The 81,505-nt window shown below is 47.6% G+C and carries 78 protein-coding genes, 1 other RNA gene and 1 riboswitch; of the genes, 53 read left to right on the top strand and 26 right to left on the bottom strand.

Going from position 1 to position 81,505, the window contains the following annotated elements; translation table 11 throughout:
* A partial coding sequence (locus tag AZ66_RS00375; RefSeq protein WP_044353133.1) for a DUF6612 family protein occupies positions 1-751 on the top strand: 751 nt, incomplete at its 5' end.
* A 180-nt stretch (positions 752-931) separates the two neighbouring features.
* Positions 932-1,309 carry a GntR family transcriptional regulator gene (locus AZ66_RS00370; protein WP_044353132.1) on the top strand — a complete coding sequence of 126 codons (378 nt, stop codon included), beginning with the start codon at positions 932-934 and terminating at the stop codon, positions 1,307-1,309.
* 153 nt (positions 1,310-1,462) lie between these two features.
* Here AZ66_RS00370 and tadA read toward each other — a convergent pair whose 3' ends face one another.
* Positions 1,463-1,951: a tRNA adenosine(34) deaminase TadA gene (tadA, locus tag AZ66_RS00365; RefSeq protein WP_021259789.1), complete on the bottom strand. Its 489-nt coding sequence runs from the start codon at positions 1,949-1,951 to the stop codon at positions 1,463-1,465.
* Between the two features lie 423 nt (positions 1,952-2,374).
* Here tadA and AZ66_RS00360 point away from each other — a divergent pair, with 423 nt between their 5' ends.
* Positions 2,375-4,717, top strand: coding sequence for a PAS domain S-box protein (locus AZ66_RS00360; RefSeq protein WP_021259788.1), 2,343 nt, complete (start codon positions 2,375-2,377; stop codon positions 4,715-4,717).
* Positions 4,718-4,812: 95 nt separating this feature from the next.
* Here AZ66_RS00360 and AZ66_RS00355 read toward each other — a convergent pair whose 3' ends face one another.
* Entirely contained in the window at positions 4,813-5,649 is an 837-nt protein-coding gene (locus AZ66_RS00355; RefSeq protein WP_021259787.1) for a flagellar motor protein MotB, read from the bottom strand.
* A complete protein-coding gene (gene motA, locus AZ66_RS00350) occupies positions 5,642-6,433 on the bottom strand; it encodes a flagellar motor stator protein MotA (RefSeq protein WP_021253492.1) in 792 nt (263 codons plus the stop codon). The genes AZ66_RS00355 and motA overlap by 8 nt, the downstream gene beginning before the upstream one ends.
* Positions 6,434-6,845: 412 nt before the next feature.
* Here motA and AZ66_RS00345 point away from each other — a divergent pair, with 412 nt between their 5' ends.
* The 5 genes from AZ66_RS00345 (at position 6,846) to AZ66_RS00325 (ending at position 12,042) form a co-directional block, all read left to right on the top strand.
* Positions 6,846-7,970 (top strand): sulfonate ABC transporter substrate-binding protein, encoded by a 1,125-nt coding sequence (locus AZ66_RS00345; protein ID WP_082061385.1) that lies wholly within the window; start codon positions 6,846-6,848, stop codon positions 7,968-7,970.
* Between the two features lie 16 nt (positions 7,971-7,986).
* Positions 7,987-8,976: an ABC transporter permease subunit gene (locus AZ66_RS00340; RefSeq protein WP_021259785.1), complete on the top strand. Its 990-nt coding sequence runs from the start codon at positions 7,987-7,989 to the stop codon at positions 8,974-8,976.
* Between the two features lie 105 nt (positions 8,977-9,081).
* Positions 9,082-9,894 carry an ATP-binding cassette domain-containing protein gene (locus tag AZ66_RS00335; RefSeq protein ID WP_044353121.1) on the top strand — a complete coding sequence of 271 codons (813 nt, stop codon included), beginning with the start codon at positions 9,082-9,084 and terminating at the stop codon, positions 9,892-9,894.
* A 133-nt stretch (positions 9,895-10,027) separates the two neighbouring features.
* A complete protein-coding gene (locus tag AZ66_RS00330) occupies positions 10,028-11,287 on the top strand; it encodes an acyl-CoA dehydrogenase family protein (protein ID WP_052648328.1) in 1,260 nt (419 codons plus the stop codon).
* Between the two features lie 461 nt (positions 11,288-11,748).
* Positions 11,749-12,042: a hypothetical protein gene (locus tag AZ66_RS00325; protein ID WP_021253487.1), complete on the top strand. Its 294-nt coding sequence runs from the start codon at positions 11,749-11,751 to the stop codon at positions 12,040-12,042.
* Positions 12,043-12,129: 87 nt separating this feature from the next.
* Here the strand turns inward: AZ66_RS00325 and AZ66_RS00320 are convergent, their stop codons facing one another.
* On the bottom strand, positions 12,130-12,651 hold the full coding sequence (locus AZ66_RS00320; protein ID WP_044353128.1) for a GNAT family N-acetyltransferase: 522 nt from the start codon (positions 12,649-12,651) through the stop codon (positions 12,130-12,132).
* A gap of 210 nt (positions 12,652-12,861) precedes the next feature.
* Between AZ66_RS00320 and AZ66_RS00315 the strand changes: the two genes are divergently transcribed.
* The 3 genes from AZ66_RS00315 (at position 12,862) to AZ66_RS00305 (ending at position 15,585) form a co-directional block, all read left to right on the top strand.
* Positions 12,862-13,722, top strand: coding sequence for a sulfurtransferase (locus AZ66_RS00315; protein ID WP_021259781.1), 861 nt, complete (start codon positions 12,862-12,864; stop codon positions 13,720-13,722).
* 320 nt (positions 13,723-14,042) lie between these two features.
* The gene (locus tag AZ66_RS00310; RefSeq protein ID WP_044353120.1) at positions 14,043-14,615 is read left to right on the top strand and encodes a PadR family transcriptional regulator; all 573 of its coding nucleotides are present in this window, start codon (positions 14,043-14,045) and stop codon (positions 14,613-14,615) included.
* On the top strand, positions 14,605-15,585 hold the full coding sequence (locus AZ66_RS00305; RefSeq protein ID WP_044353119.1) for a BtrH N-terminal domain-containing protein: 981 nt from the start codon (positions 14,605-14,607) through the stop codon (positions 15,583-15,585). Before AZ66_RS00310 ends, AZ66_RS00305 begins: the two co-directional genes overlap by 11 nt.
* A 201-nt stretch (positions 15,586-15,786) precedes the next feature.
* Here the strand turns inward: AZ66_RS00305 and AZ66_RS00300 are convergent, their stop codons facing one another.
* The 3 genes from AZ66_RS00300 to AZ66_RS32290 all read right to left on the bottom strand — a co-directional run bounded on the left by AZ66_RS00300 (position 15,787) and on the right by AZ66_RS32290 (position 17,247).
* The gene (locus AZ66_RS00300; protein ID WP_021259778.1) at positions 15,787-16,227 is read right to left on the bottom strand and encodes a VOC family protein; all 441 of its coding nucleotides are present in this window, start codon (positions 16,225-16,227) and stop codon (positions 15,787-15,789) included.
* A 71-nt stretch (positions 16,228-16,298) separates the two neighbouring features.
* Entirely contained in the window at positions 16,299-16,898 is a 600-nt protein-coding gene (locus AZ66_RS32295; protein WP_231586675.1) for a sigma factor-like helix-turn-helix DNA-binding protein, read from the bottom strand.
* A gap of 28 nt (positions 16,899-16,926) precedes the next feature.
* Positions 16,927-17,247 (bottom strand): RNA polymerase sigma factor, encoded by a 321-nt coding sequence (locus AZ66_RS32290; protein ID WP_231586674.1) that lies wholly within the window; start codon positions 17,245-17,247, stop codon positions 16,927-16,929.
* 233 nt (positions 17,248-17,480) lie between these two features.
* On the opposite strand from AZ66_RS32290, the gene AZ66_RS00290 reads away from it, so the two are divergent.
* Positions 17,481-18,071, top strand: a complete 591-nt coding sequence (locus tag AZ66_RS00290) for a TetR/AcrR family transcriptional regulator (RefSeq protein WP_044353118.1) — start codon at positions 17,481-17,483, stop codon at positions 18,069-18,071.
* 93 nt (positions 18,072-18,164) lie between these two features.
* Positions 18,165-19,271 carry an alpha/beta fold hydrolase gene (locus AZ66_RS00285; protein WP_052648327.1) on the top strand — a complete coding sequence of 369 codons (1,107 nt, stop codon included), beginning with the start codon at positions 18,165-18,167 and terminating at the stop codon, positions 19,269-19,271.
* A gap of 233 nt (positions 19,272-19,504) precedes the next feature.
* Here AZ66_RS00285 and AZ66_RS00280 read toward each other — a convergent pair whose 3' ends face one another.
* The 4 genes from AZ66_RS00280 to AZ66_RS00270 form a co-directional block, all read right to left on the bottom strand.
* Positions 19,505-20,074 (bottom strand): hypothetical protein, encoded by a 570-nt coding sequence (locus AZ66_RS00280; RefSeq protein WP_044353117.1) that lies wholly within the window; start codon positions 20,072-20,074, stop codon positions 19,505-19,507.
* A 541-nt stretch (positions 20,075-20,615) separates the two neighbouring features.
* Complete coding sequence (locus tag AZ66_RS29560; RefSeq protein ID WP_052648326.1) at positions 20,616-21,032, bottom strand: hypothetical protein; 417 nt, start codon at positions 21,030-21,032, stop codon at positions 20,616-20,618.
* Positions 21,033-21,045: 13 nt separating this feature from the next.
* Positions 21,046-21,522: a Gfo/Idh/MocA family protein gene (locus AZ66_RS29555; protein ID WP_052648325.1), complete on the bottom strand. Its 477-nt coding sequence runs from the start codon at positions 21,520-21,522 to the stop codon at positions 21,046-21,048.
* An 89-nt stretch (positions 21,523-21,611) separates the two neighbouring features.
* The gene (locus AZ66_RS00270) at positions 21,612-22,538 is read right to left on the bottom strand and encodes a phosphotransferase family protein (RefSeq protein ID WP_021259773.1); all 927 of its coding nucleotides are present in this window, start codon (positions 22,536-22,538) and stop codon (positions 21,612-21,614) included.
* Between the two features lie 161 nt (positions 22,539-22,699).
* On the opposite strand from AZ66_RS00270, the gene AZ66_RS00265 reads away from it, so the two are divergent.
* Positions 22,700-23,116: an NUDIX hydrolase gene (locus AZ66_RS00265; protein WP_044353116.1), complete on the top strand. Its 417-nt coding sequence runs from the start codon at positions 22,700-22,702 to the stop codon at positions 23,114-23,116.
* Positions 23,117-23,222: 106 nt separating this feature from the next.
* Here the strand turns inward: AZ66_RS00265 and AZ66_RS00260 are convergent, their stop codons facing one another.
* Entirely contained in the window at positions 23,223-23,660 is a 438-nt protein-coding gene (locus AZ66_RS00260) for a MarR family winged helix-turn-helix transcriptional regulator (protein WP_044353115.1), read from the bottom strand.
* 124 nt (positions 23,661-23,784) lie between these two features.
* Between AZ66_RS00260 and AZ66_RS00255 the strand changes: the two genes are divergently transcribed.
* From AZ66_RS00255 to AZ66_RS00245, 3 genes are all read left to right on the top strand, one after another.
* Positions 23,785-24,372, top strand: a complete 588-nt coding sequence (locus AZ66_RS00255) for an NAD(P)H-dependent oxidoreductase (RefSeq protein WP_044353114.1) — start codon at positions 23,785-23,787, stop codon at positions 24,370-24,372.
* Between the two features lie 127 nt (positions 24,373-24,499).
* Positions 24,500-25,930, top strand: coding sequence for an alpha/beta hydrolase family protein (locus AZ66_RS00250; RefSeq protein WP_044353113.1), 1,431 nt, complete (start codon positions 24,500-24,502; stop codon positions 25,928-25,930).
* Between the two features lie 267 nt (positions 25,931-26,197).
* Positions 26,198-26,614, top strand: a complete 417-nt coding sequence (locus AZ66_RS00245) for a GNAT family N-acetyltransferase (protein ID WP_082061383.1) — start codon at positions 26,198-26,200, stop codon at positions 26,612-26,614.
* A gap of 104 nt (positions 26,615-26,718) precedes the next feature.
* Here AZ66_RS00245 and AZ66_RS00240 read toward each other — a convergent pair whose 3' ends face one another.
* Together AZ66_RS00240 and AZ66_RS00235 are read right to left on the bottom strand one after the other, a co-directional pair.
* Positions 26,719-29,202, bottom strand: coding sequence for a DsrE/DsrF/DrsH-like family protein (locus tag AZ66_RS00240; RefSeq protein WP_044353112.1), 2,484 nt, complete (start codon positions 29,200-29,202; stop codon positions 26,719-26,721).
* Positions 29,199-29,489, bottom strand: coding sequence for an ArsR/SmtB family transcription factor (locus AZ66_RS00235; RefSeq protein ID WP_021259767.1), 291 nt, complete (start codon positions 29,487-29,489; stop codon positions 29,199-29,201). Before AZ66_RS00235 ends, AZ66_RS00240 begins: the two co-directional genes overlap by 4 nt.
* A gap of 261 nt (positions 29,490-29,750) precedes the next feature.
* On the opposite strand from AZ66_RS00235, the gene AZ66_RS00230 reads away from it, so the two are divergent.
* Positions 29,751-30,497 carry a YggS family pyridoxal phosphate-dependent enzyme gene (locus AZ66_RS00230; protein ID WP_044353111.1) on the top strand — a complete coding sequence of 249 codons (747 nt, stop codon included), beginning with the start codon at positions 29,751-29,753 and terminating at the stop codon, positions 30,495-30,497.
* A gap of 47 nt (positions 30,498-30,544) precedes the next feature.
* Here the strand turns inward: AZ66_RS00230 and AZ66_RS00225 are convergent, their stop codons facing one another.
* From AZ66_RS00225 to AZ66_RS00215, 3 genes are all read right to left on the bottom strand, one after another.
* Positions 30,545-31,690 (bottom strand): DUF4179 domain-containing protein, encoded by a 1,146-nt coding sequence (locus AZ66_RS00225; protein WP_052648324.1) that lies wholly within the window; start codon positions 31,688-31,690, stop codon positions 30,545-30,547.
* Complete coding sequence (locus AZ66_RS00220; protein WP_044353110.1) at positions 31,671-32,255, bottom strand: RNA polymerase sigma factor; 585 nt, start codon at positions 32,253-32,255, stop codon at positions 31,671-31,673. Before AZ66_RS00220 ends, AZ66_RS00225 begins: the two co-directional genes overlap by 20 nt.
* Before the next feature lie 95 nt (positions 32,256-32,350).
* Positions 32,351-33,715: an ABC transporter substrate-binding protein gene (locus AZ66_RS00215; RefSeq protein ID WP_044353109.1), complete on the bottom strand. Its 1,365-nt coding sequence runs from the start codon at positions 33,713-33,715 to the stop codon at positions 32,351-32,353.
* Positions 33,716-33,761: 46 nt separating this feature from the next.
* Between AZ66_RS00215 and AZ66_RS31140 the strand changes: the two genes are divergently transcribed.
* From AZ66_RS31140 to AZ66_RS00180, 7 genes are all read left to right on the top strand, one after another.
* The gene (locus AZ66_RS31140; protein WP_231586672.1) at positions 33,762-33,968 is read left to right on the top strand and encodes a hypothetical protein; all 207 of its coding nucleotides are present in this window, start codon (positions 33,762-33,764) and stop codon (positions 33,966-33,968) included.
* Positions 33,969-34,197: 229 nt separating this feature from the next.
* Positions 34,198-34,971 (top strand): sporulation protein, encoded by a 774-nt coding sequence (locus AZ66_RS00205; RefSeq protein WP_044353108.1) that lies wholly within the window; start codon positions 34,198-34,200, stop codon positions 34,969-34,971.
* A 284-nt stretch (positions 34,972-35,255) separates the two neighbouring features.
* A complete protein-coding gene (locus AZ66_RS00200; protein WP_044353107.1) occupies positions 35,256-36,170 on the top strand; it encodes an ABC transporter ATP-binding protein in 915 nt (304 codons plus the stop codon).
* Between the two features lie 69 nt (positions 36,171-36,239).
* Positions 36,240-36,974, top strand: a complete 735-nt coding sequence (locus tag AZ66_RS00195; RefSeq protein ID WP_044353106.1) for an ABC transporter permease — start codon at positions 36,240-36,242, stop codon at positions 36,972-36,974.
* A complete protein-coding gene (locus AZ66_RS00190) occupies positions 36,975-38,156 on the top strand; it encodes a sensor histidine kinase (protein WP_044353105.1) in 1,182 nt (393 codons plus the stop codon).
* Positions 38,153-38,758: a response regulator transcription factor gene (locus tag AZ66_RS00185; protein WP_044353104.1), complete on the top strand. Its 606-nt coding sequence runs from the start codon at positions 38,153-38,155 to the stop codon at positions 38,756-38,758. The genes AZ66_RS00190 and AZ66_RS00185 overlap by 4 nt, the downstream gene beginning before the upstream one ends.
* A 184-nt stretch (positions 38,759-38,942) precedes the next feature.
* A complete protein-coding gene (locus AZ66_RS00180; protein WP_044353103.1) occupies positions 38,943-39,455 on the top strand; it encodes a hypothetical protein in 513 nt (170 codons plus the stop codon).
* Between the two features lie 297 nt (positions 39,456-39,752).
* Here the strand turns inward: AZ66_RS00180 and AZ66_RS00175 are convergent, their stop codons facing one another.
* The 3 genes from AZ66_RS00175 to AZ66_RS00165 form a co-directional block, all read right to left on the bottom strand.
* Positions 39,753-40,232 (bottom strand): C40 family peptidase, encoded by a 480-nt coding sequence (locus AZ66_RS00175; protein ID WP_044353102.1) that lies wholly within the window; start codon positions 40,230-40,232, stop codon positions 39,753-39,755.
* 3 nt (positions 40,233-40,235) lie between these two features.
* Positions 40,236-40,377: riboswitch (cyclic di-AMP (ydaO/yuaA leader) on the bottom strand.
* 295 nt (positions 40,378-40,672) lie between these two features.
* Positions 40,673-41,494 (bottom strand): hypothetical protein, encoded by an 822-nt coding sequence (locus AZ66_RS00170; RefSeq protein WP_021253456.1) that lies wholly within the window; start codon positions 41,492-41,494, stop codon positions 40,673-40,675.
* 4 nt (positions 41,495-41,498) lie between these two features.
* Positions 41,499-43,475, bottom strand: a complete 1,977-nt coding sequence (locus tag AZ66_RS00165; protein WP_044353101.1) for a M1 family metallopeptidase — start codon at positions 43,473-43,475, stop codon at positions 41,499-41,501.
* 115 nt (positions 43,476-43,590) lie between these two features.
* Here AZ66_RS00165 and AZ66_RS00160 point away from each other — a divergent pair, with 115 nt between their 5' ends.
* The gene (locus tag AZ66_RS00160; RefSeq protein WP_021259752.1) at positions 43,591-44,091 is read left to right on the top strand and encodes a YwhD family protein; all 501 of its coding nucleotides are present in this window, start codon (positions 43,591-43,593) and stop codon (positions 44,089-44,091) included.
* Positions 44,092-44,220: 129 nt separating this feature from the next.
* Here AZ66_RS00160 and AZ66_RS00155 read toward each other — a convergent pair whose 3' ends face one another.
* Positions 44,221-45,429, bottom strand: coding sequence for an NAD(P)-dependent malic enzyme (locus AZ66_RS00155; RefSeq protein WP_044353100.1), 1,209 nt, complete (start codon positions 45,427-45,429; stop codon positions 44,221-44,223).
* 177 nt (positions 45,430-45,606) lie between these two features.
* Entirely contained in the window at positions 45,607-46,491 is an 885-nt protein-coding gene (locus tag AZ66_RS00150; RefSeq protein WP_021259750.1) for a LysR family transcriptional regulator, read from the bottom strand.
* 255 nt (positions 46,492-46,746) lie between these two features.
* On the opposite strand from AZ66_RS00150, the gene AZ66_RS31745 reads away from it, so the two are divergent.
* Together AZ66_RS31745 and abc-f are read left to right on the top strand one after the other, a co-directional pair.
* A complete protein-coding gene (locus tag AZ66_RS31745) occupies positions 46,747-46,899 on the top strand; it encodes an RAxF-45 family protein (RefSeq protein WP_197081626.1) in 153 nt (50 codons plus the stop codon).
* A gap of 104 nt (positions 46,900-47,003) precedes the next feature.
* A complete protein-coding gene (abc-f, locus tag AZ66_RS00145; protein WP_044353099.1) occupies positions 47,004-48,986 on the top strand; it encodes a ribosomal protection-like ABC-F family protein in 1,983 nt (660 codons plus the stop codon).
* 204 nt (positions 48,987-49,190) lie between these two features.
* On the opposite strand, the gene AZ66_RS00140 is transcribed toward abc-f, so the two are convergent.
* Positions 49,191-51,260, bottom strand: a complete 2,070-nt coding sequence (locus AZ66_RS00140; protein ID WP_044353098.1) for a transglycosylase domain-containing protein — start codon at positions 51,258-51,260, stop codon at positions 49,191-49,193.
* A gap of 398 nt (positions 51,261-51,658) precedes the next feature.
* Here AZ66_RS00140 and speE point away from each other — a divergent pair, with 398 nt between their 5' ends.
* The 3 genes from speE to AZ66_RS00125 all read left to right on the top strand — a co-directional run bounded on the left by speE (position 51,659) and on the right by AZ66_RS00125 (position 54,508).
* Positions 51,659-52,486 (top strand): polyamine aminopropyltransferase, encoded by an 828-nt coding sequence (speE, locus tag AZ66_RS00135; RefSeq protein WP_044353097.1) that lies wholly within the window; start codon positions 51,659-51,661, stop codon positions 52,484-52,486.
* A gap of 31 nt (positions 52,487-52,517) precedes the next feature.
* Positions 52,518-53,387, top strand: a complete 870-nt coding sequence (gene speB / locus AZ66_RS00130; protein ID WP_044353096.1) for an agmatinase — start codon at positions 52,518-52,520, stop codon at positions 53,385-53,387.
* 158 nt (positions 53,388-53,545) lie between these two features.
* On the top strand, positions 53,546-54,508 hold the full coding sequence (locus AZ66_RS00125; protein ID WP_036619721.1) for an alpha/beta hydrolase: 963 nt from the start codon (positions 53,546-53,548) through the stop codon (positions 54,506-54,508).
* Between the two features lie 100 nt (positions 54,509-54,608).
* On the opposite strand, the gene mraY is transcribed toward AZ66_RS00125, so the two are convergent.
* Positions 54,609-55,571 carry a phospho-N-acetylmuramoyl-pentapeptide-transferase gene (gene mraY / locus AZ66_RS00120; RefSeq protein WP_044353095.1) on the bottom strand — a complete coding sequence of 321 codons (963 nt, stop codon included), beginning with the start codon at positions 55,569-55,571 and terminating at the stop codon, positions 54,609-54,611.
* A 325-nt stretch (positions 55,572-55,896) separates the two neighbouring features.
* Entirely contained in the window at positions 55,897-56,163 is a 267-nt protein-coding gene (locus AZ66_RS00115; protein WP_021259743.1) for a hypothetical protein, read from the bottom strand.
* Positions 56,164-56,460: 297 nt separating this feature from the next.
* Here AZ66_RS00115 and AZ66_RS00110 point away from each other — a divergent pair, with 297 nt between their 5' ends.
* From AZ66_RS00110 to cstA, 5 genes are all read left to right on the top strand, one after another.
* The gene (locus AZ66_RS00110) at positions 56,461-56,955 is read left to right on the top strand and encodes a DUF1934 domain-containing protein (protein ID WP_021259742.1); all 495 of its coding nucleotides are present in this window, start codon (positions 56,461-56,463) and stop codon (positions 56,953-56,955) included.
* 39 nt (positions 56,956-56,994) lie between these two features.
* Entirely contained in the window at positions 56,995-58,671 is a 1,677-nt protein-coding gene (gene argS / locus AZ66_RS00105; protein ID WP_044353094.1) for an arginine--tRNA ligase, read from the top strand.
* Between the two features lie 166 nt (positions 58,672-58,837).
* The gene (locus AZ66_RS00100) at positions 58,838-60,628 is read left to right on the top strand and encodes a sensor histidine kinase (protein ID WP_044353093.1); all 1,791 of its coding nucleotides are present in this window, start codon (positions 58,838-58,840) and stop codon (positions 60,626-60,628) included.
* Positions 60,603-61,358 (top strand): LytR/AlgR family response regulator transcription factor, encoded by a 756-nt coding sequence (locus tag AZ66_RS00095; protein WP_044353092.1) that lies wholly within the window; start codon positions 60,603-60,605, stop codon positions 61,356-61,358. Before AZ66_RS00100 ends, AZ66_RS00095 begins: the two co-directional genes overlap by 26 nt.
* Positions 61,359-61,566: 208 nt before the next feature.
* Positions 61,567-63,363: a carbon starvation protein CstA gene (cstA, locus tag AZ66_RS00090; RefSeq protein ID WP_044353091.1), complete on the top strand. Its 1,797-nt coding sequence runs from the start codon at positions 61,567-61,569 to the stop codon at positions 63,361-63,363.
* Between the two features lie 103 nt (positions 63,364-63,466).
* On the opposite strand, the gene AZ66_RS00085 is transcribed toward cstA, so the two are convergent.
* A complete protein-coding gene (locus AZ66_RS00085) occupies positions 63,467-64,609 on the bottom strand; it encodes a S8 family peptidase (RefSeq protein ID WP_044353090.1) in 1,143 nt (380 codons plus the stop codon).
* 452 nt (positions 64,610-65,061) lie between these two features.
* Here AZ66_RS00085 and rpoE point away from each other — a divergent pair, with 452 nt between their 5' ends.
* The 17 genes from rpoE to AZ66_RS00005 all read left to right on the top strand — a co-directional run bounded on the left by rpoE (position 65,062) and on the right by AZ66_RS00005 (position 81,288).
* A complete protein-coding gene (gene rpoE, locus AZ66_RS00080; protein WP_044353089.1) occupies positions 65,062-65,613 on the top strand; it encodes a DNA-directed RNA polymerase subunit delta in 552 nt (183 codons plus the stop codon).
* Between the two features lie 547 nt (positions 65,614-66,160).
* The gene (locus AZ66_RS00075; RefSeq protein ID WP_044353088.1) at positions 66,161-67,762 is read left to right on the top strand and encodes a CTP synthase; all 1,602 of its coding nucleotides are present in this window, start codon (positions 66,161-66,163) and stop codon (positions 67,760-67,762) included.
* Between the two features lie 234 nt (positions 67,763-67,996).
* Positions 67,997-68,395, top strand: coding sequence for a response regulator (locus AZ66_RS00070; protein ID WP_021253435.1), 399 nt, complete (start codon positions 67,997-67,999; stop codon positions 68,393-68,395).
* Between the two features lie 261 nt (positions 68,396-68,656).
* The gene (locus tag AZ66_RS00065) at positions 68,657-69,640 is read left to right on the top strand and encodes a Gfo/Idh/MocA family protein (RefSeq protein WP_082061381.1); all 984 of its coding nucleotides are present in this window, start codon (positions 68,657-68,659) and stop codon (positions 69,638-69,640) included.
* Between the two features lie 121 nt (positions 69,641-69,761).
* Positions 69,762-70,616: a class II fructose-1,6-bisphosphate aldolase gene (gene fba / locus AZ66_RS00060; protein ID WP_044353086.1), complete on the top strand. Its 855-nt coding sequence runs from the start codon at positions 69,762-69,764 to the stop codon at positions 70,614-70,616.
* A 166-nt stretch (positions 70,617-70,782) separates the two neighbouring features.
* The gene (locus AZ66_RS00055; protein ID WP_044353085.1) at positions 70,783-72,036 is read left to right on the top strand and encodes a UDP-N-acetylglucosamine 1-carboxyvinyltransferase; all 1,254 of its coding nucleotides are present in this window, start codon (positions 70,783-70,785) and stop codon (positions 72,034-72,036) included.
* A 470-nt stretch (positions 72,037-72,506) separates the two neighbouring features.
* Complete coding sequence (gene rho / locus AZ66_RS00050) at positions 72,507-73,802, top strand: transcription termination factor Rho (protein ID WP_044353084.1); 1,296 nt, start codon at positions 72,507-72,509, stop codon at positions 73,800-73,802.
* A gap of 142 nt (positions 73,803-73,944) precedes the next feature.
* Positions 73,945-74,142 (top strand): 50S ribosomal protein L31, encoded by a 198-nt coding sequence (gene rpmE / locus AZ66_RS00045; RefSeq protein ID WP_044353083.1) that lies wholly within the window; start codon positions 73,945-73,947, stop codon positions 74,140-74,142.
* Between the two features lie 220 nt (positions 74,143-74,362).
* Positions 74,363-75,298: a helix-turn-helix transcriptional regulator gene (locus AZ66_RS00040; RefSeq protein WP_044353082.1), complete on the top strand. Its 936-nt coding sequence runs from the start codon at positions 74,363-74,365 to the stop codon at positions 75,296-75,298.
* Positions 75,299-75,319: 21 nt separating this feature from the next.
* Positions 75,320-75,946 carry a hypothetical protein gene (locus AZ66_RS00035; RefSeq protein ID WP_044353081.1) on the top strand — a complete coding sequence of 209 codons (627 nt, stop codon included), beginning with the start codon at positions 75,320-75,322 and terminating at the stop codon, positions 75,944-75,946.
* A 46-nt stretch (positions 75,947-75,992) separates the two neighbouring features.
* Positions 75,993-76,260: signal recognition particle sRNA large type (ffs, locus tag AZ66_RS30300), an RNA gene on the top strand.
* Positions 76,261-76,482: 222 nt separating this feature from the next.
* A complete protein-coding gene (locus AZ66_RS00030; protein WP_044353123.1) occupies positions 76,483-77,589 on the top strand; it encodes an ATP-binding protein in 1,107 nt (368 codons plus the stop codon).
* Positions 77,590-77,690: 101 nt separating this feature from the next.
* The gene (gene dnaX / locus AZ66_RS00025) at positions 77,691-79,451 is read left to right on the top strand and encodes a DNA polymerase III subunit gamma/tau (protein WP_021259351.1); all 1,761 of its coding nucleotides are present in this window, start codon (positions 77,691-77,693) and stop codon (positions 79,449-79,451) included.
* Positions 79,452-79,487: 36 nt separating this feature from the next.
* Positions 79,488-79,799, top strand: coding sequence for a YbaB/EbfC family nucleoid-associated protein (locus tag AZ66_RS00020; protein WP_021259352.1), 312 nt, complete (start codon positions 79,488-79,490; stop codon positions 79,797-79,799).
* A 127-nt stretch (positions 79,800-79,926) separates the two neighbouring features.
* Positions 79,927-80,526, top strand: coding sequence for a recombination mediator RecR (recR, locus tag AZ66_RS00015; protein WP_021253424.1), 600 nt, complete (start codon positions 79,927-79,929; stop codon positions 80,524-80,526).
* Positions 80,527-80,749: 223 nt separating this feature from the next.
* On the top strand, positions 80,750-81,022 hold the full coding sequence (locus AZ66_RS00010) for a hypothetical protein (RefSeq protein ID WP_044353080.1): 273 nt from the start codon (positions 80,750-80,752) through the stop codon (positions 81,020-81,022).
* 8 nt (positions 81,023-81,030) lie between these two features.
* Positions 81,031-81,288, top strand: coding sequence for a pro-sigmaK processing inhibitor BofA family protein (locus AZ66_RS00005; protein WP_044353122.1), 258 nt, complete (start codon positions 81,031-81,033; stop codon positions 81,286-81,288).
* Positions 81,289-81,505 lie beyond the last annotated feature (217 nt).

The raw sequence follows: 81,505 nt of genomic DNA, 5'->3' as shown, positions 1-81,505 counted from the left end.
CGATATGGAAATGAAGTTCTCTCTCCCATTTACTATGGATGAAAATAAAATGTGGGTGAAAATCCCGAATATCCCGATGTTGGCTGGCCAAATTCCTGATGAATTGATTGGGAAGACAGTTGAACTGGACTTGAAGAAACTTGTTGAAGATTCAGGTCAAGAGATGCCATCCGTAAAAGATTTGAAGGCAATGCAGAATCTTTCGAATGATATGTTCAAGGCATTCCTTGGTAAGTTCGATGAGAAAACGTATTTCTCAACAGTAGAGAAAAAAGACGCTGGTCTTCCTGAAAATGTAGATGCAAAGCAAATTGTGAAGTTCAATGTTACCAATGAGAACTTAGAGCAATTCTTTACAACATTTGTTAAAGATGCGTTGCCTGCAATGGCTGATGTATTAGGCAAGGAAGAGTACAGTAAGCTGTTTAAATTGGAAAAAGACCAAGTTGAGAAAATGAAGCAAGAAATGAAAACAGATGACAGCGAACTGAAAAAGGGTATCGAAGAAATGAAGAAGTCGCTGAAGATTAACGAACTGAGCGTCACTACTGCGATCAACAAAGATCAATACCCTGCATATCAAGTAGTTGTAGCCAACTTGGATACAACTGGCGACGATGGAGTGAAATCGAAGATTGCCGCTCGCGTTACGACTGAGTTGAGCAAGATTAACGAGAAGGTTGAATTCAAGCCAGTACCATCCGATGTTCTGACAATGGAACAATTGCAGCAAATGTTCGGTGGATATTAAGATATAGTCATTAGCAGACCGCCGCTCCTAGAGAGTGGCGGTCTTTTATTATGCGCGGAATAGTTAGAAGAAGAGGAGGTGATGCAAAAGGGATCTAATATGGGCAAGACATGACTTGACGCTTCATTCTGTAATGTATATGGTTTACATATACAATATATAAGGTGTGTGGCCACAATGATTCACATTCGTATCGAATCATCGACTGACGAGCCGATATACGAGCAGATTGCAAGACAAATACGAACTGGTATATTCAGTGGTGATTTTAAGCCTGGAGATGCACTCCCTTCTATACGCCAACTGGCTAAGGATTTGCAAATTAGTGTCATTACAACGAAGAGTGCTTATGAGGAACTGGAGCGGGAAGGGTTTATTGACAGCATGGTTGGCAAAGGATCCTTCATCTCGGGTGCAAATCCGCAGCTGATACGTGAGCAGCGCCTGCATCAGATGGAGATGATGATCGAAGAAGCGGTGAAGGACGCTAAGGCACTGAACGTATCCTTATCTGAATTAATGGAGCATATTCGATTGGTCTATGAGGAGAGTAATTGAAGGAGAGGGAGACAACAAAAAGAATTGTTAGAAAGGACATATAATCGTGAGCAATAGGAGCTTTATCAACCGTGCAGATTCCATTCTAGAACGGAAGCAGTGAAGCCGCATTGTTCAACTTCGTTGATCCTGCGGCTTCTTTATGCTTATTGATTAAGCTTTGCCGCGCAGACGGCGGAAGAATTGCGTTAACATTGATGCACATTCTTCTTGCAGCACTCCCTCAATGACTTCTGCACGATGGTTGAAACGGGGCTCTTGAAGCAGGTTCATTAGTGTGCCTGCGCAGCCTGCCTTCGGGTCGGTCGTGCCGTATACAACGGTAGGCACTCGGGATTGAACGATTGCCCCGGCACACATCGGGCAAGGCTCCAAAGTAACATATAAAGTGCAATCAAGCAGCCGCCAAGCTTGAAGATGTTCACTCGCCTCACGAATCGCAATCATCTCGGCATGTGCAGTAGAGTCAAGCGATGTCTCTCGCAAATTGTAGCCGCGTCCAATAATCTCATTCTGATGGACGACAATAGCGCCAATGGGAACCTCTCCAATTGCCTCGGCCTTGAGGGCCTCTGCAATGGCCCTACGCATCCAGTATTCGTGCTGGTTGATTTGTTCAGGTTCAATCGATTGTATTTCCAACTTCAACTTCCTTTCTCGTATCCCTGCCTTATGGATCTAAGCGATCTTGCATTAGACGCAAATATGTGTAAAAGTTTAGTCGTTATTCATCGAACAAATATTCGTTGTTAACAGTGTGTGTATAAAATTGTGGATAACTATATGGGTGTACACAGTATTATACACATCTTATCCAAAACTGTTCACATCATGTGTATAACCTGTTGATAACCACATGTTATACACATGAAGCAAGGGTCCGAACTTAATCGATATTATTATACCTTCTTCCAACAATAATCGCCAAAACCATGGACAAATCGCCCTATATTACGATATGATTCGAAGAGATACTCCAATGAAATCCAACATTTGTCAGGATATCCGACATTATCTCCGTATGTTTACTCTGATACTGATGGATAGGCCTGATAGAGGTGAAGCATGAGACTTTCCATCAAAGCGAAATTATCTATTTCTATAGCTTGTATCGTGTTTGTCGTCCTTCTGCTTCATATGATCCTCACTTACAACATAACCAAGGATAAGCTTGTTGAGGAAATTCAGCAGCGAATGAATGCGATTGCTCAGCAGATCAACGTGTCCGTACAGCAATCCCGCATGGCGGCGAATTCATTCGAAGAGCAGTTGGCAGAGAAGCTGCACATTGCGTCTATGTATGCTGCGGATAAGCTCCCACCTCGAATTGACAGTATAACGAACGAGCAACTGCAGCAAATAAGCGCGGATATTGGAATATCCCACATTTCCCTCTTGCACAAGACGCCGAACGGTGACGATATCACGATTAATCGTTCCTCTGATCCGAAGGAAATCGGCATGTCGACGAGACAGTGGGGGTATTGGTATCAAGCTTTCAATCAATTATTTGAGGATAAGCAAGTATGGATTACGGAAGGGCAGAAGCGCAAGTATTTTTGGTCAGGTCCATTTGATGTGTCTTCATCCAACCCTGAACATCTTGATAAATGGGGATATTATTACGATGGCAAGCGGGATTATATAATTAATCCGTTTATTCGCGATGATAAGGTTGAAACCTTCTTCGAACTGACGAAGCCGAATATCTTAATCGAGCAGACATTGAGTGCTCAATCCAATATTGTGGAAATCGCAGCTCTTAATATTAACAATTTTAAAGATGAACCCACAGTCAAAGTTCGCAGCGATGGTGTACAAGTGGTTGACGAGAGCAAGAGCCGTGTCTTATACGGTGAATACACCTTGAATCATGAGCGTGATGAAGAATATATTCGAAATGCGCTGGAGCGGAGAAAGCCACTGTTCTATGAAAGTGATTTTGGCAGTAGAACCATCATTAAAGGGTTCATTCCGATCATCGGGGCGACTTCCTATGTATTGAACATATCCATGGATGCAAGGGCGGTCGTAGAGGCGCTGCATGACCAGTTGATGCGCAATGTCGCGGTAGGCATTGTGCTATTGGAGATTGTTCTTATCGGAAGCTATATGCTATCCGGCATATTGATACGTCCACTTCAATCGATATTGAACAAAATCAATATGATTTCGGTAGGCCATTTCAATACGCAATTGAATATTGATCGTAAGGATGAGCTTGGGATATTGGCTCAGCGAATTAATACGATGGCGCGGAATTTGGATGCTTCGACAGAGCGGCTGCGCATGTCGTATTTGGAGAACCGTGCCATGAAAGAGCATCTGGAGTCATTCATTAACCAATCGAATGATGCTATTCATGTGACCGATCTGAAGGGACAAATCGAGCGGGTGAACCAAGCGTTCGTTGATATGTTTGGCTGGACTTCGGAAGAGGTGCTAGGCAAGCAACTATGTAATATTCCAGAGGACAAAGTGGAGGAAGAGTACCAAATTCATGAAGCACAGCGTCATGGCGAATATGTGAGCAACTGGGAGACGACGCGTCTGACGAAGGACGGGCGAATTCTGGACGTTAGTGTCAGTACCTCACCAATGTACAACGAGGGCGGGGATTGCATCGCTTGGGCAAGCATTACGCGAGATATGACCAGCCGCAAGCGGATGGAAGAGCTGTTGCGACGTTCTGAGAAGCTGACGACGGTCGGTCAATTGGCAGCAGGTGTTGCGCATGAGATTCGCAATCCACTAACGACATTGAAGGGATTCCTACAGCTGCAGCAGCGTACAAGAGCTCTGAATGACAATCACATGGATATGATGCTGGCGGAGCTGGAGCGCATCAACTTAATTGTAAGCGAGTTCCTCGTATTAGCTAAGCCACAGGCAATTCAGTTTCAACCGAAAGATGTACGCCGAATTGTTACGGACGTCGTCACTTTATTGGACAGTCAAGCGAAGTTGAATGATGTGTATTTCGCAACCCAGTTCGATGAGTTCGTGCCCTTAGTGAACTGTGAAGAGAACCAGTTGAAGCAGGTATTCATCAATGTGATGAAGAATGCAATGGAAGCGATGCCGGAAGGCGGCATGGTCGAAATCGCTGTGCAATCACGGTACAAGGGGCAGGTCGTCGTGGTGATTCGGGATCATGGCATCGGTATACCAGCGGAGCACTTGTCGCAGCTAGGTGATCCATTCTTCACGAGCAAGGAATGTGGAACAGGTCTTGGACTGATGGTGAGTCAACGAATTATTCACAATCATCGGGGATTGATAGACATTGCAAGTGAGCAGAACTGTGGAACAGAGGTAACCATCTCGCTACCCGCCATTGGGATGGAGGACGCTGGTGGCGGAGATGATGCTGCGTCACAGCCAGCGCTAACCGCAATCTCCTCATAAGGACTATAATAGTAAGGGGTGCCTTGATCAGTGACATTGACGTCCAGATCAGGGCACCCCTATTTGCATCCTGCTGTTATCTTATCATTCACCGATCAATTTTGATCGGGCAATTCATTTGCGTTCGCAGCAGCATTATTTTTGTCTGTATACTTGCGAAGAATAGATACCTCTACTCGGCGATTCTTCGCTTGGCCTTCGGCACTATCATTGTCGGCTACAGGGTGGTACTCACCCATCCCAACTGCCTGGAATTGCTTAGGATCGATTTCAGAATGCTCGAGGACAACCTTCATGAAGCTGAGTGCCCGTGCCGAGCTCAAGTCCCAGTTGGAATCGAACCGGCTGTTGCGGATAGGGCGATTGTCTGTATGCCCACTAATGACGACGGAGAAGCCTTGATACTGCTTCATCATGTCGCCGACAGTAGCCGCCAGCTGTTTGGAATCTGGTTTTAAGTTCGCTTTACCGGAATCGAAGAGTGCGCTGTCTTTGATCGTAATCTTCAATTCAGAGTGATTGAGCTTCGTGTTCAACTGATCCGTTAAGCCATTGTTGGCGATATACTGGTTCATCTTGTTCTGAAGCTGTTCAAGCTGCTGCTGCTCCTGCTTGGCATGCAGCATATACTCATCTCGTTCACGGTTGCGAGATTTCGTGTAATTATTAGGCGTCGCATCGACCATACTGGATTTTGACCCATCTGATCGAATGACTGCTGACTCATTTAAGATTCCAGCCCCCCCACCGCCAGAGTTCAGCGCTGCGCTGAAGGCTTGGCTCATTTGCTCAAACTTCTTCGCGTCAACGGCTTGCATGGCGTACAACACAATGAAAAGGGCGAGCAGCAGTGTCAATATATCGGCATAAGGAATGAGCCATGTCTCATCGGTATGCTCTTCCTTCGGCGGGGTACGCAGTTTCTTACTCAACGCTTGCCCCCTCCTTAGTACTCATGAGAGAACGCTCTTGTGGAGTCAAGAAGACAGAGAGCTTCTGATTAATTGCAATCGTGGATACACCCGATTGAATGGACAAGAGCCCTTCAACCATCATGAGACGGATTTCAATTTCGCTGTGCGACAAGCGCTTCAGCTTATTGGCAATTGGATGCCACAGCACATAACCAGAGAAAATACCCATCAGAGTAGCAACGAAGGCTGCAGCAATCGCTTTAGCCAGATGTTCCATCTCAGACATTTGCGATAAGGCAGCAATCAGACCGATAACGGCACCTAATACCCCCAGCGTTGGAGCATACATGCCGGCTTGGGAGAAAATAAGAGCGCCAGAATGGTGTCTTTCCTCAGTTGCGTGAATGTCTTCCATGAGCACGTCACGAACGAAGTCCTGATCATTACCATCGATAATCATCCGCATTCCGTTGCGGAGGAATTCGTCTTCAATTTCGTCAATGCGCGTTTCCAAGGCAAGCAAGCCTTCGCGACGTGTAATCGACGCCCACTCCATGAAGAGCGAGATCAATTCGACACGGTCAACTAAATCTTGCTTCTTGAAGAGAAGGCCGATTAGCTTCGGAAATTTCTTCAGTTCCTTCATCGGAAAGGCAATGAACAGGGAACCCGCAGTACCAACGAAAATAATCATAATGGCTGCTGGGTTGGCGAGATTGGAGATAGGCGCGCCCTTAAAGTACATCCCTAGCGTGACGGCAGCAAGGCCGAGCACGAGACCAATGATCGTAGATTTTTCCATAATTCCATACACACCTCATCCATGAGTATAATGGTGCTTCCTGCGTGCGTATTCGACAGCGTGAGCCGAAATACGTGAAAAAAAGATGCAATATTCTTTTTATCGGCAAAAGAGGCCATTTTATTTAATGAACGATATATCTCTAGTTCAAATGATGGAGGAAAAATAGGATTGACAGGAAAGAGGCGTGCGGAATAAAATGTCTTCTAAATACTTAGTAAGTTAATCGGATTATGTGGTCATTGGGAGTGGAAGGAGGTAGTCTACCTCCGCGAGCGCTCGGTATTGCGGGGAAGAGATGGTGTGTGGTTAATGATATGGCCTGTTATGTTTGTGTCAAACATCATTGAAGTGATATTCGTCGAGAGGGAACTGTTGCTTGCTGAATTCCATTGTGAAATGGGGACTTACGATGTCTAAAACCCAATTATATGCATTGGATAACTTGGTTAGGGAGATTAAAGTGACGTCATCTGAATATCATGCGAATGGGCATCCTCGCTTGCGAGCAATCAAATTTCTTATTTCATGGTTCTGCCTGATGGCGATACTGGCAGGATGCACTTCGGGTGGAGCTGGGACAGCAGGCAGCAATGAAGCCGAAGCCAATGGTTCTGCCAGCGATAAGGGGAAATCTCGTCAAGTGATTCGCATCGGCTATCAGAAGGGCAACACGCTGAACGTACTCAAGGTGAACGGCAATCTGGAGAAGCGGCTGAAGGCAGATGGCTATGATGTCGAGTGGAAGGTATTTGCTGGAGGGAACTTCTTGCTTGAGGCATTGAGCAGCGGCAGCATTGACTTCGGGCATGCAGCGGATGGCTCTGGTGTCTTCGCTCAAGCGGGCAATAAACCATTTGTGTATGTTGGTAATGATCTTCCGAATCCTGAAGGGATTGGCATCGTGGTGCATCCGGAGTCAGGAATCAAGTCGATTGCCGACTTGAAGGGGAAGAAGCTCGCAGTGGCCAAGGGAGGCAATCATCACTACTTGGCAGTGCTGGCGATAGAGAGAGCGGGACTGAAATTGGTGGATATCCAATTCGTATACGTCAAGGATGCCTCTGAAGGGCGAGCTGTATTTGAGACGAAGCAGGTGGATGCACTTGGTTCCTGGGATCCCTTTTTTGCAGCAGTACAGACGGATTTGAAGCCGCTGACGCTCACGGATGGCCAAGGTTACTCACCGAATCGTACTTTCTATTATGCGAATGAACACTTTGCCAAGGAGAAACCTGAACTAATCCGTACCATACTTGAGGAGATCCAAGTGTCTGATGAGTGGGCGAACTCACACAAGGACGAAGTGATTAGGCTATTGTCGGAAACACAGGGAATTGACAAAGAGGCTATCGAACTCGCCGTTAAGCGCCGTACGTACGGAGTGGAACTGTTCAATTCTACTATTATCGACGCACAGCAGCACCTGGCGGATACGTATTATCGGATTGGATTGATACCGAGTCCGATCAAGGTGGCGGAACGTATGCCACTGGATACACCGTGGGCTGCGAAAGGCCCTATTACGAGCATGTGATGAGGAGGGATTCACAATGCGCACGACAGATGCGGCTTCACCCATCAATCCGGCCAATCGAGATGTAGAACCTTTAGGGACGAATATTGTTGACACCGATTCAGCTCGGTCAGTGGGGTCAACAAGACATGAACAGTCTCCACATACCGATCGTTCAATATCTCCTGATGTGCGGGGCACAGCGGATACGAAGCGGGTGAGCCACTTGGATGGAGCGGATCAGCGGCGTGGAGGGAGATGGGGGAGCAAGCTCGCCTCTGCCAGTGTGCCATGGCTGCTGCCCCTCTTATTCCTTGCGCTCTGGCAATGGGCAGCCTCGTCAGCGATCGTGTCGGCACAGCTGCTGCCCACACCCATGGAAGTGCTGAGTACCTTATGGGAGCTGACCTTAAATGGAATACTTGCCTATCATATTGGTGTTAGTTTACAGCGGGCACTTATAGGCTTCCTCATTGGCGGGGGGATCGGCTTTCTATTTGGCGTACTTAGCGGCAGGTACTTGGCTTTCTATCGATTGTTCGATACATCGATACAGATGCTGCGCAATATTCCTCATTTGGCACTTGTCCCACTCGTGATCATTTGGCTGGGTATTGATGAAGGGGCTAAGATCTTCCTCGTCTCTCTAGGCGTCATGTTCCCGATTTATGTGAATACGTACCATGGCATTCGCAGCGTTGATCCGGGCGTTGTGGAAATGGCGAAAGTGTATGGGCTGCGATCTGGCTCATTATTCCGGCATATTATACTACCCGGTGCACTGCCATCTATATTTGTCGGCTTGCGGTATGCGCTTGGCGTAATGTGGTTGACGTTAATCGTCGCAGAGACGATCGCTACGGATGCTGGTGTAGGTTATTTGGCGCTCAATGCACGAGAGTTCATGCAGACGGATATCATTATTCTGAGCATCATGCTGTATGCGGCATTCGGCAAAGCAGCCGATGTGATTGCGAAGCTGTTGGAGCGCAAGTTGCTTCGTTGGAATGCAGAGCAACGAACGTGAGGTTGAACGAAGCAGCCTCGCCTGCAGTATGTATCGGAAGTAAGGCTGATGATATTCATTAGGTGCGGAGCATGCTTGAATGTGAGAGAAGGAGGCGTTTGAGAAATGGGAGGATATCAAGCCATGCGCCCGTTAGCGCATACAAGATGGCCGCTCCAAGCGAATGAGGCCGCACCTGATCAAGCTGCTGCAGTAGGTGCGGAGATTAGGATTAGTGGGGTCAGCAAATCTTTTGGAGAACATCAGATTCTTGATCATATCGATGTAACAATTCCGGAGGGGCAGTTCGTTGCAGTTGTTGGTCGCAGTGGCTGTGGAAAGAGTACGCTGCTTCGTCTTCTGGCAGGGCTGGAGACAGTGACGGAGGGCGAACTACTGATTGATGGTGAGCCAATCCATGGCATTCAGGGCAGCACTACGGTGATGTTCCAAGAGTGCAGGCTCATTCCGTGGAAGACGGTGATCGATAATGTTGGAATTGGCTTGCAGGGGGATTGGAAAGGAAGAGCGGAGCAAGCGCTGCAGCAGGTTGGACTCGACAGTCGCCAGAACGATTGGCCTAGCACTCTCTCTGGCGGGCAGAAGCAGCGTGTAGCGCTGGCAAGAGCGCTGGTAAGGAAGCCAAGGCTGTTGCTGCTAGATGAACCGCTCAGTGCACTTGATGCGTTGACGAAGCTGGAGATGCAGCAGTTGATTGCCTCCCTCTGGGGAACCCAGCGTTTTACAACTCTGCTTGTTACGCATGATGTGAATGAGGCTGTACGGCTTGCAGATCGTATTGTGCTTATTGACCAGGGGCAGATTGCGCTGGATGTTGTCAATCCGTGCGCAAGACCGCGACAGGTAACCGATCAGGAGTTTGGAGCATTGGAGCGGCGAGTATTGGAACGGATTTTTAAAGATAGCACAGCTGTCTAGTTTTTTAGTAGCTGTCTAGTAAGACTCGGATGGAAATTTGCCTTTCCTTATTTCCTTTTTCTGTTTGCATTGCATGTTTTCTGGCAATTGCTTATGAGGGGGATAGAGATAAGGTGACGGAGGGGGAACAAGTGTGGCACAAGGTGCAGGACATACGCTAAGAGAACGGGGAGATGAACAAAATGGTGTGGAAACGGAGCAACAGCATCTCCAGAAGCAGACGGTGGTTCCGGATTGCAAAGTAAAGCGTGGTTTGCTGCAGGTGGAACAAATTGTGAAGCATATGCATGAGGATGCAGCAGAGCTGGATGCGAAGCACGGGCTGCCTGCGCATCATGTAGCGAAGCTGAAGGAAATCGGCTATCCAGCTTGGAATGTGCCGGAAGAGTATGGCGGTCAGGCCATGCCGCTTACCGCATGGCTGAAGGCTCAGGAGCTGCTGGCTCAGGCGAGTCCTTCTGTAGCGCTTGGTATGGGATGGCATATGAGTATTGTGCATGAGCTGGCAGAGCGCCGAACTTGGCCGGAGGCAACCTTTGCAGACGTATGCAGCCGCATTGCTCTTGAGGGAGGGCTGTTGAATCGTGCCGTCATGGAGGTGGGGGGAGGCAGTCCTTCCCGCGGAGGCAAGATACGCACAACAGCCAAGCCAATCCCTGGTGGTGGTTATGTGGTGGACGGACGCAAGACGTTCACAACCTTCGCGCCGCTGCTGGAATGGTTTATTGTAACGGCAACACTTGAGGACAGTGAGGAAGTCATTGAACTGCTTATCCCACACGACAGTCCGGGTGTGTCGATTGAATGGACATGGAATATGGCGGGTATGCGGGGAACAGCAAGTCATGATCTTGTGCTGGAACAGGTGAGAGTATCAAAGGATGCGTTCCTGAATAAGCATAATCAACGTGACCGTTCGCTGCTGAACCCTTATTTGCTTCATATCCCTGCTTGCTACCTAGGTATCGCAACAGCTGCCCGTGACGAGGCGATTGCCTTCGCTACCTCGTATACGCCTCCGTCGTTGTCAGAGCCTATTGTGAGTACGCCGAACGTGGAGCGGCATTTAGGCGAGATAGAGCTGGAATGGATTGCAGCCAGAAGAATGCTATATAGCGTTGCGAAGTCATGGGAATCGGGTGGAACTGAGAGAGCGGAATTGCGAGCTGCCGACCTTGCGGCTGCAAAGGTATTCGTCGTGCAGGCTGCACAATCGATTGTCGATAAGGCGATGCGAATCGTCGGTGCACATAGCCTTCGATTGGATCATCCGCTGCAGCGGATGTACCGCGATGTACGATTCGGGCTTCATAATCCCCCAATGGAGGATGTCGCGCTGACACAGCTTGCGCGCGTATCGGTTCAACAATGGCAAACGAGAAATCAATCTTAGCTGAATAGTTGGATAGATCACGGTATGAACGTGAACGGTGAGGGCTTTTTGAGCAAGGAAAGGTGATTGCCAATTGAGATATGCACCAGTATCGGAAGGAGCAGATCGAAAAGGTCTGCTCCTTGTTCTGTTGCTGATGGGGGGAGGAGGGATATGTTCACACAGTCAGAATTGCTAAGACAGGGATACCTGGATACGCCATACGTCCTCAATTAGGCCAGCAGTGGGAGCTTCCGCATACCGCTCTGACAGCGGAAGAACTGATTGAAGCAGTAGCCAGTTCGTGGGGGAATAATTAAGTTTCAACGATATTCTTTCTTTCCAAGTCTGGATCTTAATGAAATAACAAGAGCGCGCTTATTCTGTAAAGATGGGTGCGCTTGGTGCAATCGCTATTCGAGTGAGCGGGTATTCTATGCTACAATACGGAAGACATAGATGATTCGAGAGGGGCAGCGTAGATGGGCGTTTCATTCGGGAGACCATATGAAGATATTTTGAAAGAATTGACGAACGCAATAGGACTGATTCCGGACGGGTATACGTTTTTCGAAATGACCGAAGAAGACTGGGCTGAGCTTGGACAAGCTGAACGCCAAGAAGTGTTGGAAGCGCTCGCAGATGATGTGTTCTATGGGCTGGGAGAGGATCGGCTGTTGTTCATCGGAAGCGGCAGCGTACAGTACGATCCCCAGTTCCACAACATCGAGATTGTGGTGGAGAGCGATACGGTGGCCACGATTTCTCTAATCTAAAATTTCGCAAAAAAACGAAGAGCTGCCCGTACCGGGCAGCTCTTATTGTTCATAGGTGAAAGAATGCATAAGCATCATATTGGTAGACTACTCTACTAGATGCGCTTCGGGCTGATACACCATGCAGTGGAATTCCCCCATGCCTTCTGGTATAGGCCGTTCATACGTATCTGTAATGAGGAATCCGGCTGTTTGATAGGCGCGAATTGCGCGATGGTTCCAGGTAAGTACCTCTAGGTCGATTTCATCCTCTGGGTGGCGGCGTACGGCATCACTCACGATGGCTTGTACGAACGCAGCCCCCTTTCCATGACCAAGCAGATCAGGGCGCATGCCTAATCCGATGCGCGTAACTCCTACCAGCGGAAAATACTGCGCGAAGCCGATAAGTTCCTCTTTCCGGTTCTTGACGGATACATATTGCTTACGGCGAATGTCGGGATCACCCATCTCAATGCCCAGCGCCTTCATCTGTTCCCAAGGAAGGAATCCATATAGCTGATACGGTGGTTCGTATTTCCAGGTGCAGATGTCCTGCGCCTCTTCCTCGGTCATGGGGTGAACGTGAAATAATGGTTCTGGCTGTGCAGGATGGTGATGGCCGGACATCGAATGATTATGATTAGGTGATGATGATGGATCATGAGGCGAACTCATTGGTCTGTTCTCCTCCTTCGCGGCGATACAAGACGTTATCGCGTGGATTTTCTCCCATTGTGACATGGGAAGGGGAGTTTGGCAAACGGGTGTCTTACGATTTGAACGACAATGGCAGGATTACATAAGCAAAGTACAAATGGATTCGGGAGGTATAGGGACATGCAGGAGTATACGGTAATTGTATCATTGGAAGAAGCAGCGAAGTTGATTGAAGAAGGGCAAGCGGCAGTAGCGGACTGCCGGTTTTGGCTAACAGAGCCGGAGCGTGGACAGGCAGCGTATGAGGAGGGACACCTTCCGGGGGCCGTATATTTTGACTTGGATCGGGACTTGTCATCACCACGCGGGGCACATGGCGGACGTCACCCATTGCCAGAGGTTGGCGAATTGGCACAGAAGCTTGGAGCAAGCGGGATTGACCGTACTACAACGGTAATTGCCTATGATGATCAAGGTGGAGCCATGGCAAGCCGCCTGTGGTGGCTTCTGCAATACTTTGGACATAAAGGCCATGTTTATGTAATGGACGGTGGCTACAGTAAGTGGTTGGAAGCGGGACACTCTGTGTCGGCAGAAGTCCCTGAAATTGCAACACGCAGCTATGAACCACAGGTTCGTCCGGAGCTTGTTCTACATGTTGATGATATTCGGGAGCGACTCGGAAGACCGGGTGTCGTCATGATTGACTCTCGTGAGGCTGACCGCTATGCGGGACGCATTGAACCTATTGATGCGAAGGCAGGGCATATCCCAGGCGCGGTGAACCACTTCTGGCGCAATCACCTCGATGAAGCAGGACAGTGGCTGCCTGTACAAGCACAGCGCGAGCAGTGGGAGCCGGTCGTGCAGGGTGCGGAAGAAGTGATTGTCTATTGTGGATCGGGTGTAACGGCTTGCCCGAACCTCTTGTCCTTGTGGCAATCAGGAATTAAGGGTGCGAAGCTGTATGCAGGAAGCTGGAGCGATTGGAGTTCTTACGCGGACAATCCGGTGGCGACAGGGGAAGAAGAAAAGGCGTAAGGCTGCGTTCGGACGCGGGTTTGGGGGCTGTGACAGGTGGTGAGCAAGTGACCTGTTTCGGCCCTCTTTGGCGTTCTCGTTCAACTGCTTGCAAACAAGAAGCCGGAGAAAACAGTTGCAGCAGGCCCAGAGCAAGCCACGGTTCAACAATTGAGACAGGTTACTGTTGAAAAGCTCGTCCAGCATATCCATCCACAAACGTGCGCGGTGTCTTTGGCTTGGGAGCAAGAGTCCGACCTTCATGCTAGGGTAGCTCTTCTTGATTTTATATTTCATTAGCGTTATATTACATGTATGTAATATAAAAAAGGAGATAAACAATGAATTCTCTTTCCAACGTGGAATTTATGTTGCTGCAAATTATTGCGGAATCCAAACAAGCGTCGGGGTACCAAATCAATAAGTTAATAGAGCTTAGAGGCTACAGGGAATGGGCGAATATAGGTACTACTTCTATTTACGTCGGATTGAAGAAACTGAAAGACAAACGACTGATCCGATCCGAAGAATCCGTCCATAAGTCTGGCAAAGGACCAGTGCCGTCTACGTATGTCATGATGGAAGCGGGGATAGAAACATTAAGGAATGAAATCATCGTAAGCCTAGCTTCTACGCGGGAGCGAGATAACCGTTTCGATCTCGGACTCGCGGCTCTCCCTTTTATAGGGGAAAATGAAGCCGTGGAAGCTTTGCGGAAACGGCAGAACTTTCTAGAGGAGACATTGAGGAACTTAGCTCAGAAATATGAATCGCAAGGCGGCTATCGATCGCCATTGCACGTTAGGGCTCTTTTCCTTCACCCGATAAGTCTCATCGAGACTGAAAAGACATTTGTCTCAAATTTGATCAGTGAACTAACAGGGGAACTGGAGGGACATACCCATGTTGATTGAAGGTTTTGCTCTTTTTCAGGGAGAACACTGCGAGACGACAGCGATGGGTAATCTCCTCCAACATAAAGGTGTTCGATTATCGGAGCCGATGTTATTCGGTATAGGGCAAGGTTTGGGATTCATTTATTGGGATTCGAAGGGAATAGACTTTCCTTTTATCGGGGGTAGAGTAAAGCCTGATGAACTGTCTGCTTGCATTGCATCCCGGCTCAATTTGAATATCAGGGTGCAAGAAACCTCGTCTGTTACAAAAGCATGGCAGAACGTGCGAAGCTGCATAGACCGTGGAATTCCTGTGGGACTTAAATTAGATTCGTATTATTTAGATTACTTTACGAACAAAATACACTTTGCAGCCCACTATGCGGTGATATATGGCATGGATGACGAATATGCCTATATGGCAGACACAAGCCAACAAGGCGGACTCGTGACAACGCGATTGTCGAATTTGACTATGGCAAGAAACGCAAAGGGGCCCATGAGCTCCAGGAATCGCTCCTTTACGATCGAGCAAACGGATACCCTTCCGCCGCTTGCACCCGCCATACGATCATCCCTTATCAACAATGCTCATGCCTATTTGAATCCACCTATCCGCAATATGGGCAATAAAGGAATCAAAAAAATGAGCAGTGAAATCCTGAATTGGCCTTCTAGAAGCAAGGATTTAGAGAAAGATCTGTGTTTGACCGCTTTATTGATGGAAAGAGCGGGGACCGGCGGCGCCTTGTTTCGAAACCTGTATAGAGATTTTCTAAAAGAATGCGTGGATTTGTTCGGTGATTCTAAATTAGAGCAGGCATACTCTCTGTTTACGGAAATCGCGCCGATGTGGAACGGTGTCTCGGCATCGATTGATAATGCGGGAAGAACCGGAAATCAACAGGAGCTAAGACTTGCATCCGAGCTTCTAGTCGACATTGCGGAGAAAGAGCGATTAGCCATGGAGTTTGTATTGACAATTTAACTTTATAATTGGTTTCGCAACTCAACTCGTTTTCAATCGACATTGGGGTAGACGCAAGTCGTATTGTAGAAAATAAACATTTTGTTCGTTATAAGTAACCGACCACGTTGAATAAAGCGAAAAGGCCGAAACTCCACACAAAGGGGATTCGGCCTTTATTGACGATACAAGAATTAATAAGTTTCCTTATGAGTGGACAGTTTATTTTGCGTCCTGCCAAACATTGAATTTGTTTCCGTCCAGATCTTTGAATTTGAATTGCAAACCACAACTTCCTTGGTCACTTATCGGTTCGACGTAGACGCCGCTTTCGCGAAGTCGTTTATGGACCTCTACGATATTCTCAACCTCAAATGTCAGAGAGAACATTTCATATTGGTCGCCTTCCCATTGATCCGTCATGAAGTTTGCTGTTCTCGTCTCTTTCGTTTCCAGCAGGAACAACCATTGCCCGTTACCGAGCACAAGGATGGCTCCTTCAGCAGGCCCACGGGGCCTTACTGTAAGACCTAATGTCTCTTTGTACCACTTGGAGGCAAGTTCCACGTTAGATACGGGTAAGTAGTTGTGAGAGACTCTCTTTAACATCGGTGTTTGTGTTGTCTGTTGCTCCTCAGTTTTGGTTGCTTCTTTTTCGCCCATAAAAGCCCCACCTCTCCTCATAATTCGCATTTCTATATATAGACGATCCGACTTTGTCAAAGCCGTCGTACTCAAGCTCTATTTCTTCGCCTATGTTCAACCGCATGATACGAGTTGCCGTCAGGGTCATAAAAAATGAAGTGTTTGCCGATAAAAGGGTTCGTATTGATCGACTGCAACTTGACTTCGTCATGTTGCAGCTTATGCCATAGTCCCTCTATATCGGATACCTCGAAGGCCAATAAGGGAAAATCACTTGGTAGATGGGTATGGCATTCCAGTAAATACAATTCATGTCCAGACTCTACTAATAGATTGCCGTGTCTGCTGATTCCCAGTTGAAAATGCTGGACGAACCAATCTAATACCCGCTCTCGATGAAGTACGGGAATGTAGAAATGACCTGCGCTTCTTAATATTCGTTCCGAGACTTTCTGTTCGAATCCCCGATCTAGGCGCTGCATTCGGAAATAAAACTCAAATTCGCCGGTGAGCTGACGCCTTAGCGTTGCTCTGGCCCGCCGAATACGGCTTTCTACGGCGGACAAGGAAATATTCAGGAACTGACCAATTTCCTTCATTGTCCATTCGCTTAAGTAGTGCAGCATGATGGCCATTTTACTTGTTTGCTCTAAATTTTGCATGGCATTCCAAATCGATTCTTGCGTCATATGCTGATCTAACCATGTATCAACATTATTAATAGAGGGGGAAATCGCATCTTCGTAAGGCAAGATTTGTTTTTCTTTTTACGAAATCGAGACTTGTTCGATAAACGATGGCATATAACCAACTGCTCAATTTTGAAGGATCATCTAGGGTATGTAGTCGACGATAGCATTTCATAAAAGCCTCTTGCGTTGCATCCTGCGCTTCATGAAAGTCCCCAATGATGCTGAAGGCAACGGATAACATAGCGTTAGAATATTGAAGCACGATCTGGCGAAAGGCATCAAAATTGCCATTTTTGGCCTCGATTATGATTGTATGAATATCGATCCCCTGCTTATCTTGATCCATGCCAATCCCCACTTATATTGAGACTACACATTCCCATGTAGACCGTTTCCACCAAATATATCATGGAAATATTGGGAAAAGTAATTGGTCTGTATTTTTTACGAATTGAGGTTAAGCGCGGGATTTTAAAGACTATAAAAGAAGTTACTAAATACATTGTAATATTTAGGGAAGTGGTTTAATATTTTATTGACCGAATAATAAATTTATAGTCATTAAAAAGGAGGGGGATTATGCCTAAGATTGTCACCGAGCATGAAAAACAAATGGTAAGGGAAGCGATGTATACAAAAGGGATCGAGCTGATTCGCAAAAAGGGGATAAAGCGGGTGACGGTGGAGGACATCACCACAGCGACCAACATCGGTAAAGGATCCTTTTATTCCTACTACCATTCCAAAGAAGAACTCCTTTATGCAATTGTCAAACAGAACGAGAGTCGAATGTTTGAGAGAGTAGAGTCCATTCTATCTGAAAAAATAAATGTGAAAGAGAAGATCGTAAAGGCATTGAAGGAGATTTATCTGGCATCGGATAGTATTGTTCACTACGTGTCTCCATCGGATTTTGAGTATCTGCTTCGCAAGCTTCCGGATGAGGTGTCCGGCTGGGAGGCCTTGAAATCAAACGACTATTTTAGCAGGACACTATCGCTTTGCGGCATTGATGAATCAGAATGCGAGATGGATGTGCTAGCTTATTTAATGAATGCACTCCATTATGTCGGTTCGGCAGATATAACTTTTGGTGAGCGGGGTAAAGAGAAGGCCCTAGATATACTCGTGCATTCTATTGCTGATTACATGGCCGGGGAAGCCAGGTAATGAGAGAATTCGAAAAGACTGTAGACCGTCATATGGGATTGTCCACAATGGTTTCGAGCAGAGGCAAGGTCATATCGATTATCGGAGGCAGCTATGATCATATTATTGAGCGTTATTTTAGGCGGACTGCTTATCATGTTAGGAACGGCTTGCTTGGTTCTGCTTGTCCAGTACAAGAAAAAGAAGAAGGCCAATCAAATTCGGATTGCTCCCACGAGCAATGGCATTGATTGTAGGGAGTTCGTAACGATCGGCGGAATTTCGCAATATTTGCATCACCGGGGCGAGGACGTTGACAATCCTGTGATGTTATTTTTGCACGGTGGACCGGGGGAGCCGATACTGCCGTTTGCCCAAGAGTTTCAGATCCCATGGGAGAAGCACGTTACGGTTGTGCACTGGGATCAAAGGAACTGTGGCAAAACCTATTTTAACAATGATCCGAAACAAGTCACGCCAACAACCACAGTTGACCGTATCGTTCAGGACACTTATGAAATTGTACAGTATTTAAAGAATAAGTACCGCAAAGAAAAGATTATCATTTTGGGACATTCATGGGGATCGGTGCTGGGCAGCCTATTCACTAAAAAATGCCCTGAGCTTGTACAGGCTTATATCGGTGTCGGGCAGGTTATCAATATGTTTGATAATGAACGTGTCGGTTACGAAAAAGTACTGGAGTCGGCGAAAGAAGCGGGCAACGAAAGTGATCTTCGAGCTCTACTTCGTCTGAAGCCTTACCCTCCAATCACATTTGATGGCGAAATGATCAGGAAGCTTAAAAAGGTTCGCAAATTTCAAAGCAAATATAATTTAGCGGCCGGTCCAACAATGGAACTAATCGGCAATGCGTTATGTTCACCATTTTATACATTGAAGGATATGCGCTATTTCTTTATCTCTGGGGCATTTGGAGATGGACAACGTCATATTTGGAAGTATCTAATGGAGTCGTTCGATTTGGCGTCGATGGGTGCTGCATTCGAAGTCCCTGTTTTTTATATACATGGCGAGCGGGACTGGCAGACTCCCTATCCGCTGGCACGGGAATTCTTTTCAACTATCAAGGCGCCGCTCAAGCAATTTTACTCCATCCCAGAAGCGGGGCATATTGTCATGCTTGAACAAAGGGAGAAGTTCAACGAGGCGTTATTTGATATTTTGGAGCGAGTGAATAGTATGATGACGACGAAGTAAGTCAAAATTACATTTCGGGAAAGATGGGTGTAACCGGCATACGAAGCAGCGGTGAAGTATATAGCTCCACCGCTAAACGTATTGCTGCCGCGCTGCCGAGGGCAGCTCGCTATGATAGACATGACAAATCTCGCCTCATGTGTAAGGCCGTCTCGCACCTTATTCAGGTGTAGGGGAATCGGCCAGAGCGTTATATTGGATAGACGCTCTGGTCAATAGGGCTGCTGGATCGATTAGGCGTTGTTGGATACCGTAGCGTCGGCAACCTCTTCTTGCTTTTCTTCTTTTCTTCTCCAACCCATAATGGCCGGCCCTAGCAGTATGATCCCGAACTTAGCGACTTGGAAGACTACTCCGGCTGGGGACGACTCATCATCGCCGACAGTTCTTCCAGTCTTGGTCGTAATCTCGCCACTCGTCAGGTTGATCGTGTACCCGACAATGCCTTTGTATCCGGTCATTTCCATCAAGTATTTATCCAGAAATTCATTCACTGCACTTTTAATCTCCGCATCGCTACCAGTGAGGATGCCCGTCTTTGTCAGATCGGCCTGGAGATCTTTTTTCATTAACTCCATTCCGGTGAACAGATTAGCAGCAATGGCTACAATGCCGAGCAGGACACCGAGCGAGATCACGGTGCTTTTCTTTTTGGATACCCATAGTATAAGCAGATACAGCAATCCAGCTAAAATTAACGGGTATACCGGGACAAGATCTGACCATTGGTTAGTTACCCAGGCATAAGCGCCTCCAGCCACAATACTTGCGACCAGGGCGACGATTACTTTGACAGCATTCACTTCTCATGACCCCATTTCATATCTTTTCTTTTTTAAAAGCCATTCTGCTACCCTAGTTCCGCATACAAAGGTATGCCATCTTTCGATTTCCCCGATTTTCGTTCACGAGAGATGGAGCTGCCATGGAGGATAAATTGTTCAATATCTACATCGTCTATCGGCAGTCATAAGATAATATATTATAGTCGGCGATTGAAATGAAGCCATTTCCTACCACATTTACCTTTGGGGTCCATTTTCATAGCAGTTCAGATAAATTCTTTTCAACATCAGGTTCATAGATGGGTATTATTTCCATTATTGGATTGAAAATGGGGTGGTCTTTAAGTTGCGGTAGGCAGCGGAAAGAGCCATGTTCATATCTCTTACATAACATGTAGTTGTCGAGACTACACACGAGTAAGGTGGATGTGAAATGGCTCAATACAGATTTGCTACTGCTTCGTATAGTATGTCTTTAACCTAAGGGGCCAACGGGTTCCCTGTTGTCACTCAATATATAAGCCCATGCGGCAGTCGATGATACAGGTACAAAGGCGAATCATAATATCTCTAACTGTTGCGTGATATCTTCACAGATGCGATGAGTCAGCAGTGACTTCGCTCCGCTGGATAGCAACTCGTCTCCACTCTTCACACAGCTGATGAAATGATCGATCATATCAACAAACCCGCGGCGATAGAGAACGGGAGCCCAATCCCCGAATGTGGACTGCTGTTCGGTGTTGTTTACATACGTTGTCGTATGAACGCAATTATGGACGACGATTTTCTGCTGACATCCCATGACTTCCAGTCGTTCTTCCGTTATTCCCGTTTGTCGGTTCATCATTGCGAGCCCGGTTGTCTTCTTGCCCATCAAGTTAAGGACTAAGTAATGCAATAAGCCATTTTCGACCTTGCCGTTAACCATGATTGTCTCTGGTTCGCCTACATAATACAGCAGCGTGTCTACCACGTGGATGAAATCATCAAAAAACCGTCTGCCGGATTGGCGACAGGGGGCCGGTTCGATTCTTTTGCATGAAGGCAGTTTCAATTGCCGAAATGGTATCTTTTGCGCATTTGTACATCGGCATGAACCGACGGTTAAATCCGACCATGAGCTGCACGTTATGCTGTTGAGCCAAAGAAACGATTTCTTCCGATTCATGCAATGTATAGGCGATGGGCTTGTCTACGAATACATGAATTCCTGCAGTGATAAGCTGACGCAACATATCTACATGCGATTCCGTTGAAGTATGTACGAAAGCGGCATCGATGTTAGAAGAGATCAATTCCTGCACGGTAGAGAATCGGTTGCGAATACGATATTGCCGACCAACTTCATCGACCACTTCTTGATTGCGGCTGGCAATGGACAGTTCAATATCCGATCGAGTTCCTAGTACAGGCAAGTATGCTTTGCGTGCGATATCACCGATACCGATCATGCCGATTTTCATGTTGGTTCCCCCTTCATATCCATAGATTGCGTTTATTCCATATGATTGAGTACAGTATAGCCTGAGACACAGGTTTCAGGCTATATGTTTTAGACTAAGCGCCCAGGAGGCTGCTCTATTCTATTCATGAGCAGTTCTAGCTCATCCATCAAATCCGGAATCCACGCATCTGAACCTGGGATTGTATCGGTTCCGCCATAGACAAGCCATTTCAGCGTTTTTACAAGCCAGCATACCCCGCCGACGTTCACTTGCCATTCAAGCTGATCCATCGAACAATTCTGCTCCATTGCGCTATGGAAGGCGGACAATATCTCTTCCCTAGGGACATGACTATATTCTCGAGCTTCATCAATTAGACAATGCAAGTCGCCTAAATGGGGACTTAGATACGAAATCGACCAGTCAATCGGCATAATCTGTGTCCCCTGAATGAGCAAGTTCTTCGCATGATAATCATGGTGCACGAGTGTAAGGGGCTGAGTGCGATACAGTCTTTCCAGCTGTTGCGGCAATATGTCCTGCAGTTTGCCGAGGGCAGGATGGCCAGCTAGACGAGGCGAGTGAAGGAGATCCTTCGCAAGCGCCAGGAAATCGGCAGCTGTCTCGGTGCATTGATGAATGAGACTGCTCGGAATATTCTGCTTGATATGCATTGCAGCTGTATTTCGGATTCTAGCTAACGTTCTTGCAGCTTCCAGAAAGAGCGCTGAGCTGGGAAGCTGCTCCAAATTGTACTGCCCGGCATCCTCCATAATCATGACCGCACTACGTTCCGATTCATAATATTCAAAAATGCGAGGGGCTGATATGTGCAAAGGTTTCACGAGGCGACGGTAATTGGCGGCTTCTTGAGCCATTTCTTTGCCGCCCCATTTCAATATGCGAGTTTCACCTGTACGTAAAGTGATGCGATACACTTCGGATAGCGCCCACTTTCGTAAGAGTGCCCACTCTGTTACTTCAGTTAGCAAAGGGATTCTGTTGGTATAGGCAGATAGACGTTCTGGAATCATGTACTTCCTCCTGAATGATTGGGTTCATCTTACAGAGGAGAATTTTACACGAAAACCCAAAAAATATAGACTTATAATGACCGGTTTGCTATGATGTTGAATAGGGTCTCGATACTTATCGAGATCCATTTTTTGTTAATTGTGAATCGGGAGATGAAGAGATGCAGGGCTATAATGTCATCATGGTTTACAATAAAGAACTCGACAAATTATTGATGTGCAAACGATTAAAAGAACCGTACAAAGGACTAAGTAATCTAGTTGGCGGTAAAATAGAGGCTGGCGAAGCAGGAATCGAAAGTGCTTATCGAAAGCTGGCGGAAGAAACGAGCATTTCCAAAGGGGATATCACGCTGCACCACCTGATGGACTTCACGTACCACTATCAAAAATGTTATGTGGAAGTCTATGTGGGCAAGTTGAAACATGACGTGGCGATTCATGGCGATGAGAATGAATTGTACTGGTCGGATCTGACCCACGATTTCTTCGACATGACCTTGTATGCAGGAGAAGGCAATATCGGTCATATGATCGAGCAGGTGAATATGTACAAGGATACGATTTTAGGTGATTGAAAAGGAAAAGACGAAGGCAGACACTACATGGGCGTGTTCCTTCGTCTTTTTCTATACTAGAAACCAAGTTTGTATTTGCTCCTTTTCACAAAAGCTGCGCTGTGGCTTACCTCTTTACATCGAACACATGGGATTGGAGAATCTCTAATGCCCGCTGTATGTCCTTCAAGTCTTCTTCTGAGGAATTCTTAATTCGCTCGAAGAAACGCTCGCTAATCCGCCCAAAGGCCTCATCCATCATGGCTTGTCCAGCTTCCGAGAGTTGGATCATCTGCTTGCGTCGATCATCCGTGGACTCTAGTTTTTCACATAGGTGCTTTTCCGTTATTTTCTTCAGTTCTCGGCTCGTATTGGGCATAGACATGTGCATGCAATCGCTAATTTGGCTTAAGGTAACAGGTTGGCTGACTGCGATATATTCCAAAATACGATATTGAACGGGTGTAATATCCTCTGGCTTAATGTCCCTCGTTAATTCATGCGTAACTTCATGCACGGAGGTTGTAAAGCTCACGAATTGATGAAACAGAGCTTTCTTGTCCACAAAAATCACCTCTTACCTGAACAGGATAACAAATCAATTATCAATATACAATTATCATTTGACAACTATATGAGTGAGGTGCTATCTTTTTATTATCAAATGATAACTAAATGGTGGTGGGAAGATGAAGGTGTTAATCGTATATACGCATCCGAATCATAGCAGTTTGAGCTACGCCTTTTTACAACAAGTCATACAAGGATCCAAAGAGAATAAGTACGTGGAAGAAATTCAGGTTCTTGATTTATATGAAGAGGACTTCGATCCAGTACTTGTGTTCCACAAGACGAAGCGGAGGAGAGATATGCACCTCGATCCGACCCTGGAGAAGTATCGTGAGCAGATACGTTGGGCGGATAAGTTGGTGTTTGTGTATCCGATCTGGTGGCTGCGTCCGCCTGCGATGCTGCTTGGCTACATTGATCGGTTATTTGCTTCTGACTTCGCCTATCGAGACAATGGAGGCTTGCTGCCTGAAGGGCTGCTGAAAGGGAAATCGGTTGTTTGTATATCTACAATGAAGGGCCCTGCCCTGTATCCATTTTTCTTTTATCGCAATGTACATAAAGTGTTGATGAAAAGGGCTTTGTTTCAGTATGTAGGTATCAAAAAAGTGAAGTTCTTTGAATTCGGGAATATGGAAAGTTCGAAGGGTAAACATGACAGAAAATTAAATAGTATTCACCATTATTTCAAATTTATGTATCATTAAGTGCCCGAGCAGAGTTCATTTTGTTAAGGATGACGAATAAATTAATAAGTTTAGAATGTCTCCTTACAGACGGATCTAATGTTGAAATTCACCGCTGTAAGCCATAAATGGGGAGGGTTCAATTCTTATGAGATCGTTTGAACTGTGGTCAGTCGTTATTAATATGTTGTTGCTTGGTTGGCTGCTATTTGCAAGGAACAAGACAAAGCAGATGCTATTCATTAGTTTCTGCACATCTGCCATATTCGTGCTGCTGCATGGACTTATCGAAGGACTGCGTTGGCAGATGGTTCCGGTCTATGTGATAACGTTTCTGCCGATCTGTAACCTTGCAGCACGATATCTGTTCAGATCGAAGGAAGAGAAGTCCTTAGTTCAGCAAATTCTCGTGGCTATCCTGGCAGTGCTGTATTCCCTTATTACTGTGTTTCTGCCTCTCTTGTTCCCGGTGTTCACATTCGAAGAACCTACAGGTCCTTATAAGATTGGGACAGTAACGTATGATTGGAAGGATGAGCGGCGTGAAGAAACACTTACCCCAGCAAAGGGCGACAAGCGCGAACTGATGGTGCAAATTTGGTATCCAGCTAGTTCGAGTGCACAGGGGAAAACTGCACCTTATGTACCTAATCCAGATGTGTTCGTAAATGCGTACAGCCAAACTTTCGATATGCCTAAAATGTTTTTTACAAGCATGAAATTCGTCAAGACACATGCGATCGAAAATGCTGAGATATCCGGTAAAGAAGCTGCTTATCCAGTACTTTTGTTTTCTCACGGAACGGGTGGGCACAAGAGCCATAACACCTTCCAGATCGAACAATTGGTCAGTTATGGGTATATCGTTGTAGGTATCGATCACACGTATGATAGCATTGCATCTGTGTTCGATGATGGCCGTGTTGCAAATTTTATTCCCCAGGATGTGTCAGTCAAGCACTTGGATGAATACAACAAGCTATGGGTGGAGGATGCCAAATTTGTGCTCAATCAAGTGGATAAGCTGGCGCAGGGCGATCCAGACCGCCGTTTTACAGGAAGAATGGATATGGAGAACGTAGGTATGTTCGGCCATTCCTTCGGTGGAGCAACCAGCGTTCAAATGTTAATGTCAGACGCTAGAATTAAGGCAGCAATTAATTTGGACGGCGGCTTATTTGGCGAGCTCCGAATTCCGGAGGGCGGGGTGAAGAAGCCGTTGTTGATGATGAGTGCGGATAGGACGCTTGCCGGTGCAGATCAAATAGCAGTTATTAAGGGCACGGCGAGAAAAGCGTTATACAAGTACTTCGGTGACATATTTGAACGATATAAGCGAGTTGCAGCGGGCGGGAACCACTGGATGAAAATTAAAAATATGGACCACCTAGCTTTCTGTGACTTCTATCTAATATCGCCTCTACTTGAAAAGGCAGAAGGGGTAAATTTACGCCCTGCACATCGCCTCATTAACGAATATTCGCTTGATTTTTTTAACCATTACTTAAAAGGAAAGCCATTCGAGAAAATGGAACAAAATCTTGGTGACAACCCGGAATTTTCGCTGGAGAGAGGCTAAGATTGTCAAGGCAGTACGTATAAAAACAAGATCATGAAGAGGCGGTTCCCGTAATGGGTGCTCCCTTAGATAAGCGATGTTGTTCACATCCCACTGTAAGGATGAGATATCAAAGACCTTACGTTGCATCAATTTACCAAAAACGCAAGGGCGTGATATAATCCATGACTAGGGAAGGAATGAGAACGATGTAGTTGTCGAGAAGAATACGGTTGAACCGCGCTCAAGATCTCCCCCCTCGTATGAGGGAATAAGTGAACATCACATATTGAGGGGGAGCGAATATGGACGGATCAGCGGGCAGCTGCAGTGCTGGAAGGTGATCAATTTCGGTTTGCCATTGAGACGATTGCGGGTGAAATGGTGGGCGGAATGAACACGCATGGCGTAGATAAGCGGAATGGGACGTTCAAGTACGGCGTATCGATCTTCCGAGAACATTGGCGTAAGGGCTATGCATCGGATGCGATCCAGGTATTGCTTCGCTACTATTTCGAAGAGCTGCGCTATCATAAGGTGATTGCACATGTATATGCGTACAACGAGGCATCAATTGCGCTGCACGAGCGCATAGGGTTCCAGCAGGAAGGAAGACTGAGAGATATGGTCTTTACGAAGGGGAAGTATCATGATGAACTCATTTTTGGCTTAGTGCGCAGTGAATACGATGCGATGCAGGAATGAACTTGACCACTGAATAGATGCGATTCAAGATAAATAGGAAAGCCATAGAATGTCCGCCTGTCGAAGGCAACACTCTATGGCTTTTTGATGTTGTGTATTTATTTTTAAATAAACAAATTAATGCCTGATTGATCAGCCTTGCCTAAATAGTAGCCTACGCCGCCGATGGTAACGCCGTCGATCAGCTCCTCATGGGCAATGCCCATGACATCCATCGACATCTGACAGGCGACGATTTCGACGCCCTGCTGGATCGCAGATTCAATCAACTCTTCTAGTGAAGATACATTGTTATTGTTCATCACCGAGCGAATCATTTTCGGTCCGATACCCATCATGTTCATCTTCGACAAGCCCAGCTTCTTGCTCCCTCGCGGCATCATCGCTCCGAACATTTTGCCAATGAAGCTCTTGTTGACAGGAACTTTGTCCGGCTTGCGCAAAATATTCAGACCCCAGAAGGTAAAGAACAGGGTCACCTTTTTTCCCGAAGCAGCTGCTCCGTTCGCAATAATGAAGGAGGCGATTGCTTTATCGAGATCGCCGCTGAACACGACCATAGTACTGCGATCCGATGATACACTGCGATTGTCTGGCTGTTGCAGATCCTCCGTGGGGGAGGTAGGCGGCAGCTTGCGTATATGGGCTTCAATCGTCCCATCCGTGTGCTTCTGCACATGCAGCAGCTCCTGCTTGCTCATGCCTGCCCAAGCTTGAATATCCTCATAGAAGCCGGGATCAGATGCATTTACTTTCAGCACTTGACCTTCCTGCAGCAAATCCATCTGCTGCTTCACTTGCATGAGCGGGCCCGGGCAGCATAATCCACATGCATCCAGGGTACGATCGAAGGAGTACTGCGTATCTTTCTGTTCATTGCTTTCTTCTACTGGATTCCCAGACGTGTCTTGGTCAGGCCTGGCAGGCGGCGTAACCTGTCCGGGGGTATATTGTGCATGCTGGTATGTCTTATATCCACCCGTTAAGTTTTTCACCTTGAAGCCATGCTGACTTAGAATGCGTGATGCCGTATAACCGCGCAAACCAACTTGGCAGTAGACCCAGATTTCCTTCTCCCGATCGAGCTCATTCAGACGGCTTCTTAGTTCATCTACAGGAATAGACAGGGAGTTAGGAATATGACCGTTCTGATGCTCCATATCCGTACGCACGTCAACTAGCATCGTAGCTTGTGGATTGCGCTGTTCCAGATCGGCAGGCGTAAACGCGTCCACAGCGCCTGTCCATATATTCTCGGCAGTATACCCGGCCATGTTCACGGGATCTTTAGCGGAAGAATACGGTGGTGCATAGGACAATTCAAGTTCAGTAAGATCGGTGACGGTGCCGCCTAAGCGTATAACCGTAGCAATGACGTCCATCCGTTTGTCCACGCCGTCATAGCCGACAATCTGGCTGCCGAGCACGTTGCCTTCCTCATTAAAGATCAGCTTGATTGTCATTGGCTTGGCACCTGGATAGTACCCGGCATGGGAATTTGGATGCACATAAGTTACCTTGTACGGCAAACCTAATCGTTGCAATGTTTTTTCGTTATTCCCTGTTGCAGCGCCCGTTAATCCGAACACCTTCAGGATAGATGTGCCTTGCGAGCCTTTATAGGCAGTGTCAAGTCCGCTCACATTGTCTGCTGCGATGCGCCCTTGTTTGTTGGCTGGCCCCGCAAGCGGGATCGCAGTCTTCGTCCCATTGACGAAATCGACAACCTCAACCGCGTCTCCTACGGCATAAACGTCTATTACATTAGTCTGCAAATAATCATTCACAATGATGTGACCTCGTGGCCCCAGCTCAATGCCGCTGTCTCGAATAAAGCCGGTGTCAGGTGCTACCCCGATTGCGAGAATGACCATATCGCTTGTGAGCACTTTGCCGCTGGCTAGCTGCGTTTCAATTCCGCCGTTCGTATCACGGAACGATTGAACGCGGTCATTTACAATGAGAGATGTACCGTGCTGCTCCATCTCCTTAGACAGAATTCCTGCCATTTCTGTGTCAAATGGAGCAAGAATCGCTGGTCCAGCCTCCACCAACGTGACATCCAGCCCAATTTCGCGCAAATTCTCGGCCATTTCCACCCCGATGAATCCACCGCCGATGACGATAGCAGAGCGTGCGCCTTCTTCTGTGACGCGCTTCTTCACGCGATCCGTGTCCGGAATATTGCGAAGCGTAAAAATGCGTTCGCTCTCAATACCAGGGAGAGACGGACGTACCGGCTTCGCACCAGGGGACAGAATCAGTGAATCATATGACTCCTCGTATTCCCCTTTCTCTTTGCTGCGTACCCGTACCTTTTTCGTTTGCGCATCAATGCCTATGACTTCGCTGTGCACGCGCACATCGATATTGAATCGACGGTGCATAGCTTCTGGTGTCTGCACGAACAGCTTGTTGCGATCTTGAATGGTATCTCCGATATAGTAGGGAAGCCCGCAGTTGGCGAACGATACATAAGCATCCCTTTCGAACATGACGATGTGTGCATTCTCATCAAGTCTGCGCAGACGTGCTGCGGCAGAAGCCCCTCCGGCTACTCCTCCAACGATCAGTACCTTTTTGCTCATGATGTCTCCTCCCCGAAAAATGCTTCAACGAGCTGTTTTACCTTCTCGTTCTCTACCCGATAGTTCACTTCTAGGCCGTTGCGATGCGCAATTACAATGCCCATGCTGCGCAGCTTCTGCAGGTGTTGGGATACCGTGGATTGCGGCAAGCCTAGGCAGTCCTGCATGAAAGATACGTTGCAGCTTCCTTTATCCAGCAGCCCCTTCACGATACAGAGGCGAACAGGATGCGCCAGAGCTTTTAACAGCTCGGCAGTATCATTAAATCGTTCATAGTCATTATTCATATCATGTCTCCTTTGAGTTGTAGGAAAGTGAATCGGAATGGTTTATTTGTTTCATAAGTGATATGCAGCAAATATAAATATCAATATATCGTTATATTACGATATTAATATATAAGGGAAATAAAATCAACACAAGAAGATGAAACTAATAAATGGAAGGGGGAGGCTTGGATTCAGCGTTATATTGTGCAGAAGGTGACAGCCTTACCCGAATAGGTATGCTAGAATGGACATAAATCTTAAAATAATGTGGTGATAACAATGCAACTAAACGATATTGAACACAACATACGTGTGATCCGTGAGCGTATCGAGCAGGCTTGCAAGCGCAGTGGGCGCAACCCCGAAGAAGTGAAGCTAATGCTCGTTACGAAGACAGTTCCGGTTGAGCGAATTCAGATGGCATTAGATGCAGGGGAGAACTTAATTGGGGAAAATAAAGTGCAGGAAGGGCTGCAGAAGCGGGAGCCGCTTACCTCGGCTAATCCGTCGCTAGACTTCCACTTTATCGGCCATTTGCAAACAAACAAGGTCAAGGATGTGCTCAAATTCGCAACATGCGTTCAATCCGTTGACCGCATGAAGCTGGCAACGGCACTCCATGAGCGGCTGCAAAAGGAAGGCCGCACGATGGATGTCCTTATCCAAGTGAATACGTCGTATGAGGACAGCAAGTTCGGTGCCGCCCCAGAGAATGCACTCGCATTAATTCAGGAGGTAGCCAAGTTGGACACGCTCCGCATTAAGGGGCTCATGACAATCGGGCTGTTCACTGACGATCAAGACAAGGTGCGCAAATGCTTTAAGCTGCTGCAAAAAATCCGTCAGGAAGCGCAAGAACTTGCATTGCCGAACGTCAGCATGGAAGTTATGTCGATGGGGATGTCAGGAGATTTCGAGACGGCAATCGAGGAAGGCTCAACGCTGGTACGGGTCGGATCAGCAATTTTCGGCAAACGTATTTATCCAGACAGTCATTATTGGAATGAGAACGCGAAATCTGAATAAATGGGTGGAATAAGGAAGGAAGAAGAGAGCCAAGAGGCTCTCTTTTTCTATTTTGAAATTGTAACGGGAATTGTAACTTCAAGTTCAGGGATATATTTGACAAGTGCTTTGCCGTCTGCTCCAAGCTTGAATTGGGATTTATCTTTCTCGTTGATAAGACTTATATAAGGTTTGATTGTAATAGACGTAGGAATAGGTTCGTACGGCTGATAAAGCAAATTGAACAGGATCGTTTTCCCGTTGTCCTCATGCAGTCCTGAACCGTTTAGTAATTTGACTGTGCGCCCTTTATCATCGTAGATTTCAAATCCAAACGGCAGATCGTTGGCGGTAAGTGGATCGTCTTTCGATATTTCCAGCCTTGCAGCAAGACTCGTCGTAATCGGAGTCAATTCTACTGTATTGTATGTGATGGTGAATGGATTGCCAGATTTCGAAATGTTTTGCTTCATAACGATTGAATCTTTTGTTTGCATGGAAATGGGGATCGTTATTTGATAGGGCTCTTGTATGCCTAACACGGTAAGCTTTACCGTTAAATCGAACTTGTCGGGCAAGGATTTTCCTCCTTGGTTTCGCATATCAGAAAACATAAGGATAGCTGAGTCTTCATTTTTCCCTAGAGAAATAATGATGTCAGTCGAGTGCTGGTTGTATGCATAGTCGCCAATCCTTTTTCCATCAATAAGAAGTTGAATTTCGCTCAAAGACTCCATTAAGGTATTGCGGCTATTGCCCTCTTGCAACCCTGATAGGTTAGATCGCTCGATGCCAACTGCCACTCTTGTTCCGTCATAGACTGCTACTGGAATCGAAAGTGTCAGACCATGATGGGTCACGCTCTTCCCAGATGAGGTGACAAGTCCTTTTTCGTCAGCTGCCTGCAGACCTAAATCCCCCGCAAGGCGAAAAAGACTGCTCACGCCCGGCACCTGTCTCATGGACTCGGCTACCGTGGGAGACAGGAAGGAGCCCCCTATTAATAAGACGAATGCAGCGGCTGCTGCAGCAAGCGATGTGACAATGGAACGGACTGCTGAACTGCGACGTGTTTTACATGAAGCTTCAACAAATAGTGGCTCGGTATCCAATCGGTTCATAATTTGCCCCGTAAAATCGGAGTTTGTTGGCGTCTGGCGAATCCATGCCTCTAACTGTTCACTATCTACACCGTTACGATGGTTTGATGACATGCTTATGAAGACCTCCCTCCACTGTGGATGGACTAACTTGATATCGAAGCAACTTTTTCCGCAAACGCTCATATTTTTTTCGAATCGTCGATGGCTTCAAATCCATAATCTCGCTAATTTCATCAAAGCTATACTCTTCCACGGCCCTTAACAATAAAATATGCCGCTCTTCTGCAGAAAGCTTGTCCAGCAATTGATAAATCAGATCTTCATACGGAAGCTCTTGATCATTGATTTGATCGCGTTTCAACAGGGACAGTATTTTTCGGCGCCTGCTTCTGCGGTTCAAAATATCCAAGCAATGATTGTAGGCAATCTTATATATCCAGGCTGAAAAAGATACCAGTGGCTCGAAAAGGTGTATACGTTGAAAGCCTTTAATAAAAATGTCCTGAACAGCGTCCTCTGCTTCTTCCTTGCTGCCCAACAAATAGTAACAATATAAATAAATTTGTTTTTGAAATCGATAGATGATAAGGGTGTATGCTTCTTTATCTCCGTGCTTGACTTGAGCAATGGCATGTTCTAAAGTCTCATCAGTTTGATATTCTGAGTTGGATGGCATAGCCGTAAGGATCCTCCTTTCATACAGCCTGACTTAACAATACCTTTTTATTGTATAACTTCACTTTCGGGTGATAAGAGCACTATTTCAGTACACTATTTTTCGGACATTTTATTTTTTGCTTTTTGTAGTGCTTCTTGTCCCTTCACTTCTAACATGTCTATCGCTTCCTCAACGGTCTGCTTCTCATCGATAATTGCTTGCAGTTCCTCTAACAAGACAGGTTGAAATAATTGATCGAACTCTTTAGATGCGGCTGTACTGCCAAGAGATTCCTCGACAGAAGACGTTGTTTTGGGCGTAAGCAAATAGAAAGGTTCCGTGCTTATGCCTTCAATATCTTTGAGCACGCCAGGGCGTGCAGGCAATTTTCCATTTGCCGTCCGTGAAGCGGCCGAAGCCATGTCCGCGCTATTTACGAACTTGACGAACTCCCAGGCCGCCTGCTTATTTGGTGAGTCTTCGGATACCGCATAAATTTCCGAGACATGCACATTTGCTGATTGATCCGGGGAGGAAGGGGCAACAGGCATGGTGACAATATCCCAATCGAACGATTTCGATTCCTTGTCGAAGATTGTCCGCGCTTTTAGTTCTTTTGCAAACCAAGGCCCATTGAGTGTCATTGCAGCCTGACCTCTATAAAAGGCTTCGACCATCTCCCCGCTATTTTGATTTGAAGCCTGCAGGTAGATATATTTATCGCGAACGGCGTCTGTTATAAGTTTTATTGCTTCTCTCCAACCGTCCGAGTTGATAAGCAGCTTGTCTGTCTTTACATCGAGTAATCGTAACTCGGAGGAAGACACGACCTGCTGTAACATGCGCTCAACACCGTAGTCCTGATATAATCCAACTACTGTCTTTTCGCCAGTCCCCGTATTGGTGAACCTTCTCGATAACTCAATCAATTGCTTCCAGGTCATCTTATTCGTCGGCACATCAATATGATGCTGCTTGAACAAATCTCGATTGAAATATAGAACATCCGTATAAAAGGAAGGAGCTAATCCGTATAACCTGCCTTCTCCTTTCCCTCTAATCATTTCGATAAGTCCGGGAGAAATTGCGTCGATATCGAACTTGTCCTTCGAAATCATAGTTTCGATGTCGTACAGTCGTCCCTGCCGCGCATAATCTTCGAACAAATTCTCGTTTAGCAGCAGCACATCAGGTCTGTGTGCCTCAATTAATTTCTTTAATTCTGTTTTGTAGTCCCCAGCATCATTTTGCTCGTGATTTGGGAGCGCGTTATTCATGTTGATGACATCGAATTCGATTTTCGGGTAATTCATCTTGAAGAGATTCCCGTAATCGTTATAGAACGACTGTTCATCATAGTACATGACCTTGATTTTTCCACTTTCTAATCTCTCATTTTGTTCTTGTTCCCCGTAGCAACCGCCTAGCAAAGACATGATCATGATCAGTGCAATTCCCAGCCTCCACTTCTTTTTCATGCTATCTCTCCTTTTCTGACTATACAACGGACAGACATGCTGCTTTGTGACGGAGATACAAAAAATCCGTCATGAAGCGCAAGAACTTGCATTGCCGAATGTCAGCATGGAAGTTATGTCGATGGGGATGTCAGGAGATTTCGAGACGGCAATCGAGGAAGGATCAACGCTGGAACGGGTTGGATCAGCAATTTTCGGCAAACGCATCTATCCAGACAGTCATTATGGGAATGAGAACGTGAAGTCAGACTGATCAGAGGAGCTTCACGGTATGGACAAGAACAGTAAATGTGGCTTCTGCTAGGGGCTATGAAGATACTGCAAGAAGAGGAGGGCGCTCTATCGCCTCTCCTTTTTTGTATGGAAAAGTAAATAGCTTATCCGTGAAACTACTTCCTATTTCTTCCGTACATTGCTGTAGGCAGCGGTGTATGTGTTTGGCTCACCGGGGTCAACCATCGCATTGAAGGGGGAAGTTGTACATGTCATTCTTGAAGAGAATATTGGCAAAGGTAGGGATCGGCTCGGCTGAGGTCGACACGGTGTTGCATTGTGATGAGTTTGTGCCTGGTCAGGAGGCAACCGGTGTGGTGTACATCCAAGGCGGCAAGACGGAGCAGCACATCGGACAGATTTACTTTTTTATCAAAGCTCAGTATGTTAAAGATTCAGGCGACTCCTCAACGACACACCATGCAGTAATCGATAAGTTGTTGCTTACAGATGAATTCGTGCTCAGTCCTGGTGAACGTAAAGTAATTCCTTTTCAGTTCATCTTGCCGGAGAGAACTCCGATTTCACGATGCAAGTCACCAGTATGGATGGAGACTGGCTTGGACATTGACAATGCCATTGATCCGAAGGACGAAGATTACTTAAAGGTAGTTACATCATGGGAGATGGATGTTGTTCTGGAGGCGCTCAAGCTACTCGGATTCCGCCTTCGCCAAGTGGAGAATGAATATGCGCCCGCGCTTGGAGATCCACTTCCATTTATCCAGACGTTCGAATTTGTGCCTACGTCCAACTACCGCAGCCGGTTGGATGAAATAGAGGTCGCATTTATCCCAAGAGGAGATGATCTGGAACTTGTGCTGCAAGTCGATCGTAAAACGAGAGGATTGAAGGGCTGGTTTGCTGATGGATTGGATCTCGATGAGACCTACGTCAACATGACATTGTCGAGAGAAGAGCTTGATGAAGGGGCACATGCCGTTGCTGAACATTTGCAAGAGGTGATCTCGCGTTATTGCTAGACTTTATAGAGTATTACATTGCATTTATGTTCATTGGAACAGAAGATAGCGTATTTCACCTCAATATAGAAGTCAGATAGCAGTCTGTTATCGGTGCGCCGATTCAGGCTGCTATTTTTTTGTGATTTGAGGCGATATACACACCTCTAAATGAAGCAATACGATTTCTGACATTTGTCATATGCAGTTGGTGACATCGTACACTAACTGGCTCAAGCGTGCCTGCCGTACAATACAAACATAAGCGATACAATTCCTAATTTCATGACAAAGGATGATTATAGATGACATACGCAATTGAATGTACCGACCTTGTAAAGCAATTCGGCAGTTTCCACGCCGTGAACCATATCGATCTTCGCTTCGAGCGTGGACAGATTAGCGCGCTGCTCGGCCCGAACGGTGCGGGTAAGACAACGACGATTTCCATGATCCTCGGGTTGCAAAATCCGACATCAGGAGAGATTAAGGTGCTTGGCCAGCCCGCAGGTACACGGGAGCTTCGCCACAGAGTAGGGGCGCTCATGCAGGATGTGAAAGCTCCTGATGGCTTGAATGTTGCGGAGGTATTGAATCTGTTCCGCAGCTACTATCGCAACCCACTTCCACTGTCCAGACTGCTTGACTTATCAGGTTTGCACGGAGAAGCGAAGCGGCGCGCAACATCGTTATCCGGTGGGCAGCGTCGGAGATTGGCCTTCGCGCAGAGCTTAGCTGGCAATCCAGAGCTTGTCCTGCTCGATGAGCCGACGGTCGGCATGGATGTGGAAGCGCGTGGTCGCTTCTGGGATACGGTTCGCGCTTTGTCGAACGATGGACGGACGGTTGTGCTTACGACACATGACTTGGAGGAAGCAGATACAGTGGCGGATCATATCGCGATCATTGCGGCAGGTACGGTAGCGGCCAGTGGAACCTCACAGGAGCTCAAGGCACAGACGGCACTACGGACAGTGTCCTTCCGTCTTCAAGTCGAACAGCAGGACGAAGCGCTGATGCAGCTTCCGGGAATTGTGAAGGTCGAACGTGCTTCTGGTCGGGTTCGTCTTCACGTCCGCAATACAGACGAAGTGTTATCCGTGCTCCTGCAATCTGGATGGGGGGTCAGCGATATTGATATCCAATCCGCTAAGCTAGAGGATGCTTTCCGATCAATAACAAAATCTCATGAGGCTGCACGTACTCAAGCAAGCGTATAGTTGATGCCTGAAAATAAACGATAGAGGCAGAGGGTGCCTTAATCATCACATATTAGGGGGAACTGATCGATGTTACAAGCACAAATCAAAGCAGAAAGTTTACGAATTATGCGTAGTCCATTCTTCTTGTTATTCTCACTCGTCATGCCAATCGCTTTCTATTTCTTATTCGCTAGTTTAAATGGCGCATCGAAGTCTATTGAATCTACGACCTATGGAGCCTTCTCACTTATGTCGATGACAGCATTCAGCTTAATTGGCACGGCAATGAGCCAATTCGGTATTCGCCTTGCCTACGAGCGTCGTGATGGATGGACACGTCTGCTTCGCCTGACACCACTATCTCCGTCGGTATGGATTGGCGCTAAGATCGTTTCACATATGTTGGTTCATTTGCTTGTCATTCTAATCATTTTCCCTGCTGCCTACTTTGCCTATCATATTGAGTTAACTGCTGTACAATGGGTGACATGTGGCTTGTGGCTGTGGCTTGGAAGCATTCCATTCCTGGCGATCGGCTCTATTTTAGGAACCATGAAGAGCGCGGATGCCTCCATTGCGGTCGCAAACATTTTGCTCATGGGTTTTGCTATTATGGGGGGCTTGTGGATGCCGCTAAAGACATTGCCAAGTTGGATGCAAGTCATTGGAGAATGGCTGCCATCCTACCGCTATGCACATGGTGCGTGGAGTATGCTTGCTGGCGGAAGCCCTGCCCTGCTAGATTGGGTAATTCTTCTGGGCTGTGGCATGATCTTCATGGTAATATCGAGTTATATCTTTAACAGACGGGAAGCGATGTAAGTGAACGTAGTCAAGAAGAGGTTATTTCCCGAAAAAGAGGGAGCGGAGCCTTACATCTCCCTCGTCAACTTATGCGTGCCTATCTTTTTCCTGCTGCGTGAGACTCCGACCAAGCTATTGGTGGGGTTCACGCTGCTTCTGTTTCTAGTGATCGCATTTTGGCTGCAGTATCGGCACGAGAAGCAGGCATTGACGTGGTTGGCTGTTCAGGCTGTAATTATTCTCGCATTCATCCTTTTCTATCACCCTATGTATGCTTATATGGTGTTCATGATCGCGCAGATGATAAGCAGGCAGAAGACCTCCATTATTTTAGGAGCAGCTGCCGTCATGGCGGTAGGTATCGTAATCGGATTGTCTCAGCGCTTGGATACAGTAACCGTATGGTCATCCCTGCATACGCTGCTGCTTCCTCCATTATTCGGTGTGCTCGTCATGCCATTCATCATGCGTGCTGCTGGGCAGTACAAGCAGATGGCGGAACGATTGCAGGCAGCGACCTCACAGCTTGAGCGGATGGCTCAGCAGGAAGAGCGCCAGCGCATTGCACGTGAATTACATGATACGCTTGGACATACGTTGTCTTTGATCACGCTTAAGAGTGAAGTGACAGAAAAGCTGATTACACGGAATCCGGAACGGGCTATTGCTGAAGCAAGGGAAATTCAGGAAACCTCGCGTGCTGCGTTGAAGCAAATGCGTCAACTCGTAACTGAAATGAAGATCGTCAAGCTTGCAGAGGAATATGAACATGGAAGACAGCTATGCGCCGCTGCGGGAATTGAGCTGGAATTTCAGGAACGCAGCGAGGGAATTAGCCCTTCATCAACAGCTCCAAGCATCGTGAACCGATTGCCATTATCAGCATTGCAAGAGACGATTCTCGCCATGTGCTTCCGGGAGACCTTAACGAATGTCGTTAGGCACAGCCGGGCGAAGCATTGTTCGGTTCGGGTTGAGGTGGAAGAGGCAATGGTTCGTTTGGAGATTGCAGATGATGGCATCGGAATTGATGAGCACCAGCTTAAGCAATCAAGTGGGACGGGCATGGCCGGACTGAAACAGCGGCTTCAGCTTGTGGACGGGACGCTTGCTATAGAGTCTGGTGCCCATAAGGGAACGGCATTATCGTTAGTCATTCCGCGTGTAATCCGCGATAGGAAGGGGAAAGGTACATCATGATTCGAGTGATATTAGGAGAGGACCAACAGATGCTGCGAAGTGCACTCGCCACCTTGTTGTCTCTTGAGGATGATATCGAAGTGATTGGTCAGGCCGAGAATGGCAGCGTAGCGCTGTCGCTTATCGAGGAACTTCAGCCGGATATCGCGGTACTGGATATCGAGATGCCGCTTATGACGGGGCTGGATGTTGCGGATGCGATCAAGAAGAAGGGGTTGGACTGTCGGATTATTATGCTGACGACCTTTGCCCGTTCAGGCTATCTCCAGCGTGCAATGGCATCGAGTGTAGGCGGTTATTTGCTCAAGGACAGCCCAAGCGACGAGTTGTCAGACGCCATTCGCCAGGTATATGCAGGTAAGCGGGTGATGAGTCCCGAATTGACGCTGGCTGCATGGGAAGACCCTTGTCCGTTGTCCCCGAGGGAGAAAGAAGTGCTGTTGCTTGCTGAGAACGGACTGTCCATGCAGGATATTAGCGCCAAATTGTTCTTATCCTATGGAACGGTACGCAACTATATGTCGGATGCGATTAGCAAAGTAGGAGCGGGTACGCGCATTGAGGCGATTCGAACTGCTCGTGAGAAGGGCTGGTTGGATTAAGAACTGCTGCTGGAATATATGCAGAAGAAACTTGATGAAGAAAAGAATTGTCGGATCAATTAGCATCCAGAATATAAATTGTAAGTGCTCCATACTCTCTAAGTGAATATTTAGCTTATTTTCAGTTTCATTTCAGGAAATACGAACATACTATAGCCATCCCTTACATAAGGAGGTGGAACCTATGAAACGCAATTCAACCGTAGCAGCGTGGACGTGCCTAATGCTTCTCTTGATGGCTTCACCTGCGGCAGCGCAAAGCAGAACTGCGCTAGATGCTACGGCAGATAAGAGCAAAGAGCAAGCTGCTGTACGAGTGGTCACTTCATCTCAGGCTGCACAGCCGAATCAGCAGAGCACGGAGACGGATAAACAATTAGAACAAGTACAGGCACAAATGAAGGAGCTTCGTGCAGAAATGAAGCAGCTGCGCGAGAAGAAGCTTCAATTGCTCGCTAAGAAACACGGAATTTCGACAGAAGGCAAAAGCAACAAGCAAATTCACCAGGAATTACACGAGAAATTAGGCATAAAAGGACGACTGTTCCACGAGAAACATCACATTAATGGGAAGCATGTCGAGGATCGTCAGACTCAGCTTCAGCACGAGGAAGAAAAGCATCGAGCAGAGGCAGATGGGCTCACACCAGAAGAGATTAAGGCGAAATTCCAAGAATTGAATGGGTCAGTTAAGTAAATCAGAAGCGTCTATGCGAAAATAGGGAATTTCCAGACAAGATATCGGGACATGCGCACAAGCGCATGTCCTTGTGTCGTTAATGGCGATGAGAATGGTTGAAACCGAAAAAGAAATATTTCGTAAAGATAGATAAAAGCACGAATCGTTGACATGCAGATATGCATAGGATAAAGAAGCTGAAGTTGCGCGGGGATAATGGGATAACATGAAACAACCCGACGAAAAGGCGCGGAGCGCTTCTCATCGGGTTATGTAGTCGTTCATATCATTATAAGAGTGCTGGAAACTTCCAAACTATTGATTGTCTGTAGCGATAGAAGAAAAATCATTCTCGTTCATTACACGACGAGCACCTACATAGCGCTTCTCGTAGTAGTCCATGCTAAGGCTGTCGATGCGTGTACCTTTGCTTGTCGAAGCGTGTGCGAATTTGTTGTCGCCTACGTAAATGCCGACATGCGATACACCGTTGCCGCCGCTTGTGTCAAAGAAGACCAGGTCGCCTGGACGAAGCTCGTCTTTGCTAACTTTCTCACCAGCGTCAAATTGCGACGAAGATGTGCGAGGAAGATCAATTTCGAACTTGTCGAACACGTACTTCGTAAATCCGGAGCAGTCAAAGCCTTTCGTTGTTGTACCACCATACTTGTACGAAATGCCAAGCAAACCGTCAATCGTGTTGTCCATTTTGGATGCTGCGAATGTGCTGCCTGCACTGAACGAAGTAAACAGAACGCTCAGTCCGAGCACCGCTGTAACTAGCTTCTTCTTCAAAGGGAAAGCTCCTTCCGTGCCTGCGAGGTTAGCTGGAGGGTTCGGTTGAAGGACCCCTATGATCCCTGTGTTACAAGATCAATTCACCCGTAAAAACTGGTTCCCCCGCTTTCCGGTCCGCCCGGAAACTCGGCATTCTGGTTTTTGGATTATGTATTGCTGCGTGCGATAGTAACAATTTTGCAAGAGTTAGTGCCGCTTTCATGACAAAGTTGTAATAAATCTAGATTTATTGTAACAGACGGAAATTCCTTTGACAAATATTTTTTGTCCTTGACACGAAAAAAACTTGTCAGATCAGCATTTTTTTCGCTGGTAGACAAGTTTTTTAATTTATTTTGTTAGGTTACGCTGCTTCAATATCATCGTAACCCTTTGTAACTTTGTAACTTTGTAACTTTGTAACTTTGTAACTGAATTGCGCTCAATCAGAACCCCCATTATTTCATCTGTTGCTCTGCTTCCTGCCAGACAGCGTGGCGGGCAGACAATCCCCACATTTTAAGTATTGTCATTATGGCAGGCAGTGCCTGTTGAATAATGAGTGCGGTAATCCCGGTGAACACGGCTGCCGCCGTTGTGGACAATATGCCTACACCAATGGTGATCCCAATAAAGAGAAGTGACAATCCTAGAATGGGAAGCAGGCGACGAGTTCCGGCTGTCACGGATCGAATTAACGGTGTTTCTGAGGCAGCGCCGAAGTTAAGGAATAAGAATAGTTGATGAACAAGCCAGCCGCCAATGAACCAAGCGATTACAAACGGTGCCACTGCCACGAGTAAGGAAGACAGAGAAGCCGATGTTGACAAGGCATGGGCCGCATAAGGAACGAACCATATAGCTGGTGCGATAATGAGCAGTGTCTCGAGCAGATAGAGGACAAGCATTGGCTTCCAAGCGAGCTTGATCCCTTGGAAGAAGGCAAGCCCCTGCTGCTTGGGCCGTGACATAGCATGGAATACACCCGCGTGAATGAAGGGGGTAAGCAGCATATGGACGGCAACGAATCCGAGGATAGCCCATAAGTAAGGAAAATAGTCATTCGTCTTCATTAGATAGAACTGGCTTTCGGTCAGAAAGAGCTGCCTGCTCATCTCGGTAGGTGCTGGATCTGGGTAACGGCGCAGGATAGGTGTTACCACTCCATCGACGAAGCGATAGAGGAAGAACCCCCATAACAGTTGGTACAAGAATAGAATGACCCATATATAGATGTGCTCTTTGCACCAATTCCAGCCTGAACGCACATAAGCCTTCACACTATCACCACCCCAAAATGTTCGTAACAGCTTCGATTACCTTGATGACGGATAAGTTAACTCGTGTACGGACAGGTTCGTCGACATGAGCACGCATATAATTATTGATGTGCTTGTTCTCAACGACAATCGAATATAGAGGATCAACCATGACCCAACTGAGCGGCGCTTTATGGGTGACGGTATATTGGATGCGGTCTCCCTCTCCATTCCATCCCTTGCGAGTCGTCGTGCCATCCGAGAATCCGAATACGATCGGAATGGATGGATAATTGGCACCGAGCTTGCGGATATGGACAGTCGCTTCATATTGGGTAGACCCATTCGATTCAATCGTACGTGAATCAATGTTCTCCACGGCGAAGTCTGCCATCATGCCGTTGTACACATATTGTTGGAAGAAATCATTCCACTTGCGGTTAGTTACCTGCTCAACAACTCGCTGAAAGTCTGATGTAGTTGGGTACTTGAAACGGTACTTCTGCGTATAAGTTCTCATAATGCGGCTCATCATTTTCTCCCCGACCTGCTTCTCGATTGCAAGCAGCACCAGCTTGGCACGCATGTACACATTTTCTGCGTAATGATTTTGATTTTTGTAGCGCCATGCATTCAGCTTCAGTGGAGCCGGATCTGTGACGTAGCTGGCTTGTATTGCGTTATTTGGAAGTACTCCGAATTCTTGCTCCATCAGCTTGTCTTCTGCATAGGAAGTGAACCCTTCATCGAGCCATGCTTCCTCGAATTCGTTTGAGGCGAGAAGTCCATAAAAGTATTGATGTCCAATCTCATGAACGACGGTACGTTCCAGGTCGTAACCCGGACTCTCATCTTCTGCACCGAATGCTGTAATCAAGGTCGGGTATTCCATTCCTCCAGCTCCGTTGCCTAATTTAGGAGGCACGATAATGGACAAAGTAGAGTACGGGTATTTGCCGTACCATTCGCTGAACTTGGACAGCGCCGTCTTCGCAGCGTAGAAATAACGTTCCTTCAAATCTTTATGCTTCGGGTCTAAATATAGCTTGATACGAACCCCTGGTACTTGGCTAGAAGAGAACGGCTCTTCAAAATAGACAAAGTTTGGAGATGCGGCCCACGCGAAATCATGAACATCATCCGCATAGAATTGATAGAATTTCTTTCCGTTTGCTATCGTAGGGGTTTTCGTTGGAAAGCCTGTAGCGCCTACGATATAATTGTCGGGTACTTGAATGCGTACACTGTAAATGCCGTAATTGGAGTAAAATTCGGAATTACCGTGATATTGGTGCAAATCCCAGCCTTCTGATGCCCGGCCGCGTACCCCTGCCTTTTCATAGGCAGCAATCTTAGGGAACCATTGGCCAGCCATCACAAAATTATCGGCGTATCCCATACGTGCGAATATTTTCGGCAGTTTTACTTCAAAATCCATGCGAAGTGTAACTTTCTCCTGACTTCGTACTGGCTTGGTAAGACGGAGCTTCAGAAGCGTCTCATCCTTCGCGTTTCCGTCATCTGGCTGAATGTACTGCACCCGGTTCATCAGGGACATACCGTCAACCGTGGATAATGATTTTAGCGTCATGCTGCCATATCCATCCGCAGGGAACTTGTCTTCCCGCAATTTTCCGCCAGACTCCTTCATGAAGGTGGTGTCGGGCGAACGGAAAGCGTTCGGATACATGTGGAAGAACAGTTCATTGACAGTCGATCTCCCGGGATTGGTCCAAGTTACGGTTTGCTTGCCGATAAGGGTATGTGTAGACTCATCCAGTTTAACTTCAATATGGTATTCGGCAATACGCTCACTTAGTACCTCCGCATTGGGAGTCTCCACGGCTTGCTGCGTAATGGGTTCTTGAACCGCCTGCTTGTTCACCTCGGGTCCAAGGGACGGAACGGATCCAGATGGCCAGAACCGAACGAGGAGGAAGCTGCAGGCGGCTAGGAACAAGGCAGTGAATAGAAGCCGGCGATATACATTGCTTCGGGTCATACGTTTTTACCTCCCGTTGACAAGCATCTACAGCATGTATATGTTGGCTTTTTGCAGATTATTAGCTAAAATGAAAATGATTTTGAGTACGTGTAAGGAAGGAGCGCATGACGAAATGGAATCTTCAGATAAGAAAGTTAAGAAGCCGCTGGCATTGAACGTAATGAGCAGCGGTAAGCATAAAGGATTCGGTTCGGGTAGTATCGATCTGAACAACGTGTCGCCCGTCATTATCGATGAAGGAACGGCGTACATCGATTTAGGCGCGATGCACGCAAAGAGTAAGGTGGAGCGTGGAATTAAGTTCTCTACGAATAAAGAGGACGTTCCAAATGGCCGCCAATGCTGGATCGTATGGGTGGCAGTCGATCGTTCTGCGGAAGGCGCGTTCTACGGCGGCTTGGCTGCTTGTGAAATGCTGATCGACACGGAGGCGAAGCGCGGCTGGAAGATGCTCGCAGACCACGTCAATCGGATGGACTATGCAATGAAGCGCCGCGTGCTCGTCGAAGAGCTGAACACAGAAGACAAGGCCGCGCTGCGTGAACTGCTTATGACGCACAATGCTGAATGGTGGGAGCGTACGCCAGAAGAAGTGAAGGCACAGCTTGCCTAGCATAATCATTTACATCTAAAGAAGGCCGCTATTCCGATCTCGTGATCGGTGCAGCGGCCTTCTATTATAATAGAGATGAGTTTTGTCCCTACTCATACCTAGTAAGGACACTCATTACAACAAGGTGATTTAGGCGCGATATACAGGCATCTTGTTCACCTGTGCGACTCCTGTTTCAATCGCAACCTGAGCAATCGCAGATGCGACGCTAGGCACGACACGCTTATCTAGCGGGTTCGGAATAATATACGTCGGGCTGAGCTCTGCATCGGTAACGATAGCCGCAATACCGCGGGCTGCCGCGAGCTTCATATCATCCGTAATATCTGTAGCGCGAACATCGAGTGCGCCGCGGAAGATGCCAGGGAAGGCGAGCAGGTTGTTCACTTGGTTCGGGAAGTCCGAACGGCCCGTACATACTACTGCCGCTCCAGCAGCAAGCGCTTCGTCCGGAAAGATCTCCGGCGTTGGATTCGCCATTGCGAATACGATCGGCTTTACATTCATGGAGCGCACATGATCCTGCGTCAGCACCTTCGGTGCGGATACCCCGATGAATACATCTGCTCCGCGCACGACATCGGTTAGCGTACCGCGTATATGTCCGCGATTCGTTACCTTCGCTATGTCTGCCTGCGCGGTATTCATCCATTCCTCGCCTTCGCATACTACGCCTTTCAGATCCACAAGGGCAGCATGCTTGATGCCTGCCTTCAACAGCAGCTTTGCTATGGCAATGCCAGCAGAGCCGGCGCCATTGATGACAACGCGCACGTCCCCCATCTGCTTGTCTACCACTTTCAGTGCATTGATTAACGCAGAGAGCAGCACGATGGCAGTGCCATGCTGATCGTCATGGAAGACAGGGATATTCGTTTCTTCCTTTAAGCGCCGTTCAATTTCGAAGCAGCGTGGTGCCGATATATCCTCCAAGTTAATACCGGAGAAGGTAGGCTCCATATTTTTGACGATGTTCACGATCTCATCTACACTTTGCGTGGATAGACAGATTGGGAAGGCATCGACATTGCCGAACTGCTTGAAGAGCATGCACTTGCCCTCCATGACCGGCATAGCTGCATAGGGACCGATGTTGCCGAGGCCGAGAACGGCCGAACCGTCTGTCACAACGGCAATCATGTTGCCACGTGACGTATACTCGTTGGCAGCATTCGCATCATTTGCAATCAGGCGGCATGATTCAGCCACCCCTGGTGTATATACAAGGCTCAGATCCTCTGGGGACGTCACCTCAATTTTGCTTGTCACTTCAATCTTGCCGTGCAGCTTCTTATGAAGTTGTAACGACTCTTCTTTGATGTCCAGTGCGACTGGCATACTACAATCAGCTCCCTGTTAGTCATTCCGAGGAGACTTAATACTGAATAAAAGTCCCATGCTAACATTGTGCTACGTTAGTAAGGAAAAGGGAAATACGATCCCCATATAAGCTAATAAATTTTATTTATAGTAACGAAATGCAAGTTATGTCTTCTGCTATTTGTCCGTTCTGCGTCATGCCCCTTGAAGCGGGAGCTGGCGCATGCACTCGATCATGCTGAGGCAGTCTTGCGACAGATGATGTCCTTCTTTCCAGCATAAATAAATATAGAAGGGCAGCGGATCCTCAAGTGGTATGGCTACAAGACCGGGCATGTTCTTGACCGCCATAGAGACGATTAGGGAAATGCCAGCCCCGCTGGCCACCATCGACTTCACGGTCTGAATTTCATCCGATTCAAATACAATATTCGGTTTGAATCCGTATGTTCCACAAGCGAGCATCAGTTGTTCATGATGTACATAAGCTTCCGTCAGCACGATAAAATGTTCATGCTTGAGTTCAGCAATGGATATGGACTCTCGAGTCGCGAGTGGGTGGGTGTCTGGCACACACACATTTAGGTGATCCTCATAGAGCAGCACGGAATGGAGATCAGAGATTGATTCTTGATCTGCCTGTCCGATAATGCCTAAATCCAGCTTACCCTCTTGCAGCAGCTCTGTAGTAATGCGAGAGCCGTACTCGGTTACTTTAAATTGCACATGCGGATACCGCTTCCTTATGTAAGCGAACATGGAAGGGAACAAATAGGCTCCGATAATTGGCGGCAAGCCAAAATGAATGTTGGAGCTGTTATAATTACGAACCTCTACTATAGCTTCATCAATTTCAGACAAAATGTTATCAACTCGGGCTAGAAATAACGCCCCCTGCGGCGTGACATGCACAGCCTTCTCTTTCTTATTGCGTTCGAGCAATTGTACACCTAGAAATTCCTCCAGCCGATTTACGGCGGCTGTTACGCAAGGCTGGGACACATACAGCTGTTCAGCTGCTTTTGTAAAGCTATGCTGTTCAGTAACGGCCTTGAAATATTCAAGTTCCCGCAAATTCATGATGCTTGGTTCCCTCCGATATGATAATCCAATGCGAGTCCTATTCTACAAGAAACGATGACGTTCTACGATGGATAAAGCTTACAAGTGAATGGACTTAGGTATAACCATTGTACATCAAGATGATCCTAAGGGAAGCAAGCAGAGCTGGATAGGGCAGCCAGCCGTCCCTTTACTAACTTTCTAAAATGTGGTAATATATACAAATAACATGTTCTTCGGACTGAAGAATAGGAACAGGAGGTGAGGTAGGAGATGAATTTCAATACGCCGAACATTCGTATTAGCCAACTGCCAGTGGCAATGTTTGGAATTATTCATGATGTAGCTCTCAACGGGATACGTGTGTCCATTTTTTCGAATACGAATACGACAATATGGCGTGAAGACTCTCCTGCCTTAACCTGAGCGGATTTAGGTTTATTTAGGGCTGTAGGGATTTTTCCCTGCAGCCCTTTTTTGTTCCAGATCGAGAGGCAGCGTCTTGCTCACGCCCCGAGGGGGATATCGACATGATCATTAGCCTATGGCATGTGAAAAAATATTACGGAGCAAACTTGGTGCTCTCAGATGTGTCATTTGAAGTGAAAGACGGAGAAAAAGTCGGGCTGATTGGCCGCAATGGAACGGGGAAAACAACAATTTTGCAGATGTTAAGCGGGGCATCCACACCGGATCAAGGGGATCTGTTTATCCGCAAAGGCGCGACGATTGGATTGCTCGATCAAGTACCCTCTGCCCATGAATCTGCTTCTGTATATGATGTACTGGCTGAGAGTTATGCGGAAGTGCGCCGCCTAGAGCAAGAAATGAAGCAGGTGGAAGTGACCATGTCAGACCCTGCTGTCTCTGCAGATGAGAAGAAACTGAACCAAATCCTGCAGCAGTATGGACAAATGATGGAACAATTTGAGCGGGCAGGCGGCTATGAAATGGAGGCCTCGATTCGACGGATCAGTGCTGGCCTCGGAATCGCGGAAGAGCAATGTAGCCGCCCCTTCTCCTCGTTATCTGGAGGAGAGAAGACGAAGGTCGGCTTGGCAGCGCTGCTGCTGAAGCAGCCTGATATTCTGCTGCTTGATGAACCAACGAATCATTTGGATATGGCGGCCATCGAATGGCTGGAATCCTTCCTGCTGGCCTATTCGGGAGCGGTTATGATTGTTTCGCATGATCGTTATTTCCTTGATCGAGTTGCAGGCAAAATGATTGAGATCGAAGATGGGGAAGCGTTCATTTATCATACGAACTATTCCGGCTATCAGAAAGAGAAGGAAGAGCGGCTGCTGCAGCAATTCGCCAGTTATCAAGAGCAGCAGAAGAAGATTAAGAAGATGCAGGATACAATTAAGCAGCTGATCGAATGGGGGAATCGTGCGAATCCGCCGAATCCAGGATTTCATCGCCGGGCAGCATCGATGCAGAAGGCGCTCGATCGTATGGAGAAGCTCAAGCGTCCGATATTGGAGCGGAAGACGATGGATTTGAAGCTGAAGCAGGAGGATCGTTCTGGCAAGCAAGTGCTCGTGCTGGACGGAGTTACGAAGGCATATGGGGAGCGCAAGCTGCTTAGCGGGGTGAGCGGGCTTCTGCTGTACGGGGAGCGTACAGCATTGCTTGGCAGCAATGGTGCTGGGAAGAGCACCTTGATGAAGATGCTGCTTGGCCAGGTTGATCCAGATGGCGGAGATCTCCGAGTCGGTTCGCGTGTGGAGGTTGGCTATTTGGCGCAGGAGGAAGCTCCGCCTTCCGAAAATAAGACGGTTCTCCGATATTTCTGTGAGGAAGTGGCCATGGAAGAAGGAGAGGCTAGGGGAGAACTGGCCAGATTCCTGTTCTATGGAGGGGATGTGTTCAAGCGAATTGCGCAGCTGTCAGGAGGAGAATGGAGCAGACTTCGATTGGCTCTGCTCATGTACCGGAAGCCGAATTTGCTCCTGCTCGATGAGCCAACCAACCATTTGGATATCGACTCCAGAGAAGCATTGGAGGAAGCGTTAGAGAATTTTCCAGGTACACTTCTCGTTATCTCGCATGATCGTTATTTCATCAATCGGGTTGTAAGCAAGCTGTGGGTGCTGGAGCAGGCAAGATTGTCTGTGCATATTGGGAACTATGATGAATGCCGAGAGAAGCTGCAGACCTGGATGGATCACTCACGACAGCTGGGGGTGGTGTCTACTGGTGCACATACGGATGTGAACACGGTAGAGAGGAAGTCGCAGCAGCAAGATTCGAAGGCAAGCGATCCTGCTAAGAGACATGCAGATGACGTGATTCCGAAGCAAGTGACGCGGAAGGGACAGACTGCACCCCAATGGGAGCGGGACATTGCGTTAGTAGAGGAGCAGTTGCGTCAACTGGACGAGGAGATGGCTGCCTTGTCCATGCAGACCGATCAGGAGGTAGATTGGACGCTGTTGATGACCAAGCAGCAAGAACTGCGGCAGCAACTGGATGAGTTGTACGCTGGGTGGTTATCTATGGAAGAATAGTGGATTTGCCTAGAAATCAACAAACAATGGAATCCGACGTTCCGCAGGGCCAATAACAATGGAATCAGCCCCACTAGGAAAGACGCTTCCCAAACCACTGGATTCGTGGGAAAGGAAGCGTCTTTTTTTCATACATGTTCCTATCGATTTAGGTCATCAAATTGCTGGGATTCTGGGACAGCCTCGTTTCATAGATATCGTTCCTTAATCCCCCCACCAGCGCTTCAAGTGCTGCCACCACGAACGTTTCTCAAGCTCTTTCGTTGGTCGCTTCTCTTCGTCTTTTCTCTGCTCTACCGGGGATTGAACGTGAAGATCGCACCAAGCGGTGGGTTCGGTTCCACTTACGAATGTCTCCAGGCGTTTATTCGGGCAGTTATCTCCTGCGAGCTTCCCAGTATCCGGATCAATATAGACGCTAACTACATTGTCCGGAACGGTAAATATTTTGGGTGGGATGTTGGACAATGCCTGTTCGGTATATTCAGCGAATATAGGCGCTGCCTTATGAGATTCCGTAACCGATATCATTCTGTCCTTGTCGTAGCCGACCCAGACGGCAGTTGAGAGTTCCGGCGTATATCCGACGATCCAAGCGTCCGTATCTGTCGTTCCTGTCTTGCCGGCGACAGGGCGTTTCATACTGGTCGCTACGCGGCTGCCTGTTCCACCGGTTTCGAATACGCTCTCCATCAGGCTGGTGAGCACATACGCATCTGCTGAATTAACCACCTGCTCCTGTTGAATCGGTGGAGCCTCGTATAGGACACTGCCGCCGCTGTCGGTGACCTTCAAGACGGAGCGGGGGATCACGCGCTTGCCTTGATTACTGAACACACCGTAAGCGGATGCCATCTCCAGTGGACTTATTGGGAATGTACCTAGCGCAAGAGAGGGGAGTGGCTTCATGTCACTGTCGATGCCAAGCCGCCGCGCAAGGGAGATCACCTGCTCAGGACCAATCTGCATAATGGTGCTTACCGCATAGATATTGTCTGACACAGCAATGGCGCGGCGCAGATCGATCTCTCCATAATATTTGCCGCCATAATTACTCGGCTTATATTGCTGTCTGCCATTGTCATACGTGAATGAAGTCGGCTGACTGACGAAGCGAGTCGCCGCTGTGATGGCTCGCTTCTCAAGTGCAGCCAGATAGACCAGCGGCTTGAAGGATGATCCAGGCTGGCGCGTATTGGCGAATACACGATTATATTGATTTAGCCGATAATTCTTGCCGCCAACCATCGCCTTCAAATAGCCGTTGCGTGGATCAATCGAGATAAGCGCAGCCTGCAAATCCCCTTCCGCAGGAATATACTTGGCGACAGCCTGCTCTGCTGCCGCCTGTGCCCGTTTATCCAGTGTTGTATATACACGCAGACCCCCAGCTTCGATTGCTTGATCGGAAATGCCGAGTGAATCGAGCTCTTGTCGGACATAATCGCGGAAATAGGGGGCGACAAGCAACTCGCTTCTCTCCTCCCTCGGTCGAATGGCCAGCGTTTCATTGTAGGCCTGCTGTGCCTGCTCTTGGGTGATGTATCCGGTCTCCACCATGCCCTGAAGCACAACCTTTTGTCTGTCCTTCGCATTTTTCATATTGAAATAGGGAGAATAATAGCTGGGGCCGCGTGGAATGCCCGCAAGAATTGCACTCTCTGCCAGCGTTAGGTCACGAGCCTTCTTGCCAAAATAGAGCTGAGCGGCAGCCTCGATACCGTATGCGCCATGGCCGTAATATACCTGATTCAAATACTGTTCCAAAATATCGTCCTTACTGTATTTCATCTCCAGTTGAAGCGCATATTGTGCTTCCTTCACCTTGCGAGTCCATGTCCGATCGTGGTTGAGATACAGGTTGCGGGCAAGCTGCTGTGTCAAGGTGCTGGCGCCTTGTTTTTTGGACATTGATTCGATATTGACGAGCATTGCGCGAGCGATTCCTTTGAAGTCGATGCCGACATGACGGTAGAATTGCCGATCCTCTGTGGCAATGGTTGCATGAATGACGTCTGGAGCGATATCGGTCAGCGTAAGCAGATGCTGCTGCTTCTGTCCGCTTGTTAATGATGTAAGTTCCGCCCCCTGGCTGTCATAAATGAAGGAGGGCTTCTGCATATCAGACACAGGCAGATCCGTCATATATAGATACCCGAGCAGGATGCCGCAAGCACCTAGAAGGAGCGCGACTGAACCACCAATGATTTTCAGCCATAGCCGCCATCCGCGCTTCCGCTTTTTCTCAGTCTTTTTGCCGCTTAACCGCTGCATGGCAGCGCCTCCTGTTCGACCGTCAATTAGGCCATTTAGTGGTTACCATTCAGTATGGAAAAAGAGGAGGAAGGTTATTCCTTTTCGCTAGAATAAATTCACAATTTACAAACTGCAAAAGGGTTGAAAACTATGAAAAACAGAATATTCTAGAGCATTTGTCGAAATTTCAAAAATCCAGTGCTAAAGCGGCTTTCAGAGATTTAATAGCTCTGAAAATTGTGCGAATATCGAACTTGACTTCGGAAAATGATTGCATTTTGGGGGGGAACCGATATAATACTTTGTGTTTGGTGCAAAATGGAGATGAAGTGTTACGAATGTTACACATAGGAACCATTACGAGCATTTCGGGAACTAAGCCAACGATACCATGATTATGAAAGAAGGTTGATGTTATGGAATTGTGGTTTACAGAGAAGCAAACGCCTACCTTTGGCATTACGGCAAAAATCCGCGAGACATTCGTGGAGGAGCAAACGCCGTTTCAGCATTTAGCGATGCTGGATACCGAAGAATTTGGACGGATGCTCGTATTGGATGGCATGGTTATGACAACGATCAAAGACGAGTTCGTATACCATGAGATGGTGGCACACCCGGCCCTTGCAACTCATCCGAATCCGAAAAAAGTACTTGTCGTCGGCGGCGGCGACGGCGGAGTTATCCGCGAAATCATGAAGCACCCTGGAGTAGAGAAGGCAGTCCTCGTTGAAATCGACGGCAAAGTCATTGAATACTCCAAGCAGTATTTGCCTGAAATTGCAGGCGAGCTGGACAACCCGCGTGTAGAAGTTATCGTGAATGATGGATACATGCATATTTTGAACAGCAAGAATGAATACGACGTCATTATGGTCGACTCCACAGAACCGGTAGGCCCTGCGGCACCGTTGTTCGAGCGCGGCTTCTACCAAGGCATCTATGATGCTTTGAAGGAAGATGGCCTGTTCGTAGCGCAGACGGATAACCCTTGGTTCAAGGCTGACTTGATCCAGCAGGTGAACCGTGACGTGAAGGAAATCTTCCCGATCGTACGCGTGTACGGTGCGAATATTCCGACCTATCCAAGCGGTCTCTGGACGTTCACAATGGGCAGCAAGCAGCACGATCCGCTGCAAGTGGACGAAGCGCAGATTCCGGAAATGGAGACGAAGTACTACTCATCTCGTCTGCACAAAGCAGCCTTCTGTCTGCCTAAATTTGTAGAGGATCTGTGCAAATAAGATAGCGTAGGAAGAAGGAGGAGCGTAGACAATGAAAATAGATCAAAAATATTCGGGTAATGTGTTCATTTGCAGCTCTGATGATTACGAAGGAGCAAAGGCCGTCATTTATGGCATGCCAATGGATTACACGGTATCCTTCCGCCCAGGATCGCGCTTCGGCCCAGGCCGTATCCGCGAAGCATCGGTAGGCTTGGAAGAGTACAGCCCGTATCTCGATAGAAGCATTGAGGAATTGAATTACTTCGATGCAGGAGACTTGCTGCTGCCATTCGGCAATGCGGCGAAGAGCCTGGACATCATCGGGGAATTCGTAGGTAAGCTGCTGGGCGATGGGAAGTTCCCAATCGGCCTTGGCGGGGAGCACCTAGTGACATGGCCTGTCCTGCAAGAGGTGTACAAGAAATACCCTAATCTCGCGATAATTCATATTGATGCGCACGCTGACTTGCGGGAGCAGTATGAGGGTGAGCCTTTGTCTCACTCCACACCAATCCGCAAGGCTGCAGAGATGATCGGCGGCAAGAATGTGTACCAGTTCGGTATTCGCTCTGGGTCGCGTGAAGAGTGGGCATACGCTCGCGAGAACATCAATTTCTTCCCGTTCGAAGTAGCGGAGCCTCTGAAGAAGGTTCTGCCTGAGCTAGCTGGTCGTCCGGTCTATGTCACGATCGATATTGATGTGCTTGATCCAAGCTGCGCACCGGGAACAGGAACGGCAGAAGCGGGTGGCATTACGTCGAAGGAATTGCTTGAAGCGGTTCATTCGATTGCTCGTTCGGAAGCCAATGTTATCGGATGTGACTTGGTGGAAGTTGCGCCAATCTACGATCCAACCGAGCAAACGCCGATAACGGCGAGCAAAATCATTCGTGAGATGCTGCTCGGGTTCGTAAAGTAATGTAGGTCTGGAAAAAGAAGCATTGTCCATGCGCACAGAATCTGCATGCAGCAGAGGAAGTGCGCTTGTTTTTGTAAAAAGGGGTTAAAGGGTGGGGCTTAGACATGCGTTACGAATCCCTTTACAATAAATCGAAAGGGAGGATGAGAATGAGTAAGATGAAGATTTTACTTATTTCTGTCGCAACCATATTCATTATTATCATCGTTGCATTAGGATTCATAGGGAATCATTTTTACAATATAGCGCTTAATCCGGAGACGGAGCGTCCGTTCCTTGACAACAATCCGGATCTTGATCGGGCGGTTCCGACGATGCAAGTAGATGGACAGGAGACGCAAGAAAATGAGGTGGCAAAAGAATGGATCGAAACGAAGTATCACGACGAGGTCACGTTAGCTTCTTTCGATGGTCTGAAGCTGCAGGGCTATGAGTATCGGCAAGAGCACCCCACGAATAGGTGGGCCATTGTCGTTCATGGCTATACGAGCTCCGGTAAGCAGATGTCGTATGCGGTCAAGAGATTTTATGATAAAGGCTATCATGTACTGCTCGTCGACTTACGAGGTCACGGAAAGAGCGAAGGATCCTATATTGGGATGGGCTGGCATGATCGACTAGACATGATGGGGTGGATTCGCCAAATCGTCGAAGCTAACCCCGAGTCTCAAATTGCCCTGTATGGGGTCTCCATGGGTGGAGCGACGGTTATGATGACCTCGGGAGAAGAACTTCCTGCGAATGTCAAGGTGATTGTCGAGGACTGTGGGTACACGTCGGCTTACGATGAATTCAGCTACCAATTGAAGCGGCTGTTTCATTTGCCTGCCTTCCCAATCATGACGGCTTCCAATGTGGTCGCTAATATAAGAGCCGGCTATGACTTGCAGGAAGCCTCTGCTTTGAAGCAAGTAGCTAAGAGCAAGACTCCTATTCTATTCATTCACGGGGATTCCGACATGTTCGTCCCTTATGAAATGGTTCATGAGCTATACGCTGCGGCAAAGGTAGAGAAGGATCTGCTGGTGATCAAGGATGCAGGACATGGAGGCGCTCATCTTGCTGGAGCGGTGTATTGGAATAAAGTATGGGAGTTCACAGATAAGTTTATGAAATCCTAATGAACGAATAAAAGACTTGCATAATGAATGAGAAGTTTCGCAAAATGAACAGAAGCCCTGCCGCCTCAAAAGGCTGCAGGGCTTTCGTGCGCATTGACTGTTAAGATAAGAGGAACTTCCAAGCTAACCAGCATATCCCCACTCCGACCCACGAGATGAAGCCGAAGATAACGACAATCTTGTTCTCACTCCAGCCGTATTTAAGCGAGTAATGATAGTGGATGGGCGCCATTCGGAACATTCTCAACTTCGTTCTGCGGTAGTACCATACTTGTAGAATAACAGACAGTTGTTCCGCGAAGTAGATGAAGAAGAGAACCGGAATCAGGATCTCGACCTTCTCGAGTACCGCAAGGAATGACAGGGAGCCGCCGATGGCGAGCGATCCGGTATCCCCCATGAATGCACGCGCAGGATAAATATTATAAATGAACAACCCAAGCAGACAGGCAATCATGATGAGTGAGAACATCTTCACTTCCATATGATCGGATATGAGGAAGAAGAAGAAATACGTCGGGATCGACACATTGATTAGCAGCCCATCCAGACCATCTGTAAAGTTAATCGCATTTGCCGAACCTACCACGAACAGCACCATAATTGGCACATACAGAAGTAGAGGGAGATCAAGCGTTAGCCCGCCCCCAAGTAAAATGGTCGTACTGACATCAAAGTGTTGAATGAGTACGAACAGCAGTATCCCGGTAAAGGAGAATTGGAAAATAAGCTTCATTTTCCCCGAAATACCGGAAGGATCCTGAAATACGGACTTCTTCAAGTCATCCATTAAACCAACGGAGCCGAATAGCAGAAACGTCGCTGCCAGAAACATCGTCATTGGCGATGGGTGATAGGAGATAGAGGTAATTACACCGATAATCAGGATAAGGCCGGCCATCAACGGTGTGCCGCGCTTAGCTTGATGATCAGGCGGAAGCTCGGCTCGAATCGGCTGCGTCAACTTCAGTGTCCGCAATCCCCAGATGAGCAATGGGGTCAATGCGGCAACGAGCAGGAAGGATACACTCGAAATGCCTAATAAGGAAGGGTTCACAGACATTCACCTATTTGTATGTATTTTGTATAACTGAGTACAGTTTATTATAATTCACGACAATGGACAAATATTCCTTTTGCATCGACAAGCACAGCATCCGCCGCATCGCCAACTTGTGGCGACTGGCGTACGCCTTCTTGACTTGGTGGGCACGTCGGGTCACTCCTCTAATAAATGGATTGTGCGTTGTGGTTCATTCATATAAACAACTGGATTTCTCTATCAACAAGATTAGCATGAAAGAAGATGGGAGAAAAATAAAGATAAAGCATAGATCATAACGTGAAAAAGGAACTGTCTAGGACAGCCCCCGTTCTATTCCGTATCGTTAGACTGCAGAGGCCCCTGTACGTCTGCGGTGGTTGCGATGTGCGGTTCGTTTTGTGTTTCGAATCATCATATAAATGCAGAGCCCGAACAGCGGAGCGATGACCACAATGGTCGTCATGCCGACTGTAAAGAAGACAGAGTGTTCAATGCGGATGCTGTCGATAACAACCCATACGGACGAAGCTAGGTGGAGTACGAGCGTTATCAGGAGCAGCCAGTCGCTATGGTTCGTTAACCAAGTTAGAAGTACCGTCCATTCCACCATATATCGCCCCCATATTCCTCGAAATAATGACATAAGCTGAGCAATTATGCAGCAGCGGGCAATCGAGGAATCATTTACTACTATTATTATAATTGAGGGAAGATTCGAATTTCCACGTCTTTCTTGAGGTATAACCTTACAAATTCGTAAGTTATCGTATTATGCCATAGATTGTCGGTTTATTGTCCCTGCTATGCTTAGCTGCATCCCTAGGGCGCAAATAGGAAAAGGAGGTTGCAAAAGGCGGGCGTATACCGGATAATTTAGAAATCAGACTTTGGAGAATGGAGCTTTACAATGACGGAGCATCAGAGGGAAGCGGCTGATAGAATGCCGGTTCTTATCACGATTGACAGCCGACAAGATGATGAACGGGTCACGGAGCACGTACGGGGTGATTTATATCGGAAGGGTTCACATTTCTATATTCGCTATACCGAGACTCAGTCCCAGCCGGAGCGGGTGAAGCGACGAAGTGATTCTGCCGAAGATGCGAGCCGTACACAGGTTACACTGAAGGTGAGTGAGAACCAGGTGAAGCTAACGCGTAGAGGACAGGTTGAAGCAGAGCAGACATTTGCTCTTGGAGCGAGACAGAATGGTTACTATCGTTCATCTGCGATTCGCTTTCCTCTAACAACAGCGACATCGAAGCTGTCTTGGGACAAGCCTTGGCCGTTCGAAGGGCCGCTACAATTCGACGAATTGCGTATAGCGTGGTCGTATCAATTATATATAGAAGAACGCTGCACGGGGAAATTCAATATTCAATTACGTATTACACCCGCCTGAAACAGGCATGAACGATAAGATGCAGGAGGAACGAGACATATGAGCAGTGTAATGGAACGAGTAAACAATCAAGTGAAGCAAGCAATTGAGGATGCAATCGTACAGACAGGTCTTGTAGCGCGAGAGGATATTCCTGCGTTCGTTATTGAGGTGCCGAAGGATAAGACGCACGGTGATCTGGCATCCAATGTAGCGATGCAGTTGACGCGCATTGCGAAGCGCAATCCACGCCAAATTGCTGAAGCGATCATCGAGAACCTGAACAAAGAAGCTGCTTCCATTGAAAGCGCAGAGATCGCTGGACCTGGATTTATTAATTTCCGTGTGAACAAGAGCTATCTTTACGACATCTTGCACGAAGTAAATGAAAAAGGCAGCGACTACGGACGGATTGCGGCCGGCAGCGGTCAACGCGTACAGGTAGAGTTCGTATCTGCGAACCCTACAGGAAGCCTTCATCTTGGACATGCACGTGGTGCGGCTGTCGGCGATGCATTGTGCAACCTGCTTGATTACGCGGGTTATGAAGTAACGCGCGAATATTATATTAACGATGCAGGGAACCAAGTGAACAATCTTGCGAAATCGATTGAATGCCGCTATAAACAAGCATTGGGACAGGATGCAGAAATGCCGGAAGATGGATATCACGGTGTAGATATTAAGGGTTTTGCGGAAGAGCTTGTTCAAGCAGAGAGCGATCGTCTGCTGTCCTTGTCTGAGGAAGAGCGCGAGCGTTATTTCCGTACTTACGGCCTCTCGAAGGAATTGGATAAAATCAAGCGCGACTTGAATCGCTTCCGTGTTCCGTTCGACGTATGGTTCAGCGAGACATCGCTATACGAGAACAATGAAGTGACGAAGGCGCTGGATGCGCTTCGTGCAAGCGGACATGTATTCGAGCATGAAGGTGCAACATGGCTGCGCACAACGACATTCGGCGATGACAAGGATCGCGTATTGGTGAAGAATGATGGTTCTTACACGTACCTGACTCCAGATATTTCGTATCATATGGATAAATACGGCCGTGGCTTTGACAAAATGATTAACATTTGGGGTGCTGACCACCATGGATACATCCCACGTATGAAGGCGGCTATGGAAGCACTCGGTAATGATCCAGATAAGCTGGTTGTGTTGATCGCGCAAATGGTTAGCTTGTTCCAAGATGGCGAGAAAGTGAAAATGTCCAAGCGTACAGGGAAAGCCGTAACAATGGAAGATTTGATGGATGAAGTGGGCGTTGACGCAATCCGTTACTTCTTCACAATGCGTTCGATGGATTCCCACCTTGACTTTGATATGGACCTGGCGATCTCAACATCCAATGAGAACCCTGTCTATTACGTACAGTATGCGCATGCGCGTATTTGCAGCATTTACCGTCAGGCGGAAGAACAAGGGGTTACGTTGCAGCCGTTGAATGAGCTGAATTTGGCGAAGCTGACGGCTGAGCATGAATTCGACCTGCTTCGCAAGCTGGGTGAGCTTCCAGAAGAGATTGCGGTTGCTGCCCGCGACTATGCGCCACATCGTTTGATTCGTTATGTGTACGAGCTGGCATCGCTCTTCCACAGCTACTACAGAGCAGAGCGTGTCATTACAGAGGATGCAGAGCAGACACAAGCTCGTCTAGCATTGCTCGGCGCTGTTCGTACGACAATTGCGAATGTACTTCGTCTCGTTGGTGTATCTGCTCCAGAACAGATGTAAGACAGCGCCCTACGAGAGTTAAATGTTCATTGCCTAATATAGAGCGTCCTGTGAGCTGAAACTAGCTTGTAGGACGCTTTCTTGTTCCCACAATAGTTAGTTATTCGGTAAAATAGGACCAAGAACCATTGAGAGGATCGAGCTAGAGAGAAAGTAGGTGACGAGGATGCTGAATTTGCTTCCGCTGATGATCGAGCGGGTAGGCGTATTACTGATCATCGCATTTGTGCTGTCGCGTATGAAGTCATTTCGACATATTGTCCATAATGAACACGGTACAGCTGAGAAATGGCTGCTGATCGTCGTGTTCGGCGCATTCGGGGTAATCAGCAACTATACTGGTGTGCAAATTCATAATAGCTCGGTATATTCGCAAGCTTGGCATATGGATATAGAGACGGGGAGTGCCATTGCAAATACACGCATTATGGGTGTTGTCATTGGAGGACTGCTTGGCGGTCCATTTGTCGGAACAGGTGTTGGGTTAATTGCGGGCTTGCATCGCCTATCGCTTGGCGGCTATACCGCTGCCGCTTGTGGGATATCGACGATAATGGCCGGTATTATCACTGGGCTTATTGGAAAGCGCTTTCGTATGATTCAAGGCAAGCATGCTGCATGGCATGCAGCGTTGATCGGGATCGGGATGGAGTGTGCGCAGATGGGCACCATCTTGCTCGTAGCGGAACCTTGGAGCTCTGCTTGGGAACTCGTCAAGCTGATTAGTGTACCGATGGTCGCGGTCAATGGATTCGGCATTCTATTATTTATGCTGATTATTCAATCCATCTATGAGGAAGAGGAGCGCTCTCGGGCGCTGTTGACCCATAACGCTCTGCATATCGCCGATCAGACCTTGCCGTTTTTCCGTCAAGGATTGAATAGCGATTCATGCCGAGAAGCGGCGTTGATCATATGGAAAGGTACGAATGCCGACGCGATCTCCATTACAGATGAGCATCGCATTCTTGCGCACGTGGGCGCGGGGGACGACCATCATGTGCCATTGAATGGAATATCGACGCAGTTGACGAAGCAAGTGCTGGAGGAGGGCGTTGTTCATAATACATCCTCACGGGAAGAGATTCAGTGTTTCGAGCCGAGTTGTCTTCTGCAAGCTGCATACGTATTACCACTTAAGGTGCATGAGCGTACGGTGGGCACATTGAAGCTGTACTTCAAGCAGCCCTCACGGCTGGATCGAGTAGAACGAGAGCTTGCAGAGGGTCTTGGCAAGCTGTTCTCCACCCAGTTGGAATTGGCGGAAGCAGAACGGCAGAGTAGGCTGCTGAAAGATGCGGAGATCAAGGCGCTGCAAGCTCAGGTTCACCCGCACTTTCTATTCAATGCCTTCAATACCATATCCGTGCTATGCCGCACCGATTCGGAGAAGGCGCGCAAATTGCTGCAGCAGCTCAGTGTGTTTTTCCGCAGCAACCTGCAGGGCGCACGTAAGATGCTTATCCCGCTGCACAAGGAATTAGAGCATGTGGAGGCGTATTTGTCATTGGAACAGGCGAGATTCCCCGGCAAATATGTCGTAGAGACGGACATTGACGGTTCTCTTATGGACGTACTGGTACCGCCATTCACGCTTCAACCACTGGTGGAGAATGCGATTCGGCATGCCTTCTCCAAGGGATTTACTTTGTCGCAAGGAATAGTATCGATTCGCGCGCAGGTGAATGGAGCTAGCGTGACAATTACAACCAAGGATAATGGGAAGGGAATAGCGCCAGAGTCCATAGCCGCGCTTGGCAATGAGGCGGTTCCGTCTGTAGAAGGAGCGGGCACAGCGCTGTGCAATATTGTGAAGCGAATAGAAGAACTGTATGGAAGCAGGGGCTCGATCCAAATTGATAGTACACTTGGAGAAGGGACATCGGTCACGATTACGTTGCCGATTCATTATAGCGAACGGGGGGACATCAATGTTGAAAGCATTTATCGTGGATGATGAGCCGCTAGCGCGTGACGAACTCTGTTATCTGCTTCGCCGCACGAAGCGTGTTGACGTTGTAGGCGAGGCAGAATCGATGGAAGAGGCACTGAAGCGAATAGGGGCGCTGCGTCCAGACGTCGTATTTCTCGATATTCAACTTGCCGAAGCGAGTGGGCTGGAGGCAGCAGAACGGTTAGGCACGTTTGATGAGCCTCCTGCGATTGTATTCGCAACGGCGTATGATGAGTATGCGCTGCGTGCTTTCGAGTTGAACGCTGCTGACTATATATTAAAGCCGTTCGATGAGCAGCGCATTCAGCTAACCATTGAGAAGCTGGAGAAGCAGGGCTCGCGTTCAGTTACATTGATGCAGAATGAGGTAATATCACATTCACGGCCTACCCCGACAGAACGGGTAGAGCGGCTTGCCATTACGACGGTGGATGAGCGCATTGTTGTTCTACATGTGGATCGCATCGTGTACATCGGGTTTGAAGAGGGAAAGACAGTTGTCGCAACGACAGAACAGCGCTATCGTGTAGGAGAACCACTTAGTGTACTGGAGCGGAAGCTGAATCACCCATCCATTATTCGTGTGCATCGGGCCTATTTGGTGAATGTGGATCGCATTGTAGAGATTGAGCCATGGTTCCACTCCACATGCCAACTGAAGATGCAGGACGGATCCAGCTTACCCGTGAGTCGTACCTATATGAAGGAACTTAAGCAGCTTCTAGGATTTTAAAATAATGGCGTTCACCAATCCTCCAATCGATTTTGGTATGAGATGGAGAAGAGATGAATAAGGATAGAAGAGAGGATTGAAACCGCTTGCATTTCAATCCTTTTTTTGTGCACTTCATCATGGACATGCGGCATTCTGCTTTGAAAACAGGGTAATGCTGTTTTCATAAGGTAAGATAACAGCAATAGCTCGAAAGGAGTGGACGATCATGAATGCGGTTTCAATAGTGATTGGTTCGATTTGCATCTTGATGATCACCTATCGTCTCTACGGAACATTTATGGCAAACAAAGTGTTAAAACTAGACGATTCCAAGCCTACTCCGGCGCACGAATTAAATGACGGCAAGGATTATGTGCCGACGAATAAATGGGTGACCTTTGGTCATCACTTCGCAGCCATTGCTGCGGCGGGCCCGTTAGTTGGCCCGATATTAGCTGCCCAGTTCGGTTATCTGCCAGGGCTGCTCTGGTTGTTGATCGGTGCCGTTATCGGCGGTGCTGTCCATGACGCGGTTGTATTGTTCGCTTCCATGCGCAAGCAAGGCAAGTCGCTCTCTGAGGTAGCGAAGGATGAGCTCGGGCCAGTGGCAGGCTTCTGTACGGGACTAGCGATGTTGTTCATTATTACGATTACGATGGCGGGTCTGTCGATGGTTGTGCTCCATGCGCTTGAACACAATCCATGGGGAACCTTCTCGGTAGGCATCACGATCCCGATTGCCATGATGGTTGGGATTTGGTACAAGAAGACAGGCAATCTGAAGCTTGCCTCTACCGTTGGTTTTGCACTTTTGATGGTCGGTGTATTTATGGGTCCCTACATTCAGGGTACCGCGCTTGGCGAATGGTTGACCTTTGATATGAAGACGCTGGCAATTATTTTGCCGATATATGCATTCTTTGCTGCAGCACTGCCTGTATGGCTGCTCCTTGCACCGCGCGACTACTTGAGCAGCTTTATGAAGATCGGAGTATTCATTGCTCTTATCGTTGGTGTGTTCATTATCAATCCTGATATTCCATTCCCTGCCGTAACTGAATTCATCAACGGCGGAGGCCCAATACTGGCAGGCCCGGTATGGCCGTTCATCTCGATCACGATAGCTTGTGGAGCAATCTCTGGCTTCCACGCCTTCGTAGGATCGGGTACGACACCGAAAATGCTGGATCGCTGGAGCGATATTAAAGTCGTTGGCTTCGGCGCGATGCTGGTCGAATGCGTTGTAGGGATTATGGCACTTATAGCGGCAACTGCCTTGCAGCCTGCTGATTACTTCGCAATTAACTCAACGCCAGAAGCGTTTAAGACGCTGGGCATGAATGTGGTTCATTTGCCGGATCTCGCGCGCGAGATCGGTTTGAACTTGGAAGGCCGCACGGGTGGAGCTGTAACACTGGCAGTTGGCATGACGTACATTTTCACGAAGTTCCCATGGTTCGAATCGCTTTCGTCGTACTTCTTCCAATTTGTTATCATGTTCGAGGCGGTATTCGTTCTGACCGCAATTGATGCGGGAACACGTGTGGCGCGCTACATTATCCAAGACTTCTTCGGAGAAGTATACAAGCCATTGAAACGAGTAGATTGGGTACCTGGCTCCATCTTTGCTAGTGCGCTAGCTTGCTTCTTATGGGGATACCTGCTCTTCTCTGGCGATATTGGATCGGTATGGGCGCTGTTCGGGGTATCGAACCAGATGATGGCTTCCATCGGTCTTATCATCGGTGCTACAGTTATTATGAAGATTGCGGATAAGCGCTGGTATGCACTTACTTGTCTTGTGCCGCTCGCTTACTTGTTCGTAACCGTTAACTATGCGGGAATATGGATGATATCCAATGTGTACTTGAATCCAACTAATAAGGGCTACAGCATCCTGAATGCATCGTTGTCAATGATTATGATGGTGCTCGGAGTGATCATCCTCATCTCTGCAATCAAGAAGTGGACAGAGTTGTGGAACACGCCACGAACGAAGCTGGAGCCGGTAACGGCCTCCTAGACCATAGCACAACTACATGGATGATTTTCAAGGACAGTCGACTTGCTCGGCTGTCCTTGTTTCGCTTCCATTCATTTTTACGTTTGTTCCCGTTCGGATCTCGTTAGCGTTCTGCTTCCTTAAGTAGGCGCATGACATCGATTTCTCCTAAACTGCGAGAGGTAGTATTCCGGCTTCGCATTGGACTTGCCGATCGTCGCAGCAGGGCTTTGATTTCACCAGGCTTGAGATCAGGCTTCATGGCAAGCAGCAGAGCGATAGCGCCACTAACATGTGAGGTGGCCATTGAGGTGCCGCTCATTTCATGGTATTTGCCCTTGATCCAAGCAGATACAATTTTATCGCCAGGTGCATAAATGTCGACGTAACGGCCTCGGTTGCTGAAGGGGGCAATTTTCCGGATTCGATCAGTAGCTCCAACCGAGATCGTCTGCAAGTAACGGGCGGGGTAATCAATAGACTTTCGTTTCGCATCATTGCCAGAGGAGGCGACAACGGTTACGCCAGCATTATAAGCGTTTGTGACAGCAGTGAGCAGCGACTTGCTGCGGGTCTTCATGCCGAAGCTCATATTAATGATATTCATACCATGGCGAACACACCAATCAATGCCTTGGATAATATCAGATACGAAGGCGGCTCCATTTTCATCGAATGCTTTAACGGGATGAATAATGGCGCGGGGAGCCACTCCGATAATGCCGTACATTTGATTGGCAGCGGCGATCGTGCCAGCGATATGGGTGCCGTGGCCATTGTCGTCATGCGGGGGCAAGCCACGCTGGATCAGATTAATTCCGCGGGTGAGCGAGTGCCGAAGGTCTGGATGGTGAAAATCAGCCCCGGTATCAATGACACCAATATGAACACGATGACCAGTGGTCGTGCTCCAAGCTTGGGGAGCTTTGATGTGTCGAACACCCCAAGGAATGCCGCGCTCCCAATTGACAGGACGCTGGGAGACGGCGTGCATCGAGAGATGAATATCTTCTTCAACGATAACATCATAAGCGGCCGATAGTAGGGTGGAATCGAAGTCAGTTCTAGCCGGATAGACCCAGCCATCAATGAGTGGAACCATGCGAATGTCAGCAAGCTCTGATCTGCTTGCTTCGAGTTCGATGAGCACCTCGGAACATTGTTCATACTGTTCATGGGTGCGGAAGCGGATGAGCAGTTGTCGTTCGCAGGGCTTAGTGGTACTGAGCCCTTGAATAAGTAACTGGAGTAAGCCCGTAATATCCAATGTCGAGTCCCTCCCGACAGTTCCTTTGTAACGGTTGTTCAAAAAGCGTACATATGATAATCAAGTGAACCCGAATATGGATCGGTTGAAGCGTCTTTTTGAACAGACAATTTTACATATCGTATGCACCAGACCCCAGCGTGGACTGGGGTAGATGCCTTTTTTGCGAAAGATAGGCCTTCCACCGTGTCAAAAGACATCCACGGACATAGTATGAAGAAGAGCCGACGAAGGGCTTAGCACACCCGATACGGGGCGTGAGCCTTCATCGGGTGCGGATACAGTCGAACGCGAAGGGATTCCCTTCGCGTTTCTATTTTTTGTCCGACTTGTGGCATTTCCTCATCTATAGGAAGAAAACTTGCATTTTCACTTCAGATCGGTTTTACTTATGTGTGAACATGGATAAGTGAATGCAATTTGAACTTTTTAGAGAGAGAGGATGTGTCCGAATGAGCACACCGCTGGATTTGAAATTAGACCCTGAAAAAGTGCAAGAAATACCGATGGTGGATCTTGCCTTCATGGTACTGAAAGCTGCCAACACGCCTTTCTATTACCGCGATCTCATGAATGAAGTCGCTAAGCTGCGGGGTCTGAACGAAGAGCAAATTAACGATGTCATTGCGCAGTTATATACGGAAATTAACATTGACGGTCGTTTTGCTTGTGTTGGAGGCCAGAACCTGTGGGGATTGAAGCGCTGGTACCCGGTTGACCGTTCTGAAGAAGCGATAACCGGTGGCACACCGCGTCCACGTATCATTAATGATGACGATGATGACGACTATGCAGATGACGACAACTACAACAATGATGAAGAAGAAGACTTCGACTTCGTCGATGAAGATGGTGAAGAGGAAGAGGAGATCTTCGAGGATGAAGATTCTGATGTAGAAGATGATGTTGACATCGAAGAGGAAATCGATGAAGAAGATGCGGATCTGAACGAAGAAGAAAACGATGACTTCGAAGAAGAGGATGACCGGGAAGAGGATGTGTAAGATCCTCTTCAGGATTTGATTTCGCATTTTAGAATGCCGCTTGCTTATTTTTCCTGTGTATCCTAGCTGATCTGGGGTGTGTTCAGGAGGGATACGTAAGCGGCATTTTCCATATAAACTGCCCCTGCGAAAAATCAGCTCGATCTCCCTTGACACGGGAATGCCTACAGAGTAAACTAGCATATGGGCTTTGCATTTGCACGTAATTAAATAGAGTCATTTTCACATATGAAGAAAGTGCCCCGTGACACTACGGGAGTCACTTTTTTGTTTTTTTAGGATACGAATTGCGGCTTTTTGGCTTTGTTGCCGATTGCAATTGGTACAATTTGATTCGTATAAAATAGCTCCCGTCCACTACGGAACACCATTTCCGGACATTTTAGACAGGAGCTTTTTTAATGACATTTTGCATCAATGAATATCGCACAAATGGGTTACGATAACATCATGAGATTATGGAACTCGCGTGTATCGAACCTGTTCTACAGACAAAGCCTCCCGAGAACATGTCTTGAATGCACTTGATCATAGGAGGGTTTCACCAGTGGCAAAGTATATTTTTGTAACGGGCGGCGTCGTTTCTTCTCTTGGTAAAGGGATTACGGCTGCATCCCTGGGCAGATTGCTGAAAAATCGGGGGCTCAAAGTAACGATCCAAAAATTTGATCCTTACATTAACGTTGACCCGGGCACAATGAGCCCTTATCAGCATGGCGAAGTATTCGTAACAGATGACGGAGCTGAGACAGACCTTGACTTGGGTCACTACGAGCGCTTCATCGACATCAACCTGTCGAAGAACAGCAACGTGACAACAGGTAAAGTGTATTCTACAGTTATTTCAAAGGAACGCCGCGGTGAATACCTTGGCGGAACTGTACAAGTTATTCCGCATATTACAAATGAAATCAAAGAACGCGTATTCCGTGCAGGTAAGGAATCCGGCTCTGATGTAGTCATTACCGAAATCGGCGGTACAGTCGGCGATATCGAGAGCTTGCCGTTCTTGGAAGCAATTCGTCAAATAAAGAGTGATGTAGGTCGTGACAACGTGATGTATATTCACGTTACCTTGATCCCTTACATCAAGGCTGCGGGCGAAGTGAAAACGAAGCCGACACAGCACAGTGTCAAAGAATTGCGCAGCATCGGTATTCAACCGAATATGCTCGTATGCCGTACAGAGCATGAACTTGCAGAGGATATGAAGCGCAAGATTTCCTTGTTCTGCGACATTGAAGCGAATGCGGTTGTAGAATGCCGTGACGCTTCCACGTTGTATGAAGTACCATTGATGCTTCATGAGCAAGGAATGGATGATTATGTTGTAAATCATTTGAAGCTTCAAACACCAGAACCAGACATGGTGGAATGGACGAAGCTTGTTGACCGTGTGAAGCAGCTTCAAGGACAAGTTGAGATTGCAATCGTTGGTAAGTATGTTGCTCTTCATGATGCATACTTGTCTATCGTAGAAGCATTGGCTCACGCAGGTATTGATGCAAATACAGAAGTCAATATCCGTTGGGTGAATGCAGAAGAGATTACAGAAGAGAACGTAGACGCAGAGTTGTCTGGTGTACACGGTATCTTGGTACCAGGTGGGTTCGGCGATCGTGGTATCGAAGGTAAAGTAACAGCGATCCGCTATGCGCGTGAACAACAAATTCCGTTCTTCGGTATTTGCCTTGGTATGCAAGTTGCGGTTATTGAATATGCACGCTCTATCGCAGCATTGAATGGCGCGAACAGCTCCGAAATCAACCCAGCGACAGAATATCCGGTTATCGATCTGCTTCCAGAGCAGAAGGATATTGAAGATTTGGGCGGTACAATGCGTCTTGGTCTGTACCCTTGCAAGTTGCAAGAGGGATCACTCGCTATGTCTTGCTACAATGATGAGCTGGTGTACGAGCGTCACCGCCATCGCTATGAATTCAACAATGAATATCGTGAAGTGATTGAAAGTGCTGGATTGAAGATTAGCGGTACGTCCCCAGACGGCCGACTGGTGGAAATTGTCGAGCTTCCAAGCCATCCATGGTTCTTGGCTGTTCAGTTCCATCCAGAGTTTATCTCTCGTCCGAACCGTCCGCAACCATTGTTCCGCGAATTCGTCAAAGCGGCAATGAAGCACCGTGGATAATAACGTATAAAATATATGAAGCGAAAGCTTTCCTAATTGGAGAGCCTTCGCTTTTTTTGCTTTTATGTGGGAGTTGTGATGTTTTTCCTAAAAGAAGAAGGATTTTATTGTAAAGAAGCGAATATGTACAGTACATGTGGAGTGGTAAAATAAGCATGCAGTGTGAGAGATTAACTCATTCGAACTAGAGGATGCTGCACACTCGCTCGTGAGACGCGGTGGGAGGGGTACCAGTTGAGTAATAAGAAAGTATTGATTGTCGATGATCAGAATGGTATTCGGGTTCTTCTCATGGAAGTGTTCAGTAGCGAAGGATATACGACCTATCAAGCTTCCAATGGCAAGATGGCGCTTGAGATCGTAAGAGAGGAGTCACCGGATATTGTCCTGTTGGACATGAAGATACCGGGCATGGATGGGTTGGAAATTTTGAAGCAGATCAAGTTGATGAAGCCGCATATGAATGTGATTATGATGACCGCTTATGGCGAGTTGGATATGATTAAGGAAGCTACGGACCTCGGAGCATTGATGCACTTTACGAAGCCTTTCGACATCGATGAGATGAGGGTTGCGGTCAATATGACATTAGAGCAGGGACAGCCGAATAATCAGATGACTATGCCTTCTTAGAAGTGGCGTACGAACGATAAACAAGAAACATGCCGGGGGATGCCCTGGCCTTCTTCAATGTTATCCGAGCAAGGTCGGAGGATGACCTTCAATTATTGCTACGTGGTACGAAGAACGAAGAATTGGACATGCCTCTAGTGGAGGGCGCTCAGTAGAGACCCCATTAGGGGCTTTCCTCGTTTCTCGTGTTATCTAATCCTGCCTATACTTGCTAAGCAAAATAACATCAGTAAGACAATAATGGATCATACAGGGGTGTTAATGATGATACGTATAGCAGTTTGTAGTTATTGGCATGTTCATGCAGAAGAGTATACAGATTTCATCCTTCATCATCCAAATACAGAGCTAGTTGGAATATGGGATGAGGATGACAAGCGCGGTGAGCGTTATGCAGGCCGTTATCATGTGCCTTATTATCCGAACTTGGATGACATGCTGAGAGAGGATATTGATGCGATTGTCGTAGTAGCGCCGACTTCCCTTCACAGGGAAATTATGGTGAAGGCAGCAGAGGCTGGCAAGCACATCTTCACTGAGAAAGTATTAGCGCTTACGTCAGCTGAAGCGGATCGCATCGTGAATGCTGTGGAAGCCAATGGTGTTGTGTTGAATGTTGCTCTTCGGAAGCTGTATGAGCGCGATATTGTTACGCTGCGTCGGATAGTAGAAGAGGGTGCTATAGGCGATGTATCGCTTGTCCGTGTGCGTATGGCGCATAATGGAGCACTGGCAGGATGGCTGCCAGAGCATTTCTACAACCGGGCGGAATGCGGCGGTGGGGCAATGATTGATCTTGGTTGTCATCCGATGTACATTACCCGTGCACTGTTGGGAATGCCTGAGGCCGTAACTGCGTCGTATGGCTACGTTACGGGTAAAGAAGTAGAGGACAACGCAGTTGCGCTGCTCCAATATACTGGAGGTGCCATTGGAATTGCTGAAACAGGGTTTGTTACCGGTCAATCCCCGTTCATGATTGAGATTCATGGTGCAAGAGGAAGCGTTATGTACGGCATGCCGGATGAGCAAATCCGCATTCGACTGAATGAGGGGGATGGGGAGTGGAACATCGTTCCATTTGATGAACCGATCCCGAATATGTTTGAGCAATGGGTCGGTCATGTGCAGCGCAGAGAAGTGGGCACGGACAACGTAAAAATGGCGCTGGACCTGACAAAATTGATGGAAGCGGCCAATGAGGCAGCGGTTTCGGGGAAAGCGGTTGCCGTAAACGTAATGTAGCTGTTTTGTCAAGAGGTTGTTTACTTTTTCACGCCCAATTGTGATATAATAACACCGTATAAGATGTCGGCTATAATCTAGATAGACAGACGACGAACAACTTCCTAGGAGGATGGAGACCATGCCATTAGTTTCGATGAACGAGTTCTTGCCTAAAGCAAAAGAAAACAAATTTGCAGTAGGTCAGTTCAACATCAATAACTTGGAATTCACACAAGCAATTACAGAAGCGGCGATGGAAGAAAACGCGCCAATTATCTTTGGTGTATCCGAAGGCGCTTTGCGTTACATGGGAATGGAGTACACAGTAGCAATGGCTGAGGCAGCTGCTAAGAAATCCGGCTTGCCAATCGCTTTGCACCTTGACCATGGTAGCACATTTGAAGTAGCTATGGCTTGTATTCGTGCCGGATTCTCTTCCGTTATGTTCGATGGTTCCCACCATGCATACGAAGACAACATCCGTTTGACTAAAGAAGTCGTTAAAGCAGCTCACGCTATGGGCGTATCCGTTGAAGGTGAATTGGGTACAATCGGCGGTGTTGAAGATGATCTTCACGTAGATGAAGATGCAGCTCAATTGGCTAACCCAGAAGAAGCAATCCGCTTCTACGAAGAAACTGGCGTAGATGCACTTGCAATCGCTGTTGGTACTGCTCACGGCATGTACAAAGGCGAGCCTAAACTTCACTACGATATCATTGAAGCAGTAGCTTCCAAGATCCCAGTTCCAGTCGTATTGCACGGCGGTTCCGGTGTACCTGACGAATCCATCCGCAAGGCGATTGCAGCAGGTGCAGGTAAAATCAACGTGAACACAGAAAACCAAGTTGCTTGCACAGCAGCTATCCGCGAAGCATTGGCTAAAGATGCGAACGTTATCGACCCTCGCAAATACTTGACGCCAGCACGCAATGCAATGGTTGAAGTTGTTCGCAATAAAATCCGCTTGTTCGGATCCAGCAACCAAGCATAATCGATACTCATATTTATGTTTACGAATGCGGGAAAAGCACCGGTTCGCCGGTGTTCTTCCCTTTTTTGCGATTATTTAACCTTGTGATGAATGAACATGAATCCAATAAAGCATATGGGCGAGCCGAACCTGTGACAGGTACGGCGTGGGGGGAACTTAGCTTGTGATGGAAAAGTTAATGATTTGCGGTGGGCGGCCGCTGCGTGGTACTGTGCAGATCAGCGGTGCGAAGAACAGTGCAGTCGCACTCATTCCTGCGGCGATTTTAGCAGAGAGTGAAGTAGTGCTCGATAACTTGCCGGCATTAAGTGATGTTGCAACCTATACGGAGATTATTACCGAACTCGGTGGAGAGGCAAGCTGGGAAGGTTCTACCTTGCGAATTGATCCATCTAGCATGATTTCGATGCCGATGTATAACGGACCTGTGAAGAAATTGCGGGCCTCCTATTATTTAATGGGTGCCTTGCTTGGCCGCTTTGGCGAAGCGACAATAGGCATGCCAGGAGGGTGCAACTTTGAACCCCGTCCGATAGATCAGCATATTAAAGGATTCGAAGCATTGGGTGCTACGGTAACCAATGAACATGGAGCGATCCATATTTCGGCGCGTGAATTGCGCGGCGCAAAAATCTACCTCGATGTGGTTAGTGTAGGAGCAACCATTAATATTATGCTTGCGGCTTCCCGAGCCAAAGGCATCACTATTATCGAAAACGCGGCCAAAGAGCCTGAAATTATAGATGTGGCGACCCTGCTCAGTGCAATGGGTGCCAAAATCAAGGGTGCTGGTACAGAATCGATTCGTATTGAAGGTGTAGAAGGGCTGCATGGCTGCCGTCATTCTATCATTCCGGATCGCATTCAAGCAGGAACCTATATGATCGCTGCTGCTGCAACGCGCGGCGATATTCTCATCGACAATATTATCCCTAAGCACTTGGAAGCACTTACGGCGAAGCTGGAGGAAATGGGTGTGCAAGTCGTAGAAGGGGACGAATCCCTTCGCGTGCTTGGCCAGCCTGACTACGAGTCTATCGATGTAAAGGCGCTTGTATATCCAGGATTCGCAACCGATCTTCAATCACCGATGATAAGCTTGCTCACGCAAGCAACTGGTGTAAGTATGCTGTCCGATCTCGTATATAGCAATCGATTTAAGAATGTACCTGAGCTGCTTCGCATGGGAGCCAAAATCCGTGTAGAAGGTCGCTCTGCTGTCATTGAAGGAACCAAGTTGCATGCCGCGAAAGTGAAAGCAGCGGATTTGCGTGCGGGAGCATCGCTTGTCATTGCAGGACTAACAGTAGCGGATGGCATTACTGAAATCTCCGGCGTAGAGTATATTGACCGTGGCTATGACAACCTAGTCACAAATTTGCGAAATTTAGGCGCTGATGTATGGCGTCAGACGGAATAATTCGACGGTAATAGGGTAAAAATAGGATAATGATCATTTCGCGATCGTCAGTTAAGGTGTGGCGATGCGCCTCATGATGCGCCCTGCTCATGTGGCTGTGCGGAATTTCATCTAGTATTCGTCGTTTGTGTATTGGACTGTGTCCGAAAGAGAGTGGAAGTGGAGCATTCTCTTTCGGATACAGAAGAAAATGCAACTTTTTGGCAGGATTGAACGTACGAAGAGTATTTCCCTTTCTATTCCTTGGAGAGGCTGCAGCGTTTAGCACCATCACTTCCATAAGTGCTTCGCTTCAACGGCTATCTTTTACCCAGACCGAATGGTTCCCATCTGTTATCTGTCCACCATCTCATTGTATCAACCAGCCTTCATATCTCATGACACGCCGCTGCGTTTATACGTAACGATTTCACAATGGACTTATCCTTCTGACATCATTTGTATTTATCAACAGAATAGGAGTTGTATTCATGGATTTACAAATTTCCGATTTGGAAACGAAGAAGCTGACCGAGCTATATAAACTAGCAAAACAATTTCAGATTCCTGGCTATGGTCAAATGAAGAAAAAAGAATTAATATTTGCTATCTTGCGCGCGCAGGCGGAACAAGGCGGCTTCATGTTTATGGAGGGGGTATTGGACATCCTTCCAGAGGGGTTCGGCTTCTTGCGTCCTATTAACTATTTGCCTAGCTCGGAAGATATTTATATCTCTCAATCTCAGATTCGCAGATTTGATTTGCGTACTGGTGATCTCGTATCGGGAAAATGCCGTCCGCCAAAAGAGAACGAACGCTATTTCGGATTACTTCAGATTAACGCCGTCAATGGTGAGAATCCGGATGAAGCTGCTCAACGCTTGCACTTCCCGGCACTGACGCCGCTATATCCAGAGAAGAAACTTGTGCTCGAGATGGCTTCCAACAAGGTGTCCACACGCATTATGGACATGCTCGCACCTGTTGGTCTTGGACAACGCGGACTTATCGTCGCTCCTCCTAAGGCAGGTAAGACATTGCTTCTGAAGGAGATTGCAAATAGCATCTCGACCAACCATCCTGAGATTGAGCTATTCGTTCTGCTTATTGATGAGCGTCCGGAAGAAGTAACGGACATGCAGCGTTCTGTAAAAGGTGAGGTTGTAGCATCCACATTTGATGAAGTGCCTGAGAACCACATCAAGGTAACAGAACTTGTTCTGGAGCGTGCACTGCGTCTCGTGGAACATAAGAAGGACGTTGTAATCCTGCTTGACAGCATTACGCGCTTGGCTCGGGCATACAACCTCGTGGTTCCGCCGTCTGGCCGTACGTTGTCTGGTGGTATTGATCCAGCTGCCTTCCATCGTCCAAAGCGCTTCTTCGGTTCTGCCCGCAACATTGAAGAGGGTGGAAGCTTGACGATCTTGGCAACGGCACTCGTTGAGACAGGATCACGTATGGATGACATCATTTATGAAGAATTTAAAGGTACGGGTAATATGGAGCTTCATCTGGATCGTAAGCTGGCTGAACGCCGTATCTTCCCGGCTATCGATATTCGTCGCTCGGGTACACGTCGCGAGGAAATGCTGTTGTCGAAGGAAGAGCTTGATAAGCTGTGGGCAATTCGCAAAAACATGAACGAGTCTCCGGAATTCGTGGATCAATTCTTGAAGAAGATGCGTGATTCGAAGACGAACGAAGAGTTCCTTGCAGCACTTGATACGAGCGGAACACCAACCCCGCCACCGCGCAGAACACGCAGCAGCTCTGTGAGCTCCTAAGCTCCTGTTCTCTGTTGTGGCGGACAAGAATATGGTTATAACATGAGATTGCGAACTAGATGCAAACATGCTATAATCCATTCATGTGTTTTTATATACTCTGGGCACGCAAAGGGCTCAGGGCGGAAAGAGGTGAATTCGAGTGAAAGAAGCAATTCAACCGAAATACCACATTACGACTGTAACTTGCGCTTGCGGCAACTCTTTCGAAACAGGTTCCGTTAAAGAGAACTTGAAGGTAGAGGTTTGCTCCGCTTGCCATCCATTCTTCACAGGTAAGCAGAAGTTCTTGGATGCTGGTGGTCGTGTGGATCGATTCAAAAAGAAATACGGTATCTAATACGTCTGTTTACGATATGGACTCCCTTGCTGGCAACAGCCAAGGGAGTTCATTTTTTTTTGTATATTTTTATCCTTCCTGTTTTGATGTTTGCTGTCCGAAACTCGAGTTCGCACAAAATGTCAAAACAATGGGGAGGAAATACGGTACGGTAGAATGGAACTGGGATTTCCGAGGCATGTGCTGGCATTGCCTCAAGATGACTTGGGGAGGGTTGGCTATGTGGCTGGAGCACGATAAATGGATCAAAGAAGCAATAGCCTACATAGAACTGCATATTACAGAGGACGTGGATGCAGCAGACATAGCTGAACATTGCACGGTCTCCCGTTTTCACTTTAATCGTGTGTTTCAGCGTCATGTGGGGGTCAGTGTGGCGACATTGTTACGGGAGCGCAGATTGGCAAGGGCTGCGGTGGAGCTGTTGTCTACGGACAAGCGCATACTGGACATCGCATTAGAGTATCAATTTTCTGGGCAAGACAGCTTCACTCGTGCTTTTAAGCAGCGGTATGGCATGACACCGCATGTATACCGCCAAGGTTTCCGATGCTTTTACACGCCAGAGGGGGATCATCGAATGGATGAGAACAATCAATCTGAGAATACCGGATATGGGGTGATGCAGTCTGCTCCACAGGGATGGATCATAACAGGTGTGTATCCGCACCAATATAGCGTTACTCTTGATCACGTTCATGTATATCGTGGGAGGTCGTCAGGCACGATTCAAGGCAAAGTGGATGCAGATCCACGGGGATTTGGCACGTTGATGCAAATGTTCAAGGCAGAGAATTATGTGGGACAGCGCCTTCGTTTATCAGCGTTCCTGAAAACGGACGACGTGCAGGGATGGGCAGGCATGTGGATGCGGATTGACGGGAAGGATGAAGTGCCTATTAACTTCGACAACATGGACAATCGTCCGATTAGCGGCACGACCGAATGGAGGCCCTATGAAGTTGTTCTTGATATTGCACCTTATGCGGAGGCGATTGCATTTGGCGTGCTATTAAGCGGTCCGGGTCAAGTCTGGGTGGATGGTATTCGCTTGGATATTGTTGACGAATCTGTACCTACAACGGGTGGGGCAGCGGTAAATGAAACAATGCCCAAAGAACCGGTGAATTTGGACTTTGAATTGGGACCACAATAAAAGGAGCGGAGCGTAAGCGGCATGATCGAAAGGTTGTTTGAGCTTAGTTTGGGATTTATTTGGCACATCATCAAGGGTGAGTTGCCCTTGTCCATCATCGGAAGCACGCTTTTATTGGGGGTTCTATTTGTCGCGGCAGGAGAGTGGAGTGAATGGCGCAAGCATGCTCGTTCAGAACAATTTGGGCGTCGTTTGCAGAGAGGCTTGGGGACGTTGTTCAAAGACGTATTCATTGTGATGATTGCTACTTTCTTCGTTGTTGGGGTTGAATACGGTATTTTTCGCTTGGCTGCAAGGGCCCTTCCTGCTTGGGGTTGGCCGGTTCTACCGGATGGCAATGTTGTACTGGCATGGCTCAGTCTCATTGTCACAAGCATGGCATTAGTAGGGGTTATCATTTTAGAGCTCATCTGGGCAGCTAAGACTGTGTCCTTTGGTTCATTCTGGGTCATTTATGTACTGGTATGTGTGGTCTTGTCAGCTTGTACACTGCAATGGCTGTATCCGGTATCAGGTGCTACGCCGTGGATTTATTTAGGGTCTGGACTTATGAGTTCATTGCTTTGTGTGCTGCTGAGGTATTTGCAACAGATGGAGGAAGACGCGGATGACAGTAAGGAAGAAGCAGATTCCATATCTGTTAACTAATGACGTTGGTTGCACTTTTGCTGCAAATCGTCTATACTAAGTTATGCCGTGCTAGACGGGGAGGTAGCGGTGCCCTGTAACTCGCAATCCGCTGTAGCGAGGTTGAATTCCTGTTAGAGGTTTTGTCGATGTGGGGTTTGGCGTTTACACTCGGTGTTGACGGCTGGGTCCTTCGCAATGGGTGCCTATGAACTTGGTCAGGTCCGGAAGGAAGCAGCCATAAGTAGGAGAGCTCATGTGCCGGAGGGAAGCCTGGCCTGAGTCGTAGTGTAGAAGTGCCGCTCGGATCGCAATTATCAATAACAGGTGCACGGTTCATATAGTGCATACGAGGACACCGGGATAACCGGTGTTTTTTGTTTCAACTAATATGAATACATGTTCATATTATATATACAGCAGGAAAAAGATTGCCTGATGGCGAAGTTTAGAGTGAACAGCAAGTGAGCGGATATCTCATTTTCGTTTCTGCAAAAAGAGGTGAGTGTATGATCGATTCAAGCATGCCGTTACACGGCGCTCTGTCGCAGAATTCTATGTCTGATTCCTGCAATGAAGGAGCAAGTGTGCAGGCGGCGGATACGGAACTAACGCTGCTGCAGCAATTTGCCGGTGCTTTTATTCAGGATGTGAATTTAGGGATTATGCTGCTGAATAATCAGTTCACATTGGTAGACATCAGTGATATGGCGTGCAGAGTGATGGGATGGGAGAGAGAGAATTCGCTCGGGAGACGGGTCAATGAGCTGTTTGGCGACATGCCTACAGAGCATCATCTCGTACAACGTTCTCTGCTTGAAGGTGTGAGTGTGCGGAATCATGCTGTCTCTTGGTGCAATGGTGTGGAGCGATATGAGCTTCTTATGGATTCGAATGTTATGCGTGATGAACAGCAGCAGATCGTAGGTGCTTATGTGCTATTCAAGGATGTGTCCAATTTGCGCTCGTTGGAGGAGCAGGTACAGCGAAGCGACCGTCTGGCGATGATTGGACAGATTGCCGCAGGAACAGCTCATGAAATTCGTAATCCCTTGACCTCTATTAAGGGGTTTCTGCAAATGTTCAAGAAGACGCTGCGTGACAAGGGAATGGCGAAGGAAGTCCATTACACCGAAATCATGCTGACCGAAATCAACCGAATCAATGAGTTGGTTGGGGAGTTTCTACTCTTAAGCAAGCCGAAGCATGTCACGATTGAACGTGTGAATGTATATCAGGTGATGAATGATATTTTGCCGATTATTCGGAGTGAAGCAGTGCTGCACGGCGTACATGTTCGATACGAGGCGGGAGAGACTGTGCCGAATGTGGTTGCGGATCGCGAGCTGCTGAAGCAAGTGTTCATCAACATTGCCAAAAATGGTATTGAGGCGATGGTGGAGGGTGGTACACTTACGGTAAGTGTGAAGCGGGATAGTGCGGAGCAGCGTGTATTGATTGATATCCATGATACGGGGCCGGGAATTCCTGCGTTCCTCGTTGATAAGATATTCGATCCCTTCTTCACGACGAAGCAGAATGGGACAGGACTTGGGTTATCGGTATGCCAACGGATTATACATGACTTGGGCGGTACGATACGCGTTTCATCCAAGGGATTTGGCACGACATTCACGCTCGCTGTCCCTTATCAAGGCTCATAGCAGCAGTGATGGATGCCCTTCTTTTCCAAAGAGAGGGAATGGCTGTTTTTTTAGAGGTTATGATATAGTATAATAAGTAAAAACGTTTTCGAGGTTGCATCATGGCTCATATCGCATTGTATCGCGCATGGAGACCACAGTCATTTCAAGACATGGTCGGACAACAGCATATTATTCAGACGCTGCAAAATTCGCTGCGGGAGCAGCGTTTTTCGCATGCATATTTGTTCAGCGGTCCGAGAGGAACCGGGAAGACAAGTGCGGCGAAAATACTGGCGAAGGCTGTCAACTGCGAACAAGGGCCAGGTCCGGAACCTTGCAACGCTTGTGAAGCGTGTCGGCGCATAACAGCTGGCGCGGTGATGGATGTAGTGGAAATCGATGCTGCATCGAATCGCGGCGTAGAGGAAATTCGCGATCTTCGCGAAAAGGTGAAGTATGCGCCAACGGAAGTTCGCTATAAAGTGTACATCATTGACGAAGTACACATGTTGACGACGGAAGCTTTTAACGCTTTGTTGAAGACGCTAGAAGAGCCTCCGGCGCATGTGATGTTCATCTTGGCGACAACGGAGCCACATCGGCTTCCGGCCACGATTATTTCGCGTTGCCAGCGATTTGACTTTCGTCGAGTTTCACTTGCTGAGCAAGTACAGCGCTTGGCTCAGGTGTGCGAAGAAGAGAGCATTCAAGCAGATCATGACAGTTTGACTTATATTGCGAAGCTGTCAGATGGCGGGATGCGTGATGCGATCAGCTTGCTGGATCAAGCCGCCTCCTTTACCGATGGAGCCATTACCTATCAACAGGTATTGGACATTACAGGAGGTATGCCCGAGGAGAGGTTCGCGGAACTTGCCCGAGCAGTACAGGCGGGTGATGTAGGTTCTGTCCTTTCGGTGGTCGAGCAGTTGATGCAGGAAGGCAAGAGTGCGGATAAGTGCATGGAAAGCCTGTTGTACTTTTTCCGAGATCTGCTTATGATGAAGATGGTGCCGAGCGGGGATGCGCTAACGGACCGGTTGACTCGCGTAGAGTCTTTCCGTGAAATGGCGGAGGGATTCACAGAGAGTCGTCTATTTCATATCATTGATACGCTGAATCGATACCAGACGGATATGAAGTACGCTGTGCAGCCGCAGACTTTATTTGAGGTCGCACTGCTTCAATTGGCAGCTTCAGGGCAGCGTCCATTGAATCAATCTTTGGGCACTGGTGATTCCGTTCAGGGAGATGTTCGGCTGGATGGAATGGAACATTCATCCTCCCTGCAACATTTGCGTCAACAGATTACGTCGTTAGAGACGAAGGTTGAACAGCTGATGAAGTCAGGTGGAGGCCGTCAGGAACAGGTAGCGCATGAGCGTACGCCTGCGGCGACTCGCCCATCTGGACACGTATCCAAGTTCTCTAAGCAGCCACCGCAGTTCACACGGTACCTTGCGAATCATAACAGCGCCGAATTCAATCGCATTCGAGGGACTTGGGGACAAGTGCTTCAGCGAGTGAAGGAAGCCGGTGTTACCATTCATGCTTGGCTGGTTAACGGTGAGCCTGTATCATGTCTAGAGGATCGAATTCTTATCGGTTTCAAAAATTCGATTCATCGTGATACGACGGAGAAGCCGACTAACAAGCAGGTGATCGAGCAAGTGCTATCCGACACCTTCGGCAAGCCATACCAGATGGATACGATGATGCTCAAGGACTGGGAGGCTGCAGCCGCCCAGACAGAAGATAAGGAAGAGCAGGAGTTCCAACTGGAGCCAGAGGGCCAAGAAGGCCGCAATCATTCTCAAGAACCATGGATTGACGAGGCAATCCAGTTATTTGGAGAAGATCTCGTTGTCATAAAAGAGTAACTTATCTTAAATGGAGAAAAAAGGAGATTCACGGCGATGAACAATATGAACCAAATGATGAAGCAAGTTAAAAAAATGCAAGAACAAATGTTGAAAGCTCAAGAAGAGCTGGCTGAAAAGAAAGCAACTGGTACATCTGGCGGCGGAGCTGTTACTGTAGAGGTTAACGGCCACAAAAAACTGCTTAGCATCTCCATCAAACCAGAAGTAGTGGATGCAGAAGATATCGAAATGCTGCAAGACCTTGTATTGACTGCTGTAAATGATGCATTGACGCAAGCAGAAGATATGGCAAATGACGACATGTCCAAATTCACAGGCGGAATGAAAATTCCTGGCTTGTTCTAATGTAGAGAAACACGAATGTGAGGCATATACCGATTCTGGTATATGCCGTTTCTACCATTTAGGGACATTTTTTGATGTGAGACGATGTTGAGTTCGTTGATTAAGCTATCGTAAAGGAGAACCCGCATTGTATTATCCAGAACCGATCGCCAAGTTGATCGAGGCATTTACACATTTGCCCGGTATTGGGCCGAAGACAGCGGCTCGTCTTGCGTTCCATGTACTCCGCATGCAGGAAGATGACGTTATTGATTTTGCAAAGGCGCTCGTTAATGTGAAGCGGAACCTGCACTACTGCTCTGTGTGCTGCAATATTACAGATATTGATCCTTGCCGTATCTGCTCGGATAAGACACGTGACGCCTCAGTGATGTGTGTTGTTCAGGAAACAAAGGATTTGGTTGCGATGGAGCGTACGAAAGAGTTCATGGGGTATTACCATGTGCTACAGGGCGCGATATCACCAATGGAGGGAGTAGGCCCAGAGGATATACGTCTTGCTGAACTGCTTAAGCGATTGAGTGATGAGCGGGTCAAAGAATTGATTTTGGCTACGAATCCAAATATTGAAGGAGAAGCAACGGCGATGTATATTTCGCGGCTTGTGAAGCCGTTCGGCATTCGTGTAACGAGAATTGCTCATGGACTTCCCGTGGGTGGTGACCTCGAATACGCCGATGAGGTGACCTTGTCTAAGGCGTTAGAAGGCCGGAGGGATGTTCTGTAATGATGGAGCTCCATCTTGAGCAGGGCTGAAATGTTGTTTCTTCATAATTTGATATAGAAGCTCTCGATCATCGAGGGTCTTTTTTTGTTATCTATAAGAGTAATGATTGATGGTCTTATTCATTTGAGTGCTGTCTCGCATTGCCGAAGCAACTCATAAAGAGGTTCTAGTCTTGTCCCGATGTTCATAATCATGACTAAAGTGAATGTGGGGAGGGGAACTCATGTGGAGACGTATGAAAAATTGGTTCATGCGAAATCGGGACAAGCGTGAGTATGGGTTGATGTTGTCTGAGCAGCAGCTTCTTATGAGGGATATCCGTACTGCGGTTGCAGAGTGGAGAATGGCTTGTGTGCGATTTGAGCATGCACTAGGTATAGATGAGGTGGATTATGCGATCTCAACGCTTGAGGCAGCTGAGAAGCGGATTGCCATGCTGATGAAGAGAGCCAAGCGCGTAGGGATGCATGCATTGCGATTAGGGGAGGTATTATAGTGACGAAGATGCTGTTGCTTGGTCTGCTCATTGTGTCCATTGCTGGATTGTTCATTGTGCTATTTCGCCAGCGGCTGGCATGGCGTGGTATCATGACCTTTCTTCTTCATGGAGTTAGCGCATTTGCGCTGTTGTACATCGTGAATTCGACGGGATGGATAGCGGGAATCCATGTACCTATCAACCCTGCCACATTAACGGGAGTGGGGCTTCTGGGTATCCCGGGACTAGCGCTTGTCATTTCCCTTAAAATGGTAGGTATTTAGTGGTTGACGCACCCCTTGCCTTTATGATAAATTAATCAATGTCGCTTCGGACATGAGTTAACAAACTTAAAACAAAAAACAGTCTCGAAAAGAGATTGAAAAAAAGTTTTAAAAAAGTGTTGACAAGAAATGAACGAAATGATAAGATATAAAAGTCGCCGCTGACAAAGCGGTGAGAAAAAGAAAGTAACTAAGAAATTGGTTGCTGACTGAGATT

The organism is Paenibacillus sp. E194 (genome assembly GCF_000935845.1).
Lineage (GTDB): Bacteria > Bacillota > Bacilli > Paenibacillales > Paenibacillaceae > Paenibacillus_B > Paenibacillus_B alvei_B.
This window is presented reverse-complemented; position numbering and strand designations above follow the sequence as displayed.

Excerpts from the sequence above, each read along its gene's own strand:
- AZ66_RS00125 (WP_036619721.1), top strand. The coding sequence starts at position 53,546 with ATGAAGATTTTACTTATTTCTGTCGCAACCATATTCATTATTATCATC.
- AZ66_RS00230 (WP_044353111.1), top strand. The coding sequence starts at position 29,751 with ATGCAACTAAACGATATTGAACACAACATACGTGTGATCCGTGAGCGT.
- AZ66_RS00040 (WP_044353082.1), top strand. The coding sequence starts at position 74,363 with ATGTGGCTGGAGCACGATAAATGGATCAAAGAAGCAATAGCCTACATA.
- AZ66_RS00205 (WP_044353108.1), top strand. The coding sequence starts at position 34,198 with ATGTCATTCTTGAAGAGAATATTGGCAAAGGTAGGGATCGGCTCGGCT.
- AZ66_RS00005 (WP_044353122.1), top strand. The coding sequence starts at position 81,031 with ATGCTGTTGCTTGGTCTGCTCATTGTGTCCATTGCTGGATTGTTCATT.
- AZ66_RS00285 (WP_052648327.1), top strand. The coding sequence starts at position 18,165 with ATGATCATATTATTGAGCGTTATTTTAGGCGGACTGCTTATCATGTTA.
- rpoE (WP_044353089.1), top strand. The coding sequence starts at position 65,062 with ATGAGCACACCGCTGGATTTGAAATTAGACCCTGAAAAAGTGCAAGAA.
- AZ66_RS00225 (WP_052648324.1), bottom strand. The coding sequence starts at position 31,690 with ATGTCATCAAACCATCGTAACGGTGTAGATAGTGAACAGTTAGAGGCA.
- AZ66_RS00155 (WP_044353100.1), bottom strand. The coding sequence starts at position 45,429 with ATGCCAGTCGCACTGGACATCAAAGAAGAGTCGTTACAACTTCATAAG.
- argS (WP_044353094.1), top strand. The coding sequence starts at position 56,995 with ATGAGCAGTGTAATGGAACGAGTAAACAATCAAGTGAAGCAAGCAATT.
- AZ66_RS00310 (WP_044353120.1), top strand. The coding sequence starts at position 14,043 with ATGAATTCTCTTTCCAACGTGGAATTTATGTTGCTGCAAATTATTGCG.
- speB (WP_044353096.1), top strand. The coding sequence starts at position 52,518 with ATGAAAATAGATCAAAAATATTCGGGTAATGTGTTCATTTGCAGCTCT.
- AZ66_RS00305 (WP_044353119.1), top strand. The coding sequence starts at position 14,605 with ATGTTGATTGAAGGTTTTGCTCTTTTTCAGGGAGAACACTGCGAGACG.
- AZ66_RS00325 (WP_021253487.1), top strand. The coding sequence starts at position 11,749 with ATGGGCGTTTCATTCGGGAGACCATATGAAGATATTTTGAAAGAATTG.
- AZ66_RS00340 (WP_021259785.1), top strand. The coding sequence starts at position 7,987 with ATGCGCACGACAGATGCGGCTTCACCCATCAATCCGGCCAATCGAGAT.
- AZ66_RS00185 (WP_044353104.1), top strand. The coding sequence starts at position 38,153 with ATGATTCGAGTGATATTAGGAGAGGACCAACAGATGCTGCGAAGTGCA.
- AZ66_RS00290 (WP_044353118.1), top strand. The coding sequence starts at position 17,481 with ATGCCTAAGATTGTCACCGAGCATGAAAAACAAATGGTAAGGGAAGCG.
- AZ66_RS00010 (WP_044353080.1), top strand. The coding sequence starts at position 80,750 with ATGTGGAGACGTATGAAAAATTGGTTCATGCGAAATCGGGACAAGCGT.
- AZ66_RS00055 (WP_044353085.1), top strand. The coding sequence starts at position 70,783 with ATGGAAAAGTTAATGATTTGCGGTGGGCGGCCGCTGCGTGGTACTGTG.
- AZ66_RS31745 (WP_197081626.1), top strand. The coding sequence starts at position 46,747 with ATGAATTTCAATACGCCGAACATTCGTATTAGCCAACTGCCAGTGGCA.
- AZ66_RS00220 (WP_044353110.1), bottom strand. The coding sequence starts at position 32,255 with ATGCCATCCAACTCAGAATATCAAACTGATGAGACTTTAGAACATGCC.
- AZ66_RS00215 (WP_044353109.1), bottom strand. The coding sequence starts at position 33,715 with ATGAAAAAGAAGTGGAGGCTGGGAATTGCACTGATCATGATCATGTCT.
- AZ66_RS00200 (WP_044353107.1), top strand. The coding sequence starts at position 35,256 with ATGACATACGCAATTGAATGTACCGACCTTGTAAAGCAATTCGGCAGT.
- AZ66_RS00030 (WP_044353123.1), top strand. The coding sequence starts at position 76,483 with ATGTCTGATTCCTGCAATGAAGGAGCAAGTGTGCAGGCGGCGGATACG.
- AZ66_RS00240 (WP_044353112.1), bottom strand. The coding sequence starts at position 29,202 with ATGAGCAAAAAGGTACTGATCGTTGGAGGAGTAGCCGGAGGGGCTTCT.
- AZ66_RS00140 (WP_044353098.1), bottom strand. The coding sequence starts at position 51,260 with ATGCAGCGGTTAAGCGGCAAAAAGACTGAGAAAAAGCGGAAGCGCGGA.
- AZ66_RS00095 (WP_044353092.1), top strand. The coding sequence starts at position 60,603 with ATGTTGAAAGCATTTATCGTGGATGATGAGCCGCTAGCGCGTGACGAA.
- AZ66_RS00110 (WP_021259742.1), top strand. The coding sequence starts at position 56,461 with ATGACGGAGCATCAGAGGGAAGCGGCTGATAGAATGCCGGTTCTTATC.
- AZ66_RS00160 (WP_021259752.1), top strand. The coding sequence starts at position 43,591 with ATGGAATCTTCAGATAAGAAAGTTAAGAAGCCGCTGGCATTGAACGTA.
- AZ66_RS00360 (WP_021259788.1), top strand. The coding sequence starts at position 2,375 with ATGAGACTTTCCATCAAAGCGAAATTATCTATTTCTATAGCTTGTATC.
- AZ66_RS00320 (WP_044353128.1), bottom strand. The coding sequence starts at position 12,651 with ATGTCCGGCCATCACCATCCTGCACAGCCAGAACCATTATTTCACGTT.
- AZ66_RS00115 (WP_021259743.1), bottom strand. The coding sequence starts at position 56,163 with ATGGTGGAATGGACGGTACTTCTAACTTGGTTAACGAACCATAGCGAC.
- AZ66_RS00195 (WP_044353106.1), top strand. The coding sequence starts at position 36,240 with ATGTTACAAGCACAAATCAAAGCAGAAAGTTTACGAATTATGCGTAGT.
- AZ66_RS32295 (WP_231586675.1), bottom strand. The coding sequence starts at position 16,898 with ATGACGCAAGAATCGATTTGGAATGCCATGCAAAATTTAGAGCAAACA.
- AZ66_RS00265 (WP_044353116.1), top strand. The coding sequence starts at position 22,700 with ATGCAGGGCTATAATGTCATCATGGTTTACAATAAAGAACTCGACAAA.
- rho (WP_044353084.1), top strand. The coding sequence starts at position 72,507 with ATGGATTTACAAATTTCCGATTTGGAAACGAAGAAGCTGACCGAGCTA.
- speE (WP_044353097.1), top strand. The coding sequence starts at position 51,659 with ATGGAATTGTGGTTTACAGAGAAGCAAACGCCTACCTTTGGCATTACG.
- AZ66_RS00020 (WP_021259352.1), top strand. The coding sequence starts at position 79,488 with ATGAACAATATGAACCAAATGATGAAGCAAGTTAAAAAAATGCAAGAA.
- AZ66_RS32290 (WP_231586674.1), bottom strand. The coding sequence starts at position 17,247 with ATGGATCAAGATAAGCAGGGGATCGATATTCATACAATCATAATCGAG.
- AZ66_RS00150 (WP_021259750.1), bottom strand. The coding sequence starts at position 46,491 with ATGAATTTGCGGGAACTTGAATATTTCAAGGCCGTTACTGAACAGCAT.
- AZ66_RS00335 (WP_044353121.1), top strand. The coding sequence starts at position 9,082 with ATGGGAGGATATCAAGCCATGCGCCCGTTAGCGCATACAAGATGGCCG.
- AZ66_RS00065 (WP_082061381.1), top strand. The coding sequence starts at position 68,657 with ATGATGATACGTATAGCAGTTTGTAGTTATTGGCATGTTCATGCAGAA.
- AZ66_RS00165 (WP_044353101.1), bottom strand. The coding sequence starts at position 43,475 with ATGACCCGAAGCAATGTATATCGCCGGCTTCTATTCACTGCCTTGTTC.
- AZ66_RS00250 (WP_044353113.1), top strand. The coding sequence starts at position 24,500 with ATGAGATCGTTTGAACTGTGGTCAGTCGTTATTAATATGTTGTTGCTT.
- AZ66_RS00235 (WP_021259767.1), bottom strand. The coding sequence starts at position 29,489 with ATGAATAATGACTATGAACGATTTAATGATACTGCCGAGCTGTTAAAA.
- mraY (WP_044353095.1), bottom strand. The coding sequence starts at position 55,571 with ATGTCTGTGAACCCTTCCTTATTAGGCATTTCGAGTGTATCCTTCCTG.
- AZ66_RS00270 (WP_021259773.1), bottom strand. The coding sequence starts at position 22,538 with ATGATTCCAGAACGTCTATCTGCCTATACCAACAGAATCCCTTTGCTA.
- AZ66_RS00100 (WP_044353093.1), top strand. The coding sequence starts at position 58,838 with ATGCTGAATTTGCTTCCGCTGATGATCGAGCGGGTAGGCGTATTACTG.
- AZ66_RS00035 (WP_044353081.1), top strand. The coding sequence starts at position 75,320 with ATGATCGAAAGGTTGTTTGAGCTTAGTTTGGGATTTATTTGGCACATC.
- motA (WP_021253492.1), bottom strand. The coding sequence starts at position 6,433 with ATGGAAAAATCTACGATCATTGGTCTCGTGCTCGGCCTTGCTGCCGTC.
- AZ66_RS00255 (WP_044353114.1), top strand. The coding sequence starts at position 23,785 with ATGAAGGTGTTAATCGTATATACGCATCCGAATCATAGCAGTTTGAGC.
- AZ66_RS00345 (WP_082061385.1), top strand. The coding sequence starts at position 6,846 with ATGTCTAAAACCCAATTATATGCATTGGATAACTTGGTTAGGGAGATT.
- AZ66_RS00315 (WP_021259781.1), top strand. The coding sequence starts at position 12,862 with ATGCAGGAGTATACGGTAATTGTATCATTGGAAGAAGCAGCGAAGTTG.
- AZ66_RS00180 (WP_044353103.1), top strand. The coding sequence starts at position 38,943 with ATGAAACGCAATTCAACCGTAGCAGCGTGGACGTGCCTAATGCTTCTC.
- fba (WP_044353086.1), top strand. The coding sequence starts at position 69,762 with ATGCCATTAGTTTCGATGAACGAGTTCTTGCCTAAAGCAAAAGAAAAC.
- AZ66_RS29555 (WP_052648325.1), bottom strand. The coding sequence starts at position 21,522 with ATGAAAATCGGCATGATCGGTATCGGTGATATCGCACGCAAAGCATAC.
- cstA (WP_044353091.1), top strand. The coding sequence starts at position 61,567 with ATGAATGCGGTTTCAATAGTGATTGGTTCGATTTGCATCTTGATGATC.
- AZ66_RS00300 (WP_021259778.1), bottom strand. The coding sequence starts at position 16,227 with ATGGGCGAAAAAGAAGCAACCAAAACTGAGGAGCAACAGACAACACAA.
- abc-f (WP_044353099.1), top strand. The coding sequence starts at position 47,004 with ATGATCATTAGCCTATGGCATGTGAAAAAATATTACGGAGCAAACTTG.
- dnaX (WP_021259351.1), top strand. The coding sequence starts at position 77,691 with ATGGCTCATATCGCATTGTATCGCGCATGGAGACCACAGTCATTTCAA.